Annotated in this window: 109 protein-coding genes, 2 pseudogenes and 1 riboswitch (2 of these 112 running past the window's edge); of the genes and pseudogenes, 49 read left to right on the top strand and 62 right to left on the bottom strand. The window is 71.4% G+C overall.

Annotation, left to right across the window (positions count from 1 at the left end):
- On the top strand, positions 1-283 hold the 3' portion of the coding sequence (locus HC362_RS26765; RefSeq protein ID WP_243086692.1) for an HNH endonuclease. 227 nt of this gene lie to the left of the window's left edge; the window shows 283 of its 510 coding nt (coding positions 228-510); its start codon lies off the left edge, out of view; the stop codon is at positions 281-283.
- A gap of 40 nt (positions 284-323) precedes the next feature.
- On the opposite strand, the gene HC362_RS26760 is transcribed toward HC362_RS26765, so the two are convergent.
- The 4 genes from HC362_RS26760 to HC362_RS26745 all read right to left on the bottom strand — a co-directional run bounded on the left by HC362_RS26760 (position 324) and on the right by HC362_RS26745 (position 3524).
- Positions 324-1091: a sulfite exporter TauE/SafE family protein gene (locus tag HC362_RS26760; protein ID WP_243086691.1), complete on the bottom strand. Its 768-nt coding sequence runs from the start codon at positions 1089-1091 to the stop codon at positions 324-326.
- Between the two features lie 167 nt (positions 1092-1258).
- A complete protein-coding gene (locus HC362_RS26755; protein WP_209267180.1) occupies positions 1259-2215 on the bottom strand; it encodes an SPFH domain-containing protein in 957 nt (318 codons plus the stop codon).
- Between the two features lie 73 nt (positions 2216-2288).
- Positions 2289-2711 carry an NfeD family protein gene (locus HC362_RS26750; protein WP_243086690.1) on the bottom strand — a complete coding sequence of 141 codons (423 nt, stop codon included), beginning with the start codon at positions 2709-2711 and terminating at the stop codon, positions 2289-2291.
- Between the two features lie 21 nt (positions 2712-2732).
- Positions 2733-3524, bottom strand: coding sequence for an ABC transporter ATP-binding protein (locus tag HC362_RS26745; protein WP_243086689.1), 792 nt, complete (start codon positions 3522-3524; stop codon positions 2733-2735).
- A 105-nt stretch (positions 3525-3629) separates the two neighbouring features.
- Between HC362_RS26745 and HC362_RS26740 the strand changes: the two genes are divergently transcribed.
- Positions 3630-4466: a hypothetical protein gene (locus HC362_RS26740; RefSeq protein WP_243086688.1), complete on the top strand. Its 837-nt coding sequence runs from the start codon at positions 3630-3632 to the stop codon at positions 4464-4466.
- A gap of 39 nt (positions 4467-4505) precedes the next feature.
- On the opposite strand, the gene HC362_RS26735 is transcribed toward HC362_RS26740, so the two are convergent.
- The 3 genes from HC362_RS26735 to HC362_RS26725 all read right to left on the bottom strand — a co-directional run bounded on the left by HC362_RS26735 (position 4506) and on the right by HC362_RS26725 (position 6711).
- Entirely contained in the window at positions 4506-4748 is a 243-nt protein-coding gene (locus tag HC362_RS26735; RefSeq protein ID WP_209267176.1) for a chaplin, read from the bottom strand.
- 162 nt (positions 4749-4910) lie between these two features.
- The gene (locus HC362_RS26730; RefSeq protein ID WP_243086687.1) at positions 4911-5549 is read right to left on the bottom strand and encodes a response regulator transcription factor; all 639 of its coding nucleotides are present in this window, start codon (positions 5547-5549) and stop codon (positions 4911-4913) included.
- The gene (locus tag HC362_RS26725; protein WP_243086686.1) at positions 5542-6711 is read right to left on the bottom strand and encodes a GAF domain-containing sensor histidine kinase; all 1170 of its coding nucleotides are present in this window, start codon (positions 6709-6711) and stop codon (positions 5542-5544) included. The genes HC362_RS26730 and HC362_RS26725 overlap by 8 nt, the downstream gene beginning before the upstream one ends.
- 410 nt (positions 6712-7121) lie before the next feature.
- On the opposite strand from HC362_RS26725, the gene HC362_RS26720 reads away from it, so the two are divergent.
- The gene (locus HC362_RS26720) at positions 7122-7847 is read left to right on the top strand and encodes a transglycosylase SLT domain-containing protein (RefSeq protein ID WP_243086685.1); all 726 of its coding nucleotides are present in this window, start codon (positions 7122-7124) and stop codon (positions 7845-7847) included.
- A gap of 87 nt (positions 7848-7934) precedes the next feature.
- Here HC362_RS26720 and HC362_RS26715 read toward each other — a convergent pair whose 3' ends face one another.
- On the bottom strand, positions 7935-10673 hold the full coding sequence (locus HC362_RS26715) for an FHA domain-containing protein (RefSeq protein WP_243086684.1): 2739 nt from the start codon (positions 10671-10673) through the stop codon (positions 7935-7937).
- Positions 10674-11029: 356 nt separating this feature from the next.
- Here HC362_RS26715 and serB point away from each other — a divergent pair, with 356 nt between their 5' ends.
- Positions 11030-12289: a phosphoserine phosphatase SerB gene (gene serB, locus HC362_RS26710; RefSeq protein WP_243086683.1), complete on the top strand. Its 1260-nt coding sequence runs from the start codon at positions 11030-11032 to the stop codon at positions 12287-12289.
- Positions 12290-12390: 101 nt separating this feature from the next.
- Here the strand turns inward: serB and HC362_RS26705 are convergent, their stop codons facing one another.
- The 5 genes from HC362_RS26705 to HC362_RS26690 form a co-directional block, all read right to left on the bottom strand.
- Positions 12391-12906 carry a histidine phosphatase family protein gene (locus HC362_RS26705; protein ID WP_243086682.1) on the bottom strand — a complete coding sequence of 172 codons (516 nt, stop codon included), beginning with the start codon at positions 12904-12906 and terminating at the stop codon, positions 12391-12393.
- Between the two features lie 148 nt (positions 12907-13054).
- The gene (locus HC362_RS26700) at positions 13055-13306 is read right to left on the bottom strand and encodes a hypothetical protein (protein WP_243086681.1); all 252 of its coding nucleotides are present in this window, start codon (positions 13304-13306) and stop codon (positions 13055-13057) included.
- A gap of 142 nt (positions 13307-13448) precedes the next feature.
- Positions 13449-14333, bottom strand: coding sequence for an IS982 family transposase (locus HC362_RS26695; protein ID WP_243083179.1), 885 nt, complete (start codon positions 14331-14333; stop codon positions 13449-13451).
- 164 nt (positions 14334-14497) lie between these two features.
- The gene (locus HC362_RS34945) at positions 14498-14614 is read right to left on the bottom strand and encodes an SGM_5486 family transporter-associated protein (protein ID WP_279240140.1); all 117 of its coding nucleotides are present in this window, start codon (positions 14612-14614) and stop codon (positions 14498-14500) included.
- Between the two features lie 17 nt (positions 14615-14631).
- Positions 14632-15972, bottom strand: coding sequence for an MFS transporter (locus HC362_RS26690; protein WP_243086680.1), 1341 nt, complete (start codon positions 15970-15972; stop codon positions 14632-14634).
- 23 nt (positions 15973-15995) lie between these two features.
- On the opposite strand from HC362_RS26690, the gene HC362_RS26685 reads away from it, so the two are divergent.
- Positions 15996-16706, top strand: coding sequence for an FCD domain-containing protein (locus tag HC362_RS26685; RefSeq protein ID WP_243086679.1), 711 nt, complete (start codon positions 15996-15998; stop codon positions 16704-16706).
- A gap of 60 nt (positions 16707-16766) precedes the next feature.
- Here the strand turns inward: HC362_RS26685 and fabI are convergent, their stop codons facing one another.
- Positions 16767-17546, bottom strand: a complete 780-nt coding sequence (fabI, locus tag HC362_RS26680) for an enoyl-ACP reductase FabI (protein ID WP_243086678.1) — start codon at positions 17544-17546, stop codon at positions 16767-16769.
- A gap of 2 nt (positions 17547-17548) precedes the next feature.
- Complete coding sequence (gene fabG, locus HC362_RS26675) at positions 17549-18253, bottom strand: 3-oxoacyl-[acyl-carrier-protein] reductase (protein WP_209267165.1); 705 nt, start codon at positions 18251-18253, stop codon at positions 17549-17551.
- 298 nt (positions 18254-18551) lie between these two features.
- Between fabG and tyrS the strand changes: the two genes are divergently transcribed.
- The 3 genes from tyrS (at position 18552) to HC362_RS26660 (ending at position 21062) form a co-directional block, all read left to right on the top strand.
- Complete coding sequence (tyrS, locus tag HC362_RS26670) at positions 18552-19967, top strand: tyrosine--tRNA ligase (protein ID WP_243086677.1); 1416 nt, start codon at positions 18552-18554, stop codon at positions 19965-19967.
- 218 nt (positions 19968-20185) lie between these two features.
- On the top strand, positions 20186-20605 hold the full coding sequence (locus HC362_RS26665; RefSeq protein WP_243088830.1) for a DUF3099 domain-containing protein: 420 nt from the start codon (positions 20186-20188) through the stop codon (positions 20603-20605).
- Between the two features lie 205 nt (positions 20606-20810).
- A complete protein-coding gene (locus HC362_RS26660) occupies positions 20811-21062 on the top strand; it encodes a hypothetical protein (protein ID WP_243088829.1) in 252 nt (83 codons plus the stop codon).
- A 69-nt stretch (positions 21063-21131) separates the two neighbouring features.
- On the opposite strand, the gene moaA is transcribed toward HC362_RS26660, so the two are convergent.
- From moaA to HC362_RS26645, 3 genes and pseudogenes are all read right to left on the bottom strand, one after another.
- Positions 21132-22121 carry a GTP 3',8-cyclase MoaA gene (gene moaA / locus HC362_RS26655; protein WP_243086676.1) on the bottom strand — a complete coding sequence of 330 codons (990 nt, stop codon included), beginning with the start codon at positions 22119-22121 and terminating at the stop codon, positions 21132-21134.
- Positions 22122-22838: 717 nt separating this feature from the next.
- Positions 22839-24485 (bottom strand): cation acetate symporter, encoded by a 1647-nt coding sequence (locus HC362_RS26650; RefSeq protein WP_243086675.1) that lies wholly within the window; start codon positions 24483-24485, stop codon positions 22839-22841.
- Between the two features lie 98 nt (positions 24486-24583).
- A pseudogene (locus tag HC362_RS26645) lies at positions 24584-24919 on the bottom strand (DUF485 domain-containing protein); the annotation flags it as partial.
- A gap of 259 nt (positions 24920-25178) precedes the next feature.
- Between HC362_RS26645 and HC362_RS26640 the strand changes: the two are divergent.
- Complete coding sequence (locus HC362_RS26640; RefSeq protein WP_243086674.1) at positions 25179-26717, top strand: S8 family serine peptidase; 1539 nt, start codon at positions 25179-25181, stop codon at positions 26715-26717.
- Between the two features lie 40 nt (positions 26718-26757).
- Here the strand turns inward: HC362_RS26640 and HC362_RS26635 are convergent, their stop codons facing one another.
- The 5 genes from HC362_RS26635 to HC362_RS26615 all read right to left on the bottom strand — a co-directional run bounded on the left by HC362_RS26635 (position 26758) and on the right by HC362_RS26615 (position 32110).
- A complete protein-coding gene (locus HC362_RS26635) occupies positions 26758-27657 on the bottom strand; it encodes a sterol desaturase family protein (protein ID WP_243086673.1) in 900 nt (299 codons plus the stop codon).
- A 114-nt stretch (positions 27658-27771) separates the two neighbouring features.
- Positions 27772-29085, bottom strand: coding sequence for an amidohydrolase family protein (locus HC362_RS26630; protein ID WP_243086672.1), 1314 nt, complete (start codon positions 29083-29085; stop codon positions 27772-27774).
- Complete coding sequence (locus HC362_RS26625) at positions 29067-30371, bottom strand: amidohydrolase family protein (RefSeq protein ID WP_243086671.1); 1305 nt, start codon at positions 30369-30371, stop codon at positions 29067-29069. Before HC362_RS26625 ends, HC362_RS26630 begins: the two co-directional genes overlap by 19 nt.
- 33 nt (positions 30372-30404) lie before the next feature.
- Positions 30405-31289, bottom strand: coding sequence for an SDR family NAD(P)-dependent oxidoreductase (locus HC362_RS26620; protein WP_243086670.1), 885 nt, complete (start codon positions 31287-31289; stop codon positions 30405-30407).
- Positions 31289-32110, bottom strand: coding sequence for an acetoacetate decarboxylase family protein (locus tag HC362_RS26615; protein ID WP_243086669.1), 822 nt, complete (start codon positions 32108-32110; stop codon positions 31289-31291). The genes HC362_RS26620 and HC362_RS26615 overlap by 1 nt, the downstream gene beginning before the upstream one ends.
- Positions 32111-32252: 142 nt before the next feature.
- Here HC362_RS26615 and HC362_RS26610 point away from each other — a divergent pair, with 142 nt between their 5' ends.
- The 4 genes from HC362_RS26610 to HC362_RS26595 all read left to right on the top strand — a co-directional run bounded on the left by HC362_RS26610 (position 32253) and on the right by HC362_RS26595 (position 35892).
- Positions 32253-32915, top strand: coding sequence for a helix-turn-helix domain-containing protein (locus HC362_RS26610; RefSeq protein WP_243086668.1), 663 nt, complete (start codon positions 32253-32255; stop codon positions 32913-32915).
- 58 nt (positions 32916-32973) lie between these two features.
- Complete coding sequence (locus HC362_RS26605) at positions 32974-34026, top strand: DEDDh family exonuclease (protein ID WP_243086667.1); 1053 nt, start codon at positions 32974-32976, stop codon at positions 34024-34026.
- A gap of 25 nt (positions 34027-34051) precedes the next feature.
- Positions 34052-34852 carry an SURF1 family protein gene (locus HC362_RS26600; protein WP_243086666.1) on the top strand — a complete coding sequence of 267 codons (801 nt, stop codon included), beginning with the start codon at positions 34052-34054 and terminating at the stop codon, positions 34850-34852.
- Positions 34853-35112: 260 nt separating this feature from the next.
- Positions 35113-35892, top strand: coding sequence for an SDR family oxidoreductase (locus tag HC362_RS26595; RefSeq protein ID WP_243086665.1), 780 nt, complete (start codon positions 35113-35115; stop codon positions 35890-35892).
- A gap of 33 nt (positions 35893-35925) precedes the next feature.
- Here the strand turns inward: HC362_RS26595 and amaP are convergent, their stop codons facing one another.
- The 5 genes from amaP to HC362_RS26570 all read right to left on the bottom strand — a co-directional run bounded on the left by amaP (position 35926) and on the right by HC362_RS26570 (position 38575).
- Positions 35926-36522: an alkaline shock response membrane anchor protein AmaP gene (gene amaP, locus HC362_RS26590; RefSeq protein WP_243086664.1), complete on the bottom strand. Its 597-nt coding sequence runs from the start codon at positions 36520-36522 to the stop codon at positions 35926-35928.
- A 75-nt stretch (positions 36523-36597) separates the two neighbouring features.
- Positions 36598-37353: a DUF6286 domain-containing protein gene (locus HC362_RS26585; RefSeq protein ID WP_243086663.1), complete on the bottom strand. Its 756-nt coding sequence runs from the start codon at positions 37351-37353 to the stop codon at positions 36598-36600.
- Entirely contained in the window at positions 37350-37730 is a 381-nt protein-coding gene (locus HC362_RS26580) for an Asp23/Gls24 family envelope stress response protein (protein WP_243086662.1), read from the bottom strand. Before HC362_RS26580 ends, HC362_RS26585 begins: the two co-directional genes overlap by 4 nt.
- 22 nt (positions 37731-37752) lie before the next feature.
- On the bottom strand, positions 37753-37941 hold the full coding sequence (locus HC362_RS26575; RefSeq protein WP_243086661.1) for a hypothetical protein: 189 nt from the start codon (positions 37939-37941) through the stop codon (positions 37753-37755).
- Positions 37942-38065: 124 nt separating this feature from the next.
- Positions 38066-38575 carry an Asp23/Gls24 family envelope stress response protein gene (locus HC362_RS26570; RefSeq protein ID WP_209267147.1) on the bottom strand — a complete coding sequence of 170 codons (510 nt, stop codon included), beginning with the start codon at positions 38573-38575 and terminating at the stop codon, positions 38066-38068.
- 227 nt (positions 38576-38802) lie between these two features.
- Here HC362_RS26570 and HC362_RS26565 point away from each other — a divergent pair, with 227 nt between their 5' ends.
- Complete coding sequence (locus HC362_RS26565) at positions 38803-39591, top strand: hypothetical protein (RefSeq protein WP_243086660.1); 789 nt, start codon at positions 38803-38805, stop codon at positions 39589-39591.
- 134 nt (positions 39592-39725) lie between these two features.
- Here HC362_RS26565 and HC362_RS26560 read toward each other — a convergent pair whose 3' ends face one another.
- From HC362_RS26560 to HC362_RS26540, 5 genes are all read right to left on the bottom strand, one after another.
- Entirely contained in the window at positions 39726-40505 is a 780-nt protein-coding gene (locus tag HC362_RS26560) for an enoyl-CoA hydratase/isomerase family protein (protein ID WP_243086659.1), read from the bottom strand.
- Positions 40506-40583: 78 nt separating this feature from the next.
- On the bottom strand, positions 40584-40805 hold the full coding sequence (locus HC362_RS26555) for a helix-turn-helix domain-containing protein (protein ID WP_019358282.1): 222 nt from the start codon (positions 40803-40805) through the stop codon (positions 40584-40586).
- 347 nt (positions 40806-41152) lie between these two features.
- Positions 41153-42751, bottom strand: a complete 1599-nt coding sequence (locus HC362_RS26550; protein ID WP_243086658.1) for an ABC-F family ATP-binding cassette domain-containing protein — start codon at positions 42749-42751, stop codon at positions 41153-41155.
- A gap of 193 nt (positions 42752-42944) precedes the next feature.
- Positions 42945-44342: a hypothetical protein gene (locus HC362_RS26545; protein ID WP_243086657.1), complete on the bottom strand. Its 1398-nt coding sequence runs from the start codon at positions 44340-44342 to the stop codon at positions 42945-42947.
- Between the two features lie 171 nt (positions 44343-44513).
- Positions 44514-45671, bottom strand: a complete 1158-nt coding sequence (locus HC362_RS26540; protein ID WP_243086656.1) for a hypothetical protein — start codon at positions 45669-45671, stop codon at positions 44514-44516.
- Positions 45672-45971: 300 nt separating this feature from the next.
- Between HC362_RS26540 and HC362_RS26535 the strand changes: the two genes are divergently transcribed.
- The 11 genes from HC362_RS26535 to HC362_RS26485 all read left to right on the top strand — a co-directional run bounded on the left by HC362_RS26535 (position 45972) and on the right by HC362_RS26485 (position 57865).
- The gene (locus HC362_RS26535; RefSeq protein WP_243086655.1) at positions 45972-47312 is read left to right on the top strand and encodes an inorganic phosphate transporter; all 1341 of its coding nucleotides are present in this window, start codon (positions 45972-45974) and stop codon (positions 47310-47312) included.
- 16 nt (positions 47313-47328) lie between these two features.
- Complete coding sequence (locus HC362_RS26530) at positions 47329-47541, top strand: hypothetical protein (protein ID WP_243086654.1); 213 nt, start codon at positions 47329-47331, stop codon at positions 47539-47541.
- A gap of 234 nt (positions 47542-47775) precedes the next feature.
- A riboswitch (cobalamin riboswitch) is annotated at positions 47776-47900 on the top strand.
- A gap of 52 nt (positions 47901-47952) precedes the next feature.
- The gene (locus HC362_RS26525; RefSeq protein ID WP_243086653.1) at positions 47953-48144 is read left to right on the top strand and encodes a hypothetical protein; all 192 of its coding nucleotides are present in this window, start codon (positions 47953-47955) and stop codon (positions 48142-48144) included.
- Positions 48144-49184 carry a cobalamin biosynthesis protein gene (locus HC362_RS26520; RefSeq protein WP_243086652.1) on the top strand — a complete coding sequence of 347 codons (1041 nt, stop codon included), beginning with the start codon at positions 48144-48146 and terminating at the stop codon, positions 49182-49184. The genes HC362_RS26525 and HC362_RS26520 overlap by 1 nt, the downstream gene beginning before the upstream one ends.
- Positions 49181-50761, top strand: coding sequence for a cobyric acid synthase (locus tag HC362_RS26515; RefSeq protein WP_243086651.1), 1581 nt, complete (start codon positions 49181-49183; stop codon positions 50759-50761). The genes HC362_RS26520 and HC362_RS26515 overlap by 4 nt, the downstream gene beginning before the upstream one ends.
- 58 nt (positions 50762-50819) lie before the next feature.
- Positions 50820-52922, top strand: coding sequence for a putative cobaltochelatase (locus HC362_RS26510; protein ID WP_243086650.1), 2103 nt, complete (start codon positions 50820-50822; stop codon positions 52920-52922).
- A complete protein-coding gene (gene cobO, locus HC362_RS26505) occupies positions 52922-53530 on the top strand; it encodes a cob(I)yrinic acid a,c-diamide adenosyltransferase (protein WP_243086649.1) in 609 nt (202 codons plus the stop codon). Before HC362_RS26510 ends, cobO begins: the two co-directional genes overlap by 1 nt.
- Positions 53531-53561: 31 nt before the next feature.
- Positions 53562-55007 (top strand): cobyrinate a,c-diamide synthase, encoded by a 1446-nt coding sequence (locus HC362_RS26500; RefSeq protein WP_243086648.1) that lies wholly within the window; start codon positions 53562-53564, stop codon positions 55005-55007.
- Positions 55004-55480, top strand: coding sequence for a cobalamin biosynthesis protein (locus HC362_RS26495; RefSeq protein ID WP_243086647.1), 477 nt, complete (start codon positions 55004-55006; stop codon positions 55478-55480). The genes HC362_RS26500 and HC362_RS26495 overlap by 4 nt, the downstream gene beginning before the upstream one ends.
- The gene (gene cobC, locus HC362_RS26490) at positions 55477-56550 is read left to right on the top strand and encodes an Rv2231c family pyridoxal phosphate-dependent protein CobC (protein WP_243086646.1); all 1074 of its coding nucleotides are present in this window, start codon (positions 55477-55479) and stop codon (positions 56548-56550) included. Before HC362_RS26495 ends, cobC begins: the two co-directional genes overlap by 4 nt.
- 1 nt (position 56551) lies before the next feature.
- The gene (locus HC362_RS26485; protein WP_243086645.1) at positions 56552-57865 is read left to right on the top strand and encodes an alpha/beta fold hydrolase; all 1314 of its coding nucleotides are present in this window, start codon (positions 56552-56554) and stop codon (positions 57863-57865) included.
- Positions 57866-57887: 22 nt separating this feature from the next.
- On the opposite strand, the gene HC362_RS26480 is transcribed toward HC362_RS26485, so the two are convergent.
- Positions 57888-58298: a DUF1992 domain-containing protein gene (locus HC362_RS26480; RefSeq protein WP_243086644.1), complete on the bottom strand. Its 411-nt coding sequence runs from the start codon at positions 58296-58298 to the stop codon at positions 57888-57890.
- 458 nt (positions 58299-58756) lie between these two features.
- Positions 58757-59320 carry a hypothetical protein gene (locus HC362_RS26475; RefSeq protein WP_243086643.1) on the bottom strand — a complete coding sequence of 188 codons (564 nt, stop codon included), beginning with the start codon at positions 59318-59320 and terminating at the stop codon, positions 58757-58759.
- A 570-nt stretch (positions 59321-59890) separates the two neighbouring features.
- Between HC362_RS26475 and HC362_RS26470 the strand changes: the two genes are divergently transcribed.
- On the top strand, positions 59891-60178 hold the full coding sequence (locus tag HC362_RS26470) for a hypothetical protein (protein WP_243086642.1): 288 nt from the start codon (positions 59891-59893) through the stop codon (positions 60176-60178).
- Positions 60179-60609: 431 nt separating this feature from the next.
- Here HC362_RS26470 and HC362_RS26465 read toward each other — a convergent pair whose 3' ends face one another.
- Both HC362_RS26465 and HC362_RS26460 read right to left on the bottom strand, forming a co-directional pair.
- Positions 60610-62046, bottom strand: coding sequence for a carboxyl transferase domain-containing protein (locus HC362_RS26465; RefSeq protein ID WP_243086641.1), 1437 nt, complete (start codon positions 62044-62046; stop codon positions 60610-60612).
- A gap of 210 nt (positions 62047-62256) precedes the next feature.
- On the bottom strand, positions 62257-63357 hold the full coding sequence (locus HC362_RS26460) for an amidohydrolase family protein (protein ID WP_243086640.1): 1101 nt from the start codon (positions 63355-63357) through the stop codon (positions 62257-62259).
- Positions 63358-63893: 536 nt separating this feature from the next.
- Between HC362_RS26460 and ectA the strand changes: the two genes are divergently transcribed.
- The 4 genes from ectA (at position 63894) to thpD (ending at position 67394) form a co-directional block, all read left to right on the top strand.
- Positions 63894-64409 carry a diaminobutyrate acetyltransferase gene (gene ectA, locus HC362_RS26455; protein WP_243086639.1) on the top strand — a complete coding sequence of 172 codons (516 nt, stop codon included), beginning with the start codon at positions 63894-63896 and terminating at the stop codon, positions 64407-64409.
- 100 nt (positions 64410-64509) lie between these two features.
- On the top strand, positions 64510-65778 hold the full coding sequence (gene ectB / locus HC362_RS26450; protein ID WP_243086638.1) for a diaminobutyrate--2-oxoglutarate transaminase: 1269 nt from the start codon (positions 64510-64512) through the stop codon (positions 65776-65778).
- Positions 65779-65918: 140 nt separating this feature from the next.
- Entirely contained in the window at positions 65919-66323 is a 405-nt protein-coding gene (locus HC362_RS26445; RefSeq protein ID WP_099879403.1) for an ectoine synthase, read from the top strand.
- Positions 66324-66494: 171 nt separating this feature from the next.
- Positions 66495-67394: an ectoine hydroxylase gene (gene thpD, locus HC362_RS26440; RefSeq protein WP_243086637.1), complete on the top strand. Its 900-nt coding sequence runs from the start codon at positions 66495-66497 to the stop codon at positions 67392-67394.
- Positions 67395-67478: 84 nt separating this feature from the next.
- Here thpD and HC362_RS26435 read toward each other — a convergent pair whose 3' ends face one another.
- Both HC362_RS26435 and HC362_RS26430 read right to left on the bottom strand, forming a co-directional pair.
- Positions 67479-68543, bottom strand: coding sequence for an aminotransferase class V-fold PLP-dependent enzyme (locus HC362_RS26435; protein WP_243086636.1), 1065 nt, complete (start codon positions 68541-68543; stop codon positions 67479-67481).
- A gap of 51 nt (positions 68544-68594) precedes the next feature.
- A complete protein-coding gene (locus HC362_RS26430; RefSeq protein WP_243088828.1) occupies positions 68595-70103 on the bottom strand; it encodes an aldehyde dehydrogenase (NADP(+)) in 1509 nt (502 codons plus the stop codon).
- Between the two features lie 173 nt (positions 70104-70276).
- Between HC362_RS26430 and HC362_RS26425 the strand changes: the two genes are divergently transcribed.
- Both HC362_RS26425 and HC362_RS26420 read left to right on the top strand, forming a co-directional pair.
- A complete protein-coding gene (locus HC362_RS26425; protein ID WP_243086635.1) occupies positions 70277-71047 on the top strand; it encodes an IclR family transcriptional regulator in 771 nt (256 codons plus the stop codon).
- Between the two features lie 86 nt (positions 71048-71133).
- Positions 71134-72606, top strand: a complete 1473-nt coding sequence (locus HC362_RS26420; RefSeq protein ID WP_243086634.1) for a penicillin-binding transpeptidase domain-containing protein — start codon at positions 71134-71136, stop codon at positions 72604-72606.
- Between the two features lies 1 nt (position 72607).
- On the opposite strand, the gene HC362_RS26415 is transcribed toward HC362_RS26420, so the two are convergent.
- Positions 72608-73870, bottom strand: coding sequence for a hypothetical protein (locus tag HC362_RS26415; protein WP_243086633.1), 1263 nt, complete (start codon positions 73868-73870; stop codon positions 72608-72610).
- The gene (locus HC362_RS26410) at positions 73870-74931 is read right to left on the bottom strand and encodes a 5-dehydro-4-deoxyglucarate dehydratase (RefSeq protein ID WP_243086632.1); all 1062 of its coding nucleotides are present in this window, start codon (positions 74929-74931) and stop codon (positions 73870-73872) included. Before HC362_RS26410 ends, HC362_RS26415 begins: the two co-directional genes overlap by 1 nt.
- A 290-nt stretch (positions 74932-75221) precedes the next feature.
- Here HC362_RS26410 and HC362_RS26405 point away from each other — a divergent pair, with 290 nt between their 5' ends.
- The 3 genes from HC362_RS26405 to HC362_RS26395 all read left to right on the top strand — a co-directional run bounded on the left by HC362_RS26405 (position 75222) and on the right by HC362_RS26395 (position 77278).
- On the top strand, positions 75222-76058 hold the full coding sequence (locus HC362_RS26405; RefSeq protein WP_279240139.1) for an NAD(P)-dependent oxidoreductase: 837 nt from the start codon (positions 75222-75224) through the stop codon (positions 76056-76058).
- Between the two features lie 168 nt (positions 76059-76226).
- Positions 76227-76508: a GlsB/YeaQ/YmgE family stress response membrane protein gene (locus HC362_RS26400; protein WP_243088826.1), complete on the top strand. Its 282-nt coding sequence runs from the start codon at positions 76227-76229 to the stop codon at positions 76506-76508.
- 326 nt (positions 76509-76834) lie between these two features.
- On the top strand, positions 76835-77278 hold the full coding sequence (locus HC362_RS26395; RefSeq protein WP_243086631.1) for an SSI family serine proteinase inhibitor: 444 nt from the start codon (positions 76835-76837) through the stop codon (positions 77276-77278).
- A gap of 29 nt (positions 77279-77307) precedes the next feature.
- On the opposite strand, the gene HC362_RS26390 is transcribed toward HC362_RS26395, so the two are convergent.
- Both HC362_RS26390 and HC362_RS26385 read right to left on the bottom strand, forming a co-directional pair.
- Positions 77308-78564, bottom strand: coding sequence for a TerD family protein (locus HC362_RS26390; protein WP_243088825.1), 1257 nt, complete (start codon positions 78562-78564; stop codon positions 77308-77310).
- Positions 78565-78649: 85 nt separating this feature from the next.
- Positions 78650-79444: pseudogene (locus HC362_RS26385) on the bottom strand (DMT family transporter); the annotation flags it as partial.
- A 285-nt stretch (positions 79445-79729) separates the two neighbouring features.
- On the opposite strand from HC362_RS26385, the gene HC362_RS26380 reads away from it, so the two are divergent.
- Positions 79730-80413: a TetR/AcrR family transcriptional regulator gene (locus HC362_RS26380; RefSeq protein ID WP_243088824.1), complete on the top strand. Its 684-nt coding sequence runs from the start codon at positions 79730-79732 to the stop codon at positions 80411-80413.
- On the opposite strand, the gene HC362_RS26375 is transcribed toward HC362_RS26380, so the two are convergent.
- The gene (locus tag HC362_RS26375) at positions 80349-81017 is read right to left on the bottom strand and encodes a class I SAM-dependent methyltransferase (RefSeq protein ID WP_243086630.1); all 669 of its coding nucleotides are present in this window, start codon (positions 81015-81017) and stop codon (positions 80349-80351) included. The two genes, HC362_RS26380 and HC362_RS26375, sit on opposite strands and share 65 nt — an antisense overlap.
- 65 nt (positions 81018-81082) lie before the next feature.
- Between HC362_RS26375 and HC362_RS26370 the strand changes: the two genes are divergently transcribed.
- Together HC362_RS26370 and HC362_RS26365 are read left to right on the top strand one after the other, a co-directional pair.
- Entirely contained in the window at positions 81083-81298 is a 216-nt protein-coding gene (locus HC362_RS26370) for a hypothetical protein (RefSeq protein ID WP_243086629.1), read from the top strand.
- Positions 81299-81377: 79 nt separating this feature from the next.
- Entirely contained in the window at positions 81378-81962 is a 585-nt protein-coding gene (locus HC362_RS26365; protein ID WP_243086628.1) for a DUF1648 domain-containing protein, read from the top strand.
- On the opposite strand, the gene HC362_RS26360 is transcribed toward HC362_RS26365, so the two are convergent.
- Both HC362_RS26360 and HC362_RS26355 read right to left on the bottom strand, forming a co-directional pair.
- Entirely contained in the window at positions 81949-83469 is a 1521-nt protein-coding gene (locus tag HC362_RS26360; RefSeq protein ID WP_243088823.1) for an MFS transporter, read from the bottom strand. The two genes, HC362_RS26365 and HC362_RS26360, sit on opposite strands and share 14 nt — an antisense overlap.
- Before the next feature lie 333 nt (positions 83470-83802).
- Positions 83803-85452 (bottom strand): hypothetical protein, encoded by a 1650-nt coding sequence (locus HC362_RS26355; RefSeq protein WP_243086627.1) that lies wholly within the window; start codon positions 85450-85452, stop codon positions 83803-83805.
- Between the two features lie 187 nt (positions 85453-85639).
- Between HC362_RS26355 and HC362_RS26350 the strand changes: the two genes are divergently transcribed.
- Entirely contained in the window at positions 85640-87577 is a 1938-nt protein-coding gene (locus HC362_RS26350; protein ID WP_243086626.1) for an endonuclease/exonuclease/phosphatase family protein, read from the top strand.
- A gap of 7 nt (positions 87578-87584) precedes the next feature.
- Here the strand turns inward: HC362_RS26350 and HC362_RS26345 are convergent, their stop codons facing one another.
- The 12 genes from HC362_RS26345 to HC362_RS26290 all read right to left on the bottom strand — a co-directional run bounded on the left by HC362_RS26345 (position 87585) and on the right by HC362_RS26290 (position 97268).
- Complete coding sequence (locus tag HC362_RS26345) at positions 87585-88424, bottom strand: EI24 domain-containing protein (protein ID WP_243086625.1); 840 nt, start codon at positions 88422-88424, stop codon at positions 87585-87587.
- Positions 88425-88521: 97 nt separating this feature from the next.
- Positions 88522-89514, bottom strand: coding sequence for a 2,3,4,5-tetrahydropyridine-2,6-dicarboxylate N-succinyltransferase (dapD, locus tag HC362_RS26340; RefSeq protein ID WP_243086624.1), 993 nt, complete (start codon positions 89512-89514; stop codon positions 88522-88524).
- A 64-nt stretch (positions 89515-89578) separates the two neighbouring features.
- Complete coding sequence (locus HC362_RS26335) at positions 89579-90151, bottom strand: TetR family transcriptional regulator (RefSeq protein ID WP_243086623.1); 573 nt, start codon at positions 90149-90151, stop codon at positions 89579-89581.
- On the bottom strand, positions 90151-90471 hold the full coding sequence (locus tag HC362_RS26330) for a multidrug efflux SMR transporter (RefSeq protein ID WP_243086622.1): 321 nt from the start codon (positions 90469-90471) through the stop codon (positions 90151-90153). The genes HC362_RS26335 and HC362_RS26330 overlap by 1 nt, the downstream gene beginning before the upstream one ends.
- Before the next feature lie 148 nt (positions 90472-90619).
- The gene (locus HC362_RS26325) at positions 90620-90949 is read right to left on the bottom strand and encodes a metal-sulfur cluster assembly factor (protein WP_209237910.1); all 330 of its coding nucleotides are present in this window, start codon (positions 90947-90949) and stop codon (positions 90620-90622) included.
- Positions 90946-91419, bottom strand: coding sequence for a Fe-S cluster assembly sulfur transfer protein SufU (sufU, locus tag HC362_RS26320; protein WP_243086621.1), 474 nt, complete (start codon positions 91417-91419; stop codon positions 90946-90948). Before sufU ends, HC362_RS26325 begins: the two co-directional genes overlap by 4 nt.
- A gap of 9 nt (positions 91420-91428) precedes the next feature.
- Positions 91429-92685 carry a cysteine desulfurase gene (locus tag HC362_RS26315; RefSeq protein WP_209267106.1) on the bottom strand — a complete coding sequence of 419 codons (1257 nt, stop codon included), beginning with the start codon at positions 92683-92685 and terminating at the stop codon, positions 91429-91431.
- Positions 92682-93446, bottom strand: coding sequence for a Fe-S cluster assembly ATPase SufC (sufC, locus tag HC362_RS26310; RefSeq protein ID WP_209237907.1), 765 nt, complete (start codon positions 93444-93446; stop codon positions 92682-92684). The genes HC362_RS26315 and sufC overlap by 4 nt, the downstream gene beginning before the upstream one ends.
- Positions 93447-93453: 7 nt before the next feature.
- Entirely contained in the window at positions 93454-93780 is a 327-nt protein-coding gene (locus HC362_RS26305; protein ID WP_209267105.1) for a non-heme iron oxygenase ferredoxin subunit, read from the bottom strand.
- The gene (gene sufD, locus HC362_RS26300; RefSeq protein ID WP_243086620.1) at positions 93777-94958 is read right to left on the bottom strand and encodes a Fe-S cluster assembly protein SufD; all 1182 of its coding nucleotides are present in this window, start codon (positions 94956-94958) and stop codon (positions 93777-93779) included. The genes HC362_RS26305 and sufD overlap by 4 nt, the downstream gene beginning before the upstream one ends.
- A 67-nt stretch (positions 94959-95025) precedes the next feature.
- The gene (gene sufB / locus HC362_RS26295) at positions 95026-96447 is read right to left on the bottom strand and encodes a Fe-S cluster assembly protein SufB (RefSeq protein WP_209267103.1); all 1422 of its coding nucleotides are present in this window, start codon (positions 96445-96447) and stop codon (positions 95026-95028) included.
- Positions 96444-97268, bottom strand: a complete 825-nt coding sequence (locus HC362_RS26290) for an ArsR family transcriptional regulator (protein WP_243086619.1) — start codon at positions 97266-97268, stop codon at positions 96444-96446. Before HC362_RS26290 ends, sufB begins: the two co-directional genes overlap by 4 nt.
- Before the next feature lie 195 nt (positions 97269-97463).
- Between HC362_RS26290 and HC362_RS26285 the strand changes: the two genes are divergently transcribed.
- Genes HC362_RS26285 through HC362_RS26270 form a run of 4 tightly spaced genes read left to right on the top strand, consistent with a single transcriptional unit; the run spans position 97464 to position 100586 of the window.
- Positions 97464-98390, top strand: a complete 927-nt coding sequence (locus tag HC362_RS26285; RefSeq protein WP_243086618.1) for an ABC transporter ATP-binding protein — start codon at positions 97464-97466, stop codon at positions 98388-98390.
- Positions 98387-99166 (top strand): ABC transporter permease, encoded by a 780-nt coding sequence (locus HC362_RS26280; RefSeq protein ID WP_243086617.1) that lies wholly within the window; start codon positions 98387-98389, stop codon positions 99164-99166. The genes HC362_RS26285 and HC362_RS26280 overlap by 4 nt, the downstream gene beginning before the upstream one ends.
- A gap of 45 nt (positions 99167-99211) precedes the next feature.
- The gene (locus HC362_RS26275; RefSeq protein ID WP_243086616.1) at positions 99212-100255 is read left to right on the top strand and encodes a COX15/CtaA family protein; all 1044 of its coding nucleotides are present in this window, start codon (positions 99212-99214) and stop codon (positions 100253-100255) included.
- Positions 100256-100265: 10 nt separating this feature from the next.
- Positions 100266-100586: a hypothetical protein gene (locus HC362_RS26270; RefSeq protein WP_243086615.1), complete on the top strand. Its 321-nt coding sequence runs from the start codon at positions 100266-100268 to the stop codon at positions 100584-100586.
- Between the two features lie 262 nt (positions 100587-100848).
- Here the strand turns inward: HC362_RS26270 and HC362_RS26265 are convergent, their stop codons facing one another.
- The gene (locus tag HC362_RS26265) at positions 100849-101808 is read right to left on the bottom strand and encodes a heme o synthase (protein ID WP_229376644.1); all 960 of its coding nucleotides are present in this window, start codon (positions 101806-101808) and stop codon (positions 100849-100851) included.
- A gap of 468 nt (positions 101809-102276) precedes the next feature.
- Here HC362_RS26265 and tkt point away from each other — a divergent pair, with 468 nt between their 5' ends.
- The 5 genes from tkt to pgl all read left to right on the top strand — a co-directional run bounded on the left by tkt (position 102277) and on the right by pgl (position 109024).
- The gene (gene tkt, locus HC362_RS26260; protein WP_243086614.1) at positions 102277-104352 is read left to right on the top strand and encodes a transketolase; all 2076 of its coding nucleotides are present in this window, start codon (positions 102277-102279) and stop codon (positions 104350-104352) included.
- 88 nt (positions 104353-104440) lie between these two features.
- Entirely contained in the window at positions 104441-105559 is a 1119-nt protein-coding gene (gene tal, locus HC362_RS26255; protein WP_243086613.1) for a transaldolase, read from the top strand.
- A gap of 5 nt (positions 105560-105564) precedes the next feature.
- A complete protein-coding gene (gene zwf, locus HC362_RS26250) occupies positions 105565-107100 on the top strand; it encodes a glucose-6-phosphate dehydrogenase (RefSeq protein ID WP_243086612.1) in 1536 nt (511 codons plus the stop codon).
- The gene (gene opcA / locus HC362_RS26245) at positions 107097-108260 is read left to right on the top strand and encodes a glucose-6-phosphate dehydrogenase assembly protein OpcA (protein WP_243086611.1); all 1164 of its coding nucleotides are present in this window, start codon (positions 107097-107099) and stop codon (positions 108258-108260) included. The genes zwf and opcA overlap by 4 nt, the downstream gene beginning before the upstream one ends.
- Entirely contained in the window at positions 108257-109024 is a 768-nt protein-coding gene (gene pgl / locus HC362_RS26240; RefSeq protein ID WP_243086610.1) for a 6-phosphogluconolactonase, read from the top strand. Before opcA ends, pgl begins: the two co-directional genes overlap by 4 nt.
- Before the next feature lie 132 nt (positions 109025-109156).
- Here pgl and pgi read toward each other — a convergent pair whose 3' ends face one another.
- A complete protein-coding gene (pgi, locus tag HC362_RS26235) occupies positions 109157-110809 on the bottom strand; it encodes a glucose-6-phosphate isomerase (protein ID WP_243086609.1) in 1653 nt (550 codons plus the stop codon).
- A gap of 332 nt (positions 110810-111141) precedes the next feature.
- Here pgi and HC362_RS26230 point away from each other — a divergent pair, with 332 nt between their 5' ends.
- The gene (locus tag HC362_RS26230) at positions 111142-111663 is read left to right on the top strand and encodes a hypothetical protein (protein WP_243086608.1); all 522 of its coding nucleotides are present in this window, start codon (positions 111142-111144) and stop codon (positions 111661-111663) included.
- Positions 111664-111700: 37 nt separating this feature from the next.
- Here the strand turns inward: HC362_RS26230 and HC362_RS26225 are convergent, their stop codons facing one another.
- Entirely contained in the window at positions 111701-112036 is a 336-nt protein-coding gene (locus HC362_RS26225) for an RNA polymerase-binding protein RbpA (RefSeq protein ID WP_162465822.1), read from the bottom strand.
- A gap of 196 nt (positions 112037-112232) precedes the next feature.
- On the bottom strand, positions 112233-112397 hold the 3' portion of the coding sequence (gene secG / locus HC362_RS26220; protein ID WP_209267090.1) for a preprotein translocase subunit SecG. It continues 69 nt past the right edge of the window; only the last 165 of its 234 coding nucleotides appear in the window; its start codon lies beyond the right edge, outside the window — the gene reads right to left on this strand; the stop codon is at positions 112233-112235.

Raw genomic sequence — 112397 nt, 5'->3', positions numbered from 1 at the left:
CCTGGTGCGGGACCGGCACCGGTGTGCGTACTGCGGGCGCCGGGCGACCACGGTGGACCACATCGTTCCGCGTTCGCACGGCGGTGGGAACACGTGGCTGAACACGGTCGCGGCGTGCGCGGCCGACAATCACCGCAAGGCGGACCGTACCCCGGGGCAGGCGGGGATGAGGCTGCTGGTCAAGCCCTTCGAGCCGACGCCGGCCGACGCGCTCCTGCTCGCGCTGGGGCTCAAGGAGGGCGAGTCGCTGCCCGAGTGGCTGGCGCTGCCCGCCACCGCCTGAGCTGTGCGACAGCTGCGGCTCGCGGCGCCGTACCGCGCGCTCAGCGCAGCAGGAGCTGCACGATCGCCACGACGCCGACGGCGACGATGACGCCTCGCAGCACTCCGGGGGCCAGCTTGCGTCCGACCCGGGCGCCGAGCTGGCCCCCTGCTGCTGAGCCGACGGCGATCAGCAGGACGGCCGTCCAGTCGAAGTCGGCGACGAAGAGGAAGAAGACGGCCGCCGTGCCGTTGACGACGGCGCCCAGGACGTTCTTGACGGCGTTGATGCGCTGCAGGTCGTCGGGGATGAGCAGGCCCATCAGGGCCAGGTAGATGACGCCTTGGGCGGCGCCGAAGTAGCCGCCGTAGGCGCTGGCGCACAGTATCCCGCCCTGGAGGGTGGCGCCGCCGTGCGGGTGGCCGCTGTCGTTGTCGCGTTCGCGGCGCCGGCGGACGGCGGCGGCCAGCTTGGGCTGGAGTACGACGAGGACGAGGGCGAGCGCGATCAGGACCGGAACGATCGCGTTGAAGGCGCTGGAGGGCAGGGTGAGCAGCAGGATGGCGCCGATCAGTCCGCCGAGGAGGGCGACGCCGCCCAGCCGGAGGACGCGGCGGCGCTGGCCGCGCAGCTCCCTGCGGTAGCCGATGGCCCCGCTGATGGAGCCGGGGACGAGGCCGAGGGAGTTGGAGACGTTGGCGGTGACGGGTGGCAGGCCGACGGCGAGCAGCACCGGGAAGGTGATGAGGGTGCCCGAGCCGACGATGGTGTTGATGCCTCCGGCGCCGATGCCTGCGGCGCAGACGGCCACGGCCTCCCATATGGTCACGCGTCAGCCCCTTCGGTGATCGGTTTCTCGCTGCACCGATCATGCCCGAAGGGGCTGTTCCGACGCGTGGGCGGTCCGGCTGTTGGACTCGCGATCCCGGCTCACGGTCGCGGCTTCGGGCTCGCGACCGGGGAGTGCGGTGAGTGAGGCGAGAGGGCCCAGGGGCGTCAGGAGTCGAGCGGGGGCTGCTCGCGCGGGGGCTTGGTGACGCTGGGCGGGGCCGGGGTGCCGCCGCCGTTGCCGCCGGTCTCGGGACGGAAGTTGTCGAGTGCGCCGCCGAGGCCCTTGAGGGCGTCGCCGATCTCGCTGGGGACGATCCAGAGCTTGTTGGCGTCGCCCTCGGCGATCTTCGGGAGCATCTGGAGGTACTGGTAGGAGAGCAGCTTCTGGTCCGGGTCGCCGGCGTGGATGGACTCGAAGACGGTCCGGATGGCCTGGGCCTCGCCTTCGGCGCGCAGCGCGGCGGAGCGGGACTCGCCCTCGGCGCGCAGGATGGCCGACTGCTTCTCACCTTCGGCGGTGAGGATCTGCGACTGGCGGACACCTTCCGCCTGGAGGATCGCGGCGCGCTTGTCACGGTCGGCGCGCATCTGCTTCTCCATCGAGTCCTGGATGGAGGTCGGCGGCTCGATCGCCTTGAGCTCGACGCGGTTGACGCGGATGCCCCACTTGCCGGTGGCCTCGTCGAGGACGCCGCGCAGCGCCGCGTTGATCTCCTCGCGGGAGGTCAGCGTCCGCTCCAGGTCCATGCCGCCGATGATGTTCCGCAGGGTGGTGACGGTGAGCTGCTCGATCGCCTGGATGTAGCTGGCGACCTCGTAGGTGGCCGCCCGCGCGTCCGTCACCTGGTAGTAGATGACGGTGTCGATGTTCACCACGAGGTTGTCCTGGGTGATCACCGGCTGCGGGGGGAAGGGGACGACCTGTTCCCTCAGGTCCACACGGTTGCGGATGGTGTCGATGAAGGGGACGACGATGTTCAGGCCCGCGTTGAGTGTCCGGGTGTAGCGTCCGAAGCGCTCGACGATGGCCGCGCTCGCCTGTGGAATGACCTGGATCGTCTTGATGAGTGCGATGAAGACAAGCACCACCAGGATGATCAGGACGATGATGATGGCGTCCACGGCCTTGCCCCCTGCTTGGTTGTGAAAGACGCTGCCAGAAGAGTTACTGCCCGTGTGCGGTTGCTCATCGACATCACATCACGACAGCCGTCGCGCCGTCGATCTCGACCACGTCCACCTGAGCGCCCGGTTCATAGGCCGTTTGCGAGTCCAGCGCCCGGGCCGACCAGATCTCACCGGCGAGCTTGATGCGGCCGCTGTCCCCGTCGACCCGCTCCAGCACGACCGCCTGCCGCCCCTTGAGCGCGTCGACCCCGCTGGCCAGCGCGGGGCGTTCGGTGCGCATCCGGCGTGCGATGGGCCGTACGGCCAGGATCAGGGCCGTGGAGACGATCGCGAAGACGATGACCTGGGCCACCGGGCCGCCGCCGATCCCGGCCGTACCGGCGGCCGCTACGGCGCCGACCGCGAGCATGCCGAACTCGGGCATGGCCGTGATGATGAGCGGGATTCCCAGCGCTGCGGCGGCTACGAGCCACCAGACCCATGCGTCCACACCGCCATGGTAGGCGCACGCTCAGCGCAGCGGCAGGCCCTGTGCCGTCCAGCGGCCGTTCTGCGTCTCGACGACCAGCGGCAGGCCGAAGCAGAGCGAGAGGTTACGGGAGGTCAGTTCCGTCTCCAGCGGCCCTGCTGCCAGCACGCGTCCCTGGCGGAGCATCAGAACGTGGGTGAAGCCCGGCGGGATCTCCTCGACGTGGTGCGTGACCATCAGCATGGAGGGCGCGTACGGGTCGCGCGCGAGCCGTCCGAGACGGCGCACCAGGTCCTCACGGCCGCCCAGGTCGAGTCCGGCCGCGGGCTCGTCCAGGAGCAGCAGTTCGGGGTCGGTCATCATGGCGCGGGCGATCATGGTGCGCTTGCGCTCGCCCTCGGAGAGGGTGCCGAACTTGCGGTCGAGGTAGTCGGACATGCCGAGCCGGTCGAGGAAGGCGAGCGCGCGGTCCTCGTCGACCTTGTCGTAGCTCTCCTGCCAGTGCGCCGTCATGCCGTAGGCGGCGGTGAGGACGGTCTCCAGCACGGTCTGGCTGCGGGGCAGCTTCTCGGCCATGGCGATGCTGGCCATGCCCACGCGGGGCCGCAGTTCGAACACGTCGACGCTGCCGAGGCGTTCGCCGAGCACGCCGACGGTGCCGGTGGTCGGGAAGAGGTAGCTGGAGGCGAGGTTGAGCAGGGTGGTCTTGCCCGCTCCGTTGGGGCCGAGGATGACCCAGCGTTCGCCCTCCTTGACCGACCAGGAGACATCTTCCACCAGAGCACGTCCGTCGCGGACCACGGATACGTCCACCAGCTCCAGTACTTCGCTCATGAGCGCGTTGTCTCCTATTGCAGTCGCGTTTAGGTGCCTGTGGGCACATTCCCCAGGGGAAAACCTACGCCACCGTGTGCGAAGCCTGTTCCCTAGGCTTGGTTCATGCTCACAGAACCTCGTTCGGGGCGGCTCGCCGCCTGGGGAAACGCACTGCTCGCCGGACTGGTCTCGCCCGACGAGGCGGCCGAGCGCATCGCGGCGCAGGACGCGCGGCACCGGGTGGTGCTGCCGGATGACGACTCGGACCCGGTGGGGCTGACGCTGGCCCTGGGGCGGCTGCGGTCGCTGGGCGCCGTCGGGCTGCGGGTCGCGCTACCGGTGCCGGGGCATCCGCTGGGGCTGAGCGGGCCGCCGGAGTTCAACGCGCGGGCGCTGGAGGCCGAGGAGGCGGTACTGGTGCACGGCACGGCGCTCGGTCTGGTGCCCACGGTGTACGAGGCGGGACCGGCGGACGCCGACCCGCAGGATGTGCACACGGAGGTGCTGTGGGAGTGCCTGCCGGTGCGGGAGGGCCCGCCCGCCGACGTGCCCTCGCTGGCGGAGGCCGAGCGGGAGCTGGCCGAGGCGATGCGGGAGGCCACCGAGGTGCTGACCCGGCTGGATGTGGCCGGCTCGGGTCCGGTGGCCGAGGCCGCGCTGGAGGCGTACCGGGCGCGTATGGAGGCGGGCAGGCAGCTGCTGGCGCCGGGCTATCCGCCGCGTGCCGTGCGGGTGCTGGAGCTGGCACAGCGGGTGACGGCGCTGGTGTCTATCGCACACGGCGACGGAGGGGGCACCGGCGACGGGAGGGAGCACGGCGGCGCGGTGAGCGCAGCGGAGATGGCGGCCCGTGCCGAGGCGCTGCGGCCGGTGGAGCGCACCGCGCGGCGGGCGCAGGTGGCCGCGTACAACGCCTACGCGGAGGAGCTGGAGCGGCGGCGGGAGGGCGGACGGGCCTGAACGGCGCCGCCCGGCCCTCCGGGGCCCCGCCCGGCGGGGTCAGCTGTTGTGCGTGTGGTTGCCGAAGACCGGGTTGAGGACCCCGACGACGTTGACCGAGTTGCCGGTGAGGTTGACCGGGACGTGGACCGGGGCCTGCACCAGGTTGCCGGAGCCGACGCCCGGCGACTTGACGGCCTTGCCCTGCGCGTCGGCGCTGTGCGCGAACGCCGAGCCGGCCGAGGCGCCGGCGGCGACTCCGGCGGCGGCGAGGACCAGGGCGGCCTTTTTGGCAGTGTTCATGGGGTGTTCTCCCTGTGGTTCTGCTGAACGGTGCCCGCGGCCGACCGCCGCGGGCACGCCATGGAGAACGGGGCATCCGCCGGGAGGGTGCGCGGAAAAGATGACGACCACACGACGGTATGAACGGCTGCCCCTGTGCGAACTACTGACCGAATAGTCGGGTTATCCGGTCACCCCGTGGCGGACCGCCCACAGGGCCGCCTGCGTGCGGTCGGCCAGGTCGAGCTTCATCAGGATGTTGGAGACGTGGGCCTTGACCGTCTTCTCCGACAGCACGAGGGCGCGGGCGATCTCGCGGTTCGAGCGGCCGTCCGCTATCAGCCCCAGCACCTCGCGCTCACGTTCGGTCAGCGCCGGACCGCGCCCCGACCCGCCGCTCTCCTCCTCGCTGAGCAGCGCCCCGGCCACCTCGGGCTGGAGCAGCACGTGGCCCGCGTGCACGGAGCGGATGGCACCGGCCAGCGCCTCGGGGTCCACGTCCTTGTAGACGTAGCCGACGGCACCCGCACGCAGCGCCGGGACGACCGTCCGCTGCTCGGTGAAGCTGGTGACGATCAGCACCCGCGCCGGGTTGCCCCGCTCGCGCAGGCTGCGCAGCGCCTCGACGCCGTCGGTCCCGGGCATCTTGACGTCCATCAGCACCACGTCGGGCCGCAGCTCCTCGGTACGTGCCACGCCCTCGGCGCCGTCGGATGCCTCTCCGACCACATCGATGTCGTCCTGCACCTCCAGAAAGGTGCGCAGCCCACGGCGTACGACCTGATGGTCGTCGACGAGCAGCACACGGATCGCGTCAGCCACCGGGCACCTCCACTTCCACAACTGTGCCCTTTCCGGGCTCCGACTGGACGGTCAGTGTGCCGCCGACGCCGGAGGCACGGTCGCGCATCGAGACAAGGCCCAGGTGGCGGCCCGCCGAGCGCACGGCGCCCGGATCGAAGCCCCGGCCGTCGTCGGTGACGACGAGGGCGACACAGCAGCCGCGGCGGCTGAGGGAGACGCGGACGTGTGAGGCGTCCGCGTGCCGCAGCGCGTTGTGCAGGGCCTCCTGGGCGACCCGCAGCAGCGCCTCTTCCTGGGCCGAGGGCAGCGCGCGGACGCCCTCGCACTCGAAGTCCACCTGGGCGCTGTGGGCGCGGTCGAGGACCTGGGCCTGGGCACGGAGGGTGGCGACCAGGCCGTCCTCGTCGAGTGCGGCGGGCCGCATCTCGATGACGGCTGCGCGCAGTTCGTCGGCCGCCTCGCCGGACAGCCTGGCCACCTCGTGCAGCTCCGCCTTGGCGCGCTCGGGGTCGCGGTCGACAAGCGCCGTGGCTGCCTGGGCCGTCAGGCGCAGCGAGAAGAGTTTCTGGGCCACCGCGTCGTGGAGTTCGTGCGCGATGCGGGTGCGCTCCTCGGCGATGGTCAGCTCGCGGCTGCGCTCGTACAGGCGTGCGTTGGTGAGCGCGATGGCGGCGTGCTGGGCCAGCAGCCGCAGCAGTTCCTCGTCGTCCTCCGTGAAGGAGCAGGGCCGCTCGCTGGACGCCGGGCGGCGCTGCTGGGCGGTGGCGGGGTCGCACCGCTTGTTGGCGAGGAAGAGGGCACCGAGTACCTGCTCGCCGTCGGCGATGGGCATGCCGAGGAAGTCGGCCATCTTGGGGTGCGCCGAGGGCCAGCCGCCGAACCGGGGGTCCTTGCGGACGTCGGCGAGGCGCTGCGGGGTGGCGTCGTGCAGCATCGCGGCGAGGATGCCGTGCTGGCGGGGCAGTGGGCCGATGGCCTTCCACTGCTCATCGGTGACGCCCGCGACGACGAACTGCGCGAAGCCGCCCTGGTCGTCGGGTACGCCGAGCGCCGCGTACTCGGCGTCGAGAAGGTCGCGGGCCGAGGCGACGATCGTCTGGAGGACGTCACGCACCTCGAGGCGGCGGTTCATGGCGAGCAGCGCCGCGCTGACGGCGGCGAGTCCGGATCGGGGGACCATGCTGAGCACGGTACTCGCGGGACCGTCAGCCCGGGATCGGGCCGGGGTCAGGGGCGGTGCGGGACGCTGGTCCTAGGTCCGAGGGGGTAGGAGGCCGCGCTGCGCCGCCGGGCCGCACGGGAGGGCCACCGGGCCGCGCTGTGGAGGGCCACCGGGCCGCGCTGCGGACGGCCGCCGATCTGTGAGTGCTGCCACAGGCGGCCGTCGCCGCCGCGGAGCCCCTTCGTCGCCCGGAAGTGCGGCGTGCGCTGCGAGGAAGCCGCCACGCAGCGCCCTGTGACGAGGCTGCCGGGGCAGCCCGCGGCCTTGATCGCATTTTGCCCGGCAATCGGCGGGCCGCTAAGAATGTCGCTCGCCGCAGACGCCCTGCGGTCCAGAACCCCGTCAGCGACCGGAAGAGGCCCCTCCCCATGTCCCCGCAGCCTCCGCAACCCGCGCAACCCGACCGGCCGCGCCGCTTCACCCGGCGGCAGCAGGTCACCGCAGCAGCAGGTGTCGCGGCGGTAGGGCTGACGGCCCTCGCCCTCGGGCTGGTGCAGCAGGGCTGGGGCGGCGAGGGCGAGGTGCGCGTGCCCGGCGACGAGCTCGCCGCGGGAGCCGCCGCCTGGCAGACGACGACGCAGCACAGCATGAGCGAGCAGCGCCGGAGCATCGCGGCGCAGTCCGCGCAGGCCACCGAGCGCGCCGAGGCCGCAGCGCGGCGCGAGGCAGCGGCGCGGCAGGCCGCTCGGGCGCGGCATGCGGCCGAGGCCCGTAAGCGCGCGGAGGCCGAACGGGCCCACAAGGAGGCCGAGGCGAGCCGTTCGGCCCGGCGGAAGGAAGCGGCGGCCGAGCAGTCGGCGCCGTCCGGGTCGCCGCAGCAGATCGCCCGGCAGCTCATCGGCGACGCGCAGCAGTTCCAGTGCTTCGCGAACATCGTGGAGCACGAGAGCGGCTGGAACGTCACCGCCGAGAACCCCAGCAGCGGCGCCTACGGGCTGGTGCAGGCGCTGCCCGGGTCGAAGATGGCGTCCGCCGGCGCTGACTGGCGCACCAATCCGGCCACCCAGATCAAGTGGGGGCTGCAGTACATGAAGTCGACCTACGGCAGCCCGTGCGGCGCCTGGTCGTTCTGGCAGAGCCACCAGTCGTACTGACCCAGTCGTACTGACGGCGAAGGGGGCTCCCTCGTGCGAGGGAGCCCCCTTCTTCCGCGTCTTGAGGTTCTGCCGCGTCTCAGGCGCTCACTTGCGCATGATCTCCGGCTCGTGGCGGCGGAGCAGCCGGATGATGACGAAGTAGCACAGGATGCCCATCGCCACCAGGACGCCCATGTCCATCGTCCACTGGTCCAGGGAGTGGTCCCACAGCGGGTCGGTGTTGGTGGGGTCCTTCTTGTCCTGCGGCATCAGCCGGCCCAGCTCGACGGTGGCGCCCATGGCAGCCATCGCCCACCGGGAGGGCATCAGCCAGGCGAACTGCTCCACACCGGGGCTGTCGAAGAGCTTGAAGAGCACACCGGTGAAGACGACCTGCACGACGGCGAAGAGCACCAGCAGGATCATCGTCTTCTCGGAGGTCTTCACCAGCGAGGAGATGATCAGGCCGAACATCATCGAGGTGCCGCCGAGCGCGATGGCCACCAGGGTCATCTCGATGGCCGGGTTGGAGGCGAGCAGCCCCTCCTCGGGAAGGTCGCGGGGGAAGAAGCCGACGATGCACATCAGCACACCCTGGACGGCCGCGACGAGGCCGAGAACGAGCACCTTCGACATCAGATAGGCCGACCGGGACAGCCCGGTGGCCCGTTCCCGTTCGTAGATGACCCGTTCCTTGATCAGCTCACGGACCGAGTTGGCCGCGCCCGAGAAGCAGGCGCCGATGGCCAGGATCAGCAGGATGGGCCCGGCGTCTCCGTTGGTCTTGCCCGGTGGCGCCGTCAGCCCGTAGTCGGACGGCATCAGGGTGCTGACCAGGCCGAGGAGCAGCGGGGTGACGAAGGACAGCACGAGGAAGGAGCGGTCCGAGGAGATCACCGAGACATAGCGTCTGATCAGCGTCCACAGCTGGCTGCCCCAGCTCTGCGGCTTCTGGAGCCTGGTCGGCTGCATCGCCTGCTGCTGTGCCGCGTAGGGGTCCTGGTGCGGCGCCTGCTGGTCGATGTCGGCCGCGTACATCTGGTAGTGCTGCGAGCCCTGCCAGCGGCCCATCCAGTCGTAGTCGCGGTAGTTCTCGAAGGCGGAGAAGACATCCGCCCAGGAGTCGTAGCCGAAGAAGTTCAGCGCCTCCTCGGGCGGGCCGAAGTAGGCCACGCCACCGCCCGGAGCCATCACCAGGAGCTTGTCGCACAGCCCGAGCTCGGCCACCGAGTGGGTGACGACCAGCACCGTACGGCCGTCGTCGGCCATACCGCGCAGCAGCTGCATCACATCGCGGTCCATGCCCGGGTCGAGACCCGAGGTGGGCTCGTCCAGGAAGATCAGCGACGGCTTGGTGAGCAGCTCCAGTGCTACGGAGACGCGCTTGCGCTGGCCGCCGGAGAGGGAGGTGACCCGCTTGTCCGCGTGGATGTCGAGCTTGAGTTCGGCCAGCACCTCCTCCACCCGGGCGTTGCGCTCGGCCTCGGCGACGTCGCCGGGGAAGCGGAGCTTGGCCGCGTAGCGCAGCGCGGTGCGGACCTTCAGCTCCTTGTGCAGGATGTCGTCCTGCGGGACGAGCCCGATGCGCTGGCGCAGCTCGGCGAACTGCTTGTAGAGGTTCCGGTTGTCGTAGAGGACCTCACCGACGTCGGCCGGACGGTATCCGGTCAGCGCGCGCAGCAGTGTGGACTTGCCGGACCCTGACGGGCCGATCACGCCGATCAGCGACTTCTCGGGGACACCGAAGGTGACGTTGTTGAGGATGACCTTGCCGCCGTCGACCTTGACCGTCAGATGGCGGGCCGAGAAGGAGACGTCACCGGTGTCGACGAACTCCTCCAGCCGGTCGCCGACCAGCCGGAAGGTGGAGTGGCCGATACCGACGATGTCCTGCGGCCCGATGGCCACCGTGCCGGACTTGGGTATCGGCTGACCGTTGACGTAGGTGCCGTTGTGGCTGCCGAGGTCGCGGATCTCGGCACGGCCGTCGGGCGAGGCGCGGAACTCCGCGTGGTGCCGGGAGACCTGGAGGTCGGAGACGACCAGTTCGTTCTCCAGCGCACGGCCGATGCGCATCACCCGGCCCAGGGAGAGCTGGTGGAAGGTGGTCGGGCTGCGGTCGCCCGCGGCCTGCGGTGCGCCACCGCCCTGGCCGCCGGGTGCCCCGCCCGCGCCGGGGCCGCCCGCACCGGGACCGCCCATGCCCTGGGGGCCGGGGCCGCCCTGCTGCGGTATGTGCGGCTGCGGCGGCTGCTGCGCGTACTGCTGCGGGGGTGCCTGCTGCATCTGCTGCGGCATCTGGGGGGCCTGCTGCTGCCAGCCGGGGTGCGGCTGCTGGGGCGGCGGCTGCTGTCCCCAGCCGGGGCCGCCCTGGCCGCCCTGGCCGCCCTGGCCGCCGACCTGCGGCTGCTGGGTCGGTGCGCTGTGGTGGGCTGCGGCCTGCGCCGCCTGGGGCTGCCCGTGCTGCTGACCCTGCTGCTGGTGCGAGGGCGCCGTCTGTCCGCCGTACATACCGGCGGCCGGCGCCTGGCCACCGGGTGCCCCGCCCGAGAAGCCCAGGCGCGGGCCGTCGGTGGCGTTGCCCAGATGGACGCTCATGCCGGGCGCGAGCTCCAACTGCTGGATCCGCCGCCCTTGCACATACGTGCCGTTGGTGCTGCCGTGATCCTCAATGACCCAGGCGCGCCCTCCCCAGCGCACCGTGGCGTGCCGCCAGGAGACCCTGGCGTCCTCGATCACCACGTCCCCCTGCGGATCGCGGCCGAGGGTGTAGGCCCTGGACGGATCGAGCGTCCAGGTCTGTCCGTTCAATTCCAGTACGAGTTCCGGCACTCCATGCCCCACAAAGTTGTCCCCCGAGGTACCCCCTGCAGAGAGGGAGTCTAGGGATGGCGAACATCGTGAGGAACTATTTCAGGCTCGGCCGCCCGACAGGAAGCCGGGCCAGCAGTAGGAACCAGGCTGTGACCGTTCCGTCCAGGGAATGTCGGAGAGTCTCCAGCGGCACCGGAGAGAAACAGCCAGGAAAGGGGAGAGAAAGGGCTCCCGACGCGTATGTCCCCATGAGTTGCCGCTGATCACGACTGATCGCCACTGATCACCACCGACAGGGGCAACAGGAGCCCGGGTGGGTGTCAGCGGCCGGGTACGCCAGGGCCCCGGAATGCGGCCGGACCAGGCGGCGGTACTGTGAGAGGACCATGAGCACACCTGTGGCCCAGCCTCCGTCGTACGCCGACACCCCGACCCTGCTCGTCAAGATCTTCGGCAAGGACCGGCCCGGCATCACCGCCGGTCTCTTCGACACCCTCGCCGCCTTCGCCGTCGAGGTCGTCGACATCGAGCAGCTCGTCACCCGTGGACGCATCACCCTGTGCGCCCTGGTGACCGCGCCCAGCGCCGGCACCGGCACGGAGGGCGAGCTGCGCGCGACCGTGCACAGTTGGGCCGAGTCGATGGGCCTGACCGCCGAGATCATCTCCGGCACCGGCGACAACCGGCCCCGCGGCACCGGGCGTTCCCACGTCACCGTGCTCGGCCACCCGCTCACCGCGGAGTCGACCGCCGCCATAGCGGCCAGCATCACCTCCACCGGCGGCAACATCGACCGTATCTTCCGGCTCGCCAAGTACCCGGTGCTCGCTGTCGAGTTCGACGTCTCGGGCACGGAGACGGCGCTGCTGCGCACCTCCCTGGCACTGGAGGCGGCCAAGTACGGGGTCGATGTGGCCGTCGTCGCCTCGGGCCTGCAGCGGCGGGCGCAGCGGCTGGTCGTGATGGACGTCGACTCCACCCTCATCCAGGACGAGGTGATCGAGCTGTTCGCCGCCCACGCGGGCTGCGAGGCCGAGGTCGCCGAGGTGACGACGCGGGCGATGCGCGGCGAGCTGGACTTCGAGGAGTCGCTGCACGCCCGGGTGGAGCTGCTGGCGGGGCTGGACGCCTCGGTGGTGGACAAGGTGCGCGACGAAGTGCGGCTCACCCCGGGGGCCCGCACCCTGGTCCGTACGCTCAAGCGGCTCGGCTTCCAGGTGGGTGTCGTCTCCGGCGGCTTCACCCAGGTGACGGACGCACTCCAGGAGGAGCTCGGGCTGGACTTCGCCTCCGCCAACACCCTGGAGATCGTCGACGGCAGGCTGACCGGGCGGGTCACCGGGGAGATCGTCGACCGCGCGGGCAAGGCACGGCTGCTGCGCAGGTTCGCGCAGGAGGCGGGGGTCCCGCTGGCGCAGACCGTCGCCATCGGCGACGGCGCCAACGACCTGGACATGCTCAACACCGCGGGCCTCGGCGTCGCCTTCAACGCCAAGCCCCTGGTGCGGGAGGCCGCCCACACGGCGGTGAACGTGCCCTTCCTGGACACGGTGCTCTATCTGCTGGGCATCACACGCGAGGAGGTCGAGGCAGCGGACGGCCCCGAGGCGGAGAGGATCGAGGGGAGCCTGACCGAGGCACCCTGACGGAGGGGCCTCGACCGAGGGAGGCCGGCCGAGGAGCCCCGACCGAGGAGCCCGACCCTCACCGCCGTCCGGTGCCGTCACCGGGGTGCCGCCGGGCGGCGTCACTCGTGCGGTGACCAGAAGCGGGTCAGCTCCGCGCTGCCGGCCTCCACCGACTTCCAGGAGCCGGTGTACCGCAGGATGGCCACGCCCGCCGTGGGGAAGCCCCGGGCCATCCGCTCCTGTGCTTCCTCGTCGGCGGCGCCGGCGAGCACATCGGCGACCGACTGCATTCCTGGGTTGTGACCGATGATCAACAAGTCCCGCACTTCGTCGGCGACTTCGTTGATGACTTCGATGATCTGGCCGGGAGGCGCCTCGTAGAGCCGCTCCTCGTAGACCGTCTTGGGGCGCTGGGGGAGGTGCGAGACGGCCAGTTTCCATGTCTCGCGGGTACGGGTCGCTGTCGAGCAGAGGGTGAGTTGCGGGGTGATGCCCTGACCGGCGAGCCATTCGCCCGCCGCGGGGGCGTCCAGGCGGCCTCGCTCGGAGAGGGGCCGCTCGTGGTCCGCCACCTGGGGCCAGTCCGCCTTGGCGTGCCGGAGAAGGACGATACTGCGGGGCACATCGACGCTCATGTGTCCCAGCTTCGCATGAAACCCGCTGTCAGGCGCGGGGTGTTGAACGGTCGGTCCCCTACGGGTGACGGACGGTGATGCGCTGCTCACCCGGTCACCGGGACGGCTCAGCCGGGGCCCCTGCCGGCAGGACGTCCCCGGGCCGGATTCAGCCCAGTACAGCGCCCCACAGATGGGTGAAGAAGGACAGCAGCGGGCTGTCGGCGGCGCGCTGCGCTGCGTCCGCCTGTCCCCCGCCCACCACGAGGACCAGCAGCAGGACGAAGCCGAGTGCCGGGAGCAGCACGCCCCACCAGGGCAGCCGCGTCTGCGCTGCTTGCTGCCGGGTGGCGTCCGGCCGCGTGCCGCCCGGGGCCGGGCGGCTCCTGCTCCGGTCCGATGTGTGCGCGGGGGCCGTCATGGGTCTCGCCTCCGGGTCCGTGGTGGCTTCGCTGGTCTTTCCCGTACGCCTCGACGGTACGGAGCGCGTGAGGCCGGTCCCATCCGGTGAGCCACCCAGTTACCCCTGAGGCAGGCCCCCTAGATGATTGAGTCCGATGTTCTTAGTGGTCGTAGGCGATCAGGGATCGTTTGACCGTGGCGCCGGTGGTCCAGTTGTGCCAGATGCCGGTGGCGAGGGCGAGGAGTCGTTGGCCGGTGCGGGCGAAGACCCCTGCCGGGGATCTGGCGCCGTGCTGTTCGAGGCTGAGCTGGCCTTTGAGGGTGTCGATGACGGCTTCGATCCACTGCCGGACCCGGGCGATCTTCCCGTGCCGGACCGGCTCGTCCTTGCGGTCCGGCCGCACGAGGCGGGCACCGAACCGCTCGCTCACGAAGGCTTCGAACTCCTTCCCGGCGAAGCCCTTGTCCGCGAGGATCACCTGTCCCTGGCGGATGAGGTGGTGATCGCGTTCCAGCAGCGCGGCCATCACCTCCCGCTCGCCGAGCTTCGGGGTGGCCAGACACCAGGTGACGGGCATGCCCTCGGCGGTGGTGACCAGGTAGAGGCGCAAGCCCCAGAAGAAGCGCGAATGGCTGCGGCAGTAGCCGTAGCCGGCATGCCCGGCCAGGTCGGAGCGTTTGACGGTCTCGCGGGAGGCCGCGCACGGCAGCGGGGTGGAGTCGATCAGGCGCAGGTCGTCGTCCCAGGTCGGGACCTGCCGGGCGAGCATCTCGACCACCTGGCTGATCAGCGGTCCGGCCGCGTTGAGGCGCTTGTTGTAGGCCGACTGCTGGGGCAGGTAGCGGAAGAGGTGCCCGAGCCGGGCGTGGGCGAAGCGGATCCAGTGCCGGGCCGAGGGAAAGCCCAGCAGGACCTGGGCGACTGCCAGGCACAGCAGTTCGGCGTCCGTGAGTTTCGGTGGTCGCCCGATCCGGCGACAAGGCGCCACATGGTCGTCGATGAACACGTACAGTGCCGCCAGAAGGGCGTCCAGGTTTGTCTTCACACACTGACCAACGGGCGCCCTTCGCCATGGTCGCGACCAGCACACACATCGGACTCACTCATCTAGGGGATGGTGGTGCCGGCTACACCCCGCCGTGCGGCCAGGAGCCCCCGACGCCGTGCGGCCAGGGCCCCGAAGGCGCGGACCGGGCGCCGCAGGCGGCCTCAGCCCGCGGCGATGCTGGCGACCACCGCGATGACGACGGTGACGGCGATCATCGCGCCGAAGATCAGCAGCAGCTTCTTCCGCGGTTCCGGGGGGTTCGGTTCGAGCACTGGCATGTGAGCCAGTGTCGCACTCAGCGCCCTTCCTCGATGACCCGGTCCCTGCCCGCCAGCAGCCCGGTCGCCATCTGCGCCAGCATCAGCGCGGCCATCAGCAGGAGCGGCACGTGCCAGCCGCCGCTGACGTCGTGCAGCGAGCCGACCAGCAGCGGGCCGGGGATGGAGATCAGATAGCCGGTGCTCTGCGCGAAGGCGGAGAGCTTGACGACACCGGTGTGGGAGCGGGAGCGCATCCCGATCATGGTGAGGGCCAGCGGGAAGGCGCAGTTGGAGACGCCCAGCACCAGCGCCCACACCCAGGCGCCGGCGGCGGGCGCGAACCACAGGCCCGCGTAACCGGCCAGGCCGCAGACGCCCAGGGCGAGCACCAGCGGGCCCTGGTGCCGCATCCGGGCGGCCAGCTTCGGCAGGACGAAGGAGAGCGGGACGCCCATGCCCATCGTCACCGCGAGCATCACCCCGGCCGCCGAGGCCGAGACTCCCGCGTCCCGGAAGATCTGCGGCAGCCAGCCCATGGTGATGTAGGCGGCGGACGCCTGGAGCCCGAAGAAGACGCCGAGCGCCCAGGCGGTGGGCGACTTGGTGATCCGCAGGCCGGTCGCGTCCTGTTCGCCGGGCTGCCCGGGAACGGTCTCCGGTGCGCTCCGCGCCCCGGGGGCGTGGACGGAGCGGCTGCGGGAGATCACGGCCCAGGGCACGACGGCGACGGCGGCCAGCACCGCCCAAGCCCCCAGGCCGACGCGCCAGCTGCCGCCGAGCGCGTCGGTCATCGGCACGGTGACGGCGGCGGCGCCTGCCGTGCCCAGGGCGAGCGCCATCGAGTAGAGCCCGGTCATGGAACCGACCCGGTCGGGGAACCAGTGCTTGACGACCACGGGCATCAGCACGTTGCTCACCGCGATTCCGGCCAGAGCGAGCGCGGTGGCGGCGAGGAAGGCGGCAGTGCCGCCCGCCAGCGGCCGCAGCGCGAGCCCGAGGGCGATGGCGACCATCCCGCCCAGCACGACGGTTGCCGGGCCGCGGCGGCGGGCCAGCCGGGGGGCGAGTCCGCCGAAGACGGCGAAACAGAGCGACGGCACGGAGGTCAGCAGGCCGGCGACGGTGCCGTTCATGTGCAGACCGCGCCGGACCTCCTCCAGCAGCGGGCCGAGTCCGGATATGGCGGGGCGCAGGTTGAGCGCCGCGATCACCATTCCGGCAGCGACGAGGCCGAGCAGCCAGCGGGGTCCCGCAGGGGCGGCGGCACCGGGTCCGGGCGGCGCCGCGGGGGCCGCGGCGGGGGGCTCGGGGGCGGTGCGGGTACTCAGATCCGTGGAAGGTGTCGGGTTCCTGCTGTCATCGTCTGCCGGTGCCATGCGGCCCATCATAGAATCATGGGATGAATAACGGCCAACCGATTACCCCGCCCCGGCTTCCCTCGCTCGCCGCTCCCCAGCGCGCACCCCTGGCCACCCAGGTGATCGCCGCACTGCGGCAGCAGATCACCTCGGGCCAGTGGCCGGTGGGCAGCCGCATCCCGACCGAGCCGGAGCTGGTCGAGCAGTTGGGGGTGGCCCGTAACACGGTGCGGGAGGCCGTGCGCGCCCTCGCGCACAACGGGCTGCTGGACATCCGGCAGGGCTCGGGCACCTACGTGGTGGCCACCAGCGAGCTGGCCGGGGTGATGCACCGCAGGTTCGCCGGGGCCGATCTGCGGCACGTGGCGGAGCTGCGCTCGGCCCTGGAGACGGCCGGAGCGCGGCTGGCGGCGCGCCGCCGTACGGAAGCCGACCTGCGGCAGCTCGACGGGCTGCTGGAGCGCCGCGAGGCGGCATGGGACTCGGGCGACGTCGAACGCTTCATCGACGCCGACCGGAGCCTGCACATGGGCGTGGTGGCCGCTTCCCACAACGAGGTGCTGGCGGCGGTCTACGCCGACCTGGGCGAGGTGCTGCGGGCCTATCTGCGGCAGGACGTCGGCGACGAGCTGCGCCCGGAGAACCACATGGACCACGCGCGGCTGCTGGAGGCCATCCACGGCCAGGACGCGGAGGCCGCCTCCGAGGAGGCGGCCTCTCACACGGCGGAATGGGGCGAGGGCGCGCTGTAGACGGCGGCGCCGCGGCGGAACACCCGCCCCGCGAAGGGACTTACGCCCCCCTGAAGGGACTTACGCCCCCATCATGTGGACGCCGCCGTCCACATGGACGATCTCGCCCGTGGTCTTGGGGAAGAAGTCGGACAGCAGGGCGACGACGCCGCGGCCCGCGGGCTCGGGGTCGGTGAGGTCCCAGCCGATGGGCGCGCGGGTGTTCCACACGTCGGACAGCTCCTCGAAGCCCGGGATGGACTTGGCGGCCATCGACTTGATGGGCCCTGCGGAGACCAGGTTGCAGCGGATGTTCTTGTGGCCGAGATCGCGCGCGAGGTAGCGGGACGTGGCCTCCAGCGCCGCCTTGGAGACGCCCATCCAGTCGTACTTCGGCCAGGCGAGCTGCGCGTCGAAGTCCATGCCCACGACGGAGGCGCCGCGCTTCTCCAGCAGCGGCAGCAGCGCCATCGTCAGCGCCTTGAGCGAGAACGCCGAGACCTCGACGGCCGTGGCGACGGACTCCCACTCGGTGTTGAGGAAGTTGCCGCCCAGCGCGTCCTGCGGGGCGAAGCCGATGGAGTGCACGACCCCGTCGAGCCCGGCGTCGTCACCGAGGTGCTCGGTGACCTTGGCGGCGAGCCCGTCCAGGTGCTCCTTGTTCTGCACGTCCAGCTCGATGACCGGCGCCTCCTTGGGCAGCCGCTTGGCGATGCGCTCCACCAGGGAGAGCCGCCCGAAACCGGTCAGCACCACCTCGGCGCCCTCCTCCTGGGCGACCTTGGCCGCGTGGAAGGCGATCGAGGAGTCGGTGAGCACTCCGGTGATCAGGACGCGCTTTCCGGCGAGGATTCCGCTCATGTTCAGTGACCCATGCCCAATCCGCCGTCCACGGGAATGACGGCTCCGGTGATGTATGCGGCCTCGTCGGACGCCAGGAAGCGGACCGAGGAGGCGACCTCCTCCGGCGCGGCGTAGCGGCCCAGCGGCACCTGCTTGACGATCTCCTCGCGCTGTTCGTCGGTGAGCGCGCGGGTCATGTCGGTGTCGACGAAGCCGGGCGCGACGACGTTGCAGGTGATGTTGCGGGAGCCCAGCTCACGGGAGAGCGAGCGGGCGAAGCCCACCAGACCCGCCTTGGACGCCGCGTAGTTGGCCTGTCCGGCCTGGCCCATCAGCCCGACGACCGAGGAGATCAGCACGATACGGCCCTTGCGGGCACGCAGCATGGCGCGGGAGGCGCGCTTGACCACCCGGTAGGTACCGGTGAGGTTGGTGTCGACGACCGAGGCGAAGTCGTCCTCGGACATCCGCAGCAGAAGCTGGTCACGGGTGATGCCCGCGTTGGCGACGAGCACCTCGACCGCGCCCTGCTTCTCCTCGATCTCTTTGTACGCCTGCTCCACCTGCTCCGGCTCGGTGATGTCGCACTTGACGCCGAGGAAGCCCTCGGGCGGCTCTCCGGAGCGGTAGGTGACGGCGACCTTGTCGCCTGCCTCGGCGAAGGCACGGGCGATGGCGAGGCCGATGCCGCGGTTCCCTCCGGTCACGAGCACTGAGCGGCTCACTGTGTGACCACCCTTTCTGCTTCTGCTGTCGCGGTCTGTCGCAAGAAGAACCTATCCGCCATGACCAGGTCGCGAGCACTCGGGCACGGACAGGGGGTCCCGCGGCCTCCTGTGGGGTCCCTACAGAAACGCCGATTCCGCGGCGGCGCGAACCGCGTCGTACGGCCGCGCGGACGCCGCGGACGGCCGCGGGTTGGGGTGGGGTGCCGGGGTGGAGCTGCCGCGGGCCGTCGGTGTCGGTGCGGGGGCATAGACTTTCCCGGACCGTATTCAGCAACCACCACACCAGGACAGTGACGTGACACGCCTCGGCGACTCCGTACAGCGCGCCAGTGAGCTGCTGGCCCAGGACCTCTCCTCCGACATCAATGTCGAGCGGCTGCTCGAGGAGACCGGGGCGCGGCGCTATCTGGACCTGAGCGATCTGCCGGCCAAGGAGCAGGCCGAGTTGATCGGGGCGCGCTCGGTCGAGCTGCTGCCGTCCGTGGACAAGCTCGCCGAGCGGATCGAGGAGCGCGCTGCCCAGGGCAAGGGTCTGCACATCAAGCTGGGCATCGACCCGACGGCGGCGGATGTGCACCTGGGCCACGCCGTACCGGTGATCGTGCTCAGCCGCTTCCAGCGGATGGGGCACGACGTCACGCTGATCATCGGCGACTTCACCGCCAAGATCGGCGACCCCTCGGGCCGTACGGCCGAGCGCCCGCCGCTGACCGACGAGGACATCGCACGGAACCTGTCCGGCTACCAGGAGCAGGTGCGGCCCTTCTTCGACTTCGAGAAGGTGCGCTTCGCCCGCAACAGCGAGTGGCTGGCCCCCGTCACGCTGCCCGACCTGCTGGGGCTGCTCGCGCAGGTGCCCGTCTCGGCCCTGCTCCAGCGGGAGGACTTCCGCAACCGGCTCTCCGAAGGCTCCGGGCTGACCATGTCCGAGCTGCTCTACCCCGTCGCGCAGGCCCTCGACTCGGTGGAGCTGGCCTGCGACGTGGAGCTCGGCGGCGTCGACCAGCTCCTCAATCTCCAGATGGGGCGCCGGGTGATGGAGGTGCACGGGCAGCAGCCGCAACTCGTGGTCACCATGCCGCTGGTCGAGGGCACGGACGGCTCGGGCGCCAAGATGTCCAAGTCCAAGGGCAACTACGTGGGCCTGGGCAGCGCGCCCGACGAGGTCTTCGGCAAGATCATGTCCATCCCCGACCGGCTGATGGTGCCCTACCTGCGCGCCTGGACCGAGTGGACGGACGCCGAGATCGACCAGGCGACAGCCCGTATCGAGGCCGGCTCGCTGCACCCGATGGACCTGAAGAAGGTCCTGGCCGGCGAGGTCGTCGCGGCGCTGCACGGGGTGCAGGCCGCGATGGCCGCCCGCGCGCACTTCGTCGCGCAGTTCTCCAAGAAATCCTTCTCCGACCTGGAGACCCTGCCCGTCGTGGACGTGACCGAACACGGCGAAGAGGGCGTCGCCGCGGTACTGACGAAGGTGCTGGAGTTCACCCCGAGCGCCTCGGCCGCCCGCCGGATCGCCAAGCAGAACGGACTGCGGCTGATCATCGAGAGGAGCGGCGAGAAGCAGCAGGCCGTGGTGGTCTCCGAGGCCGAGGCGCTGCGCCCGCTGGCCGAGGTCGCCAGGGAAGCGGTCTCCTCCGGGGGAGGCACGGCCGACGCGGTCTATCTGAAGGCGGGCCGCAAGGTCGCGGAGCTCCGCGGTCTGTGACGGCGGCCCGGCAGCGCTGTGGACGCGTGTACCCCGGCCCTCCGGCCGGAGTACGCAATCCACCGGAGCCGCCGGGCCCGCGTCGTACGCAGGCCGTCCGGTCCTCCGGGGCCGCCGCCCCGGTCTCGTAGCGGACGCGTCCGAGGCGTACCGTAGGAAACGTCCGGATCTCCGTGCACAGCCGCGGAGAACGGCAGGTGAGCAGGTGGTGGAATGTGATGCGGAAGCAGCACCAGCCGGAGGTTTTCCGGATCACCGGGGCTCGGCAGAGTCTGCAGGAAGACGTGCGCGGAAGGCAGCGTCGCTATGTGATCTCCATGCTGATCCGCACGGTCGCCGTCCTGCTCACTGTGGTGCTGTGGAACGTCGAGCGCCCGCTCGCGGTGGTGACGCTGGTGCTCGGCCTCACCCTTCCGTACATCGCCGTCGTGATCGCCAACGCGGGCCGGGAGAACGCACCGTCGGCTCCCCCGACGGTGCCGCCCGACCCGATGCACCAAGAGCTGGAGCCCTCACGGGTGAGCAAAGCGGAGGACGAAACCGGCACTGCGAGGGCCGAAACCGGCACAGCGGAGGGGGAAACCGCTCCGGAAGAGGCCGAGTCCGCCCCGAACGAGACGACGGGCGACCGCAGTTGATCTGGCTCTTCGCACAAAGCTCAAGAAAACCTCAGATCAATCCTGCGGTTCCGGTGCACTGCGGCCGCTCCCGCATGCCATACTTCAGGTGCGCTCCGCATCCCCCGTCGGAGCGATGGACCGACGCCGGGCGGCTCCCCCCGTGGCTGCCCGGCGTCGTTTAATGTCCGCAGCGTGAAGGAAGACCGTGAGGGAAGATGAAGGCGTGATCCCTTCCGCCTCCCCCTCAGCCGAGGGGCCCGATACCCCGATCTGCTCCGCCAAGGGCTGCCGTGAGCCGGCCGTGTGGGTGCTCGCCTGGAACAACCCCAAGCTGCACACCCCCGACCGCCGCAAGACGTGGCTGGCCTGCGAGGAACACCGCGAATACCTCGCGAAGTTCCTCGGCGTCCGCGGCTTCCTGAAGGACACCGTGCCGCTGGCCGACTGGGACCCGAAGCCGTCCGAGGACAGCTGACACCCCTCGCGCACGGCAGGGCACTTTCTCGCGGGCGCACCCTCCCGCGGGCGCGCCGGTGCCGGGACCTCAGCCACCGATCGCCGACATCGGGCGCTGCGGCTGGACGAACGAGGGGTCGTCGATCCCGGCCCCCGCCTTCTTGCCCCACATCGCCTTGCGCCACAGCGCCGCCACCTCGGCATCCGAGGCACCGCCGCGCAGTGCGCCCCGCAGATCGGACTCCTCCGTGGCGAACAGGCAGGTGCGCACCTGTCCGTCCGCCGTCAGCCGGGTGCGGTCGCAAGCCCGGCAGAACGGCCGGGTGACCGACGCGATCACCCCGACCCGCTGCGGGCCACCGTCCACCAGCCAGCGCTCCGCCGGTGCCGAACCACGCTCCTCCTGCCCCTCCGGAGTGAGGGCGAAGCGGGTGCGCAGCGACTCCAGGATGTCACCTGCGGTGATCATGCCCTCACGCTGCCAGCCGTGCTGGGCGTCGAGCGGCATCTGCTCGATGAATCGGAGCTCATACCCCTCTTCCAGTGCCCATTCCAGCAGGTCAGGGGCCTCCTGGTCGTTCATCCCCGGCATCAGCACCGCGTTGACCTTCACCGGAGCCAGGCCGGCCTCCCGGGCGGCCGCCAGCCCGCCAAGGACGTCTGCGTGGCGCTTGCGGCGCGTCATCCGCTGGAACGTCTCCGGGTCCAGCGTGTCCAGCGAGACATTCACCCGGTCCAGGCCCGCCTCACGCAGCGCCACCGCCGTGCGCTCCAGGCCGATGCCGTTGGTGGTCAGCGACATCCTGGGACGGGGCTCCAGCTCGGCACAGCGCGCGACTATGCCGGTCAGCCCTGGGCGCAGGAGGGGTTCGCCGCCGGTGAAGCGGACCTCGGTGACGCCGAGGTCGGTGACCGCGATCCGGACCAGACGGACGATTTCGTCGTCCGTCAGGAGTTCGGGCTTGGCGAGCCACTGCAGGCCCTCCTCCGGCATGCAGTAGGTGCAGCGCAGGTTGCAGCGGTCGGTCAGCGAGACGCGCAGGTCGGTGGCGACCCGGCCGTAGGTGTCCAGCAGCATGCTGACGGCCTCCCAGGAACGTGAGCTGCTTCGCAGCGTAGGTCACGGCTGTGACATCCGACAGCGCCGATTGTTACGCCCCTCGCACATGAGAGGGCTTCGCCCTCTGACACCCCGCAACTGCTGAGCGTCCCACTGGTTCCCGTCTGGGCTTGTGGACGCACGCCCCGTTTCTGTCCCGGCTCGCCGCCGAGTGGTCGTGTCGGGGGGCGAACCCCTCACGGGGTGGCCCGCCGCGTTGTGGACGCACGCCCCGTTTGTGTCCCGGCTCGCGCCGAGTGGTCGTGTCGGGGGGCTCCGCCCCCCAACGGCCCCCCGCCAGGTGGGCTTCGCCCCCCTAGAACCCCCCTGCCGCATGGGACCACCCCATTGCCTTTCAAGCATCCCCTCATTGGTGCGGGTCCTTGGACCGGCCGGTGACGACCCTGCGGGAGTCACCGCCGGACCAAGGGCCTGGGGCGTGAGCCGGGGCGAGGGAACGTGAACAGGGGTGCCGTTTTGCGGAAGGGGGCTCCTAGGGGGGCGAAGCCCCCGTAGCGGGGGGCTGTTGGGGGGCGGAGCCCCCCAACGCCCGTCCGGCGAGGACCCGGGGGTTTGGGGGCGGAGCCCCCATCAACGACAGACGGTCAGAGGGCTGAGCCCTCAGCCAATGGAGGCGGCGCCCAGCCAGCGTCGGGCCCTCATCCCGATGGTGGGGCGGCGCAACCGCCGGAGGCTTCAGTGGGCGCCGACGCCCGTCATGGAGCGGACCTCCAGTTCGGCGTACTTGGCGCCTCCGGCGCCCTCGTCCTTGGAGAGGAGCGAGCCGATCCACCCGAGCAGGAACCCGAGCGGAATCGAGATGAGCCCCGGATTCTGCAGCGGGAACCAGGCGAAGTCGACGTCGGGGAACATCGACGTCTCCTTGCCGGTGACGACCGGCGAGAAGAACACCAGGAACACCGAGGAGATCAGTCCGCCGTAGATCGACCACAGCGCGCCCGTGGTGGTGAAGCGCTTCCAGAAGAGGCTGTAGAGCAGGGTGGGCAGGTTCGCGGAGGCGGCTACCGCGAAGGCGAGGGCGACGAGCCCGGCGACGTTGAGCTTCCCGGCGAAGATGCCGAGCCCGATGGCGACGCCGCCGATGATCACGGCGGAGACGCGGGCGGCCTTGACCTCTTCCTTCTCGGTGGCCTTGCCCCTGCGGATGACGTTGGCGTACAGGTCGTGGGCGAAGGAGGACGAGGAGGCGAGGGTCAGTCCCGCCACCACCGCCAGGATGGTGGCGAAGGCGACCGCGGAGATCATCGCCAGCAGCACCGCGCCGCCGGTCGAGTCGGCTCCGCCGCCGATCTCCTGGGCGAGCAGCGGTGCCGCGGTGTTGCCGGCCGCGTTGGAGTCGGTGATCGTCTTCTGGCTGAGCAGCGCCGCGGCGCCGAAGCCGAGTGCGATGGTCATCAGGTAGAAGACCCCGATGATGCCGATGGCCCAGTTGACGGACTTCCTGGCGGCCTTGGCGGTGGGCACGGTGTAGAAGCGGATCAGGATGTGCGGCAGTCCGGCCGTGCCGAGGATGAGCGCGAGACCGAGCGAGATGAAGTCGATCTTCGAGGTGGTCGACACGCCGTATTTCAGCCCCGGCTCCAGGAAGGAGGCACCCTTTCCGCTGTTCTCGGCGGCGGCGCCGAGCAGGGAGGAGAGGTTGTAGTTGAACTTGTGGAACACCAGGAAGGTGATGATGACCGTGCCGCCGATGAGCAGGCACGCCTTGATCATCTGGACCCAGGTGGTCCCCTTCATGCCGCCGATCGTCACGTAGAGGATCATCACGACGCCGACGAAGACGACGATCAGGTTCTTGCCCGTCTCGCCGGTGATGCCCAGCAGCAGTGCGACGAGCGCGCCGGCGCCGACCATCTGGGCCAGCAGGTAGAAGATCGAGACGACGATGGTGGAGACCCCGGCGGCGGTGCGGACGGGCCGCTGCCGCATGCGGTAGGCCAGTACGTCGCCCATGGTGTAGCGGCCGGAGTTGCGCAGCGGTTCGGCGACCAGGAGGAGGGCGACCAGCCAGGCGACGAGGAAGCCGATGGAGTAGAGGAACCCGTCGTATCCGGCCAGCGCGATGGCGCCCGCGATGCCGAGGAAGGACGCGGCAGACATGTAGTCGCCGGAGATGGCGAGCCCGTTCTGGAAGCCGGTGAACTGCCGCCCGCCTGCGTAGAAGTCGGTGGCGTCCTTGGTCCTGCGGCCCGCCCAGATGGTGACGCCGAGGGTGATGACGACGAAGACCGAGAAGAGCGTGATGATCAGCGGGCGGTGTTCGCTCGCGCTCTCGGCGGCCAGCTGGGTGGCGGGCGCGGCGACCTGGTGGGTGAGACTCATGCGTCGTCCTCCTGACCGGCGAGCTCGCCCTTGTCCTTGCCGAGGCGGTCGGCCTGGTGGCCGATTCCCCCTCCGGCGGAGCGCTGGAGGTTCTCCGCCTCCAGCCGTGTCTTGAGCGCTTCCGCCTTGGGGTCGAGCTTCACGGCGGCGAACCGCGAGTACCACCAGGCGATCAGGAAGGTCGTCAGAAACTGTGCGAGGCCGAAGACGAAGGCGATATTGATGTTGCCGACGACCTTGGTGCCCATGAAGTCGCCCGCGTAGTTGGACAGCAGGACGTAGAGCAGGTACCAGACGATGAAACCGACGGTGAGTGGGAAGACGAAGGAACGGTAGCCGCGCCGCAGTTCCCCGAACTCGGCGCTGTGCTGCACGTCCGTGTAGTCCCGGGGCCCCGGTGGGCCGGGACTCGCGTGCTCTGGGGCGGTGTCCACAGTGACTCCAGACGGAATGTGAGGCAGATGGTGGGGGACGGTGCCGATAAGAGTGTGATCCACGTCTCAGTGGACGTCACGGTGCGCGCATCGTAGATCGTCCCTCGGTTCCACAACAGGGGGTCGGTAGTTGAAAGTGGTAACACCGATCACGGTTGTGCACAGCCTTCGGACTTTCTTCATCAATCCATTGCAGTTACCTGGCTCGCAGGGATAACTTCCGTCGTCTGTGGACAAGTTCAGACGACATGGAGACCCCATGGATTCGAGACCATCCAGACGGCGGCGTGCTCTCGCGGTGCCGTTGGGACTGGTACTGACCGCCTCCCTCGGCCTCGCGGGCGCGGCAGCCGCGAACGCGCAGGACACCGACGGTGCCGCGGCGCCCAAGGCGAAGGCCGGCGAGAAGCTCAGCTACATCGTCAACACCGAGACCGACGGCAATACCGTCAAACGTGTCAAGAGGGAGATACGCGAGGCTGACGGCAAGATCGTCGCCACGTACAAGAAGATAGGCGTCATCGTCGCGCACTCCAGCAACCCGGAGTTCGGCGAGACGCTCCGCGCGGTCGACGGAGTGGACTCGGCGGGTGCCACCCGCACAGCCCCGCTCAAGGCCGCGACCACCACCGAGGTGGGCAAGCCGCACTTCGTCAAGGAGCCCAAGGCGAAGTCGACGCTCCTGAAGGCGAAGGCCAAGGACCAGGAGCCGCTGGAGTCCCTGCAGTGGGACAAGCGGGCCATCAAGGCCGACAAGGCAGCCAAGATCGACGAGGGCAGCCGGAAGGTCACCGTCGGCGTCATCGACACCGGCGTGGACGACACCCACCCGGACCTGAAGGCCAACTTCTCCGCCAAGCAGTCCGCGAACTGCGTCGGCGGCAAGGCCGACACCTCGCCGGGCGCCTGGCGCCCGTACGACCCGAGCGAGGACTACCACGGCACGCACGTGGCGGGCATCATCGCCGCGCCCCGCAACGGTGTCGGCATCGCGGGCACCGCGCCCGGTGTGAAGGTGGCCTCCCTCAAGGTGAGCGAGCCCGACACCGCGCTGTTCTACAGCGAGGCGGTCGTCTGTGCGATGGTCTTCGCCGCCGACCACGGCATCGAGGTGACCAACAACAGCTACTACGTCGACCCGTGGCTCTACAACTGCGACGACCAGGCCGACCAGAAGGCCATCGCCGAGTCGGTGCAGCGCGCCATCAGGTACGCGCAGGGCAAGGGTGTGACCACGGTCAGCTCGGCGGGCAACTCCTCGCACGACCTGGCGGCGTCCGAGATCGTGGACGACACCAGCCCGGACGACACCACGCCGGTGAAGCGCACCATCAACCCGGCCACCTGCCCGGACGTGCCCACGATGCTGAACGGCGCCACCTCGGTCTCGGCGACCGGCCCGGAGAACCTGAAGTCGTACTACTCCAACTACGGGCGCTACGAGATCGATGTGACGGCCCCGGGCGGTGACCGCGCGTTCCAGACGCCGGAGGAGCCCGCCAAGGACGGTGGCGTGCTGTCGACCATGCCGAACGGCGACTACGCCTACCTCCAGGGCACCTCGATGGCCGGTCCGCAGGTCGCGGGCGTGGCGGCGCTGATCAAAAGCAACCACCCCAAGGCCAGCGCCCAGGAGGTCTCCTGGATGCTGAAGGCGCAGGCGCAGACCCTGCCGTGCCCGGAGAAGTACGACCCGGGCAACCGCGGCACCTACGCCGCCAAGTGCACCGGGGTGAAGGGCAACAACAGCTTCTACGGCCACGGGCTCGTGGACGCGCTGGCGGCCGTCACCAAGTGACGACCGCCCTGTGCGGGGCCGGCTTGCCGCCCCGCAAGCCCTAGGACAGCTCCTGGAGGGGGCCGGACCGTTCGCGCGGTCCGGCCCCCTCTGCCGTGGGACGGGCCGGCTCCGGCTGCCACCCCGGGCCGCGGAAGAGGCGTCCGGCGCGCTCCCGCCAGCTGCGCGCCGCGCGCAGGTCGCGGGCGATGGCCGCGTACTCGTGGGTGGCGACCCGCAGCGGGTTGTAGGTGTTGATGTTCTTGGTCAGCCCGAAGACACAGGCGTCCGTCTCCGGTACGAACGAGCCGAAGAGGCGGTCCCAGACGATGAGGATGCCGCCGAAGTTGCGGTCCAGATAGCTGCCCTGGGAGGCGTGGTGCACCCGGTGGTGCGAGGGCGTGTTGAAGACGAACTCGATGGGTGCGGGGAGCTTTCCGATGCGCTCGGTGTGGATCCAGAACTGGTACACGAGGTTGGCCGAGGAGCAGAACGCCAGCGCGGCCGGATGGACCCCGCAGGCGATCACCGGTATGTAGAACGGCCACACGGTCCAGGTCGTCCACGGCTGGCGGAGCGCCGTGGTGAGGTTGAACTTCTTGCTGGAGTGGTGCACGACATGGCAGGCCCACAGGATGCGGATCACATGGTGGCCGCGGTGGGACCAGTAGTAGAAGAAGTCCTGGGCGAGCAGCATCAGGGGCAGGGTCCACCACAGGACCGGGACGCGGAGCGGAGTGAGTTCGTAGATCGCCGCGTACACGGCGACGATCGGTATCTTCCACAGCGCGTCGAACACCAGGCTGCCGAGCCCCATGGTGATGCTGGTCGCGGCGTCCTTCGCCTCGTATCCGGCGGAGTCCTCGTCCGGGTGCAGGCGGTAGCTCACCATTTCGAGGACGGTGAGCAGGACGAAGGCCGGGATGGACCAGAGGACGACATCAGGCAGGCTAGACGGCATGTCAGCAAGGTAAGGCCGCCGGAGGGCGCGCGCCAGGGGTTGTTACCGGTTGGTATGCATTCCTCGGCCCCGCCCCCGTGCCCGGCCCACCGCCCCGCACCCGGTCCTGGCGCCTCACCACACCCGCACTCCCCCTCCCGGTGCGAAGGCAGGACTGGTGGCGTCGGCCGGGGCCTGGACGAGCGGCTCGGCGATCTGAGCGACCGTGGGCCCGACCCGCGCGGCGATCGGGGCCAGGAACTCCGGATCGAACCCGTACACCCGGGCGGCGTTGCCACCCACCATGGCGGCGACCTCCTCGGCCGGCAGTCCGGCGTAGGCGGCGCGCAGCCCCTCCCGCGAGTAGGGGTGGGTGCCCTCGTCGTGGGGATAGTCGCTGCCCCACATGATCTTCCCCAGGCCGATGCGCTCGCGCAGCGGCACCTCGTGCGGCCGCATGAAACTCGCCCCCACATGGACGTTGGCACGCCACACTTCGCTGGGCCGCGGCCCCATCGACTCGGCCAGCCCCGCGCCGAACTTGGACTCGGCGGTCGCGGCCGACCGGCCGGCGGCGGAGACCAGCCGCTCGTGGTAGTAGTCCAGCATCTCCAGTACGCCGGGAATCCAACCCGACCCCTGCTCGGTCAGCACCAGCCGCAGCGTCGGATGGCGGCGGAAGACGCCGCCGAAGACCAGATGCCACAGGGCGCGGTGCGAGAACCAGGTCGTCTCCACCATGAAGACGGCGCGCGCGGCCGGTTCGTCCCCCAGCGGCGGCGACGCCGAGCCGCCGTGGTGGTTGACGGGGACATCGAGTTCGGCGCAGACGGCCCACAACGGGTCGTACGCCTTCGAGTACAGCTCGGGGATGCCCGAGCCCGGCGGTACGCCGGGCAGCAGCACCCCGCCCGTCAGCCCCGCCTCCCGGGCCCACCGCACCTCCCGGGCTGCCTGCTCGACGTCGTTGAGGAGGATCTGCGCGACACCTGCCCGCCGCCCCGGTACCTGGCCGCAGAAGTCGACGAGCCAGCGGTTGTGCGCGCGCAGCCCGGCCCAGCGCCTCTCCAGCTCCTGACGGGTGGGCACGGGCGCCAGCAGGGATGCGGAAGGGAAGAACGGCGGGATGGTGTTGGGAAAGACGACCTCAGCGACGATCCCGTCGGCCTCCAGCTCGGCCAGCCGTCGCCCGGAGTTCCAGTTGCGGTCGGCGGTGTCGGCGAGCAGATCCTCGTACGGGTTGACATAGGTGGCCGCCCAGGCGTCGAAGTCGTCGTGGTACCGCTTCTCCAGGTACGGCTTGTAGTCGAGCAGGTCGGCGCCCGCGTGGCAGTCGGCGGAGACGACGGTGTAGCGGTCGGCGGTGCGGCCGACGGCGGTGCGGCCGTCGGCGGTACGGCCGTCGGCGGTACGGCCGTCGCCGGTGCGGGTCATATCTCCCTCTCCCATGTCTCCCTCCCCACGAATGGGAAGTCGTGCCCGGTCAGCCAGTGCCGACCGGTCTCGCGGGCGCGGCGCCAGGACTCCTCGACCGGGCCCTGGCCGGCGGGCTGGCCCAGGTCGGCGGGGGTGGGGCCGATCCGCCGGGCGAGGGGTGCCAGCGCAGCCGTGTCGAAGCCGAAGACCTCAGCGGCGGCCTGGCCCAGCATCCGCCGGGTCTCGGAGACCGGGATGTCGTGGAAGGTCTCGCGCAGCCACTCCCTGGTGCGCGGCCAGGTGCCCTCGGGGTGCGGGAAATCGCTGCCCCACAGGATGTTGTCGACGCCGATCTCGTAGCGCTGGGCCAGCTCGCGCCGTTTGGTGTTGGTCGCGCAGACGAAGATCTGGCGGTCGAGGTACTCGTGCGGCGGGCGCTTGAGCTCGGCGAACGGCGAGAGCTTCTTGCCGCCGTGCGCACCCAGATAGAGCCGGTCCATGAACCACAACAGGTTGGGCAGCCACCAGCAGCCGGACTCGGCGACGCCGAACCGCAGCCCCGGGTGCCTCTCGAAGGCGCCGGACCACAGCAGGAACCACAGCGGGCGCGCGGGCCACCAGGTGACCTCGCTGACGTAGATGCCCAGATGGTCGCCGTACTCGTGGCGGGGAGCCGCACCCGAATGAGTGATGACCGGCATGCCCGTCTCAGCGGCCGCCGCCCACACCGGGTCGTAGCGGCGGTCGTGGTAAGGGGCTTTGTCCACCCACATGGCGGGGATCATCAGCGCCCCCAGGCCGGACTCTCTCGCGCGGTGGATCTCCGCGACAACGCGCTCCACCTCGTCGGTCACCGGCAGCAGCGCCACGCCGCAGTGCCGTTCCGGATGGGTGGAGCAGAACTCGGCCAGCCAGCGGTTGTGTGCCCGCGCACCGGCCATCCCCAGTTCGGGGTCCTGGTCGCCGCTGAGGCCCAGGCCGACGCCGAAGGGTGCAGCGGTGCCGCTGTCGACGGCGTCGGCGTCCGGGAAGACCACCTCGCCGGCCACCCCGTCGCCGTCCAGCTCCTTGACACGCCGCACCGCGTCCCAGCCGCCGCGCAGCCCTTCCTCGTTGTCCTCGAACCACTTGCGGGCGAACGTCTCGTTGCGGATGCCCAGGCGCGTGGACTCCTCGATCCGCGCGTCGCGCTGGGCGAGGAAGTCGTCGAACTCGCGGTGGAAGGCGCTCTCCAGATAGGGCCGGTACCGCTCGGTGGGCAGCCCGGCGTGGCAGTCGGAGGAGATGATCAGATACGGGTCGTCGTGCGTCGTCTGCATGGCTGGGGCCTCTCTCCGGCCGGTCGCTGGTCGCTAATCGAGTACGAAGCTCTCCAGGTAGCCCGGGTCGGCGCGCTCCAGCATGGAGCGGGCCCGGGCGCGGATCTGGGCGTCGCTGTGCTCACTGGGCGGGAGCATCCAGAAGCGGTCGTCCCTGATCCCGGCGACGACGAACTCGGCGACATCCTCGACGGGCGTGAAACGCACCTCCTGTCCGGACGCGCGCATGGCCGCCTCCCACTGGTCGAGCGTGCGGTAGGGGGTCTTGCGCGGACGGGTCTTGGCGTAGCGCTCGGGGCGGTTGCGGTAGGACTCCCACAGGCCGGTGCGCAGCATGTGCGGGCCTGGGAAGAGCACGGAGGCGCCCACCGGCGCCGACTCGGCCCGCAGCTGGGCGTAGAGGGACTCGGTCATGGTGACGACGGCGGACTTGGTCACCGCGTACACCGAAGCAGTGGGCAGCGGCGCGATTCCGCCGTCGCCCGAGGAGGTGTTGACGACGTGGCCGGGCCCACCCGATTCCAGCATCCGGGGCACGAAGGAGCGGATGCCGTGGAAGACGCCCCAGACATTGACGGCGAACGCCCACCTCCAGTCGTTGAGTTCGTGGTCCCACATGGGGCCCTCGGCGCCCGAGCCGACGCCGGCGTTGTTGCACAGCACATGGACGGCGCCGAACTCCTGCCACGCGGCCTCGGCCAGCGCCTCGACGGACTCGGGCTCACTCACGTCGGTGAGGTGCGCCAGCACCCGAGCACCGTCCGCGCGCAGCGCGTCTGCGGCCTTCTCCAGCGGGGCCCGCTCCACATCGGCCAGTACGACCCGCAGCCCCTCGGCGGCGAATCGGCGCGCCAGGGCGAGGCCGATGCCGCCGGCCGCACCGGTGACCACGGCTGTCTGTCCCGCTCGCAGCCGCATCAGGCGCTCCCCTCCGCGCTCGCACCCGTCGGCTGCGGGGGTGCGTCGTGTGCCTGCGCGGCGTCGTCGTAGCGCTGGTGCAGATAGGGCAGCAGCGCGTGCGCACTGACGCGTTCGACGACACGGCCGCGCTGGTCGCCGGTCTTCTCACCGAGGGTGATCTCGACCATCCGCCGTACGGGCAGATCGGCCACCGGGTCCTGCGGTGACTCGCGCAGGACGACCTCGCCGGTGACCGACTCCAGTTTGCGGACCTTCTCGCGGCGCAGACAGTGCACCAGCAGGGGATCGCCGTCGAAGCCGTCGCCGTCCACCGCGGGCAGGAACTTGAAGTAGAAGTCGAGCTTCTCGGCGGGCGGCGGCAGCGGGAGCGCCCCGCCCACCGTGCCGGTGACCTCGACGAAGGTGATGCCGTGCCGGGCGAGGCCGGCCCTGACCGTGCCGTCGGGGCCGGTCCGAAGGGTGACGTCGCCGAGTTTCTTGGGCTCGCCGAAGACCTCGCGGCCGCCGACGAGGGCCCGCTCGTGGGTCATCGGCATCACCAGCGGATACCAGCCGTCGGTCTCCCCGTGGCGTGCGGCAACCGCGACCGAGCCCGCGCCCAGCGGACAGCCGGGCAGCCGCACCTGGCTGATACCGGCCCGCACCAGCGGGCGTCCGGCCGGTTCGAGAGGCGGCGGGAGCACGGCGGCCACCACCTCGGGGTCGGTCTCCCAGACGGCCAGCACGCCGGTGGACCAGATGTCCGGGAGCGCGGAGCGGGCCTGGCTCGTCCGTCTGATCTCGGTCTCGTCGCGGGGGCCGTACCGGACACGTGCCATCTGCGACACCTCCATGGGACAGCACGGGACAGCGCGCGGGAGGCGCTGTGGCTGCAACGCCGATAACGCTGTGACGCTGTAACACCGTTACAGCAGACTCCGTGAAGGGTAAAGACACACGAACGTCCGGAATTGGGGGAACATGCCGAGACCGACAGACCCGCTCAGCCGCGAGGCGGTGCTGGACGCCGCCGCTGCGCTGGTGCGGCAACACGGCCCACAGGCGCTCACCATGCGCAGGCTCGCCGCCGAGCTCGGCACCGCGGTGACCTCCATCTACTGGCACGTGGGCAACCGCGAGTCGCTGCTGGAGGCTCTTGTCGAGCGCACCGTACGGGAGTTGGGCGAGATCCGCGCACATGGCCGCACGCCGCGGGCCAGGACGGTCTCCATCGCGCGGGCACTGCGGCGCGAACTGCGCGCCCGTCCGCATCTGATCGCGATGGTGCACGAACGGGGCCTGACGGAACGGATGTTCCTCGCGGCGCAGCGGGCGCTCGTGCGGGAGGCGCACGCCGCCGGGTTGCGCGGGGCGCGGGCCGCGGAGGCGGTGCGCGCCGTACAGTTCGCGGTCGTCGGTCAGGTCCTGGTCGAACGCAACCGGGAGCGCGCACCCGCACAGCACCCCGGTGAGCCGGAGCTGTGGGCGGGCGCGAGGGCAGGCGAGGGAGAGCTGGACGATCCGGCGCTGGTACGCGCGCTTGCGAGACCGCCGGACGCCGGGAAGGTGTTCGAATCGACGATACGGGCGCTGGTCGACGGCCTCTTCGCAGTGCCCGATTCGCCCCCGGAGCTGGAGATTTGAGGCATCTGAGGCGACGGCCGTGAAGCGCTGTCAGTACCGCCCCGTATTCTCTGTGACCATGCTCGAAGACCAGACGGCACGCACGGACGGGACGTCCACGCGCATCCCCGCGCAGCCCGCCGCCGACGCCCGGCCACCCCTCGACTGGCCGTCCGGATATCCGGACGGCTACGCGGTGGTGGACGTGGAGACCACGGGCCTGGCCCGGGACGACCGGATAGTGTCCGCGGCCGTCTACCGCCTGGACGCCCGTGGCGAGGTGGAGGACCACTGGTACTCGCCCGTCAATCCGCAGCGCGATCCGGGCCCCACCTGGATCCACGGGCTGACCGCCGAGGCGCTGGCCGACGCGCCGCTCTTCGCGGACATCGCCGAGGAGTTCGCCACCCGGCTGGCAGGGCGTGTCCTGGTCGCGCACAACGCCATCTTCGACTGGTCGATGATCGCCCGGGAGTACGCGCGGGCCAGGCGTGAGGCGCCGGTGCGCCAGCGGCTGTGCACCATCGCGCTGTCCAAGGAGCTGTCCCTGCCGCTGCCCAACCACAAGCTGGAGTCCCTCGCCGCGCACTACGGCGTGGTCCAGCAGCGGGCGCACCACGCGCTGGACGACGCCCGGGTGCTGGCCGAGGCGTTCCGTCCCAGCCTCCATCTGGCGGCACGCCAGCAGGTGCGGCTGCCGCTGCTGGCGTGCCAGCCGCTGAGCGAGTGGTCGGACGCCGTGGTGCCGCGCCGCGCCTCGGGCGGGGCGAGCACCAGGGGTGGATACCGTCCCGGCGGCGGCTACGGCACCTGGCGGCCCTCGCGCAAGCGCCCCGCCTGCCCGTATCCCAATCCCGGCCGGTACGAACCGGAGGGGCGGCTGGTGCAGGGGATGCGCGTCGCCATCTCCGGGGACACCTCGGTCGACCGGGAGCTGCTGGAGGACCGTGCCATCGAGGCGGGGCTGCACATCGCCACCAGTGTCTCGCGTCTGACCAGTCTGCTGGTCACCAACGATCCGGACTCCCCCACCTCGAAAGTGGTCAAGGCCCGCACCTACGGCACCCCCGTCATCGACGAGGCCGCCTTCACCCAGCTCCTCCAGGACGTGGCCCCCGCGCCGGAGGGCTGAGCGGGGCGGGGTACCGTCAGTAGACGTGTACCGCTTCCTGTTGTCCCGGCAGTGGGTGATCCTCACCCTGCTCGGTCTCGTGCTGATCCCCACGATGATCAAGCTGGGCTTCTGGCAGCTGCACCGCCACGAGAGCCGGGTCGCGCGCAACGAGGCCGTGGCCGCGAGCCTGGCGGCGCCCACGGTGCCGGTCACCGAGCTGACCGGGAAGGGCCGGGAGCCCGCCGAGGAGGACAAGTTCCGCACGGTCACCGCGCGCGGGACGTACGACACGGCGCACGAGGTCGTCGTACGGCACCGCACAGGGCCTGACCGCGACACCATCGGCTACTTCGTGGTCACCCCGCTCGTCCTCGACGACGGCTCGGCGATCCTCGTCAACCGCGGCTGGATCCGCGCCGACCGCGACCTGACCGCGTTCCCCGAGGTGCCCGCGCCGCCGAAGGGCCGGGTCGGCGTGGTGGGCCGGATGATGCCCGACGAGACGACCGAGGCCAGCGGCATCAAGGACACCAAGGGCCTGCCCGACCGCCAGGTCATGCTGATCAACAGCCACAAGCAGGCCAAGGAGGTGGACCGCCCGCTGCTGGGCGGCTTCATCCAACTGGTCAGGACCTCCCCCGAGCCGGCGGGCAAACAGCCGGCGGTGCTGCCCGAGCCCGATCACAGCAGCATCGGGCCGCACATGGCCTACGCCGTGCAGTGGTGGCTGTTCACCGCAGCGGTGCCGGTCGGCTGGGTCGTCCTCGTCCGCCGCGAGGCCAAGGAACGGCGCGCGGCCGCCGCCGGTGCGGAGCAGCCGGACGTAGTGGCTGAGCCCGTCTGACCGCCGCCGGACCCTCACCGTCGTGGTTGCCCGCCGTTGCGGCGGGAGGTAGGTGCGGGGCTGCGCCCCCACCCCCGGGCACTTTCGGCCGAGAAGTCGCGATTCCCGCCACCGCGGCAGGCGACGGGCCGGATGAGCCCGTCTGATCTTCCGCCGGACCCCCGCCGCCGTGGTTGCCCGCCGTTGCGGCGGGAGGTAGGTGGGGGGCAGCGGATCGGGGGCGGTGACCATGCCGTTCGGCGTTCAGGCAGACTGCTCGTATGGACCTTGGACTTTCAGAGCGCGTCTATGTCATCACCGGTGGAACCCGGGGGCTCGGGTTCGCGACCGCTGCTCAACTGCTCGCCGAGGGGGCCCGGGTGGTGGTCACCGGGCGCTCGGAGAAGTCGGCCGAGGAGGCGGCCGCGCGGCTCGGGGTCGAGGCGTCCGGGGCCGAGGGACGGGCGCTGGGTGTCGCCGCCGACAACGCGGACCCGCAGACCCCCGCCCGGGTGATCGCGGCGGCCCGGGAGCGGTTCGGCCGGTTCGACGGCATGCTGATCAGCGTCGGCGGCCCGCAGGCCGGGGTGCCCGCGGACCAGCTCACGGACGAGCAGTGGCAGACGGCCTTCGACAGCGTCTTCCTCGGCGCCGTCCGGCTGGCGCGCGCGGCCGCGGCCGAGCTGGGCGAGGGCGGGGCGATCGGCTTCGTCCTCTCCGGCTCCGTACGGGAACCGATCCCCGGGCTGACCCTCTCCAACGGGCTGCGTCCAGGGCTGGCCGGGTTCGCCAAGACGCTGGCCGACGAGCTGGGGCCGCGCGGTATCCGGGTGCTGGGACTGATGCCCGGCCGGATCGCCACCGAGCGGCTGCAGTACCTCGACTCGTTGTCCGGCGACGGGGACGCCGCCCGTGAGCGCAACTCGGCGGGTATTCCGCTGCGCCGCTACGGCACCCCCGAGGAGTTCGGCCGCACGGCCGCCTTCGTCCTCTCCCCCGCCGCCTCGTATCTGACCGGGGTGATGCTCCCGGTGGACGGCGGAGCGCTGCGGGGGATCTGACGGCGCGCGTGCCGCGGGTTTCCGCGGCGGCCGTCAGCTCACGCGCTCCGCGCGGTGGCGCGCCGCGCGCATTCTGACCTCGGCCGGGAGGGACTCCAGCCCTGCCGAGGTCACCGCATGGGCGAGGGTCTCCCGGCGGAGCTGGTGAACGGCGGGTCCCGGCCTGGCGTGCGCGGTCAGCACCAGGCCGATCCGGGCCCGGGGCCGGCCGCGCCGTCCGGTCAGCGTCACTCGGGCCCGGTCGACGCCCGGCTGGGACTCCGCCTCCGCAGCGATGACGTCCTCGATGGCGCGCCCGCGCAGGGTGGCGCCTTCGCCGTCCCGGCTGTCGATCAGGACCTCGTCCAGCCGCTGCCGCCGCAGCTGCGCCAGCAGCCACCACAGGCACAGCACGAACAGCGCGGCCAGGACCGCGAGAGCCACCGGCCACCACCAGCCCTCGTCGGTCCACCGGGTGCGGTCGGCGTCGCTGAGCACCACGTCCCCGGGCCGGTCCCACGGCCAGCCGGAAGGCATATGGACGTCCCAGCGGCGTGGCAGGTCGAGCCCGGCGAAGAGCACGGCGAGGCCGAGCGCGAGCAGCGCCAGCCCGAGGAGTGCGGTCAGCACCCGGTTCACGATCCGCAGCATCGCTCTCGCCTCACCGTCGTCTCGGTCGTCACCGCCGTCACCCTCGTCTCAGTCGTCACCGTCGTCTCGCGGTCGTCACCGTCGTTTCCCCGGCCGACGTACGTGTACGGACAGGTTCGGCCGCCTGGCCAGGCCCAGGTCGCCGATGGTGTCGCCCAGCACGGCGTCCAGGTCGCGGCGTACCTCTTCCAGGTCGCGGAAGTGCGCCGTCGCCCGGGCGCGTACCCTGCGGCGCGTGACGTCGACCCGTACCGACTGCACGCCGGAGATCTCCATCGCCCGGTCGCGCAGCACCAGCGCGGCAGCCGACCGTTCCAGTCCCGCGCGCACCTGCGGGATGTCGGGCCGCATCGTCAGCAGCGACCTCTTCCCCGGGGTGAGCGCCAGCACCAGCAGCCACAGCCCGATCGCGGCGAGCGCGGCGGCGCCCGCCAGCAGATAGGTGTCGTCGAGGCGCCGGCCGGCCAGCTCGTCGGTGAGGGTCCGCCGCCAGGCCATGCCGGGACGGTCGGCCCGCACAGAAGCCACGTCGTACAGGAAGACACCCGTTCCGGCGAACAGCAGCAGCGCGGCGATCCCGGCCGGGGCTCTGCGCACCGACCAGAACCGGCCCGCCTTCCCCTCCCCCGCGCCAGGACCGCCCGCTGCCCCGTCCGGCGCCGTCTCGGAGCCGGGGGGCTCGGGGCCTGGCGGCCCCGGGGGCTCGGAGTGCCCGGCGCCTCCCGGCGGTTTCTCCAGCGTGGTGCCCGCTCCCCGGCTGTGCGCCGAGCCGTGCGCCGCGGGGTGTCCGGCCGCCGGGCCGCCGCCGCTCGCGTCGGCTTCCGGGGTCACGACACCCTCCCGGAGCTGCCGCCCTTGAGATGCGCCGAGTGGAGCCGTTCGATCTCCAGGGTCACGTCCGGTACGTCCATGCCGACCAGTTCGCCCACCCGGGAGATGACGCGGCGCCGTACGGCACCGCACTGGGCACCGATGTCCGAGGGGTAGCCCAGCTCCAGCCCGAGCCGGACCCGCGCCGTCCGCTCGCGGACAGTGACGGCCGCATGGGGGACTGTTCGGCGTACCGGCGGCCCGGCCGCGGACCGGCCGTCACCTGCCCGCGCCCCGCGCAGCGCTTCCCGCGCCGCCTGGGCCGCGACCTTGGTCACCACCTTCTCGGCGATCCGGGTCGCCCCCCGCTCGCCCGCGGGGACCTGCGCGTGAGTCACCTGTCCACCTGCCGTCCCGACGTCACCTGCGGCGCTCGCTGTCCCGGCCGCGGAAGAAGTCCCCCGCGTCCAGATCCCCGTCCACGAACCTGCCCACCAGGAAGCCGACGGCGCCCAGCGCCGCCACCAGCACGAAGGCTCCGAAACCGCCGAAGTATCCGGCGAAGCCCAGCGCCAGGCCGGCGATCATGCCGGCAAAGGCCATGCTCATCGTGCGCTCCTTCGCTCGGCACCGCGGCAGGGCACGCGGCGCGCGATCACTTCGCCAGGTCCGCCGCCGGTGCGCACCGCTCCGCGCTGCCGCCGGCCGCGCCGCTCACCGCTCCTGCGCGTACTCATTGCAGACGGGGCCGTTCCTGGTCCTCTTCTTCCTCGTCCTCCTCGTCCGGCAGCTTGACGTCGCTCACGGCGATATTGACCTCGACCACCTCGAGGCTCGTCATCCGCTCGACGGCCGAGATCACGTTCTCCCGCACCGAGCGCGCCACATCGGAGATCGACACGCCGTAGTCGATGACGATCTCCAGATCGAGCGCCGTCTGCACCTCGCCGACCTCGGCCTTGACGCCTCGGGTCACGGAGCGGCCGCCGCCGGGCACGCGGTCGCGGACGGCGCCGAGGGTGCGGGCCATGCCGCCGCCCATCGCATGGACGCCGACCACGTCGCGGGCGGCCATGCCCGCGATCTTCTCGACGACTCCGTCGGCGATGGTGGTGCGCCCGCGAGAGCCCGCCGACGGCAACCCACCGGGTCGGCGCGAGCGTTCGGTCGCGCCGCCCGCCGGCTGGTTGGCCGTGCTCGCGGTGGGGGTCTCGGAGCGGGCGGACGTACTGGTGTCGGACATCTCTGCGCCCCTTTCGGAGGTTCGAAGCGGTCTGCCGCTCCGCTGCTCACCGTAAGCACGGCACGGAGCCCCCCGCGCGCGCAGATCCGGCGCGCGCCGCCAACCGGGTGACTGCGCCCCCCGTACGCCGTGCGGCACGCGAGGGAGCACCGTCGACGCGGAAGGGTCTCCTTGCGGCACGGCTACGGCTAGGGCTACGGCAGCGAAGGCGAAGGGAAGTGCACGCCATGACGGCGGAACGGCTGACCCACGCGGTACGGCGGCAGATCGGTCTGGGACGGCTCCTGCCGCTGGGCGAGGCCGCCGACGGTGCCTGGGTGACGGAAGAGGCGGCCCTCGCCGTACTCGGCAGATCGGTACGGGCGGTGCCGGGCGCGCGGCTGAGCGCTGTGCGGGTGGAGCTCACCAGTCCGCGGGCCGCGGCGGAACCCGCCGTACCTCCGCCGCCCAGCGCCCTGCCGCCCGGCCCGTTGACGCTGACCGCCGAACTGGCGGTACCTGCCGGAAGGCCGGTTCCCGCAGCCGCCGACGACGTACGGCGCTCGCTGCTGACCGCCGCCGAGGAGGAGCTGGGGCTTCCGCTGGAGACCGTGGATCTGCGGGTCACCGAACTGCTGGAGACGGAGGCCGTGGAGGCCGACCCGGGACCGGGGGGCGGTCCCGGCCCCGGGTCGGCCCCCGAAGCGGGGGTCTCCGGGTCAGCCGGGGTTGCCCACAGCCGTGCGGCCGAGCGGGTGTCGCGCGCTGTACTCGCCGTGCAGGGCGTGGTCCGGCTCGCGCCCGTGGCGGGTCCGGCCCTCTCCCACGTCGCCGCGGGGCCGGCGGCGGCCGCCGTCCAGATCGAGGGTGACCCGGCGACGGACCGCCGCTGTCACGTCCTGCTCCAGTTGGGGCTCGCCCCTACCCGTCGGGCCCTGGACACCGCGCGGGCGGCCGCCGATGCGGCGCGCTCCGCGCTTGGTGCGTCCGGCAAGGTGACGGTCGCCGTCGTGGTGGCCGCCATCGAGCGGGTGTGACCAACTCGCGCACCCCGCATGGGGACTGCCCCGTCAGGGGCGCGGGGAACTGCGCGACCAGCCGAACACGACCCGCAGCCCGCAAACAACAGCAAGCGGCACCCCCTCATCGGGCGCCATAAGAGGGCAGCCCCTCAGTCGGTGAGGCCCGCCAAGGCGCGAAGGCGGCGCGCCTGAGCGCCCCGCTCGGCGGCGCGCTGCTCCTCGTACGTACGCGCCCCCGCCCCGGCGAGCAGGGCCTTGGTCTCGATCACCGCATCCCGCGGCGCAGCCAACAGCGCGGCGGTCAGATCGGTCACGGCGCCGTCGAGTTCCTCGGCGGGGACGACCAGATTGGCGAGGCCGAAGCGCTCGGCCTCCTCGGCGTGGACGAAGCGGCCGGTGGCGCATATCTCCAGGGCCCGCGCATAGCCGACCAGGCCCACCAGCGGGTGGGTGCCGGTCAGATCGGGGACCAGTCCGAGACTGGTCTCCCGCATGGCGAACTGCACGTCCTGCGCGCACACCCGCAGATCGCAGGCGAGAGCGAGCTGGAATCCGGCGCCGATGGCGTGCCCCTGGACCGCGGCGATGCTGATCACATCCGGGCGGCGCCACCAGGTGAACGCCTGCTGGTACTCCGCGATGGCGGCGTCCAGCTCCTCGTCGGTGTCGCGTGCCAGTTCCAGGAAGGACCGCTCGCCTTCGAAGCCCTCGGGCTCGAACGCCTGGCGGTCGAGCCCTGCGGAGAAGGACTTGCCTTCGCCGCGCAGCACGACGACCCGGACCGTCCCCGGCAGCACGCGTCCCGCCTCGGCCAGCGCCCGCCACATGGCGGGGGTCTGCGCATTGCGCTTGGCCGGGTTGGTGAGGGTGACCGTGGCCACCTCACCGTCGGCGGCGACGTGTACGCCGTCCTGGTTGAGCAGGGTCATCGAGGTTTCCTCCGGTGGTTACCCAGCAGTATTGCCAACCGAAGAGTAACCACAGGAGGGAACGCCCGAAAGCCTCCTTCAGGAGGAGCTCGACTTCTTGCCTCGTGTCGCTCCGCCGCGTCCGCGCAGGGTTACACCCGACTCGCTGAGCATCCGGTGCACAAACCCGTAGGAACGACCCGTCTCTTCGGCCAGCGCCCTGATGCTCGCTCCGGAGTCGTACTTTTTCTTGAGGTCTGCCGCGAGCTTCTCGCGCGCGGCGCCGGTCACCCGGCTGCCCTTCTTCAGAGTCTCGGCCACCCGTGCCTCCTCATGGGAAGTGCGCTCTGTGACTCTCATGATCACCCCTCCCCCCACATCTGGCCACCCATTCGGCAAGGTCTTCGTGAGCGGCTCGGGAACTTGTGCACGCCAACGGTGTGCCGTGGCAACCGTTCGGGGCCGCATGCAGATGCACGTGCACGACCCGTTCCGAGCCGGGACAGTGGGGAAACCGCCAGGTCAGCGGCGCACCGTGAGGAGGGGGTGAGCGCGGCGAGGGCTCCTGCCACGGACGCTCGGCGCGGCCGTGGGGCCGCGCCGGGGTACGAGCCGCTCTCACTCAGATGAAGGATCAACCGTCGGCCGAATGATCCATCCCGGATGGATCAAGCAAGGGCGACGAGGTCCGCGTACTCCGCGCCCCACAGGTCCTCGACACCGTCCGGGAGCATGATGATGCGCTCCGGCTGCAGCGCCTCGACGGCGCCCTCGTCGTGGGTGACCAGCACGACGGCCCCGGTGAAGGTGTGCAGGGCGCCCAGGATCTCCTCGCGGCTGGCCGGGTCGAGGTTGTTGGTCGGCTCGTCCAGCAGCAGCACATTGGCCGAGGAGACGACGAGGGTGGCCAGCGCCAGCCGGGTCTTCTCACCGCCGGAGAGCACCCCGGCGGGCTTGTCGACGTCGTCACCGGAGAAGAGGAAGGAGCCCAGCGTCTTGCGGATGGCGACCAGGTCCATGTCGGGCGCCGCCGAGCGCATGTTCTCCAGCACCGTACGGTCCGGGTCCAGCGTCTCGTGCTCCTGCGCGTAGTAGCCCAGCTTGAGGCCGTGCCCTGGGACGACCTTGCCGGTGTCGGGCTCCTCGACACCGGCGAGCAGCCTCAGCAGCGTCGTCTTGCCCGCGCCGTTGAGGCCGAGGATGACGACCCGGGAGCCCCGGTCGATGGCCAGGTCGACGCCGGTGAAGATCTCCAGCGAGCCGTAGGACTTGGACAGGTCCTCGGCCATCAGCGGCGTCTTGCCGCAGGGCGCCGGGTCGGGGAAGCGGAGCTTGGCGACCTTGTCGGACTGCCGCTCCCCCTCCAGCCCGGACAGCAGCTTCTCCGCGCGGCGCGCCATGTTCTTGGCGGCCACCGCCTTGGTGGCCTTCGCTCGCATCTTGTCGGCCTGCGAGTTGAGGGCCGCCGCCTTCTTCTCGGCGTTGGCCCGCTCGCGGCGACGCCGCTTCTCGTCGTCCTCGCGCTGGGTGAGGTACTGCTTCCAGCCCATGTTGTAGATGTCGATGGCCGACCGGTTGGCGTCCAGATAGAACACCTTGTTGACCACCGTCTCCACCAGGTCGACGTCGTGGGAGATGACGATGAGGCCGCCGCGGTAGGTCTTGAGGAAGTCGCGCAGCCAGACGATCGAGTCGGCGTCCAGGTGGTTGGTCGGCTCGTCGAGGAGCAGGATGTCGGCGTCCGAGAAGAGGATGCGGGCCAGCTCTACGCGGCGCCGCTGGCCGCCGGAGAGGGTGTGCAGCGGCTGGCCGAGCACCCGGTCCGGCAGCCCGAGGCTGGCCGCGATGGTGGCGGCCTCGGCCTCGGCCGCGTAGCCGCCCTTGGTGAGGAACTCGGTCTCCAGGCGCTCGTACTTCTTCATCGCCTTCTCGCGCGTGGCGCCCTTGCCATTGGCGATGCGCTCCTCGTTCTCGTGCATCTTGCGCAGCACCACATCCAGCTCGCGCGCGGACAGGATGCGGTCGCGGGCCAGCACGTCGAGATCGCCGGTGCGGGGGTCCTGCGGGAGGTAGCCGACCTCGCCGCTGCGGGTGATGGCGCCGGAGGCGGGCACGCCCTCGCCCGCGAGGCACTTGGTGAGCGTGGTCTTGCCCGCGCCGTTGCGGCCCACCAGGCCGATGCGGTCGCCCTTGGCGACGCGGAAGGTGGCCGACTCGATGAGGACGCGGGCTCCGGCGCGCAGCTCAAGACCGGTTGCGGTGATCACTTGAGGAACTCCAAGGCAGGACTGTGGACGTGCGTACGGAAAAAGTGCGGAAGCGGCGTACGCACGCCTAATGCACGAGGAGATGAGGCATGAGAGCCAGTCTACCGGCGCGGCGCAAACGCTTTTCCGGCGCGCGGTCGAACGCTCGACGGCGCCGGTGCGCCGCCTGCCCCGGCCGGCCCGCCGGAGGCGGTCACCCCCCGCCGGTGTGCACCTGGAAGGCGGCCCGGCGTACGGCCTTGGCCAGCGCCGGGTCCGGGTGTGCGGCGGCCAGCGCCACCAGCACCTGCACGGTGCGCGGGTGGCCGGTGGCGCGCACGTCCTCCAGCAGCTTGGGCACCGAGCCCTGTACGGCGGTGCCCAGGTGGTCGACCAGGAGCCGCTCCTCGCCGTGGTCGGTGACGGCGGCGGCGGTGTCCACCCACAGCCAGGTCGCCTCCTGCCGGGTGAGCACGCCGGGTGCCCCGCCCGCCAGGTCCTCCGGGTCGGTGCCCGCCTGCTCGGCCAGCCACAGCAGCGCGTAGGGCCGCAGCGTCGGCTCCTCGGCGGCCTGCTGCACGGCCTCCTCCGCGGGCGCACCCACCACCCGCAGGGCCTCGAAGGCGAGTCCCCGGATGAGCGCGTCCTCACCCCGCGCCGCCTCCAGCAGCTCGGTGACGGCCGGCCCCGTGGGGCGCGCGGCGAGCCAGGCCCGGTACTCGTCACGCGCCGGCCCGGGGGTCATCCGGGCGCAGCCGCGCAGCATCTCCTCGGCCGACTGCTCGATGTTCCCCGCCGGGCTCTGCGCGGCGACGCAGATCTGCTCCAGCTTGGTCCACACCGCCCAGTTGCCCAACGGGGTGAGGACCGCGGAGCCCTGCCGCACGCCGTTCTCGTCGGCGGGCTCCTCGTCCGGGCAGCGGGTCAGCGCCCCTACGGCGGACAGCCCGTCCAGCGCCCAGTCCAGCAGTCCTGGCAGGGCGACACCGACCATGGCGCGGCCCGTCCCGTTCTGATTGGTGTCCCGTTCCGCGCGCAGCTCGGCGATGCGCTGGGCGAGCAGGTCGTGCAGCAGCGAGAAGGTGACGGGGCCGCCGGAGAGGTGCATCACGGAGAGGAACTGCGGCACCGCCTCGACGATCTCCGCCACCAGGCTCTGCTCGTGCGGCAGCGGCGCCGGGTGGGCCAGCGACCAGGCGTCGAAGAGGGCGACCCAGCCGCGCAGCACGGCGCTGTCGTCGCGGTCCCAGGCGCGCAGCCGCCAGCCGGCCCTGGCGGTGTCCCCGTGGAGCTCGATGAGCCCGGCCAGCTTGGCCCGGTCCCAGTGGGTGCGCACCAAGGGGACCGTCATTCGCAGCGCTTCGGCCGCGCGTTCGGCCTCGGGCCCGGGCTGCGGGGAGCGGCCGGTCTCGGCGGCCCACTGGGCCACCCGCACGGCGTCGGCGAGGCAGGCACGCGCGTGCCGGGCCAGCTGGTCGCGCGGCAGCACACCGTCCGGGGGCGGTGGCGTCCTGGCGGAGCGCCTGGTCGTCACAGTGCGCCGGGCGGCGGCGACGGGCTGTCGGGGAACGAGGCGGAGCCTGTTGTCCCCCGGGGTACGGGACGTCGTCACAGGAGCAGTCTTCATGCTGTGCCGTTGAAACCCAAACCTGGGGTGCCGTTTCCGGTCGCCGGCACTCTCCGCACGGATGTGCGCGGGGTTCTGAGGAGGGCTCAGCGTGACACGGTTTCACCTGCGTGACGCGGCCGGAGGGGTCCCTCACATGAAAGGCAGGAGGGTCCCTCACATGAAGGGGGTGAGGAAGCGGCGCAGCTTCTCCTCGTAGCCGTGCGGGTCGGCGTTCCACATGGCGGCGTGCGGGGCGTGCGCGATCTTGTGCAGGGAGACCAGCTTCTGGCGGTGTGCGGCCAGCGCCCGGGAGCCGTCCCAGGGGGCGATGGTGTCGGCGGGGCCGTGCAGCAGCAGCGTGGGCACCGTCAGCTTCGCCGGGTCCACCAGCGGCGCATCCCGGCCCTCGGGCAGACCGGCGCGCCCCTGGACGGCACGCACCACCAGCGGCAGCAGCGCGCGGGGGGTTCCCCGTGAGCTCGCCAGGGCACGCACCGTGCGGGACCACTCCAGTACGGGCGAGTCCAGCACGAGGCCGACCACACGGTCCCGCAGCGGGGAGTTCGTCGCTGCGTGCAGGGCCATCGTGGCGCCGCTGGACCAGCCGTGCAGGATCACCCGCTGGGCGCCGTGCTCGACGGCGTACCGGATGGCGGCGTCCAGGTCGCGCCATTCGGAGTTGCCCAGGTGGCCGATGCCGTCCAGGGACGGCGGCGCTCCCTCGTCGCCCCGGTAGGCAAGGTCGAGCACCGGGAGGCTGTGGCTGCGGTAGAACGGGAGCAGCGTCAAGGGGTGTTCCCGAGTGGCACCCAGGCCGTGCACGGTGATCACCCAGGCACTGCGGTCCCCGGGTACGAACCAGGCGGGCAGCGGGCCGAGTTCGCCGGGGATCTCGACGTCGGCGTACTCGATGCCGAGCGCCTCGCCGGGGTCGCCGACGTAGACCTGCGGGGTGAGGCGGACGGTGGCGCCGATGCTCAGCCGGCCGCGGTCGACACGGCGCAGCTCCCGTACGACGGCGTGCGGGCGTGGTTCGGCCGCCGTCGCGTCCTCCAGCACAGGTCCGACGACGGCGTGGACGCCACGCCCGGTCAGCCCGTAGACCCCGGGAAGCCTGGCCGCCAGGGAGCGGGTGACCGCGATCCGCGCGTCGTCGTGCGAGTGCACGGTCAGCCGGGTGCCCTCGAAGCCCGCTGTGGGTCTGCTGCCGCCGTCGTTCCGTGGGCGCGGCGGGCGCAGCGCGGCGTCGGCGGCGTACCGTCCGGCCGCCAGGGTGGCCGCGCCGGTACCGAGCACGGAGGTGGCGGCCCATGCCGCGGTTCGCAGACGCATCTTCCTCAGTGTTGACGCGATCGGGCGGGCGAAACCAACGGAGCGGTCCGGGAGGGTGACCACCGCACGGGGGAAACGCCGGGGAAACGGGGCCGGTCGGCCGGGTGCCGCCGGGGGGCCGGCCGAATTGGCGCCGCGTCCTGTTGCCCGGGGGAGAACCGCCGCCTCTACGGTGTGACGTGACCCACACAACAGGCGTCAGGGGCCGACACCTGGATGCCCGCCCCAGTTCACCTGCCGTTCACTCGCCGTCCTTACGTTCACGATGTCACTGCCCCTCGAACTGATTGTGCCTGGTGAATGGAACACATCACGCTTCTCATCGGGATCGTGATCGTCACGGCCTTGGTGTTCGACTTCACGAACGGCTTCCACGACACGGCCAACGCCATGGCCACGACCATCTCCACCGGGGCACTGGCTCCTCGGGCGGCGGTGGCCATGTCCGCGGTCCTCAACCTCCTCGGGGCCTTCCTGTCCGTCGAGGTGGCCAAGACCATTTCCTCGGGACTCATCGATGAAGGTTCCGGTATCAAGCCCGAAGTGATCTTCGCGGGGCTGGTAGGCGCGATCATCTGGAACCTGCTGACGTGGCTTGCGGGGCTGCCCTCCAGTTCCTCGCACGCGCTGATGGGCGGCCTGCTCGGCGCCACCCTCGCCGCTGTCGGCACCGGGGCCGTCAACGGCGACGTGGTCGTCATGAAGGTCCTCATCCCGGCGCTCGCCGCTCCGCTGGTCGCGGGCATCGCCTCGATGTGCGCCACCCGGCTCACCTACCGGGTCACCAAGAACGCCGACGAGGAGCGGACCGCCAAGGGCTACCGCGCGGGCCAGATCACCTCGGCGGCGCTGGTCTCCCTCGCCCACGGCACCAACGACGCGCAGAAGACCATGGGTGTCATCACGCTGGCGCTGGTCACCGGCGGCGCCCTGGCTCCCGGCTCCGACCCGCCGGTCTGGGTCATCGCCTCGGCGGGCCTGGCCATCGCGCTGGGCACCTACCTCGGCGGCTGGCGCATCATCCGCACCATGGGCAAGGGCATCACCGACATCCAGCCCCCGCAGGGCTTCGCGGCCCAGACCAGCGCGGCGGCCACCATCCTGGCCTCCTCGCACATCGGCTTCTCCCTCTCGACCACCCACGTGTGCTCCGGTGCCGTCATGGGCTCCGGGCTCGGCCGCAAGGGCGGCGTCGTCCGGTGGGGCACGGCGGGCCGTATGGTCATCGGCTGGGCACTGACCCTTCCCGCCGCAGGCGGGGTCGCCGCGGGAGCGGCGCTGCTGGCCGAGCAGGGCGACTGGGGTGTGACGACGGTCGCCGTCCTCGCCCTCGCACTCTGCGGCGCCATCTGGGCGCGTTCCCGGCGGGCGCCGGTCGACCACACCAACGTCAACGAGGTGGAGCCCGCCGCACAGGGCGCGGAGATCCCCGGCCCGGCTGCCGAGCCGGCGCCCGGCGCCGAGCCCGAGCCGGCCGCTGTGCCCGAGCCGGCGGGGGTGGTCACCACCGCCATCCGGGCCGTCTCTCCGCCCCCGCCCCCGGCAGGCGTGAGCGTCGCCGTCACCCCCTCCGAGGAGGAGCCCGTGGCGGAGACCCAGAACTCGACAGGCCGCCCCGCGTCGGCCGGCACCCTCAGCTAGGCAGAAGGACGACCGTATGGACATCGACTGGGCCGCACTCGGCCAGGTATTCGGCGTCAGCCTGGTGGCGACGGTGGGACTCGTGGGCATCTTCACCCTCGGCATCGTCTCGGGCTCGCCCCGCACGGCGGGCTCCACGCCGTCGGTGCTGGCGCGCACCGGCGCGTACGCCTGCTACGCCGTGTGCGTGGCTGCGGTGGCGTACGGGATCTATCTGATCGCCGCGTAGCCCTCGCGCCGCGTAGCCCTCGGCGAGGATCCGTATCCGTGGCTTCGCCTTCGCTCCCTTCCGGCAGCCGGCCGGGGGTGCGGGGGCGGAGCCCGCGTACGTTCTGCCGCCGCGACGGCGAGCGATCACGCCCGTGAGCGTCCGGCGGCCTCGTCGAGCCGCCCCGCCACCACATTCGGGTTTGCCCACCGCAGGTCCCACGTGGTGGACTGCCCGTGCCAAACGGCGGCATGGAGAGGAAGCCGGTGCGAATCCGGCGCGGTCCCGCCACTGTCACCGGGGAGCGCCCCCCTCAACGAAGCCACGGCCCACGCGGGCTGGAAGGCGAGGGTGGTGCGGATCCGGGAGCCAGGAGACTCTCGCCGCCGGTCGAGTCGAGCCAGGGCGAGGACCCTGAGTGAGGACACCGTGATGCGTGGCCCTGCCGCCATAGTCGCTGCCCCCATAGTCGCTGCCGTCGTACCCGTCGGCGACGCACCTGTCTGCGACGCACTTGTCGCCGCCGTACCCGCTGCCGCCCCCGCCGCCGTCGTGCGGGCCGCGGAACTGCCCGGCGCCCTCCCGTGCACCGTCGGGAGCGCGTGCGCCGGACCCGCCGCGTGATGCGGGCCTTTGACGTCCAGGCAGGCGGCATCGCGCTGGGGTTCGCCGCGGACGCGCTGCTGGGCGACCCGCGGCGCGGCCACCCCGTCGCCGCCTTCGGGCGGGCCGCCGCCGCGCTGGAGCGCCGTATGTGGCGCGACCACCGGGGCGCTGGAGCGCTGTACGTGGTGCTCTGCGCGGGAGGCGCCGTCGCGGCGGCCGGGGCAGCCACGGCAGTCGCCCTCGCCACCCCCGGAAGCCCCGCAGCCGGTGCGCGGGAGGCGCTCGGGTCGGTACGCGCGCCCGCGCGCGCCCGTGACCGGCACGCGGTTCCCGCTGTCGTACTGACCGCCGCCGCCACCTGGGCCGTCCTCGGGGGCACTTCACTGACCCGGGAGGCCAGGGCCGTGGCCGCGGCGCTCCAGGCCGGGGATCTGGAGTTGGCACGCGAGAGGCTGCCCGCGCTGTGCGGGCGCGACCCGCAGGCCCTGGACGCCCCCGCGGTGGTCCGCGCCGTGGTCGAGTCCGTCGCGGAGAACACCTCGGACGCCGTGGTGGGAGCGCTGGTGTGGGGCGCGCTGGCAGGCGTCCCAGGGCTGGTGGGCTTCCGCGCGGTCAACACGCTCGACGCGATGGTCGGTCACCGCTCCCCGCGCCACCGCCGCTTCGGCTGGGCGGCCGCGCGGCTGGACGACGTGGTGGGCCGCCCCGGGGCACGGCTGACCGCCGCGCTTGCCGCGCTGGCCGGGCCGGACCCGCGCGGTGCCGTACGCGCCTGGCGCGCCGACGCGCACCGGCACCCCAGCCCCAACGCGGGCCCCGTCGAAGCGTCGTTCGCGGGCGCGCTCGGGGTGCGGCTGGGCGGGACGCTCTCCTACGGCGGGCGGGTGGAGCACCGGCCGGTGCTCCACGGCACCGGGCGCGCTGTCCGCACGGCGGACATCGAGCGAGCTGTGCGCCTGTCGCGGCGGGTAGGACTGCTGGCACTGGCCACGAGCTGCCTGGTGGGTACGGCAGTACGCCGGTTCGGGCGGGGCCGCGGAACGGGAGGGGTGCGGTGAGCAAGCGCACAACGGGCGGCCTGCTGGTCGCCGGGACGACGTCGGACGCGGGCAAGAGCGTGGTCACGGCGGGCATCTGCCGCTGGCTGGCCCGGCAGGGCGTGCGGGTCGCGCCGTTCAAGGCGCAGAACATGTCGCTCAACTCCTACGTCACTCTCGACGGCGCCGAGATCGGCCGTGCGCAGGCCATGCAGGCGGCCGCGGCGCGGGTCGAGCCGAGCGCGCTGATGAACCCGGTGCTGCTGAAGCCGGGCAGCGACCGCACCAGTCAGGTCGTACTGCTGGGCAAGGCGGTCGGCGAGATGTCGGCTCGCGGGTACTTCGGCCGCCACACGGACGGCCCCGAGGGGGGCGTGCGCCACGGGCGGCGCCAGGAGCTGCTGGAGACCGTCGCGGGCTGCCTGGAGGAGCTGCGCAGCACCCACGACGCGGTGATCTGCGAGGGCGCGGGCAGCCCGGCCGAGATCAATCTGCGCCGCAGCGACATCGTCAACATGGGGCTGGCCCGCGCCTGCCGGCTGCCGGTGCTGGTGGTGGGGGACATCGACCGGGGCGGGGTGTTCGCCTCGCTCTTCGGGACCACGGCACTGCTGGCGCCCGAGGACCAGGAGCTGCTGGCGGGCTACCTGGTCAACAAGTTCCGCGGGGACGTCTCGCTGCTGGAGCCCGGTCTCGAGATGCTGCGCGAGCTGACCGGACGGCCCACGCTGGGCGTGCTGCCGCACCAGCACGGGCTGGGCATCGACGAGGAGGACGGGCTGAGGGTGTCGCTGCGCGGGACCGTGCGGGAGTCCGCCGTCGCACCGCCGCACGGGGCCGACGTGCTGCGCGTCGCCGTGCTGCCGGTGCCGCTGATGTCCAACTTCACCGATGTGGACGCGCTGGCCGCCGAACCCGGTGTGGTGGTGCGGTTCTGCGACCGCCCCGAGGAGCTGGCCGACGCGGACCTGGTGGTGGTGCCCGGCACCCGGGGGACGGTCAAGGCGCTGGAGTGGCTGCGCGCTCGCGGACTGGCCGAGGCACTGGTACGGCGCGCGGCCGAGGGGCGGCCGGTGCTGGGCGTCTGCGGCGGCTACCAACTGCTGGGCGAGCGCATCGAGGACGACGTCGAGTCGCGTGCCGGTGTGGTCGACGGGCTCGGAGTGCTGCCGGTGCGGGTGGAGTTCGCCCGCGACAAGACGCTCGCGCGGCCGCACGGTGCGGCACTGGGCGAGTCCGTCGAGGGCTACGAGATCCACCACGGGGTGGCCGAGGTGTACGGCGGTGAGCCGTTCTTGTGCGACGCCGACGGGGCCCCGCTGGACGGCTGCCGGGTGGGCGCCGTATGGGGCACCCACTGGCACGGCTCGCTGGAGTCGGACGGCTTCCGTCGCGCCTTTCTGCGCCGGGTGGCGGCCGACGCGGGCCGCGCCTTCGTACCGGCGCCGGACACCCGGTTCGCCGCGCTGCGCGAGGAGCAGCTCGACCGGCTCGGCGATCTGATCGAGGAGCACGCGGACACGGACGCGCTGCTGCGGCTCATCGAGAAGGGGGTCCCGGAGGGGTTGCCGTTCGTACCGCCGGGGGCGCCGCCGTGAGCGGCCCGCACTCCGCCGCCCCTGACTCAGCCAAGCCACTCGAAGGAGTGACCGTCGCGTGACCCCCTACCCTTTCACCGCCCTCGTCGGCCAGGCGGACCTCCAGCTCTCGCTGCTGCTGAACGCCGTCTCGCCGGCCATCGGCGGTGTGCTGGTGCGCGGTGAGAAGGGCACCGCCAAGTCGACAGCCGTCAGGGCGCTGACAGCGCTGCTGCCCGGTGTCGACGTCGTGCCCGGCTGCCGCTTCTCCTGCGACCCCGCCGCACCCGACCCCGCGTGCCCGGACGGCCCGCACGAGGGCGCCGGCGCCGCCGAGTCACGCGCGGCGCGCATGGTCGAGCTGCCCGTCGGCGCCTCCGAGGACCGGCTGGTGGGGGCGCTGGACATCGAACGGGCGCTGTCGGAGGGCGTGAAGGCGTTCGAGCCCGGGCTGCTGGCCGACGCGCACCGGGGCGTCCTGTACGTGGACGAGGTCAACCTCCTGCACGACCACCTGGTCGACCTCCTGCTGGACGCGGCCGCGATGGGCGCCTCGTACGTGGAGCGCGAAGGTGTCTCCGTACGGCACGCCTCCCGGTTCCTGCTGGTGGGCACGATGAACCCGGAGGAGGGCGAGCTGCGCCCGCAGCTGCTCGACCGGTTCGGGCTGACGGTCGAGGTGGCCGCCTCGCGCGAGACGGACGAGCGGGTCGAGGTCGTACGGCGGCGGCTGGCGTACGACGACGACCCGGAGGGCTTCGCGGCGCGCTGGGCGGACGACGAGCGGGAGTTGCGGCAGCGGATCGCCGCTGCCCGGGACCTGCTGCCCCGGGTGCGGCTCGGTGACGCGGCGCTGAGGCAGATCGCGGCGACCTGCGCGGCGTTCGAGGTGGACGGCATGCGCGCCGACCTGGTGATGGCCCGCACGGCGACGGCACTGGCCGCCTGGGCGGGGCGCGCCGACGTGGAGTCGGCGGATGTGCGGCAGGCGGCGCTGCTGGCCCTCCCCCACCGGCGGCGGCGCAATCCCTTCGACGCCCCCGGCCTGGACGAGGACAAGCTGGACCGGACGCTGGAGGAGAACGCCGGCCAGGACGACGACAGCGGCCCTGAGCCGGAGGGTCCGGACGACGGCGGCCCTGACGGCGGCCCCGACGGCGGTGGCGGGGTACCACCGCAGGGCGCTCCGCAGGACGAGGCACAGGCCCCGCAGGGCGAGCCCTCCATCCCCGGGCAGCCGCAGCCCGAGCCCGCCGAGCAGGCGGCCCCGCCGCAGTCCCCGGAAGGCGCCACGGGCGAGCCGGACCCGAACGCTCCGGCGCCCCCTCAGCAGACCGCCGCACCCGCGGGCGAGCCGTTCAGGGCCCGTACCCTCACCGTGCCCGGGCTCGGCGAGGGCGCGGCCGGTCGGCGCTCGCGGGCCCGCACGGCGCACGGCCGTACGACGGGGGCGCGCCGCCCGCAAGGCGCGCTGGGCAAGTTGCATCTGGCCGCCACCGTGCAGGCGGCGGCCCCGTATCAGCACGCTCGTGGCCGTCGGGGCAGCGGTCTCCTGGTGCGCAGGGACGATCTGCGGGAGGCCGTGCGTGAGGGCCGCGAGGGCAATCTGGTGCTGTTCGTCGTGGACGCCTCGGGTTCGATGGCGGCGCGGCAGCGGATGAGCGCGGTCAAGGGCGCGGTGCTGTCGCTGCTGCTGGACGCCTATCAGCGGCGGGACAAGGTGGGGATGGTGACCTTCCGGCGCGGTGAGGCCGAGGTGGCGCTGCCGCCCACCTCGTCGGTGGACGCCGCCGCGGCCCGGCTGGAGTCGCTGCCGACCGGTGGGCGTACGCCGCTGGCGGCCGGGCTGCTGCGGGCGCGCGAGGTGCTGCGGGTGGAGCGGCTGCGGGACCCGGCCCGGCGGCCGCTGCTGGTCACGGTGACGGACGGGCGTGCCACGGGCGGCCCCGAGCCGCTGGTGCGGTCCCGGCAGGCGGCGCGGCTGCTGGCGGCGGACGGCACCGCCTCGGTGGTGGTCGACTGCGAGGCGGGGCATGTGCGGCTGGGGCTGGCCAGGGAGCTGGCGGCCCAGCTGGGCGGCAGCGCGGTCACGCTGGACGAGCTGCGCGCGGACGCGGTGACCGAACTCGTCCGCAGTACAACCGACTCACGTAACGCAGGGCACGCAGGGAGGGCGGCGTAATGCCGAAGGGACAGCCGAGCGTCGTACCGCAGGACGGCCTCACCACGCGGCAGCGGCGCAACAGGCCGCTGGTGGCGGTCCATACGGGCGTCGGGAAGGGCAAGTCGACGGCCGCTTTCGGGCTGGCGCTGCGCGCCTGGAACCAGGGCTGGCCGATCGGGGTTTTCCAGTTCGTCAAGTCCGCCAAGTGGAAGGTCGGCGAGGAGCGCGCGCTCAAGGTGCTCGGCGACTCCGGCGAGGGCGGCAGTGTCACCTGGCACAAGATGGGCGAGGGCTGGTCGTGGATCCAGCGCAACGTCCAGGACGGCGAGATGAGCAGCGAGGCGGCGGCCCGCGAGGGCTGGGAGCAGGTCAAGCGGGACCTGGCCGCCGAGACGTACCGGCTGCTGGTGCTGGACGAGTTCGCCTACCCGATGCACTGGGGTTGGGTCGACGTCGAGGAGGTGGTCGCCGTGCTGCGGGACCGCCCCGGCACCCAGCATGTGGTCATCACCGGGCGGAACGCGCCGCAGCAGTTGGTCGACGCGGCGGATCTGGTCACCGAGATGTCCAAGGTCAAGCACCCGATGGACGCGGGCCAGAAGGGGCAGAAGGGCATCGAGTGGTGACCGTACGGGATGCGCGCCCGGCGGGGGCGCCATGATCGGCGTGCCGCGTCTGGTCGTTGCCGCGCCGTCCTCCGGAAGCGGCAAGACGACGGTGGCGACGGGGCTGATGGCCGCGTTCGCCGAGCGCGGGCTGACCGTCTCGCCGCACAAGGTCGGCCCGGACTACATCGATCCCGGCTACCACGCGCTGGCGACCGGGCACCCCGGCCGCAATCTGGACGCGTACCTGTGCGGTCCCGAGCGGATCGCGCCGCTGTTCGGCCATGCGGCGCGCGGCGCCGACCTCGCGGTCGTCGAGGGCGTGATGGGGCTGTACGACGGCGCCGCCGGGCAGGGCGAGCTGGCGTCGACCGCGCATGTGGCCAAGCTGCTGCGAGCGCCGGTGGTGCTGGTGGTCGACGCCTCGTCGCAGTCCCGTTCGGTGGCCGCGCTGGTGCACGGTTTCGCCTCCTGGGACCCCGAGGTGCGGGTCGCGGGCGTGGTGCTGAACAAGGTGGGCTCCGACCGGCACGAGGAGCTGCTGCGCGAGGCGCTGGACGGCTCGGGAGTGCCGGTGCTGGGCGTGCTGCGCCGTACCAAGGTGGTACGCGCTCCCTCCCGGCACCTGGGGCTCGTCCCGGTGGCCGAGCGGCGCGCCGAGGCAGTGGAGTCGGTGGCGGCGCTGGCCGAGCGGGTGCGCGAGGGCTGCGATCTGGAGGCGCTGCTGGCGCTGGCGCGGCAGGCTCCGGCGCTGCCCGACGAGGTGTGGGACCCGGCAGCCGAGGTGGGGGCCGAGCCGGTGGCCCGGGCGCCGCGGGTGGCGGTGGCGAGCGGGGAGGCGTTCACGTTCTCCTACGCCGAGCACGCCGAACTGCTGCGCGCCGCCGGTGCCGAGGTCGTCGGTTTCGACCCGCTGCGGGACGAGGCGCTGCCGCACGGTACGGCGGGGCTCGTGATCGGCGGGGGCTTCCCGGAGGTATACGCTCCGGAGTTGGCCGAAAACCGACCCCTGCGCGAGCAGATCGCGGCCTTCGGCGGCCCGGTCGCGGCCGAGTGCGCCGGACTGCTGTATCTGTCGCGGGAGCTGGACGGGAAGCCGATGTGCGGCGTACTCGACGCGCACGGCCGGATGGCGGAGCGGCTGACGCTGGGCTACCGCGAGGCGGTGGCCGTCGCGGACAGCGTCCTCGCTGAGACCGGTACCCGGGTGCGGGGACACGAGTTCCACCGCACCGAACTGCTGCCGGGCGCGGGGCAGGTGCCCGCCTGGGGGCTGGTGCGGCCCGAGCGGCGCCCCGACGGCTTCGCACAGGGCAATGTGCACGCCTCCTATCTGCATGTGCACTGGGCGGCAGCGCCCGGGATGGCGGCGCGGTTCGTGGCGCGGTGCGCGCGGCAGTGGGAGGCGGAGGACACGGCCGGCCGCGAAGCGGGAGAGGCCGCGAAGGACGAGAAGACAGCGGCAGGAGAGGCCGGGAAGGCGGCGAGGACAGCGTGAGCCCGTTCGGCGCGGGCGCGGCTGCGAGTCCCCGGCTGGTCACCGTCGGCGTGGGCACCTGCGCGGGTGTGCGGGCCGAGGAGGTGCTGGGGCTGATCCGGGGTGTCCTGGCGGCCGCAGGGCTCGCGGAGGGCGCCGCTGCGGCGCTGGCGACCGTCCGGGCGCGTGCCGAGGAGCCGGGGCTGCTGGCGGCGGCGCGCAAGCTGGGGCTGCCCCTGATCGCCTACGAGGCGCGGACGCTGGCCCGGGTGCGGGTACCGCACCCCTCGGATTTCTCCCGCACGGCTGTGGGCACCCCCTCGGTCGCCGAGGCGGCCGCGCTGCTGGCCAGCGGCGGGGGCAGCGGGACGACCGTCCAGTCAGGCGCTCCTGTGCTGCTGGTACCGAAGACCAAGTCGCGGCCGCCGGCCGGTGCTCCGGTGCGGGCCACAGCCGCCGTCGCGGCCATCGCCGTCCCCGGGAGGGAGCCGTGAACACCGACGGGACCGCTTCGGGCGAGGCGCTGCGGCACCACGGGGACGCGGAAGTACGCGGCGTCGGAAGCGGATTGACCGATCTGGCCGTCAATGTGCGCACCGGCACTCCCCCGGCGTGGCTGCGCGACCGGCTGGCCGCCTCGCTGGAGGGACTGGCCGCCTATCCGGACGGCGGTCCGGCACGGCAGGCGGTCGCCGAGCGGCACGGGCTGGCCGAGGACCAGGTGCTGCTGACGGCGGGCGCCGCGGAGGCCTTCGTCCTGCTGGCCCGGGCTCTCCCGGCCGACCGCCCGGTCGTGGTGCATCCGCAGTTCACCGAGCCCGAGGCGGCGCTGCGGGACGCGGGGCACCGGGTGGAGCGGGTGCTGCTGCGGCCGGGGAACGGCTTCCGGCTGGAGCCGGACGCGGTACCGGACGGTGCCGACCTGGTGGTGGTCGGCAACCCCACCAACCCGACGTCGGTACTGCACCCCGCAGCGGCCCTGGCCGGGCTCGCACGCACGGGGCGCACGCTGGTCGTCGACGAGGCGTTCGTGGACGCCGTGCCGGGCGAACGGGAGTCGCTGGTGCCGCTGCTGGGACGGCTGCCCGGCCGGACCGTCGTACTGCGCAGCCTCACCAAGACCTGGGGCCTGGCCGGACTGCGCGTCGGCTATGTGCTGAGCGATCCGCGCACCGTGCGGGCGCTGGCACACCACCAGCCGCTGTGGCCGGTGTCGGCTCCAGCGCTGGTGGCGGCACAGGCGTGCAGTACGCCGGACGCTCTGCGGGAAGCACAGGCGGCGGCCCGGCAGTTCGTGGCGGACCGCGACCATCTGCGGGAGCAGCTGGCCCGACTGCACTCGGCGGGGGTGCGTGAGGCGACGGACACGCCCGAGGGCCCCTTCCTGCTGGTGCGGCACCCGCGCGCTGCCCTGTTGCGCGACCGGCTGCGCGAACTGGGCTTCGCGGTGCGCCGCGGGGACACCTTCCCGGGGCTCGGCCCGCAGTGGTTCCGGACAGCGGTACGGGACCGGGCGACGACCGACCGCTTCATTGTGGCTCTGCACAAGGCGCTGGAGGAGTGATATGCCGACCACCCTGCGACACCCCGGCACCGTACTGACCGACCATGTCTTCCCCGTACCGCTGGACCACGCCCGTCCTGAGGGCGAACAGATCGAGGTGTTCGCCCGCGAGGTGGTCGCGGCGGGGCGCGAGAGCGAGGAGCTGCCGTGGCTGCTGTTCCTCCAGGGCGGTCCGGGGGGCGGCTCTCCGCGCCCGGTGGGCCAGGACAGCTGGCTGCGCGTGGCGCTGCGGCACTACCGGGTGCTGCTGCTCGACCAGCGCGGCACCGGCCGCTCCACACCCGCCAACCGGCAGTCCCTCGCACTGCGCGGCACGGCGGCACAACAGGCCGCGTATCTGACGTACTTCCGCGCGGACTCGATCGTGCGCGACGCGGAGCTGATCCGCAGGCGCCTGCTGGGCGAGAACGTGCGGTGGACGACGCTGGGACAGAGCTTCGGCGGCTTCTGCACGCTCACCTACCTCTCCCTGGCGCCCGAGGGCGTACGGGAGGCGTTCGTGACGGGCGGGCTGCCGGGACTGCGCACCAGCGCAGAGGACGTCTACCGCGCGGCCTACCCGCGGGTGGCCGCCAAGAACGCGGCGCACTACGCGCGCTACCCCCAGGACGTCGAGACGGTGCGGCAGATCGCCGCGCACCTGGCCGAGCACCAGGTGCGGCTCCCGGACGGCAGTCCGCTGACGGTGGAGCGGTTCCAGTGCCTGGGCATGCTGCTGGGCGAGGGATCGGGCTCGCACAGGCTGCACTATCTGCTGGAGAGCGCGTGGATCCGGGGCGCTGCCGGGCCGGAGCTGTCGGACACCTTCCTGGAGGGCGTACGGGCGCAGGTCTCGCTGGCGGCCAGACCCCTGTTCGCCGTACTGCACGAACCGATCTACGCGCAGCGCTCGCTCAGCAGCCAAGGCACCGGGTGGGCGGCGCAGCGGATCAGGGCGGAGTTCCGTGAGTTCGACGCGGAGCGCGCGCAGGCCACCGGCGAACCGGTGCTGCTGACCGGCGAGATGATCTACCCCTGGATGTTCGGCCTCGACCCGGCGCTGTCACCGCTGCGCGAGGTGGCGGATCTGCTGGCCGAACGGGGCGACTGGCCGGATCTCTACGACACCGAGCGGCTGGCCGGCAACGAGGTGCCGGTGTACGCGGCCGTCTACGACGGCGACATGTACGTCGACCGCGACCACTCGCTGGCCACCGCACGTGCCGTGCCCCGTATCCGCACCTGGGTCACCGACGAGTGGGAGCACGATGCGCTGCGGGTCAGCGACGGCGAGGTGCTGGAACGGCTGTTGGCGATGGCACGCGGTGAGCGGTGAGCGGTGAGCCGGAGCGTGACCGCTATGCCTGCCCCCTGGAGCGGTTGGAGCGCCACTCCCGTACGGCGCTCTCCACGTCGAACGGGACGAGGCGGTGCGGCGGTCCCTCCGGCGGGTTGCGGATCGCCTCGTCGATCCTGGCGTTGATCTCGGTGAGGAGCGAGCGCACCTCGGCCTCCGAGCGGGCCTCCGCGGCCCGTTCCGCGGCCTCCTGCGCCTCCTTCCGCAGCGCGAGGGAGGGCGGCAGGTAGGAGAGGTTCTCGTCGCGCATCTTGCGCTCGACCCACCACTGCTCGGTGTACGGCTTGTCGAGGGCGGGCAGCGGCTTTCCCGCGCCGGGGAGGCCGGCGAACTCGCCGCGCTCCTCGGCCTCCCTGATCTGCCGGTCCGCCCAAGTCTCGAAGCTGACCCCCGGCGGCTTGCGTTCGGTCATCACACGCCCTTCGTGCGGTGTGCGGGCACCTCGCAGGCTCCATCCTCACACGCGGCGCCCGCGTCCTGCCCGGAGGCGTCGGCGGCGGCCGCTGACTGAGCCGGACTGGGAGCAGGTGTTTCCCGACGGAGTAGACACAGATCTCTTGCGGCAGATCGCTGCTGATGTTTGGAGCCGGACGGCTCCCGCTTTCTGCCAGCGTAGGGCTGCCCGATCACATGCGGGAGTTGGTCGCTCAGCGCTGTGTCGCTATTGCGCAGATCGCCCAGGCTGAGCACATCTCCATTGCCGTACACGGGCCTGTGAGTCCCGGCGAGCGGGGAACTCCCGTCCGTTCGCCGTGGTCCCAGGTGCTTCGCGACCTGCGTACCGTGCGAACGACGCAGGCAACAGCAGCATGCATGACAACGCCCCTGTGTCTCTCCCCTCTGCGGGAGAGACAGGGGCGTTCTCGCGTTTTACGCTGCCTCCGCCTCGTCCCACAACGCCTCAGCGTGCGTAGCGAACCGGTCAAACAGTCCCTCCGGTTGGAGCCTGCGAAGGTGCAGCATCGGGGAATCGTGCCCGACCAATCCGTGCAGGTGGGGAGTGACTAGCATCTGCTCATCGAACCGGAAGACCGACAAAGGCAGATGCCCTTCGCTGAATCGGTGCTCAATCCCGCTGTCGGGAATCCGCGCCAACTCATCCAAGGTGATACGGATACGCGTCGAGATGGTGAAAGCCACATCTTCTACGGCTTCCCTGCTGCGTGTCGCGTCGCTGTCCGGTTTCCCCATCAGAAATCGGATGCGAGCACCCTCCGCAGCCTTATCGGACAGCAATTGCGCCACTCGCGGTCGCTGCTGCCAGATGAAGTAGTTCGTGTATCCGCCGTAGTAGATCTCTTTCCGCGCGTCGTCCAGCAGCTTGACCCACACAGACGTCGGGCACGCAGCACGGTATGGGTAAACGGAGACGATTTCCCGATCGGGCCCGAGCTTTACGGCGGACTTCACCGCATCCGGCCAGAGCTGTTCCATGGGGACTCCTAATGCCACTGCTACTCGCTGTCGCGTCTGTGGCCTAGGTGACACTGAAGGGTCAGCGAGCCAGGAAGCCACAGTCTTTGGCGCTACCTGTACCCGCCTAGCTAGCTCATGCTCACCTACGCTGGCGCGCTCCATAGCACTCGCGAGCATCGTGTTCAAGATGCACCCCCTGTCGGTTTCTCCAGGAAGTCAGCTTAAGGCGCTTCTGGAGCTACCGACAGCGCACCGACGTATCCCGCCTGCATGCAAGGGGAGTTGGTTGGTCAAGACAGACCCCGGCGACTGTGTGCGCAGCCCCGGGGCATGGCCCACGCTGCAAAGGAGCGCAAGCATGGCCGACCCTACCCGGACTGATCTAGAACCGGCAGTACTCCCGCTACGCAGCCGCAAGGACTGCACGGATTGCGCGCTGTTCCCAGCCCTCATTCGCCGCGAGCTGGGCGGAGCGCTGGCGAACAGGTTGGCGGAGGCGTTTCAGCGGCACCTGACAACCCCGAAGCACGGTTTCTCTCACGCGGCCGCGTGGATCATCGTTCGCGCTGATGTCGGCGGGGAGGGCGAGTGAGCCTCAAGCGTCGGCCGACAGTGCGCGTAGTCGGCTCTGAGACGGACTACCGGCTGCTGGCAGTCGAGAACGTCTACGACTCCAGCCGACACCCCGGAAAGCAGGGCTCCGCCACCGTTACGGCGTTCCTCAGGCCGCTTGCTGGCGGTGTCGAAGTGGGTGTCCCGCTGGACTCTGTAGAGACAGTCTGCGACCACCCTGGGGACCTTGAGCAGCGCCGCGACGGGCGCCATTGCCGGTACTGCGGAGCGCTCATCTACTCGGCCCGCAGAGAAGGGAGGTGACAGCATGGGAGGCAACGACCCGATCAACGGATACGACGTGGCTGGAGAAGAGATCATCAGCGCGCCGGAACCGGAGCCGGATGAGGGAAACGACGATGAGGAGTAGGCGCAGCCAACTCGTGAAACTGATCAAGCGCGATCTGCCGGATCGCCAAGGGCCTTCCCAGTGGTGCGGTAAACACCCAAAGGAGCAAACCCGGTTGGTGGCCCGTAAGGGCTGGGTCTGCCTGGGTTGCGTCCGGGAGCAGAGCCGGTAAGTCAGCCCCGTTCACGCGTGAGTCCCCCGTAGCGCGTGAGCGGGGCTTCTTACTGCCCAGCCGTAGCCCCAGGTCAGACGCTCGCGGTGAGCTGTGGGTCCCTTGGTCCACGGGCAGGCGATATCCGACCAGATCTCTACGCGCATGTCACCTCGAACCGCCGCCGCGCACCCGCTATTCCCCGTCCTCCGCCCGCGGTGCCCGGCCGCCGCGCACCGCGCTCGTCACGCCGGGCGTCCGCGCGGCCTCGTGCGCGGTTTCCGCCACACCTTGGGCCACGCCCAGTTCGACGGCGTCCTGGGGGCGCAGCCGCAGCTCCTCGGCCGTCCGTGAGACCTGTGCGGAGTCGCGTTTGAGGATGGCGGCCGCCGCCTCCGGCGCGATGACGGAGAAGTAGCTGTCCGGGGTGGTCCACAGCCTTCCCGGTGCTGCCAGCGCCAGGGCTCCACCGGAGCCGCCTTCGCCGATGAGCAGCGAGGTGACCGGCACGGTGGCCTCGGCGACGGCGGTGAAGACCTCGGCGATGGCGGGGCCCGCGCCCGCCCGCTCGTCGTCCGGCCCGTTGGCGGCGCCCGGGGTGTCGATCAGGGTCAGTACGGGCACGCGCAGCTGCCCGGCCAGCCGGATGAGCCGCGCCGTCGTGCGGTAGCCGGCCGGTCTTGTGGGGGTGCCGCACTGCGCCGCGTAGGCGACCGTGCGCCCCTCGTGCAGGCCGAAACCGCACAGCATGCCCGCGTCGGTGCCCGAGCAGCGGTCGCCGCTGATCTCCTCGCGGTCCTCGAAGTACGCGTCCAGGTACGCCTCGGCGCGCGGGCGGGCCGCGGCCCGGGCACGTGCGACGGCTTCGGCGCCGCTGTCGGGCAGCCGACCGCAGGCGGTCGGCCCCGGCAGCGCGTGCGGCACCGGTGCCGGCTCGGGTTGCTGCCGCGGGTCGGCACCGGTGCGCACGCGCAGAACGGTGAGCCAGTGGGCGAGGACGCCGGGGAGCTCCGTCTCGGGAACGACGCGGTCGATGTGCCCGGCGGCGTGCTGGGCCTCCACGGTGTACGCGGCGGGGTCGGCGGCGCCGGGCCGTACGCGCGAGCCGGCGAACGCGGCCTGCGCGCCGGGCAGACCGAGCACCACGTCGGCGCCTGCGGCGAGGGTGGCCCAGCCGCCGCCCGTCGTCGGGTCGCGGACGACGGCGAGCTGCGGCAGGCCCGCGGCGCGGGTCAGCGCGGTCTGCCGGGAGACGCGCTGGAGCTGGGCGAGGGCGCGCATGCCCTCCTGCATACGGCTGCCGCCGGTGGCCACCAGGGTGACGACGGGCAGCCGCTCTTCCCGGGCCCGGGTGTGGGCCGCCTCGATGAGGTCGCCGGTGCGTTCGCCGAGGGAGCCGCCCAGGTAGCCGAACTCGAAGCAGAGCAGGACGGCGTCGGCTTCGCCGATGCGGCCTGTGCCGCACACCACGGATTCGGTTTCCCCGGTGCGGGCTTGCGCTCGCGCGCGCATCTCGTCGTATCCGGGCCACCCCAGGGGGCCGTCCGTCGACGCGGGGCGGTCCTTCGGGGGGTCGAGCTCCGTGAACCCACTCACTACCTGGGACAGCAAGGTGCGTGCCGTTGGCCTCATGCCTCCAGATTGCCGTACCTGTGGCCCGCATGGGGGGGGCTGCGCTTGCCAGCCCTGCTCCCCCAGCCTCCGGCCGGGAGGTACCCCCAGGCGCAGACCTCCCAAGCGCAGCGTAGAGGAGGCCCGTCCCGTCAGGGGCGCGGGGAACTGCGCGACCAGCCACTACACACCCGCAGTCCGCGACGCGCAGCAAGGGGCACCCCCTCCCCGTCAGCGGACCACACGCCCCCGCAGCACCACATGGCTCGGAGCCTCGAGCACGCGCACATCCGCCCGTGGGTCGGTCTCATAGACAACGAAGTCCGCGGGGGCGCCCTCGGACAGGGCCGGGCGGCCCAGCCAGCTGCGGGCGCCCCAGGTGGCAGCGGAGAGCGCGTCCCGCACCGGTATGCCCGCCTTCACCAGCTCGGCGACCTCCTGGCCGACGAGGCCATGCGCCAGGGAGCCGCCCGCATCGGTGCCGGTGAAGACGGGGATGCCCGCTTCATACGCGGCCCGCACGGTCTCGTAGCGGCGGGCGTGCAGCTCGCGCATGTGCGCGGCCCAGCGGGGGAACTTGGCCTCGCCGCCCGCCGCGAGGGTCGGGAAGGTGGCGATGTTGACCAGGGTGGGCACGATGGCGACGCCGCGCTCCGCGAAGAGGGGGATGGTCTCCTCGGTCAGCCCGGTGGCGTGCTCGATGCAGTCGATGCCGGCTTCCACCAGGTCCGTCAGCGAGTCCTCGGCGAAGCAGTGCGCGGTGACGCGGGCGCCCTCCTCGTGGGCAGCCGCGATGGCCTCCTCGATGGCCCAGCGCGGCCAGCAGGAGGTCAGGTCGCCTTCCTCGCGGTCGATCCAGTCGCCGACGAGTTTGACCCAGCCGTCGCCGCGCCGCGCCTCACGGCGCACGTAGGCGGCCAGGTCGCCGGGCTCGATCTCATGGGCGTAGTTGCGGATGTAGCGTCGCGTACGGGCGATATGGCGGCCGGCGCGGATGATGCGGGGCAGATCGTCCCTCTCGTCGATCCAGCGGGTGTCGGAGGGCGACCCGGCGTCGCGCAGGAGCAGCGCGCCCGCCTCCCGGTCGGTGAGGGCCTGCTTCTCGCTGGTCGAGTCGTCCACGGGGCCGTGCGCGTCCAGTCCGACGTGGCAGTGCGCGTCCACCAGGCCGGGCAGCACCCAGCCGGTCAGTACAGTGGGCTCGGTTCCGGCGCCGGGGGCGCCCGGCCGCTCGTAGGTGAGGTGTCCGTCCACCACCCACAGCTCGTCCCGTACGTCCTCGGGTCCGACCAGCACCCGCCCCTTGATATGCAGCCTCGCGCGCTCGCTCATGCCCGCACTGTACGAGGGCGGCACAGGGGGGGCGTCCAGAACACGGCCCCTGGTCCGAGCCGTGGGCGGGACCCGCGCCACCCGCGGACGGCCGTGGGGTGAACACCGGCGGGACCGAAAGCGAAGAAAGAGCTCCGCGAAAACACAGACAGGCCGTAGGCTCCGGCTTTACGATGCAATCCAGGCCGCTTTTCCGGTACAGGTGCCCGTATTCTTCTGCCCGCTTTCCGTCAGCTCAAACGCTAAGATTTCGTTAGCTTCATCGCAGGTCAGCGGCGCTAATCACGGGCAGTTCTCGCGGACGTTATCGGACTGTGACGCACTCAACAAGTCGGCCGCTATATACCGACATGTCGGCTCAAACAGGGGGTCGGCGCAGCGGTCCAGCGCGCCCGCACGCCCGCGCGCGATAACACATGACCCCCTTCTCGCGTAACCCCTTTCGCCCGTGCAGTTTTGGATTTCGCTGGGTAAGTTGAATTCACATGACCGCCGCACAAGCAGACCATGCACGTGCCCACAGAGACTTTCTCGAAATGCCGGAGGGACTGAAGCTCGACACACCCCGTGTGGACGACGGAGCCGCGATCTGGCGCATCGCCCGCGACTCGAAGACCCTCGACCTGAACTCCTCGTACAGCTACCTGCTGTGGTGCCGCGACTTCGCCGCCACCTCGGTGGTCGCCCGCGACGGCGCGGGCGAGCCGGTCGGCTTCATCACCGGCTACGTACGGCCCGAGCAGCCGCGCACCCTCCTCGTCTGGCAGGTCGCCGTCGACGAGGCGGCCAGGGGCCGCGGGCTCGCGGCGGCGATGCTGGACGGGCTGACGCTCCGCGTCGCCGAGGAGTACGGCACCGACACCGTCGAGACCACGGTCACCCCGGACAACACCCCTTCCAACCGGCTGTTCACCTCCTACGCGGAGCGCCACTCGGCTGCGCTCACCAAGGACGTGCTGTTCGACGCCGCGCTCTTCCCGGAGGACGGCCACCTGCCGGAAGTGCTGTACCGGATCGGTCCGGTCGTGTTTCCCGGCGCATCGAAGCGCTGACGTATACGGCCCCGGACCCGCGGGTAGGCACCGTCGCCGACCGCCCATCCGCTCATAAGCAGACTTTTCTTCCCACGCGACTCACTCCCAGGAGCAAGCTGTGACCATCACCCAGCCGGACCTCAGTGTCTTCGAAACCGTGGAATCGGAGGTGCGCAGCTACTGCCGTGGCTGGCCGACCATCTTCGACCGGGCGCAGGGCGCGCACATGTACGACGAGGACGGCCACACCTACCTCGACTTCTTCGCCGGAGCAGGCACTCTCAACTACGGCCACAACAACCCGGTTCTCAAACGGGCCCTCCTGGACTACCTCGAGCGCGACGGCGTCGTGCACGGGCTGGACATGTCCACCACCGCCAAGCGCTCCTTCCTGGAGACCTTCCAGGAGTTGGTCCTGGCGCCGCGCGGGATGAACCACAAGGTGATGTTCCCGGGTCCGACCGGCACCAACGCCGTCGAGGCGGCGCTGAAGCTGGCCCGTAAGGTCAAGGGCCGCGAGTCGATCGTCTCCTTCACCAACGCCTTCCACGGCATGTCGCTCGGCTCGCTCGCCGTGACCGGGAACGCCTTCAAGCGCGCCGGCGCCGGTATCCCGCTGGTGCACGGCACCCCGATGCCGTTCGACGACTACCTCAACGGGACCACCGAGGACTTCGTCTGGTTCGAACGGCTGCTGGAGGACCAGGGCTCCGGGCTCAACAAGCCGGCGGCCGTCATCGTGGAGACGGTGCAGGGCGAGGGCGGCATCAACGTCGCCCGCGCCGAGTGGCTGCGCGCCCTGTCCGAGCTGTGCGAGCGGCACGACATGCTGCTGATCGTCGACGACATCCAGATGGGCTGCGGCCGCACCGGCGCCTTCTTCTCCTTCGAGGAGGCGGGCATCAAGCCGGACATCATCACGCTGTCGAAGTCCATCGGCGGCTACGGGATGCCGCTGGCGCTCACCCTGTTCAAGCCGGAGCTGGACATCTGGGAGCCGGGCGAGCACAACGGCACCTTCCGCGGCAACAACCCGGCCTTCGTCACCGCCACCGCCGCGCTGCAGACCTACTGGGCCGACGGCCAGATGGAGAAGCAGACGCTCTCCCGCGGTGAACAGGTCGAGGCCGTCCTCAAGGCGATCACCGAGGAGCACTCCGAGGAGATCGCCGACTACCGCGGCCGCGGCCTGGTGTGGGGCCTGGAGTTCCACAACAAGAGCCGTGCGAACGCCGTGGCCAAGCGCGCCTTCGAGCTGGGGCTGCTCATCGAGACCTCGGGTCCGGAGAGCGAGGTCGTCAAACTGCTGCCCTCGCTGACCATCACCCCCGAGGAGCTGGACGAGGGTCTGCGCATCCTGGCGCGGGCGGTCCGAGAGACCGTCTGACCCACAAGACGTGGCCCGTCCCGGCTGTCTCAGCCGGGACGGGCCTCTTCCTTAACGGACACCTATGGCAAGGACTTTGTCCGGAATGGACAACAAAAGCCCTCTTCCATAGGAGACAGAGAGAAAGGCACCATCAGACCGTGATCGTTCGTTCCTTCAAGGACATCGAGAACACCGACCGACACGTCAAGGCGGCGTCGGGCACCTGGGAGAGCAAGCGCATCGTTCTCGCGAAGGAGAAGGTGGGCTTCTCCCTGCACGAAACGGTCCTCTACGCGGGCACCGAGACCTCCATGTGGTACGCCAACCACATCGAGGCCGTGCTCTGCGTCGAGGGCGAGGCGGAACTGACCAACGACGAGACCGGCGAGAAGCACTGGATCTCTCCCGGCACGATGTACCTGCTCGACGGGCATGAGAAGCACACGATGCGCCCGAAGACCGACTTCCGCTGCGTGTGCGTCTTCAACCCGCCGGTCACCGGCCGCGAGGACCACGACGAGAACGGCGTCTACCCGCTGCTCACCGAGCCCGACGACGACTGACCCGAGGGCCGAGCGGCGACGCGCCGCAGCACCACCGAGCCGAAGCGCCCAGGTGCTGACACGCTGAGGCACAGCCCCTCCGTGATGGGGACCGTTCGCCGGTCCACTTCGGCCGTCCAGGCCGTTTCGCCAAGTGAACAGGGCCGTACGAGAGGAGAGGAAGGCACTTCCATGACCACCGCACCCGAGCGCACCGCCGACCTGTACCCGACTCGCGGAACCACCGAGGTGGCCATCCCGCGGATGGACCCCGTCGTGTGGTCCGAACCGGGTACGCCGGGGCCCATCGAGGCCGCGGACCTGGCGGGCTACGAGCGGGACGGGTTCCTCGCCATCGACCAGCTGATCGAGCCGCACGAGGTCGACAAGCTGCGCGGGGAACTGGAACGGCTCACCTCGGATCCGGAGATGCGTGCGGACGAACGCTCGATCGTCGAGCCGAAGTCCCAGGAGATCCGGTCCGTGTTCGAGGTGCACAAGATCAGCGAGGTCTTCGCACAGCTGGTGCGTGACCCGCGTGTCGTGGGCAGGGCACGGCAGATCCTGGGCTCGGACGTCTACGTCCACCAGTCCCGGATCAACGTCAAGCCGGGCTTCGGCGCCACCGGGTTCTACTGGCACTCCGACTTCGAGACCTGGCACGCGGAGGACGGTCTGCCCCGGATGCGGACCGTGTCGGTCTCGATCGCGCTGACGGAGAACTACGAGACCAACGGCGGCCTGATGATCATGCCGGGGTCGCACAAGACCTTCCTCGGCTGCGCGGGCGAGACGCCGAAGGACAACTACAAGAAGTCGCTGCAGATGCAGGACGCGGGGACGCCGACCGACGAGTCCCTGACCAAGTTCGCCGAAGCACACGGCATCAAGCTGTTCACCGGCAAGCCGGGTTCGGCGACCTGGTTCGACTGCAACTGCATGCACGGAAGCGGTGACAACATCACTCCGTACCCGCGGAGCAACGTGTTCATCGTCTTCAACAGCGTCGAGAACCAGGCGGAGGAACCCTTCGCGGCGCCGATCCGCCGTCCCGAGTTCATCGGGGCGCGGGACTTCACGCCCGTGAAGTGACGCGGCCGGAATCCCACTGATGCGGGGACGGGACCGGACGCGGTCCCGCCCCCGTTTCACCTGGGGGCCCGGCGCGGCGCGCGCTCAGCCCGACAGCAGGTCGAGCAGCCGGTCCACGTCCCCCTCCGTGTTGTGGACGTGGAAGCCCGCGCGCAGATTGCCGTTCCGCACCGAGACGGTCACTCCGGCGGCGGCCAGCCCCTCCGCGGCGTGGCCGAGGCCTGGGACCGCCACGATCGCCGAGTCCCCCGGCACCGGTTCGTATCCGCGGCCGAGCCCGGCGACGCCCTTGCGGAACCGCGCGGCCAGTGCCCGGTCGTGCGCCCCGATCGCCTCCGGTCCGCCCAGCTCCTCGAGCAGCCCGAGCGAGCGCGCGGCGCCCAGATACGGCAGGTAGGGCACCGACTCGGCAAATGCGCGCGCGTCCGGGGCGAGCCGCGCGATGGGGCCGTAGCAGTCGTCCCAGGGCGAGGCCCCGGCCACCCAGCCCGCGTTCTGCGGCAGCAGCGCCCGCTCCTCCTGTGCCTCCCGCGAGACGACCAGGAAGGAGGCGCCGCGCGGGCACAGCAGCCATTTGTAGGCGCCGCACACCACGTAGTCGTAGTCGTCGGCGCTGAAGGTCAGCCAGCCCGCCGCCTGCGTCGCGTCCAGCAGCACCCGCGCGCCGGCCGCGCGGGCGGCCGCCCGGACCGCGGGCAGATCGGCGATACGGCCGTCCGCCGACTGCACCGCGCTGAGGGCCACCAGTGTGGTGGAGGGCTCCACCGCCTCCGCGATTCCGGTCAGCGGCACGGTGCGCAGGGTGATGTCGTCGCGCACCGTGAACGGGTTGACGACGGAACTGAACTCGCCCTCCGGGGCGAGGACTTCCGCACCGGAGGGGAGGGACGCGGCGATCAGCCCGATGTGCGTGGAGACCGCGGTACCGGCCGCCACCCGGTCGGTCGTCGTACCGGCGATCCGTGCGAAAGCGGCCCGCGCCTTGTCGACTTCCGCGAAGTAGGAGACCAGGTCGATGCGGCCGGTGGACATCGCGGCGGCGGCCTCGGTGACGGCCGCCGCCGCACGGGCCGGGAGCAGCCCGTGGGACGGAGTGTTGAAGTAGGTGACCTCGGGCTTGAACTCGGCGGCAAGCAAGCGTTGATCCATCCGCCCAGTCTCCGCGCGTGACCGCGCGCGGTCCACCGAGTTACCCGGCTCTCACTCCCGGACGCCGTCGACCCTGCGCGGCAGGCCCAGGGGGTTGGCGTCCCGCAGCTCCTCGGGCAGCAGCGCCTCGGGCGTGCCCTGGAAGGCGACCGGCCGCAGCCAGCGCTCGATGGCGGTGGCTCCCACGGAGGTCGAGGTCGAGGTGGTGGCCGGGTAGGGGCCGCCGTGGTGCTGGGCCGGAGCCACCGCGACCCCGGTGGGCCAGCCGTTCACCAGCACGCGCCCGGCGATCCCGGTGAGCCGGCTGAGCAGCGCGGCGGCGTCCGCGTCACCGGCCGCCTCGGCCGAGGAGAGGTGCACGGTGGCGGTGAGACTGCCGTCCATCTTGTCCAGCACCGACTCGATCTCGGCCTCGTCCGCGTACCGGACGACGACGCTCACCGGACCGAAGCACTCCTCCAGCAGCAGCGCGTGCTCCTCGCCCAGTTCGGCCGCGCGGATGGTGAACAGCCCGGCCCGCACGGTCCGCTCGTCCTCACCGGCGCCCGCGGCGACCGGGGCCTCGACCTGCCGGAGCGCCGACCGCTCGGTGACACCCGACAGGAAGGCGTCCCGCATCCGGTCGTCCAGCAGGTGGCCGGGGGTGGCGGCGCGCAGCGTCCCGGCGAGCTTGTCGAGCATCCGGTCGCCGTCCGCGCCCTCGGGGACGAGGACCAGGCCGGGCTTCACGCAGAACTGTCCGGTGCCCAGGGTCATGGAGCCGCCGAGGCCCTCGCCGATCTGCTCGGCGCGCTCGGCGACGGCCTCGCGGGTGACCACCACGGGGTTGAGGGAGCCGAGTTCGCCGTGGAAGGGGATGGGCCGGGGCCGCGCGGCCGCGGCGTCGAAGAGGGCGCGGCCGCCCTTGACGGAGCCGGTGAACCCGGCGGCCGACACCAGCGGGTGCCGCACCAGTTCCACTCCGGCGTCGAACCCGTGGACGACCGAGACGACGTCCTCGGGCAGCCCCGCGTCGGCGGCGCCGGCCCGCAGCGCCGCCGCGCACAGCGCGGAGGTCGCGGGGTGGTCGGGGTGGGCCTTGACCACGACGGGGCAGCCGGCCGCGAGCGCGCTCGCGGTGTCGCCGCCGGGGACGGAGAAGGCCAGGGGGAAGTTGGAGGCGGCGTAGACGGCGACGACGCCGAGCGGCAGCTTGTACCGGCGCAGGTCGGGTCGGGGCGGGGTGAGCGCGGGGTCGGCGTGGTCGATGATGACGTCGAGGTAGCCGCCGTCCTCGACCTCGTCGGCGAAGGCCCGCAGCTGTCCCGTCGTACGGGCGAGTTCACCGGTCAGCCGGGTCCCGCCCAGGGCGCTCTCGGCATCGGCCGTGGCGACGATCCGCTCGCCGTCGGCCTCCAGGCGCTTGGCGGCGGCGCGCAGGAAGGCGACACGTGTCCCGCGGTCGGCGAGCGCGGGGAGCGTCTGGTGGGCGGCGCGCACGGCGGCGTCCACATCGGCCGCCGTGGCCTCGTCGGCGACCCGTTCCCGCTGCTTCCCGGTACGGGGGTCGACGCTCCACACTGGTACTGCTGCTGCCACCGGAGTCCTCCTGGTCCTGCGAATCCCCTCGCCTACAGGAGTCTCACACGGCCCTCCTGGCCTTGCGGAGCCCTCTGTTCGGTATGCTGAACAATATCCCTGTAGGTGAATTCCTTTGGGACTGTAGGTCTGCGCGAACAGAGGGGTCAAGGTCGATGACTGGTACCGAGGCGGGGGGTTCGCAGGTCAAGTCGGCTGTGCGGACAGTGGAGCTGCTGGAGTTCTTCGCGGGGCGGCCCGGGATGCACACGCTCGCCGCCGTGCAGGAGGCGGTCGGCTACCCCAAGTCGAGCCTCTACATGCTGCTCCGGACGCTGGTCGACCTCGGCTGGGTGGAGACGGACGCCACCGGCACCCGCTACGGGATCGGGGTACGGGCGCTGCTGGTGGGCACCTCCTACATCGACGGCGACGAGGTCGTGGCCGCCGCGAAGCCCACCCTGGACCGGCTCTCGGACGACACCACCGAGACCATCCACCTGGCGCGCCTGGACGGCACCAACGTCGTCTATCTGGCCACCCGCCAGTCCCAGCACTATCTGCGCCCCTTCACCCGCGTCGGACGACGGCTGCCGGCGCACTCGACGTCGCTGGGCAAGGCCCTGCTGGCGACGTACTCGGACGAGCAGGTGCGCAAGATCCTGCCCGAGACCCTGCCGCAGCTGACCGAGCACACCCTCACCGACCGCGAGAAGCTGATCGAGGAGCTGCGACTGGTGCGCGAGCAGGGGTATGCCGTGGACCGGGAGGAGAACACGCTGGGGCTGCGCTGCTTCGGCGTCGCCATCCCCTACCGGACCCCGGCCCGGGACGCCATCAGCTGCTCGGTGCCGGTCGCCCGGCTGACGACAGCGCACGAACAGATGATCAAGGACGCGCTGTTCGACGCCCGGGACCGGCTGATGCACGCCACCCGGACGCTGTGACAGCAGCCCGCTCACCGAGATGAGAATGCCCTGAGAAGTCCCCTCGGGGTGGAACCCCGGCCGCCGCGCGACGCGTTCTCGTACGGATGAACAGGACGATCAGGCGCGCGGGCACCGTCACGCTGCTGCTGGTGATGGCGCTGCTGATGCGGCTCACCTGGCTGCAGATGGTGGACGGGGAAGCCCTCGCGGACAGTGAGAAGAATCGACGCAACGCCATCGAGCAGTACGCGCAGCCCTTCGGGGACATCTATGTGGGCGGGGAACCGGTCACCGGCTCCGAGCGGGCCGAGGACGGCGGTGATCTGCGCTACAAGCGCACTTACACCGACGGCCGGCTCTACGCTCCCGTCACCGGCTTCGCCTCGCAGGTGCGCGGCGCCACCCAGCTGGAGGGGATCTACCAGGACGTGCTCAACGGCAGCGACGACCGCCTCAAGGACCCGCTGCAGATGCTGACCGGCGAGCATGCCGAGCCGGGGAACGTCCTGACCACCATCGACCCGAAGGTGCAGCGCACCGGTTACGAGGCGCTGGGCGACAAGAAGGGCGCCGCGGTGGCGATCGATCCGGACAGCGGCGAGATACTCGGCGCCGTCAGCTCCCCCTCCTTCGACCCGTCGAAGATCGGCGGCAGCGGCGCGGACGACACCGCGGCCTGGAAGAAGCTGACCGCGCGCAGCGGCAACGACAAGAGCGACGACAACCCGACGCTCAACCGCGCCCTGCGGCAGGCCGTCCCGCCGGGCTCGACGTTCAAGCTGGTGGTGGCCGCGGCGGCGCTGGAGAACGGGCTGTACTCCTCGGTGGACGAACGCACCCACAGCCCCGACCCGTACACCCTCAAGGGCACCTCCACGAAGCTGGAGAACGAGAACAAGTCGGCCCCCTGCGAGAACGCCTCCCTGCGCACCGCGCTGCGCTACTCCTGCAACAACGTCTTCGCCAAGCTGGCGACCGACCTGGGAGTGAAGAAGCTGCGCGCACAGGCCGAGAAGTTCGGCTTCAACGACGAGAAGCAGGACGTGCCCGTGCGCGCGGCCGAGAGCAACTTCCCCACCGGGATGGACGAGGCACAGACCGGGCTGTCCGGCATCGGGCAGTTCGAGGTCACCGCGACCCCGCTGCAGATGGCGATGGTCTCGCAGGCCATCGCGCACAACGGCGAACTCGTCGACCCGCACATGGTCTCCCGCGTGCAGGACGGGGGCGGGCACACGCTCCAGTCCTACGAGGACCCGGACTCGCGGCGGGTGATGAGCGGGCGCACGGCCGGGCAGCTCCGCTCCGCCATGCGCACGGTGGTCGAGAAGGGCACCGGCACCAACGCGCGGATCGCGGGGCTCACGGTGGGTGGCAAGACCGGCACGGCACAGCACGGCGTCGACAACAGCGGTACGCCCTATGCCTGGTTCACCTCCTGGGGCGAGACCGACTCCGGCAAGAAGGTCGCGGTGGCGGTCGTGGTGGAGGACTCGGACGCCGCCCGCGCCGAGGTCAGCGGCAACGGGCTGGCGGCCCCCGTCGCCGAGAAGATGATCCGGGCAGCGCTGCGGTGATTCAGTCCCGGGGCGCTTGCCCGGCGAGGGCCAGGGCCTCGGTCACCGCGGCGAGGTCCTGGTCGGAGGCGAGCCCGGCGTGGTAGAGCCGCAGTTCGGTCGCGCCGAGTGCGCGCGCGTGTGCGGCGTCGTCGGCGAGGGTCCGCGGGCTGCCGCCCATGCCGGAGACGACGGTGAAGTTGGCCGCGAGCGTCGCCCCGGAACCGCAGTGCGCGGCGAACGGTCCGAGCGCGTCCCGGCGTTCGGCCGCGCCGCCCGCCCCTCCCGGGCAGGGAACGACGACGCCGTCGGCGTGCCCGAGCACATCGGCGGGGCGGGTACCGGCGTTGGCACCCGTACGGTGCGGGGCCGGATCGGCGTGCAGGAGCACCTGGAAGCGGCCGTCCTCGGACGCCGCCCGCCGGGCTTCCTGGCGTACCGCCGCGACGGCCTCGTGCTGGAGGCGGCTGGCCGCGGCGTCCCGCCAGCCGGCGAACAGGGCCGTGGCCTCGGCGCCGAGCAGCGCCTCGACGGCAGCGCGCTCCCCCGCCCTGCCGCCGGCCCGCGGCGCCGGGGTGTACTCGCCCCGCCAGACCTGTTCCAGGGCGCGGACCACGCTGTTCCGCAGCCGTTCGGGGTCGCCGCCCAGGGTGGCGTAGCCCTCCTGGCACACGTCGCAGAAGCACAGCGACATCAGCGCGGTCGCGGCGCCGTCCAGCGGCACGCCGCCGGTCTTGTCGTGGGCGTGCAGATGGGCGAGCCCGTACCAGCCGCAGGACTCCAGCTCGGTCCCGCGCGTCCTGGTGCCCGGGCGAACGGCCCCCTCGGCCGCCAGTGCGACGGCGTAGGCCCGCACCTCGGGGCGGGCGACGCAGGGGGCCCACGGGTAGCGGTCGCCGTACGCGTTGCGGACGCTGGTGTGCGGAAACTCCTCGCCCAGCCGTGAGTTGTGGGCCAGAACCACCCAGGAGTGCACTTCGAGACCGGCCTCGGTCAGCGCGCGTGCGGCCTCGGCGTAGGGGCCGCCGGGGTCGTCGCTGTCCACCCAGTCCTGGGTGTACGGACGCGGAGCGCCGCGCCGCCAGCGGGTGGGGTCCGGCGGGTAGAGGACGGCCGAGTGCCGCGCGGTGACGACGCGGTGCCGCGGGTGCCTGGGGGTCAGGGCGCGGGTCGAGTGGTAGGCGGAGGCCAGGGTGACCTGCTGGATTCCCAGCGCCGCGAGGCGGGCGGGTGCCTCGGGGTCGCCGACCACGTCCCAGGGGTAGCAGAACGCCGCGGCGCGCATCAGTGTGCCCCTCCCCCGGCTCTGGTCCCTGAGGTGCGGCCGGAGAGGGCTGCGGCCAGCTCCAGACCCCGTTCCAGCAGTACCTCCAGCTCTTCGACATGCTCCGGTGGCGGGTCGGACAGCGGGGGGCGCACCCCGCCGACGTCGAGCCCCCGCAGCCGCACGCCCGCTTTGACGAGCGAGACGGCGTAACCGCGGCCCTGGTTGCGGAGTTCGACGAACGGCACGTAGAAGCCGTCCAGCAGGGCTCGTACGGTTGCCTCGTCGCCGGTCTCCAGCGCGCGGTGGAAGGCCAGTGCGATCTCGGGCGCGAAGCAGAAGACGGCGGAGGAGTACAGCGAGACGCCGAGGCCGCGGTAGGCGGGTCCGGTCAGCTCCGCGGTGGGCAGCCCGTTGAAGTACCGGAACGTCCCGTCCAGGCCCGCGCCGCGCACCGCGGTGATGATGCGCTGCAGCAGGTCGGGGTCCCCGAGGCCGTCCTTGAGGCCGATGACGCGGGGGTGGCGGGCGAGGCGTACGACGGCCTCGGGGGTGAAGAGGGCGTTGTCGCGCTGGTAGACGACGGTGGGCAGCCAGGTGGCGTCCGCCAGTTCGGTGTAGTGGCGTACGAGCCCGTCCTGGTCGGCCGCCACCAGGTACGGCGGCATCGCCAGCAGCCCGTCGGCACCGGCCTCCTCGGCCCGGCGTGCGAACTCGCGGGCGAGCGCGGGACCGTAGCCGGTACCCGCCAGCACCGGCACCCTGCCGCCCGCCTCGGCCACGGCCGCGGCCACGCAGGCGCCGAACTCCTCCGGTGCCAGCGCGTGGAACTCGCCGGTGCCGCAGCACGCGAAGACGGCTCCCGCACCGGCCTCCACTCCGCGCCGGACATGCGTACGGAAGGCGTCGAGGTCGAGGGTGCCGTCCGGGGCGAAGGCGGTCACGGGGAAGAAGAGCAGTCCGTCGAGCCGTTCGGCGAGCACTGCCGGGCCCGGGGCCGGGGAGCCGGGGCTCGGGGTGCCGGGTTCCGGAGAACCGGGTTCCGGGGTGCCGGTGGCCCAAGAGGGCGGGGGCGAGGGCATACGGCGCTCCTTGTGGCCTGGACGGGCGGGCGGGAGAGCCCTCCAGCCGTGCACTCTTGTGATAGTTGTCTACATTCCTGAACGACAGTCACGCTAAGCCAGCGGCGCGCCACCGGTCAAGACCGAAGCCCCCTACGACGGGCCGGACTTCACCGTGCAACGGCAGGCGCGACCCGACGCGCGGCTCCCTTGACGGGGGTGCGGGCCCTCCCTAGCGTCTCCCCGTATATGAACCGTGTCCATGGACGGAGACCGACGGTTCCATGGCGAGACCGGATGGAGACCGCACCGTGCCCGAGAGCCCCGCAGCGGAGTCCGCGCCCCGCACCGTCCTGCTCACCGGAGCCGCCGGGGGACTCGGCACCCTGATGCGCGGCCTGCTGCCCTCCTACGGCTACACGCTGCGCCTGCTGGACATGCGCCCCGTCGAGGGCGAACCGGAGGCGCTCACCCTCGATCTGGGCACGGCGGACAGCGACACGCTGCGCGCTGCCGTACGGGGCGTGCACGCGATCATCCACCTGGCGGGGATCTCGCTCGAATCCAGCTTCGAGAAGATCCTCGACGCCAACATCCGGGGCACCTACGCGCTCTACGAGGCGGCACGCGCCGAGGGCGTACGCCGTATCGTCTTCGCCTCCTCCAACCACGCCGTCGGCTTCACCCCGGTACCCGAGACCGGCGCCGCCCCGATCCCGGTGCACACCCCACGCCGCCCCGACACCTTCTACGGCCTGTCCAAATCCTTCGGCGAGGACCTCGCCCAGCTCTACTGGGACCGGCACGGCATCGAGACCGTCTCCGTGCGCATCGGCTCCTGCTTCCCCGAACCGACCTCCGTGCGGATGCTCTCGATCTGGCTCAGCCCCGCCGACGGCGCCCGCCTCCTGCACGCGGCACTCACCGCCGAGGACGTCGGCCACACCGTCGTCTACGGCTCCTCCGCCAACACCCGGCTGTGGTGGGACCTCGGCTCGGCCCGCGCCCTGGGCTACGAGCCACGCGACGACTCCGAGCCCTACGCCGCGAAACTCGTCGCGGAGCACGGCGAGTTGGACCCGGCCGACCCCGACCAGGCACATCTGGGCGGCCACTTCTGCACCCGGCCGCCCATCTGGCCACGCTGAGGGGGAGCTGAAGGGGGCACCCCGGGGGTCCTGACCCGGCAGGCATCATGGGGCCGCAACCGATCACCGACGGGGAGGCCACACATGCCCGCCACACCGCTCGCCCACCTCGCTGCGCTCACCCAGCTCGCCGACGGCGACGACTCCGGCTCGGACGTCCTCTCCGAGCTGGCCCACTCCGGCGTGCTGAGCTGGATCATCCTCGGGCTGGTGGCGGGCACGGTGGCCAAGGTCCTGCTGCCAGGGCGCGACCCGGGCGGCCTGGTGGGAACCGTCCTCATCGGCGTCGCCGGAGCCTTCGTCGGCGGCTGGCTCTCCGCCACCTTTCTGGACCGCCCGATAGCCAACAATGTGGTCGACCCCGGCCTGTGGGTCGCCGCCATCGCCGGCTCCCTCGTCCTGCTGATCGTCTACCGGCTGCTCTTCGGCCACTCCCGCGACCGCCGCTGACCGCGACCGCCGCTGACCGCGTTCGCGGACGACCAGCCTTGGAAGTCCGCACCATTGCGGCGGGTAGCGCTTCGGCACTCACCCGGGGTTCGGGCTCCGGGTCAGGTGGGTGGTAGAAACGCGGGGTATTGATCCGCACGTGAAAGGAGGCGCCATGTCGTCGAAGCGTCGGCGCAAGAAGAAGGCCCGCCGCAAGAACGCGGCCAACCACGGCCGCCGGCCGCAGTCCTGAGTGCGGCTCCCCGCGTGCCGCACCAGGTGCGCGGGGAGCCCACACGCCGGTCCGCCGCGCGTGTCCTTCCGGCCCCCGGCCTCGTTGAGAGGCCGTGAGCACTCGAATCTCCACCCGGCACCTCGTCCGCACAGCGCTGGCCGCGGCCGCGCTGGCCCTGCCGCTGCTGGCCCCGCAGCCGGCGCCCGCAGCCGACGCAGCGAGCGCCCCGAGGAGCGCCAAGCCCGACCGCGGCGACCAGGGCGTCTTTTTGACCGTCTCCCGCTCCGGCAAGTCCACCATCCGGGGCGTCCTGCTGCAGTGCGAACCCTCCCCGCGCGGCAAGCACCCGAAGGCCGCTCAGGCGTGTGCCGCGCTCGACAAGACGCGCGGGAACCTGAACGCGCTGCCCGGCAAGCGCGGTCACTGCACCATGAAGCACGACCCGGTGACCGCCGAGGCGCGCGGCAGCCACCGGGGGAAGGCCGTCAACTGGAAGAAGACCTTCCCCAACGCCTGTGCCATGCACCGGGCGACGGGTCCCCTCTTCGACTTCTGACCGCCGCCCGGTGAGCCGCGGGCCCGGGGCTACAGCGCCGCGGCGCCCGGCTTCACCATGCCGCGCACCGTACGCGAGTCGACGTACTCGCCGAGCGCCGTCATCTCCCACTCGCCGGAGAACTGGCGGATGAACTTCGCCATCAGCACGCCTGTCCTGGGCTCGGACTGGGTCAGGTCGAAGCGGACCAGCTCCCCGCCCGAGGCGTCGAGCAGTCGGCAGTAGGCCTTGGCGACATCGGTGAACTTCTGTCCCGAGAAGGAGTTCACGGTGAATACCAGACCTGTGACCTGGGGCGGGAGATCGCCGAGGTGGACGGTGATCACCTCGTCGTCCCCGGCGCCCTCGCCCGTGAGGTTGTCGCCGGAGTGCTGGATGACGCCGCCCAGGATGGCCAGCTTGCCGAAGTAACAGGCGTCGATCTTCTTGCGGTTGGCGTCGTAGGCGATCACCGAGGCGTCGAGGTCGATGTCCTTGGCCCGCCTCCCGGCCCGGAAGACCGGCTCCCAGCCGAGGCCCATCCGCACCGAGGTGAGCAGCGGCCGGCCTCCCTTGACCAGGGAAACCGTCTGGTTCTTCTGAAGGTTGACCTTCCCCTTGTCCAGGTTGATCTTCCCGGCCCCGGCCGCCATGCCTCCCGCCCCTGCGGGAGCCGCCGGAGCGGCGGGAGCGGAGGCAGTGGGGGCGGGCGGCGCCGAGGGAGGAGCCGCCGGGGCGGCGGGCGCGGGAGGCGCCGGGGGTGCGGCCGGGGCGGCGGGTGCCGAGGGAGCGGCCGGAGCTGCCGGTGCGGCGGCTGCCGGGGGTTCCTCCACGTTCACGCCGAAGTCCGAGGCGATACCGCCGAGCCCGTTGGCGTACCCCTGTCCGACCGCCCGTACCTTCCAGGCGCCGTTCCTGCGGTAGACCTCCACCACCAGCAGCGCCGTCTCGGCACCCAGCTGCGGCGGGGTGAAGGTGGCCAGCACCGCACCGCTCGCGGCGTCGCGCACCGTCGCGGTGGGTTCGGTACCGGCGAAGGTGGCCCCGGGCGCGTCGAGGCTCGCGGTGACGACGACCTTGTCGATCGCGGCGGGCACCGCGCCGGTCTCCACGGTGATCGTGTCAGTGGCACCGCTGCTGTGCGTCACGCCGGGAGCGGTGGGCTGGTTGTAGAAGACGAAGTCGTCGTCCGAGCGGACCTTGCCCTCCGGGCTCAGCAGCAGGGCCGAGACGTCGAGCTTGCTGGGTGCGGTCACGTCCACCGCCACGCGCTGAGCGGTCAGCGGCAGGTTGGAGCCGGGAGTCATTGCGGTCATGCCGGGAGTAACGACTGGCCGGGCTTTGCGGTTCCTTTGCCCTGGCCGGGGTTTCCACCGTCGCCGCCACCACGCCCGCCACACACACCACCATGCCCAGCACGGCCCCGCCTCCGGGCGCCTCACCGAACATGGCGTACGCCCACAGCAGGGTGGTCGGCGGGGTGAGGTAGATCAGGGCGCTGGTCCCGGTCACGCCGTTGCGGCGCAGGCTCATCCAGTAGAAGCCGTAGCCGCCGACGGTGGAGAGCAGGACGACCCAGCCGACGGCGAGCCAGAAGGCGCCGGAGGCGGCGGGCGGCGCCGCATGGCCGAGTCCGGCCGCTACCGCCGTGAAGACCAGCGCGCTCACGGCACAGTGGAGCGGCACCGTGTCCACGGCGGGGAGCTGGTGCCGGGCGCGGCGCTCCAGAAAGCTGGCGGCGAGCAGTCCTGCCATCCCGGCGAAGGGCAGCGCGTACGCCCAGTTGGGCGCCGCTCCGGGGGCTGCGAGGTCGTCGCGTACGACGAGGGCGACGCCGCCCAGGCCGACGAGGAGCCCGGCCCACTGGCGGCGGCCGACCCGCTCGCCGAGCAGCCGTCCGGCCAGCGCCCCCGCGGCGAGCGGCTGGAGCGCGGCTATCAGCGCTGAGGTGCCGGAGGGGACGCCCAGTCCGACGGCCCACACGGTCGAGCCGAGGTAGGTGCCCTGCGAGAGCAGTCCGACGGCCGCCTGCTCGGCGAGCGCGCGCGGAGGCAGCCGGCGGCGGCGCCACAGCAGCCAGGCGCCGCCCAGCAGCGCCGTCGCGGCCAGGAACCGCCACATCAGCAGGGTGTCGGCGGTGGTCTGCCGGGTGCCGAGCTCGGCGCCGATGAAGCCGGAGCTCCACATGACGACGAGCCCGGCGGAGACGGTGGCGGAGGCGACGGGGGCCGGGAGGGACAGGGGTTGGACTGGCACGGGGGCTCCTCACGCGGTGGTCGGTGCACGGGCTGCGGTGGTCGGTGCACGGGCTTCTGACAGCTGTCGGTAGACCGATCGGTTTACCCGCCCTGGGAGTACAGTGAAGTAGACAGATCTGTTTACTGCAAGCGCGCTGGTGAGCGAGTACGCCGGCGCGCATCGGCCGAAGGGAGCCGGGAGGCAGTGGAGACCAGGCCGGACATCAGGCCGGACATCAGGCGGGAGGCCGGGGACGCCGGGCCGGAGGGGCTGACACCCGGCGCGCGGAAGATCCTGGACGCGGCGAGCGCCCTCTTCTACGAGCGCGGCATCACGGCCGTCGGCGTCGATCTGATCGCCAAGGAGGCGGGGACCACCAAGAAGACGCTCTACGACAGGTTCGGTGGCAAGGACGCGCTGATCGCCGCGTATCTGCGCGAGCGCGACCGCCGCTGGCGCTCCTGGCTGACCTCATGGGTGGACACACAGGCCCCCGGGACCGGCACCGGCCCCGGGCCCGGGCCCGGGCCCGGCGAGCGGCTGCTGGCCACCTTCGACGCGCTCGCGGAGTGGACCCGGCAGCACAACCCGCGCGGCTGCGGCTTCGTCAACGCCGCGGCCGAACTCCCCGATCCCGCGCACCCGGGCCGCCGCGTGATCAACGAGCAGAAGCTCTGGCTGCGCGGCTATCTGTACGAACTCGCGGTCGCGTCCGGTGCGGACGAGCCCGACCGGCTGGCCGACGAGCTGGCGCTGCTGCACGAGGGCGCCGTGGTGCTGCGCGGGCTGGCAGTCGTCGACGACCCGGTGGCCAGGGCGCGCGCGCTGGCGGCGCAGTCCCTGGAGCGGGCGCTCAGCCGTCCGCGCCGCGGCGTGCCACCAACTGCAGACACTCCGCCTGGTGACCGTTCAGCGTAGGCGCCGTACCCACCCGTTCCTCGGCGACCGTGAACCCGTGGTCGCGCAGCAGCGCCCGGAGCCGGTCCGCGGGAAGGTGCCGGAAGAGGCCGCCGTCTTCGGTGGTGAACGTGCCGTACGCGCTCCCCGGCACGGACGCGTGGTACTGCTCGTAGCGGGCCACATTCCGCGCGTCGCGCTGCAGGGGGACCTCGCTGACGTACAGGGCTCCGCCCGGCCGCAGCACCCTGGCCAGCTCGGCGAGGGTCGCGCCCTGAGCGGCGTCGTCCGGCACGCAGGTCAGGACGGCGAACAGCAGCGCGGCGTCGAAGGTGCCGTCCCGCTCGGGCAGCGGCAGCTCGGGCTGGTGGTACAGCGCCAGCCGCGGGTTCTCCCGCCGCCCGCGCTCGATCATGGCGCGCGAGGGATCGACGCCGACGACGTGTGCGTACCCCAGCTCGCCGAGCCGCGCCGTCAGCCGCCCGTAGCCGCAGCCGTAGTCCAGGACGCGCGCGGTGGGCGGAATGTGGGCGGCCAGCAGGCCGGGGTCGAGGGAGTGCGTGAACGTCTTCGTCGCGCCGTCGGCCTCCCAGAAGCCGTGCACATCAGGACGGACTCCAGCCATGCCGGGACACTACCCCTCCCGGGCCCCGAGGTGCATCGGCGCGGCACCGGGCGCAGCCTGGAAGTATGAGCGCGCTTGTCGTCGTCCACCCTCCCGCCCCCGACGGCGGCCGCCGCGTCACCGCGCGCGGCGAGACGCTGGGGACGGCCTACGGCCTGACCGACCTGATCGAGTACCTTGCCCGCGCGGGCCTGGACATCGCCACCGTCGATCTCTACGACGAAACGGTCTTCGAATGGCAGGGCGGCAACCACCTTGTCTGGGGCCGCCAAGCGGAATAGGCGCCGCCCCGGGGGAAGCGGAATGGCCGCCGCTTCCAGGGGAAGCAGAGCACCCGGACGACACGGGGAGAGACAGGACATGGGCGGGGATCGGGACAAGGACGGTGCCGGGCAGCGCAGCGGAGGCGGCGCGGACTTCCCCTGGCTGTGGCTGGCGCCGGGGCTGCTGATGCTGGTGGGGCTCCTGGTGTGGGGGGTCGTGGTCTACCCCGACCTTCCGGAGAGGGTGCCGCAGCACATCGGCAGCGACGGCGTCGACAGATACGGGGACAAGTCCGTGGGCACCGTCTTCCTGCCCGTCTTCGTCCACGCGGGAGCGCTGGCGCTGCTGGCCGGAAGCGCCTACGCCACGCTGCGCATCACCCCGGCCGGGGAACTCCGCCCTGAGCAGCGGACATCGAGCCTCGTCAACCGGCCCAAGGACCGGGCGAGCGCCCGGCGCACCGCCCGGCTGGTGCTCCTCCTCGGGTTCTGCCTGGGGCTGACGCTGGCCGTCACCTGCACCGTGATGTGGAGCACCACGCCGCCGAAGCAGGGCGAAGAGCTGACCGGGAAGCTGGTCCTGGCGCTGCTGCCCGTCGCCCTCGGCACGCTCGCCCTGGTGGTGACGGCCCTGAGAGACCGGGCGGGAGGCCCCGGGCGCAGGCGTCCTACCGGCGGCTGACCGGCTCGGTCTCCGGCCGCGCTTGCATGCCTTGCAGATCGCGGCTGGTGGAGATCAGCTCCTTCGCCTCCTGCTCGGAGCTGACCATGGGCTGCGAGCCCTGCAGCGGGACCCCGGCGCTCTCCGGCATGAACCGGACGGCGAGCAGGCCGATCAGACCGCTGACGACCAGATAGAGGCCGGGCGTCAGATCGTTGCCGGTCGCGCTGACCAGGGCCTCGGTGGCGAGTGGAGTGGTACCGCCGAAGGCGGCGACGGAGAAGTTGAAGCCGATACCCATCGCGGCGTAGCGCACGCTCGTGGGAAAGAGCGCGGGCAGCGTCGCCGCCGAGGGCGCGGCGAACCCGGCCAGCAGCGTGGCCAGGGTCAGCACGCCCAGCGTGGGCAGCACCCAGCCGTCCGCACGGAGCAGCATGAAGGCCGGAACCGCCAGCACGATCTGGCCGACGGCCGCCCAGCGGTACACCGGGCGCCGGCCGATGCGGTCGCTGAGACGCCCGATGAAGGTGATCAGCAGCACCACCCACACCATGCCGACCAGCACCAGCACATCGGAGGTGGTGCCGGCCCGGCCGAGCACTTCCGTCTGGTAGGTCGGCAGGTAGCCGGTGACCATGTAGTTGGTCACGTTGTAGAGCAGCACCAGGCCGACGCAGATGAGCAGGGGTGCCCAGTGGCGGCGCAGGATGGTGCGGAACTCGTGCCGTTCGGCCTCGCGCGCCGCTACGGCCTGGTCGTGCTCGTCCAACTGCTGCTGGAACGCCGGGGACTCCTCCAGCTTGAGCCGCATGTACAGGCCGATCAGCCCCAGCGGACCGGCGATCAGGAACGGTACGCGCCAGCCCCAGGAGAGCATCTGGTCGTCGGTCAGCCCCATGTTCAGCAGGGTGACGAGGGCCGAGCCGAGGGCGTAACCGACGAACGTGCCGAAGTCGAGCCAGCTTCCGAGGAATCCGCGCCTGCGGTCCGGTGAGAACTCCGCGATGAAGGTGGTGGCGCCGCCGTACTCACCTCCTGTCGAGAAGCCCTGCAGCATCCGGGCCAGCAGCAGCAGAATGGGCGCCGCGATACCGATGGTGGCGTAGCTGGGGATGAAACCGATCACAAAGGTGCCGAACGCCATCAGGATCATCGTCGCGGCGAGCACCTTCTGCCTGCCCAGCTTGTCGCCGAGCGGGCCGAAGAAGAGCCCGCCCAGCGGGCGGACGACGAAGGCGGCGGCGAAGGTCGCGAACGAGGCCAGCAACTGCGCCGCGTCGGAGGCTCCCGGGTAGAAGACCTCGCCGATGGTGGCGGCCAGATAGCTGTAGACCCCGAAGTCGAACCACTCCATGCAGTTGCCGAGCGCGGAGGCGGTGACCGCCCGCTTGAGCAACGGCTCCTCGACGACCTGCACATCCTCCTTGGTGAAGGGCCGGCCCTTGCGCCGCAGCCTGTGCGCCAGCTCGTCGCGCACCTGACGGGGCAGCTCGGCGACCGCCCGGGGGACGTGCCGGGCCGCCGTCATGCCCCCGGGTTGACGCTTGGGGCTCTCTGTCACGTCGGCATTCACACCCTTTGCTCTGTGTGGCCGCAAGGCCGAAGCGGAACAGGTAGCGAGTTACCTGCCTCGACGCTCCTCACACGAGCGGGCCCCCGCCGCGTGCGATCCACGCGGCGGGGGCCTGCCAGGGGACTTAGCGGACGAGGGGTTGCTACGGCCCGGGACGCGGGTCGGTGCACGCGGTCACCCGGCTTCGGGCCGTCGCCCGGTGTCGGACCATCGCCCGGTGTCGGACCATCGCCCGGGCCATCGGCCGGTTTCGCGCCGTCGCCCCGCGGGTACCCGCCCGGACGCGGCTCACCGGGAGCGTGCCTTGAAGGCGGCCTTGCGGGCCTCCTTGGCCACTCGCTTGTCCGGGTGCACCCGGCCCATCGTCTCCAGCACATCGCCGGTGGCCGGATGCTCCACCCGCCAGGCCTTCTCGAAGAACCCGGCGTGCTGGTCGACCAGATCCCGCACCAACTCGCGCAGCTCGTCCGGTTCGCCCGCGGTCGCGACCTGCGCGGCGATGGTGTCGATGGTCAGCCAGAAGACCATCTCCTCGTCCGGCTGCGGCACCTGCGCGGCGCCGCGCTCGGCGAGCCAGACCCGGGCCAGCCCGCCCAACTGCCGGTCGTCGAGCACCTCGCGCAGCGCGGGCTCGGCCTCCGGCCCCGCGAGTGAGAGCGCCTGCTGGCAGGCCAGGCGCCGCACGGGTGCCGCCTCGTCCACGCCCCGCGCCGCCGCCAGCAGTTCGCGCGCGGCGCCCAGGGTGCCGCCCTCCCCGCTTGCCCCGTCGGTGCCCTCGGCCGCGGCGGCGCGGGCGGCGAACCACATCTCGATCTCGCTGCGCGCGATCTCCTCGGAATAGACGGGCAGGGCCGCCAGCAGCTTGTCGGCACCGGCGCCGGCGAGGTCCCCGACCGCGGGCACCTCGAGACCGGCCTCCCGCATCCGCTCGCGTACGCCGTAGAGGCCGAGCGGGGTGAGCCGCACCATGCCGTACCGGGAGACGTCCTCGTCGTCGAGGTCGGCGCTCAAGTCGTCGGCGCCGTGCACCTCTTCGCCGTCCGCGGCCTCCTGGGTGAGGGCCTCGTCCACCGGCTGGTAGGCGACCAGTCCGGTCGGCTCCAGCATGCGGAACTGTTCGTCCAGCCGCATCATCGTGGTCGAGACCTCCTCCAGCACCTCGTCGGTGGGCTCGTCCATCCCCTCGGGCACCGTCATCGAGGCGGCCAGCACGGGCAGCGGCACCATCGAGCCGGCGGCGACCGCGGGGTCGGTGGCGGTGAGCAGATAGAGGTTGCCCAGGGCGCTGTCGAGTGCTTCGGTCTCCTCCTCGGGATTCCAGTCGATGGCGTCGAGGTCGATGGCGTCCGGGTCGATCTCGCCGTCCTCACCGACCGCGCCCTCGATGCCGCCCAGCAGCTCCTCGAAGCTGGGGGTCGCGGCGTCCGCGAGCACGGTCTCCAGGCCGGTGCGCCACAGTTCGAGGATCTCGCCCGGGGCGGGGGCGGCGGCCCCGGGGTCGCCCGTCAGACCGCCGAGTTCGGCGTCCGGCGTGGCCACGCCCACCGGTTCGTCACTGCCGGGTCCGGTCTCCCCTGCGGCTCCCGCGCCGCCTCCGGCCGCGCGTCCCCCGTCGCCCGCGTCGCCCGCTGTCTCCTCGTCCTCGTCGATCGCCAACAGCCCGGTGTCCACCGCGAAGTTCCAGGCGTCGGCCGCCAGGGCCGGTGCCTCCTCATCGCCGCTCAGGCCCAGGTGCGCGGCCGCCTCCTTGAGCTGCTGGGAGAGGAGTTCGCCGCCGGCGCCCACCGGGATGCCCGCGCCCGCGGGGCTGCCCGCGCGCGCCCAGCGGGTGAGCTCCACAGCGCGCGCCAGGAGCGGTGCGGCCAGTGCGTCCCGCGCCAGTTCGGCATCGGAGGGCAGCCGTACGGGCGGCAGGGTGGGACGGTCGTCACCGGTCATGTGCGGGTTCATCTCCTACGGGTCCTACGGGTTGCCGGACGGTGCGAGGACCCAGCGTAGACGGGTTCTGTCCCCAGGTGCCCGAATCGTGCACCGGGCACGTAACGAGGTGGCGGCGCGCCCCCGCCCCAGGCTGTCACGACCTTGACAACTCCTGTTGGCCCGCCATGCTTTACGCGCGTAGAGAATGCCCGCGTACAGCTGTCCGTGTCCCCACGCATCCCGGAGGCCCTCCGTGCCGTCCCACCTCCCGTCCCGCCCGCTCTCCCGCCGGAGCACCCGGACCGCGGCCCTCACCGTCGCCGCCGTCTGTTCCACGCTCCTCGTCCTGCCCGCCCCCGCCGGCGCAACGGCGCCCGCCGCCGGCGCGGACTCCGCTTCGTCGCCCCGCATCCACGACATCCAGGGCAGAACCCGGCTCTCGCCGTTCGCCGGGAAGAGCGTCACCGGCGTGGCCGGAATCGTCATCGGCGTACGGGACTTCGGCGGGTCGCGAGGCTTCTGGCTCCAGGACCCGCGCCCCGACCACGACCGCGCCACCAGCGAGGGGATCTTCGTCTACACCGGGGGCAGGAGCCCCGGGGTCGCGGTCGGGGACGCGCTGCGTGTGAGCGGGAAGGTCCAGGAGTACTACCCGGGCGGCAAGGAGGCGGGCAACCAGTCGGTCACCGAGCTGACCGGCGCGTCCTGGGAGACGACGGGCAGCGTCGCGGACGCCGAGCTGCCGCGCCCCGTCCGGCTGACGGCGCGCTCCGTCCCCGATGCCTACGCGCCCGACGCGGACGGTGGCAGCATCGAGGACCGCAGACTGCGTCCGAACCGGTACGCGCTCGACCGCTACGAGTCGCTGGAGGGCATGCGGGTCTCCGTCCGCGACGTCCGCGTCACCGGCCCCACCTCGCGCTACCACGACCTGTGGGTGACCACCGACCCCCGGCAGAACCCCACCCCACGCGGCGGCACCCTCTACGGCTCCTACGAGGACCAGAACGGCGCCCGGATGAAGGTCTCCTCGCTCCTCCCGCTGGCCGAACACCCCTTCCCGAAGGCCGATGTGGGCGACGAGCTGCGCGGCACCACCGAAGGCCCGCTGGACTACGAGCAGTACGGCGGCTACACGCTGCGCGCCACCACGCTCGGCGACCACCGCGACAACCACCTCCAGCGTGAGCGCACCCGCGCACAGCGCCGGAACGAACTGGCGGTGGCCACGTACAACGTCGAGAACCTCTCCCCCAGGTCCGAGCCGGCCAAGTTCGAGCGGCTGGCCGACGGGCTGGTCACCAACCTCTCCTCACCCGACATCGTCACCGTCGAGGAGGTCCAGGACGACACCGGGCCGACGGACGACGGCACGGTCGGCGCAGGCAAGACGCTCGAGATGCTCACCGACGCCATCCGGAAGGCGGGCGGCCCCTCCTACGAGTGGCGCCAGATCGACCCGGCCGACAAGGCCGACGGCGGCCAGCCCGGCGGCAACATCCGCGTGGCCTTCCTCTACAACCCCGAGCGGGTCTCCTTCACCGACCGCCCCGGCGGCGACACCACGACCCCGGTGAAGGTCGTGGACAAGGGCGGGGAGCCCGCGCTGTCCGCATCGCCGGGCCGGATCGCGCCGCAGGACCCCGCGTGGAAGGCCAGCCGCAAGCCGCTGGCCGGCGAGTTCCGCTTCCGGGGCCGCACGGTGTTCGTGATCGCCAACCACTTCAGCTCCAAGGGCGGCGGCGACCTGGACGGCGACCAGCCCATGGAGGGCCGCTTCCAGCCGCCCGCCCGGCACTCGGAGCCGCAGCGTATCGAACAGGCCAAGGTGGTGAACCGGTTCGTGAGGGACATCCGGGCAGTCGACCGGAACGCCGTCGTCGTCGCGGGCGGCGACTTCAACGACTTCCCGTTCTCGCCCGCGCTCAAGACGCTGCGCTCCGGCCACGCGCTGACCAGCCCCATGAACCGGCTGCCCGCCGACGAGCGCTACGGCTACGTCTTCAACGGCAATTCCCAGACCCTGGACCACCTGCTGACCAGCCCGGGCGCGGGCCGCCCCGAATACGACATCGTCCACATCAACGCGGAGTTCGCTGACCAGACGAGCGACCACGACCCCTCGGTGGTCCGCATCCGCTGATCGCCTCTCAGCGGGGCGCCCCCGGCCGACCGTACTGCGGCGTACCGTACGCAGGCGGCGGCCCCCCATAAGGCGCCGGGCCACCCATGGCGGGGCCCGGCGCGGGCGGCGCCCCGACAAGATCCCGCACCAGCAGCGTCGCCCCCGCGACAGCGCCCGGCATCAAGGGGACAGCGAGCAGCGGCACCAGGAAGGCCAGGACCAGGGGCGCCCCGAAGCCGAGCGCCAGCGCCTTGCGCTGCCGCAGCATCGCAAGGCGCTCCCGTACGGGTACGCCCCGGCGCTGCAGTCCGACCGAGGCGAGCTCCAGGGTGAGGAAGAAGCCGGAGACACAGATGCCGACCACCGGTACGACCGTCTGCCCGATGAACGGCACGAAGCCGAGGAAGAACAGCGGGACCGTGAACAGCAGCGTCCGGAAAAGGACGTAGAGGCTGTCGCACAGCGAGGTCCACAGCCCGCGCAGCAGTGACTCCTCGACCATGCCCGCGGGCAGCCCGCCCTCGCTCTCCTCCACCTGCTCCGAGAGCTTCTCGTAGAAGGGATCGCCGATCAGCAGCGCGACGGCGGCGAAGGTGACCACCGCCAGCATCAGCACGCCGAGCCACAGCATGACAGCGAAGACCCCCCGGGTCAGCGCCCGTCCGGTGGTGCCCCAGTCGTCGGCGAAGGGCGTGGCCCAGGTGGCGATGTCGTCGGCCCAGAAGCCGAGCGCCGTGAGGGCCGCCGCGTAGAGGACGAGAGTGATCAGCGCGGGCAACAGCCCGAACCCGAACCACCGCCCGTGGGTGAGCACCCACTGCTGTCCCCGCCCCAAGTACCGCATTCCGGCCCCAAGATCGCGCATGCCCGTAAGCCTATGGCCTACGGGCATGCGCGCGGGACGGCCGTCGGGGCTGCCGCCCGATCGGTTGCCCAGTTGTGACTGATCCCAGCGGGGCTGCTCAGTTGTGGCTGTGCAGCGCCTCGTTCAGACCGCCCCAGGAGCCGCTGCGCTGCAGGGCCTCGACGGCGCCGGTCACCGAGTTGCGGCGGAAGAGCAGGTTGGTGGCGCCGGACAGCTCCAGCGCCTTCACGATCTTGCCGTCCGGGAGGGTGACGCGGGTGCCGGCCGTGACGTAGAGACCGGCCTCCACCACGGAGTCGTCGCCGAGCGAGATGCCGATGCCGGCCTCGGCGCCGATCAGGCAGCGCTCGCCGATGGAGATGATCTGCTTGCCGCCGCCGGAGAGGGTGCCCATGATCGAGGCGCCGCCGCCGAGGTCGGTGCCGTCGCCGAGGACGACGCCCGCGCTGATCCGGCCTTCGACCATGGAGGTGCCCAGGGTTCCGGCGTTGAAGTTGCAGAAGCCCTCGTGCATGACCGTGGTGCCGTCGGCCAGGTGTGCGCCGAGCCGTACGCGGTCGGCGTCGCCGATGCGCACGCCCTTGGGCACCACGTAGTCGGTCATCCGCGGGAACTTGTCGACGCTGGTCACGGTCAGGTGCGCGCCCGAGGCGCGGGCGGCGAGCCGGACCTCTTCGACCTTGTCCACCGGCACGGGGCCGAGGTTGGTCCAGGCGACATTGGCCAGGTGGGCGAACTGCCCTTCGAGGCTGAGGCCGTGCGGCTTGACCAGCCGGTGGCTGAGCAGGTGCAGCCGCAGATAGACGTCGTGGGCGTCCAGCGGCTTGTCGTCCAGGGAGGAGATGACCGTACGGACGGCCACGACCTCGACCCCGCGGCGGGGGTCCTGGCCGAGGGCCTGCGGCGCGCTCTCGCCGAGCAGCTCAGCGGCGCGCTCCGCGCTCAGCCGCTCGCTTCCGGCGGGCCCGGGCTCGGCGACGAGCTCCGGCTGCGGAAACCAGGTGTCCAGAACGGTTCCGTCGGCGGCGACGGTGGCGAGGCCGGCGGCGACGGCGCCGGTGGTACTGGGAGAGGTGGGTGCTTCGGTCATACCTGGAACGCTATCCGGCCCGGGTAGGGAATGACGAACCGGTCCACAGGTCGGGCAGCGGCCGTCACGGTTCGTCACGGCCGGTGGGCGGTGCCGGTTCGCCGAGCACCCGGGCGAGCGCCGAGCGCACCTCGGCCCGGTCGAAGGGCCGGTCGGTGAGCAGGAACTGCAGCAGCAGCCCGTCGATCAGTGCCGCCAGCGCCCGCGCGGTGGCGAGGTCGGCGGTGTGGCGGCCGACCACCTCGACCCAGTCGTCGATCCAGGCCGCCGCGACCGGCTGGAGGGCGGGGCGGCGCAGTGCGGCGAGATACAGCTCGTACTCCAGCCGGATCCGCCCGTGCGCGCCGGAGGTGTACTCCTCCAGGATCCGGGTCAGCGCGTCCAGCAGCGGCTCGTCGCCCGACAGCTCGGCGTCCCATGTCTCGAGCCCGGACTGCGGCCCGCAGGTGACCTGCCGCAGCGCCGCGACGAGCAGGTCGTCCAGGCTCGCGAAGTGGTACGTCGTGGAGCCTAGCGGCACATCGGCCTCGGCTGCGACCGAGCGGTGGCTCAGCGCCGAGATGCCCTTCAGCTCCACTGTCCGGATCGCCGCGTCGATGATGCGCTGCCGCCGCTCGGGGTCGTAGCGCCGGCCCATCAGTGTGCTCCTCCCAGGTTGAGGACGACCACGCCGCAGATCACCAGCAGCAGGCCGAGGATCTTCATGGCGGTGACCGCCTCTCCGATGAACACCATGCCGATCAGCGCGATGGCCGCGGTTCCGGCCCCGGACCAGATGGCATAGGCGGTCCCCACGGACATGCTCTTGAGAGTCTGCGCGAGCAGCACGAAGGCCACCAGATAGCCGGCCGCCGTGACCAGCGAGGGCACCAGCTTGCTGAAGCCGTCGCTGTACTTCATCGCGGTCGTCCCCAGCACCTCGGCGAGGATCGCGCCCGCCAGCGTCATATAGACCATGCGTACGAGCGTACACAGCGATACGTACGGTCGTACACAAGTTTTTTCGTACCGCTCTCGCGCGGGATCGTGCGGCCGCGTACGAAAACGGCCGCGCACCCGGTGGGTGCGCGGCCGTTTCGGCGTACGTACGCAAGTCCCGGAGCGCTCAGACGTTGAAGCCCAGGGCCCGCAGCTGCTCGCGGCCGTCGTCGGTGATCTTGTCCGGGCCCCACGGGGGCATCCAGACCCAGTTGATCTTCAGCTCGTTGACGATGCCCTCGGTTGCCGAGCGCGCCTGGTCCTCGATGACGTCGGTCAGCGGACAGGCCGCCGAGGTGAGCGTCATATCGATGGTGGCGATGTTCGAGTCGTCGATGTGGATGCCGTAGACCAGGCCGAGGTTGACGACATCGATGCCCAGCTCGGGGTCGACGACGTCCATCATCGCCTCGCGGACCTCGTCCTCGCTCGCGGGCTTGGTGGTCATCTCGGTCATGCGGTCTTCTCCTTGGCCGAGTCGGCTTCGGTCCCCAGCGCCTGCGCCGTCGCGTCCTTCCACGCCATCCAGCTCAGAAGCGCGCACTTCACACGCGCCGGGTACTTCGAGACCCCGGCGAACGCCACGGCGTCCTCCAGCAGGTCCTCCATTTTGTCGTCCGGCTCCAGCTGGCCCCTGGACTGCATCAGCTCCAGGAAGCTCTCCTGGATCCTGCGGGCCTCGGCCAGATCCTTGCCGACCAGCAGCTCGTTCAGCACCGAGGCGCTGGCCTGGCTGATGGAACAGCCCTGGCCCTCGTACGACACGTCCTCGATGGTGTCGCCGTCGTACCGCACACGCAAGGTGATCTCGTCACCGCACGTCGGGTTGACGTGATGCACTTCGGCATCGCCGTCGCGCAGCCCACGCCCATGCGGATTCTTGTAGTGGTCCAGGATCACTTCCTGGTACATCGAGTCCAGCTTCACCGACAGCCCCTAAGCGAAGAAATTCCGTACGTGCTCCAGGCCGTCCGCCAGGGCGTCCACCTCGGCGGGCGTGGAGTACAGATAGAACGACGCTCGTGTCGTCGCAGGAATTCCGTACCGCAGGCAGACCGGGCGGGCGCAGTGGTGGCCGACGCGCACCGCGATGCCCTGCTCGTCCAGGACCTGACCCACGTCGTGCGGGTGGATGTCACCCAGCGTGAACGAGATCGTCGCGCCGCGGTCCTCGGCCGTGGCCGGGCCGATGATCCGCAGGTCCGGGATCTGATTGAGCTTGCGCACCGCGTACTCGGTCAGCGCGTGCTCGTGCTGCTGGATACGGTCCATGCCGATCGCCGAGAGGTAGTCCACGGCGGCGCCCAGCCCGACGGCCTGGGCCACCGGCGGAGTGCCCGCCTCGAACTTGTGCGGTGCCGGAGCGTACGTCGACGAGTGCATCGTGACGGTCTCGATCATCTCCCCGCCGCCGAGGAACGGCGGCAGGTCGTTGAGCAGCTCCTGGCGCCCCCACAGCACGCCGATGCCGGTGGGACCGCACATCTTGTGCCCGGTGAAGGCCACGAAGTCGGCCTGCAGCGCCTGCACGTCCAGCACCATGTGCGGGGCCGCCTGCGAGGCGTCCACCACGACCAGGGCGCCCACCTCCTGGGCCCGCCGCACGATGTCCTCGACGGGGTTGAAGGTGCCCATGATGTTGGAGACGAGCGTGAGCGCCACCACCTTGGTGCGCTCGGTGATCAGCTCCTCGATCCCGGCCAGGTCCAGCCGGCCCTCGTCGGTGAGCCCGAACCACTTCAGCTTCGCGCCGGTGCGCTGCGACAGCAGCTGCCACGGAACGATGTTGGAGTGGTGCTCCATCTCCGTGATGACGATCTCGGTGTCCCGCTCGACGCGGTAGGGCTCGTCCGCCCAGCCGAGCATGTTCGCCACCAGGTTGAGCGACTCCGAGGCGTTCTTGGTGAAGATCACCTCGTCGCGGCTGGGCGCGTTGATGAACGCGGCGACCTTGTCGCGCGCGCCCTCGTACAGCGCCGTGGCCTCCTCGGCCAGCACATGCACGCCCCGGTGGACGTTGGCGTTGTGCTTCTCGTAGTAGTCGGCCAGGGCGTCGAGCACCTGGGTCGGCTTCTGCGAGGTGGCGGCGTTGTCCAGGTAGACGAGCTTCTGCCCGTCGTGCACCAGGCGGTCCAGGATCGGAAAGTCCTTACGGATCGCCTCGGTGTCCAGAAGACCCGGGAGCTGTGTCACGCAGTGGCACCACCCTTCACGTACTCCTCGTAGCCCTCTTCCTCCAGCTTGTCGGCCAGCTCGGGGCCGCCGGACTCGGCGATCCGCCCCTTGGCGAAGACGTGCACGTGGTCCGGCTTGATGTAGCGGAGGATGCGGGTGTAGTGCGTGATCAGCAGGGTGCCGACCTCGCCGGTCTCGCGGACGCGGTTGACGCCCTCGGAGACGACACGCAGCGCGTCCACGTCGAGCCCGGAGTCGGTCTCGTCCAGAATCGCGATCTTCGGCCGCAGCAGTTCCAGCTGCAGGATCTCGTGGCGCTTCTTCTCACCGCCGGAGAAGCCCTCGTTGACGTTCCGCTCGGCGAACGCCGGGTCGATCGAGAGGCGCTCCATGGCCTCCTTGACCTCCTTGACCCAGGTACGCAGCTTGGGGGCCTCGCCGCGGATGGCGGTCGCCGAGGTGCGCAGGAAGTTGGAGACCGAGACACCGGGGACCTCGACCGGGTACTGCATGGCGAGGAAGACACCGGCGCGGGCGCGCTCGTCGACGGACATCTCCAGGACGTCCTCGCCGTCGAGCTTCACCGAGCCGCTGGTGACGGTGTACTTCGGGTGCCCCGCCAGCGAGTAGGCCAGCGTGGACTTGCCGGAGCCGTTCGGGCCCATGATCGCGTGCGTTTCGCCCTGCTTCACGGTCAGGTCGACGCCGCGCAGGATCTCGTTCGGGCCGCCTTCGGTTTCGACGGAGACGTGCAGGTCGTTGATCTCAAGCGTTGCCATGGGGACTTCAGGACTCCTGTGTGACGGAGACGAGCACATCGTCCCCTTCGATCTTTACGGGGTACACGGGGACGGGGCGGGTGGCGGGCAGTCCGGAGGGCTTACCGGTCCGCAGGTCGAAGCGGGAGCCGTGCAGCCAGCACTCGATGGTGCAGTCCTCCACCTCGCCCTCGGAGAGCGACACGTTGGCGTGCGAGCAGATGTCGTTGATGGCGAACACCTCGCCCTCGGTCTTGACGAGGGAGACCGGGACGCCGCCCAGCTCCACCCGCAGCGGGGTGTCCTCCTCCAGCTCGCTCAGCGAAGCCGCTTTGACAAAGGCTTCCTCGCTCATGAGACCGATGCCTCCAGCTCCGCCTCGATCCTGGCGATGAGGCGCTCCTCCACATCCGGCAGGCCGACCTGCTGGACGAGCTCGGCGAAGAAGCCGCGCACCACCAGGCGGCGCGCCTCACGCTCGGGGATGCCGCGCGCCATCAGGTAGAACAGCTGCTCGTCCTCGAAGCGGCCGGTGGCCGAGGCGTGCCCGGCGCCGACGATCTCGCCGGTCTCGATCTCCAGGTTGGGCACCGAGTCGACCCGCGAGCCGTCGGTGAGCACCAGGTTCCGGTTGAGCTCGTAGGTGTCGGTGCCGGTGGCCTCGGCCCGGATGAGCACATCACCGATCCACACCGCGTGCGCGTCGTCGCCCTGAAGTGCGCCCTTGTAGGCGACATTGCTGCGGCAGTTGGGGGTGTCGTGGTCGACCAGCAGCCGGTGCTCCTGGTGCTGCCCCGCGTCGGTGAAGTACAGCCCGTACAGCTCGGCCTCGGCGCCGGGGCCCGCGTAGCTGACCCGGGGGTTGAGCCGCACCAGATCGCCGCCGAAGGTGACCACGACCGATTTGAACGTCGCGTCCCGGCCCACCAGCGCGTTGTGCTGCGAGCAGTGCACGGCCGTGTCGTCCCAGTCCTGGACGGAGACCACGGTGACCTTGGCGCCGTCGCCGACCACGAACTCCACGTTGGCCGAGCGCACCGCGTCACCCGTGTGGTCGATGACGATGACGACCTCGGCGAAGGCTCCGATGTCGAAGACGGTGTGCCCGTAGGTGACCCCGCCCTCGCCGTGCAGGCTGACCCGCACCGGCTCGGTCAGCACCGCGTCCTTGGGCACCGAGATGACACTGGCCTTCTCGAACGAGGAGAACGCCTGGGCCGCCACCCGGTCCACCGGCTTGCCGGCGCGGCCGATGCGCGCGTCGTCGCGGGACACCTTCTCGACGGTGACGCCGTCAGGCGCCGACACCTCGGTCTTGACCGTGCCGGTCGCCTGCGCCGTGCCGTCGTGCAGGCCCTTGAGCCGGTCCAGAGGAGTGAACCGCCACTCCTCCTCGCGGCCGTGCGGCACCGGGAAGTCCGCCACGTCGAAGGACGGCGGAGCGCTCATCCTCGTGGCGGTGGTGGACTCTGCGGCCACCGCGATGGCTCCGGCGGTGCTCGAACCAGCCGGAATGTTCTGGGCCTCAGCCATGGCTGTCGTGTTGCTCGCTTTCTGGGATCAAGGACGGTGCTGCCTCAGGGGGGCGGGGCGGAGGGCGTCAGCCCACGGCCCCTTCCATCTGCAGCTCGATCAGCCGGTTGAGCTCCAGCGCGTACTCCATGGGCAGCTCCTTGGCGATCGGCTCGACGAAGCCGCGCACGATCATCGCCATCGCCTCGTCCTCGGACAGCCCGCGGCTCATCAGGTAGAAGAGCTGGTCGTCGCTGACCTTGGAGACCGTCGCCTCGTGGCCCATCGTCACGTCGTCCTCGCGGACGTCGACGTAAGGGTAGGTGTCGGAGCGCGAGATGGTGTCGACCAGCAGCGCGTCGCACAGCACGTTGGACTTGGAGCCCTCGGCGCCCTCGCCGATCTCGATGAGACCGCGGTACGAGGTGCGGCCACCGCTGCGGGCCACCGACTTGGAGACGATGTTCGAGGAGGTGCGGGGGGCCATGTGGACCATCTTGGCGCCCGCGTCCTGGTGCTGGCCCTCGCCCGCGAAGGCGACGGACAGCGTCTCGCCCTTGGCGTGCTCACCCATGAGGTAGACCGCCGGGTACTTCATCGTCACCTTGGAGCCGAGGTTGCCGTCGACCCACTCCATGGTCGCGCCCTCGTAGGCCACGGCGCGCTTGGTGACCAGGTTGTAGACGTTGTTCGACCAGTTCTGGATCGTCGTGTAGCGGCAGCGGCCGCCCTTCTTGACGATGATCTCGACGACGGCCGAGTGCAGCGAGTCCGAGTTGTAGATCGGCGCCGTGCAGCCCTCGACGTAGTGCACATAGGCGTCCTCGTCGACGATGATCAGCGTCCGCTCGAACTGGCCCATGTTCTCGGTGTTGATCCGGAAGTAGGCCTGCAGCGGGATGTCGACGTGCACGCCCGGCGGCACGTAGATGAAGGAGCCGCCCGACCACACCGCGGTGTTCAGCGCGGCGAACTTGTTGTCCCCGGCCGGGATGACCGTGCCGAAGTGCTCCTGGAACAGTTCGGGGTGCTCGCGCAGCGCGGTGTCCGTGTCCAGGAAGAGGACGCCCTGCTTCTCCAGGTCCTCACGGATCTGGTGGTAGACGACCTCCGACTCGTACTGCGCGGCGACACCGGCGACCAGGCGCTGCTTCTCCGCCTCCGGGATGCCGAGCTTGTCGTAGGTGTTCTTGATGTCCTCCGGCAGGTCCTCCCAGCTCTGGGCCTGCTTCTCGGTGGACCGGACGAAGTACTTGATGTTGTCGAAGTCGATGCCCGACAGATCCGAGCCCCAGTTCGGCATCGGCTTCTTCTCGAAGAGCTTGTGGCCCTTGAGCCGCAGCTTGAGCATCCAGTCGGGCTCGTTCTTCTTCCCCGAGATGTCGCGGACGACATCCTCGGACAGGCCACGCTTGGCGGCTGCGCCCGCGGCATCGGGGTCGGCCCAGCCGTACTCGTACTTGCCCAGCCCCTCAAGCTCGGGGTGAGCAGTCTCCGTAGGAGCGGTCATGCGGGGTTCCTCCCGGCCTCGTTCGCGTTGGTGGCGTTGCTGGCGTTGCTGTTCTTGGGTGGTGTTACCGGCGTCCTGGCCGCCGGGGGCTTCGCCGCGGCGGACTTGGGGTGCGCGTGCGTCCTGGGGATGAACGTCGTGCACACTCCGTCGCCGTGCGCGATGGTCGCCAGGCGCTGGACGTGCGTGCCGAGCAGCCGGGAGAAGACCTCGGTCTCCGCCTCGCACAGTTGGGGGAACTGCTCGGCTGTGTGGGCCACCGGGCAGTGGTGCTGGCAGAGCTGCTCGCCGGCTTGGGCGGGCGCGGCACGCGCGGTGGCAGCGTACCCGTCCTCGGACAGCGCACGCGCCAGCGCCTGCGCCCGTTCCTCCGGTGGGACGCTCGCCAGCGCCTCGTGGTATTTCTCCGCCTGTGCCTCGACGCGCGCACGAGCGAAGGCCGCGACAGCGGCCTCCCCGACCTCACCGCCACCGGCGGTGCGGGCGATCCACCGCAGCGCGTCGGCGGCCAGCTGGTCGTACGCCTGGTCGAAGGCGTCCCGGCCGCAGTCCGTCAGAGCGAAGACCTTGGCGGGGCGTCCCCTGCCGCGCGAGCCGTAGACCCGCTTGGCGCGGGCCTCGACGACGCCCTCGGCGACGAGCGCGTCCAGATGACGGCGTACGGCGGCCTGGGTGAGTTCCAGGCGCAGCGCCAGCTCGGCCGCGGTGGACGGACCGTGGTCGAGAATGGAGCGCGCGACCTTGTTCCTCGTGCCGTGCTGTTCATCCTGGGCTGTGGAGGGGCCGGACGCGGCGGCGGCCCCGGTGGCCTGTGCGGCCATCGGTCGGTCCTCCCGAGCCTGCTCCCTCTTTTTCACAACGTCATTGTTGCTTAATTCGGCTGACCCCGGCAAGCGGTGGCTGTGACCAGCCGCAATGGGGTGCATCACGTAAGGCATGCCTAACCAGGAGGGGTCGCCCCAGGCCCGTACAGCCCGCCAGAAGAGTGGCGCGGCGCCCTCCTTAGACTGCCCTGCATGCGAAGTTCAGCGGCTGTGGAAGTCGCCGGGCTGGTGAAGCGGTACGGCAGCAGGACCGCCGTCGACGGGCTGGACCTGACCGTCGAGCGGGGCACCGTCACCGCGTTCCTCGGCCCCAATGGAGCGGGTAAGACCACCACCATCGAGACCTGCGAGGGCTACCGGCGGCCGGATGCGGGCACCGTACGGGTCCTCGGCCTCGACCCGGTGACCCAGGGCAGCGAGCTGCGGCCCCGGATCGGGGTGATGCTCCAGAGCGGCGGTATCTACCCCACGGCCAGAGCCGAGGAGACGCTCCGCCATATGGCGGCCCTGCACGCGCACCCGCTGGATGTGCCCGCGCTGATCGAACGCCTGGGCCTGGGCGGCTGTGGCCGCACCCCCTACCGCCGGCTCTCCGGCGGCCAGCAGCAGCGCCTGGCGCTCGCGCTGGCCCTGGTCGGCCGGCCCGAGCTGGTCTTCCTCGACGAGCCCACGGCTGGGCTCGACCCGCAGGCCCGCCACGCCACCTGGGACCTGGTCCGCGAGCTGCGCGCCGACGGTGTGACGGTGCTGCTGACCACCCACTACATGGACGAGGCCGAGGAGCTGTCCGACGACGTCGCCATCGTCGACGGCGGCAAGGTCATCGCCCAGGGCGCGCCCGAGGTGCTGTGCAAGGGCGGCGCCGAGAACACGCTGCGCTTCGCCGGGCGCCCGGGACTGGACCTGACGTCCCTGCTCAAGGCGCTGCCCGCGGAGACCGTCGCGGTCGAGCTCAGCCCCGGAAGCTACCGCCTCACCGGCACCGTCGACCCGCAGCTGCTGGCCACCGTGACCTCCTGGTGCGCCCAGAACGGCGTCCTGCCGGACCGCATCTCGGTGGAGCGCCGGACGCTGGAGGACGTCTTCCTGGAATTGACGGGGAAGGATTTGCGGTCGTGAGTGGTACCGAGGCAGCCGGCACCTATGCGCCGAAGCCGGGTGCGGCACCGCTGGGGCGCATGGTGCGGGCACAGGCGTGGCTGGAGACCCGTACGCAGCTGCGGAACGGCGAGCAGCTGCTGCTCACCGTCATCATTCCCACACTGCTGCTGGTGCTCTTCAGCGCCGTGGACATCGTGGACACCGGCAAGGGCTCGCGGGTCGACTTCCTGGCGCCCGGCATCCTGGCGCTGGCGATGCTCTCGACCGCCTTCACCGGGCAGGCCATCGCCACCGGCTTCGAGCGCCGCTACGGCGTCCTGAAGCGGCTCGGCGCCTCGCCGCTGCCCCGGTGGGGGCTGATGACGGCGAAGACCTGCTCCGTCCTGGTCATCGAGGCCCTGCAGGTGCTGCTGCTGACCGTGGTGGCGCTCGCACTGGGCTGGTCACCGCACGGCAATCCGGCGACGGTGCTGCTTCTCCTGCTGCTCGGCACGGCCGCGTTCTCCGGGCTGGGCCTGCTGATGGCCGGCACGCTCAAGGCGGAGGCGACGCTGGCGGGCGCCAATCTGGTCTTCATCCTGCTGCTGGTCGGCGGCGGTGTCATCGTCCCGCTGGACAAGTTCCCCGGTGCCGCGCAGAGCGTGCTGCAGCTGCTGCCGATCTCCGCACTCTCCGACGGCCTGCGCGAGGTGCTGCGGCACGGAGCCGGGGTGCCGTGGGGCGACCTGGGGGTGCTGGCGGTGTGGGCGCTGCTGGGGCTGGGCGCGGCGGCGCGCTTCTTCAAATGGGAGTGAGGCCCCCTTCTCGGCAGGACCCCTTCTCGGCGGGGACCCTCGTGAATGCGCGCACAAGCGGCGCCCTACCATGGCTCCGTGCCGAAACTGCTCGAACTCGTACGTAACCCCATCGCGTACATCGCCGCGCGCTGGACGCCCTCGCACCGCACCGTCGAGCGAGCGGCTCTCCTCTCGCTGCTGATGAGCATCGTCATCGTGGTCACCGGCGGTGCCGTGCGGCTGACCGGCTCGGGACTGGGCTGCGACACCTGGCCCAAGTGCAGCGCGGACAGCCTCACCGCCACCTCGGCGATGGGATTCCACGGTGCCATCGAGTTCGGCAACCGGATGATGACCTGGGTCGTCTCGGCCGCGGTCGGCTGGACGATCATCGTCGTACGGGCGGCCAAGCCGGCGCGCAGGGGGCTGAGCAGGCTCGCCTGGTCGCAGTTCTGGGTGGTGATGAGCAACGGCGTCGTGGGCGGCATCACCGTATGGGTGAAGCTCAACCCGTTCGTCGTCGCCGGGCACTTCCTGGCCGCGACCGCGCTGCTGACCGTCACCACTCTCACCTGGCTGCGCGCCCGGGAGGGTGACGACCCGCCCCGTCCGCTGGTGGGCAAGCCCGTCAAGAAGCTCACCTGGGTGCTGACCTTCTTCGCGGCCTGCCTCATCGTGGCGGGCACCGTGGTGACCGGCGCGGGGCCGCACGCCGGCGACAGCAGCAAGGTCGACCGGATGCCGGTCTCCGTGCAGCTGGCGACACAGACGCACGCCGCCTTCGCCTGGATCGTGGTGGCCCTGACGGTCGTGCTCTACGCGGGCCTGCGCGTGATGGACGCGCCCATGGGGCCCCGGCGCACCGCGCGCAATCTGATCCTGGTCCTGCTCGGGCAGGGCGTGCTCGGCTATGTGCAGTACGTCACCGATCTGCCCGAGCTGCTGGTCGGCCTGCATCTGCTGGGCTCGACGCTGGTGTGGATCGGCGTCCTGCGGGTGCTGCTCTCCACCCGGGAGCGCGGTCTCCCGGCGGTGGCCGAGGAGACCGGTCCTGCCGCCGAGCCCTCCGCCGCCACCCCTCTCGCCGGTTTGGCTACCCGCGGGTAGCATCTGCCGTATGGCAGCAGACAGCAGCAAGCGGGCGGCGCGGCTCGCCCAGCGGATCGGTGCGTTCACGCGGCGCCACGGCGGGAGCGCCGAGGCGCAGATCGCGTACGTGGGTCAGGTCGGTTTCCGTATCTCCCTCGTCGGCGCGGACGGCACCTGGGGCGACCAGATGGCGCCTACGAAGGAGATCGCCGAGGAGGCGGTGCGGGCCTGCCCGGACGTCACGCTCAAGGAGAGCTTCGACGGAGAGATGGCCGAGCACATGCGGACCGGGCCATACGAGTGGTCCCGTATGGCCGGCTCACAGCTGGGCGGCCCGGCGAACCGGTAGCTGCGCCCGGCCCGCGCGACGGCGGTCAGCCGCATCACACCTGACCGGCGGTGCCGAACCGGCCCAACCGACGGTTGTACGGCACCGCCGGACACGCCGGTGGGGGTGCGCCGCCGCTGCGGCGGGAAGAGGTGGCCCCGGTGCTGGAAGAGGTGGCCCCGGCGGAGAGAAGTGGCCCCACCGGCGAAGAGAAGCCCCTCCCGGCGTCGGGAGGGGCTTACTCGTGTGCGGCCCAAAGCGGAGCGCAGCGCTCAGCGCAGCTTCAGCGAAGGAAGGGGTCGATGGCCACCGCTGCGAAGACCAGGGAGACGTAGGTGATCGACCAGTGGAAGAGCCGCATCTCCTTGAGCTTGGCGCCCGTGAGGCCGGCGCGGGCGCGAGCCCGCAGCGCGTGCGCCTCCCACAGCCACAGTCCGCCCGAGAGCGTCGCGACCAGCGGGTAGAACCAGCCGACGTACCCCAGCGGCCACAGCAGCAGGGAGACGAGGACCATCACCCAGCTGTAGATCACGATCTGGTTGGCGACCACGACGTTTCCGGCGACGGCCGGGAGCATCGGAACGCCGACCCGCTTGTAGTCCTCGGTGACCTTCATGGACAGCGGCCAGTAGTGCGGCGGCGTCCAGAAGAACATCACCAGGAAGAGGATGACGGCGGCCCAGCTCACCTCGTTGGTCACCGCCGACCAGCCGATGAAGACGGGCAGGCAGCCGGCGATGCCGCCCCACACGATGTTCTGCGAGGTGCGCCGCTTCAGGAGCATCGTGTAGACGACGACGTAGAAGAGGACAGCACCCAACGACAGCGCCGCGGACAGCCAGTTGACCAGCAGTCCGAACATCAGAGTGGAGACCACCGCGAGGCTGATCCCGAACACCAGGCACTCGGCCGGGCTGACCATTCCGGTCACGACGGGGCGCCGCTCGGTGCGGTGCATCAGCGCGTCGATGTCGCGGTCGATGTACATGTTCAGCGCGTTGGCGCCGCCCGCTGACAGATAGCCGCCGAGACAGGTGATCACCACGAGCCAGAGGTCGGGGACGCCCTGAGCCGCCAGGAACATGACCGGGACGGTGGTCATCAGGAGCAGCTCGATGATCCGCGGCTTGGTCAGCTCGATGAACGCCTTCACGCGGGCACCGAGCGGCCGGTGACCGCTGGGCTCCAGCGTCCCCGCAGGACGGGATTCGACGGCCGTCACGGACACCTCTGATCGCCTCATAAGGAACCAGCGAACCCGCACGGGCGCACGGAAGGAAAAGGGTGCATGCCCGGGTCAAGCTCGCGCGTACCACGCCACTTTAGACGTTGGCGATACCTCGCCAGTCATGGGGGGTCACCGTGTTGGCTCCGGCGGCGCGGGCCGGGCCTGTGGCCGGTCCCCGAGGTGCCGTGGGCAGGTCCAGGGGGAATCGGGCCGTGTTCGACGGGCGAATCAGGGGAACAGACGTCAGCCTGGGAGTGGTGCACCGGCGCCGCCCGGCAGAAATCGATGGGAATAGCAACTATGTCTTTCGCGTTCCTGTGGTCGGTGGCGGCGACGCGGGGGGTGACCAGCGAGTGACGACGCCCGACGACCACAGAGTGAACTGTCGAAAAGTCGCACGTCCCGGCAGAGGTACGCTCGACACCGCCCGGTGAGCGCACACACACCGGCCATCGAACATGTGGAGAGGAGCCCTGACGCAGGGTGAGCACCAAGCCGACCACCACAGACCTTGAGTGGACCGACCTGGACCAGCAGGCCGTGGACACGGTTCGAGTCCTGGCCATGGATTCCGTGCAGAAGGTCGGTAACGGCCATCCCGGTACGGCCATGAGCCTGGCGCCCGTCGCGTACCTGCTCTACCAGAAGCTGATGCGCCACGACCCGACCGACCCGGACTGGACGGGCCGCGACCGCTTCGTCCTCTCCGCAGGGCACTCGAGCCTGACCCAGTACATCCAGCTCTTCCTGGCCGGGTACGGCCTGGAGCTGGACGACCTCAAGGCGTTCCGCACCTGGGGCAGCCGCACCCCCGGCCACCCGGAGCACGGGCACACGGCGGGCGTCGAGACGACGACCGGACCGCTGGGCCAGGGTGTCGCCAACGCCGTCGGGATGGCGATGGCCGCGCGCTACGAGCGCGGGCTGTTCGACCCCGAAGCGCCCGAGGGCGAGTCCCCGTTCGACCACACCGTCTGGGTCATCGCCAGCGACGGCGACCTGGAGGAGGGCATCTCGGCGGAGGCGTCCTCGCTCGCGGGCCACCAGAAGCTCGGCAACCTGATCGTGCTGTGGGACGACAACCACATCTCCATCGAGGGCGACACGGCCACCGCGTTCTCCGAGGACACCCTCAAGCGGTACGAGGCATACGGCTGGCACGTCCAGCGCGTCGCCCAGCAGGAGGACGGCGACCTCGACCCCAAGGCGCTGTACCGGGCGCTCAAGGCGGCGCAGGCCGAGACCGAGCGCCCCTCTTTCATCGCGATGAGCTCCATCATCGCCTGGCCGGCCCCGAACGCGCAGAACACCGAGGCGGCGCACGGCTCGGCGCTCGGCGAGGAAGAGGTCGCGGCCACCAAGCGGGTGCTGGGCTTCGACCCGGACAAGCACTTCCACATCGCCGACGAGGTCCTCGCACACGTCCGCAAGGCCAGCGACCGGGGCCGCGCCATGCAGGCCGAGTGGGAGAAGCGGATGGCCGTCTGGCGCTCCGCCAACCCGGAGCGCGCGGCCGAGTTCGACCGGATCAGGGAAGGCCGGCTGCCCGAGGGCTGGGAGAAGGCGCTGCCCGTCTTCCCCGCGGGCGAGTCGGTGGCCACCCGTAAGGCGTCCGGAAGCGTGCTCAAGGCGCTGGGCCCGGTCATCCCCGAGCTGTGGGGCGGCTCCGCCGACCTCGCGGGCTCTAACAACACCACGTTCGCCAAGTCCTCGTTCCTGCCGGAGGACAACCCGCTGCCGGGTGCCGACCGCTACGGGCGTACGGTGCACTGGGGCATCCGCGAGCACGCGATGGGTTCGACGATGAACGGCATCGCGCTGCACGGCAACACGCGGGTCTACGGCGGAACGTTCCTGGTCTTCTCCGACTACATGCGCCCGGCCGTCCGGCTCGCCGCGCTGATGAAGGCGCCGGTCACCTACGTGTGGACGCACGACTCCATCGGCCTGGGCGAGGACGGTCCGACGCACCAGCCGGTCGAGCACCTGACCGCGCTGCGCACCATCCCCGGCCTCAACGTCGTCCGCCCGGCGGACGCCAACGAGACCTCGGAGGCCTGGGCGGAGATCATGCGACGGCACGGCAGCAAGCCGGCGCCGCACGGCCTCGCGCTGACCCGGCAGGGCGTGCCGACCTACGAGGCCAACCCGGCCGCGGCCAAGGGCGGTTACGTGCTGTTCGAGGCCGAGGGCGGGCACCCGCAGGTGATCCTGATCGGTACCGGTTCCGAGGTGCAGCTCGCCGTCGAGGCGCGCGAGCGGCTCCAGGAGCAGGGCGTGCCGACCCGGGTCGTCTCGATGCCGTGCCTGGAGTGGTTCGAGGAGCAGGAGCAGTCCTACCGCGACAGCGTGCTGCCGCCGGACATCAAGGCGCGCGTCGCCGTCGAGGCGGGCGTGGGTCTGACCTGGCACCGGTACATGGGCGAGGCGGGCCGGATCGTGTCGCTGGAGCACTTCGGTGCCTCGGCCGACGGCAAGGTCCTCTTCCGGGAGTTCGGTCTCACCGCCGAGGCCGTGCACCTGGCTGCCAAGGAGTCGCTGCAGGCGGCTTCCCGCTGACAGCCCGAGGGCGCCGGGCGGCACCGCTAAGGCCGCCCGGCGCGCCCCGACAAACTCAAAGCCAACAAGCACAGGAGATGCGAATCCCATGACAGACGCACTGAAGCGCCTCTCCGACGAAGGCGTCGCGATCTGGCTGGACGACCTGTCGCGCAAGCGCATCACGTCGGGCAACCTCGGCGAGCTGATGGACGAGCAGCACGTGGTCGGCGTGACGACGAATCCGACCATCTTCCAGAAGGCGATCTCGGCGGGCGACGGCTACCAGCAGCAGGTCTCCGACCTGGCGGCCCGCCGGGTCTCGGTGGAAGAGGCCGTCCGCATGATCACCACGGCCGACGTGCGGGACGCCGCCGACATCCTGCGCCCGGTCCACGACGCGACCGGCGGCAAGGACGGCCGGGTCTCCATCGAGGTCGACCCGCGCCTGGCGCACAACACCAAGGCCACCGTCGCCGAGGCCCGGCAGCTGGCCTGGCTGGTCGACCGGCCCAACACCTTCATCAAGATCCCGGCCACCGAGGCGGGTCTGCCCGCGATCACCGAGACGATCGGCAAGGGCATCAGCGTCAACGTCACGCTGATCTTCTCGCTGGAGCGGTACCGCGCGGTGATGGACGCCTACATGGCGGGCCTGGAGAAGGCCAAGGGCCTGGGCATGGATCTGTCGCAGATCCACTCCGTGGCCTCCTTCTTCGTCTCGCGCGTCGACACCGAGTTCGACAAGCGGCTCGCGGCGCTGGGCACCGACGAGGCCAAGGCGCTCAAGAGCAAGGCGGCCATCGCCAACGCGCGCCTCGCCTACCAGGCGTACGAGGAGGTCGTCGCCTCCGACCGCTGGCAGGCCCTGGAGAAGGCCGGCGCCAACCAGCAGCGCCCGCTGTGGGCCTCGACCGGTGTGAAGGACCCGGAGCTGCCCGACACGCTGTACGTCACCGAGCTGGTGGCACCCAACACGGTCAACACCATGCCGGAGGCCACACTCCAGGCGGTCGGCGACCACGGCGAGATCACGGGTGACGCGGTGCGCGGCACCTACGGGGAAGCCAAGGCCGTCCTGGACAGCATCGCCGAGCTCGGCATCTCCTACGACGACGTCGTCAAGGTGCTGGAGGACGAGGGCGTGAGCAAGTTCGAGGACTCCTGGAACGACCTGCTCAAGTCCACCGAGGCCGAGCTTCAGCGCCTTGCCCCGAAGGAGGCGTAACGCAATTGAGCAGCGCGAGCGGCACAGCCAACCCGCTGCGTGACGCCCAGGACCGACGGCTCCCGCGCATCGCGGGGCCGTCGGGCCTGGTGATCTTCGGCGTCACGGGCGATTTGTCACGGAAAAAGCTGATGCCTGCGGTGTACGACCTCGCCAACCGCGGGCTCCTGCCCCCGGGCTTCTCCCTCGTCGGCTTCGCCCGGCGCGACTGGGAGGACGAGGACTTCGCCCAGGTCGTACACGACGCGGTCAAGGAACACTCCCGCACCCCCTTCCGCGAGGAGGTCTGGCAGCAGCTCGCCCAGGGCATGCGCTTCGTCTCCGGCGAGTTCCACGACGACGACGCCTTCGAGACGCTCCGGACCACCATCGAGGAGCTGGACAAGTCCCGGGGCACCGGCGGCAACTTCGCGTTCTACCTCTCGGTGCCGCCCAAGTTCTTCCCCACCGTCGTCTCCCAGCTCAAGAAGCACGGCCTGTCCGACGGGGGAGCCGACTCCTGGCGGCGCGCCGTCATCGAGAAGCCGTTCGGCCACGACCTGAAGTCGGCACAGGAGCTGAACGCCGTCATCCACGAGGTGTTCCGGGCCAGCGAGGTCTTCCGGATCGACCACTACCTCGGCAAGGAGACGGTCCAGAACATCCTGGCCTTGCGCTTCGCCAACACGCTGTTCGAACCGCTGTGGAACCGCAGCTACGTCGACCACGTGCAGATCACCATGGCCGAGGACATCGGCATCGGCGGCCGGGCCGGCTACTACGACGGCATCGGCTCCGCGCGCGACGTCATCCAGAACCACCTGCTGCAGCTGCTCGCCCTGACCGCCATGGAGGAGCCCACCTCCTTCGACGCCAAGGCGCTGCTGACCGAGAAGCTGAAGGTCCTCAACTCCGTACGGCTGCCGAAGGACCTGGGCAAGTACACGGTGCGCGGCCAGTACGCGGAAGGCTGGCAGGGCGGCGAGAAGGTGCCCGGCTATCTGGACGAGGAGGGCATCGACCCCAACTCCAAGACCGACACCTACGCCGCGATAAAGCTGGAGATCGACAACCGGCGCTGGGCAGGCGTGCCCTTCTATCTGCGCACCGGCAAGCGGCTGGGCCGCCGCGTCACCGAGATCGCGGTGATGTTCCAGCGCGCCCCGCACTCCCCCTTCGATGCCACCGACACCCAGGAGCTGGGCAAGAACGCGCTGGTCATCCGCGTCCAGCCGGACGAGGGTGTCACCATCAGGTTCGGTTCGAAGGTGCCCGGCACCCAGATGGAGATCCGGGACGTGACCATGGACTTCGCCTACGGCGAGTCCTTCACCGAGTCCAGCCCCGAGGCGTACGAACGCCTCATCCTGGACGTCCTGCTGGGCGACGCGAACCTCTTCCCCCGGCACCAGGAGGTCGAACGCTCCTGGGAGATCCTCGACCCCGTCGAGGAGTTCTGGGAGACACACGGCAAGCCCGAGCAGTACCCCGCCGGCACCTGGGGACCCCAGGCAGCCGACGAGATGCTCGCACGCGACGGACGGATTTGGCGGCGGCCATGAACATCGATCTGACGGACACCACGTCCAGCCGCATCAACGCCGAACTGGTCAAGGCGCGCCGCTCCCTCGGCTCGCCTGCCATGGGCATGGTGCTGACCCTGGTCATCGTCACCGACGAAGGCAACCACTACGACTCGCTCAAGGCCGCCAGCGGCGCCTCCAAGGAGCACCCGTCCCGGATTCTCGTCGTCGTACGGCGCCCCGGCCGCTCCCCCCGCGACCGGGCGCAGCACCGGCTCGACGCGGAAGTGCGGGTCGGCAGCGACGTGGGCGAGGCGGGCTCCGGCGAAACGGTCATCCTGCGGCTGCACGGCGAACTCGCCTCGCACGCGCACAGCGTCGTGCTGCCGCTGCTGCTGCCGGACGCGCCGGTGGTCGTGTGGTGGCCCGAGGACGCGCCAGTGAACCCCTCCGAGGACCCGCTGGGCAAGCTGGCCCAACGGCGCATCACCGACGCCTCCTGCACGGAGGACCCGGTCGGTGCGCTCGGCCTGCGGGCCAGCACCTATGCGCCCGGCGACACCGACCTGGCGTGGACCCGCGTCACCCCCTGGCGGAGCATGCTCGCCGCCTCGCTGGACCAGAAGCACGCCACGGTCAACTCGGCGGTCGTCGAGGGCGAGGAGTACAACCCCTCCAGCGAGCTGCTCGCCCTCTGGCTCGCCGAGCGGCTGCGGGTCCCCGTCGAGCGCCGGATCTCCGAGGGCCCCGGCATCACCGGGGTGCGGCTGGAGACCGCCGACGGCCAGATCTGCCTCGACCGCGCCAACGGCTCCCTGGCCGAACTCGCCGTCCCCGGCCAGCCCGACCGGCACGTCGCCCTCCAGCGGCGCAGCACGGCCGAGCTGCTCGCCGAGGAGCTGCGGCGGCTCGACCCCGACGAGGCGTACGCCGAAGCCATCAGCTTCGGCATGAACAGGATCTCAGGGCCCGACCCGGCACACCCGACTCCGTCCGCACCGGCCCCGGCACCGGGTCCGGCCGAGGCCCCGGGTGACGCCTCCGCCTCCGGCGGGGCGGCCGGGGACCAGCAGCCTGCCCCCGCGGAGCCGACCGGGGACGCCGCTGCCGAGCCGAGCGGGGAGTCCGCGGCCAAGCCCCCGGCGGTCAAGAGCAGGTCCCGCTCCAAGGCGGCGAGTTCGAAGAAGGCCGCGAAGTGAGCGCCGCGCGCGAGGTGCTGGTGCACCCCGGCAAGGACGCGCTCGCGCAGGCCGCAGCGGACCGGCTGACCGCGCGGCTGAGCGACGCACAGGCCGCGCGGGGCACCGCGTCCGTCGTCCTGACCGGGGGCCGCAACGGCAACGCGCTGCTGGCCGCGCTCGCCGCCTCGCCCGAGGCGCGGGAGCGCATCGACTGGTCGCGGCTGGACGTGTGGTGGGGCGACGAGCGGTTCCTCCCCGAGGGTGACCCCGAGCGGAATCACACCCAGGCCCATGAGGCCCTGCTGGACGCGGTACCGCTGGACCCCGCGCGGGTGCACGCGATGCCGCCGTCCGACGGGCGCTACGCGGGCGATGCGGAGGCCGCCGCCGAGGCGTACGCGACGGAGCTGGCCGCGGCGGGCGGGGACCCTGCCGTGCGGGTCCCGTCCTTCGATGTGCTGCTCCTGGGCGTCGGCCCGGACACCCATGTGGCGTCCCTCTTCCCTGAGCATCCCGCGCTGCGGGAGACCGAGCGGACGGTCGTCGGCGTCCATGGGGCGCCCAAGCCGCCGCCCGTCCGGTTGACGCTCACGCTGCCGGCAATTCGCGCGGCTGAGGAGGTGTGGCTGCTCGCGGCGGGTGAGGACAAGGCCGACGCGGTCGCCTTGGCCCTCTCGGGGCCCGGCGAGCTCCAGGCTCCGGCCGCCGCCGCGTACGGGCGCTCCCGCACCCTGTGGTTCCTCGACGAGGCGGCGGCCTCCCGGTTGCCGGCCGACGCCTGACCGGGCTCCCGCTCGGGTGCCCCGCGCCGGGGGCTGCTGAGGGGCTGCCCCTTGCTCAGCGATGCAGACTGCGGGCAGACGCTGGTTGCGCGCGCAGTTCCCCCGCGCCCCTGACGGGGCGCGGGGTCACTGCTATGCGCGCCCGCGCAGCGAGCGGTAGCGGGTGACCAGGGCTTCCGTGGAAGCGTCCAGGCCCGAAACACGCGCTCCCTCGGTAAGGGCCGGCTCCAGGCGCTTGGCGAGGACCTTGCCGAGCTCGACGCCCCACTGGTCGAAGGAGTCGATGTTCCAGATGGCGCCCTGGACGAACACCTTGTGCTCGTAGAGGGCGACGAGCTGCCCGAGCACCGAGGGGGTCAGCGCGGAGGCCAGGATGGTGGTCGTGGGCCGGTTGCCGGGGAACGTACGGTGCGGCACCTGGGCCTCGGGGACGCCCTCGGCCCGCACCTCCTCCGCCGTCTTGCCGAAGGCGAGGGCCTGGCCCTGCGCGAAGAGGTTCGCCATCAGCAGGTCGTGCTGGTCCCGCAGATCACCGAGCTCGGCGATGGGGTCGGCGAAGCCGAGCAGGTCGGCGGGGATCATCTTGGTGCCCTGGTGCAGCAGTTGGTAGTACGCGTGCTGACCGTTGGTGCCGGGGGTGCCCCAGACGACCGGTCCCGTCTGCCAGTTGACGGGCCCGCCCTCGCGGGTGGTCGACTTGCCGTTGGACTCCATGTCCAACTGCTGCAGATACGCGGTGAACTGGGACAGGTAGTGGCTGTAGGGCAGCACGGCGTGCGACTGGGCGTCGTGGAAGTTGCCGTACCAGATACCAAGCAGGCCCAGCAGCAGCGGCGCGTTGGACTCGAAGGGCGCGCTGCGGAAGTGCTCGTCCATGAGGTGGAAGCCGGCCAGCATGTCGCCGAAGCACTCGGGGCCGATGGCCACCATCAGGGCGAGCCCGATGGCCGAGTCGTAGGAGTAGCGGCCGCCGACCCAGTCCCAGAACTCGAACATGTTGTCGGTGTTGATACCGAACTCGGCGACCTTCTCGGCGTTGGTCGAGACGGCCACGAAGTGCTTGGCGACGGCGGCTTCTTCGCCGCCCAGGCCCGCCAGCAGCCAGGCGCGCGCCGCCTTGGCGTTGGTGATGGTCTCGATGGTGGTGAAGGTCTTGGAGGCGACGATGAACAGCGTCTCGGCCGGGTCCAGATCGCGGAGCGCCTCGTGCAGGTCCGCGCCGTCCACATTGGAGACGAAGCGGAAGGTCATGTCCCGGCGGGTGTACGGGCGCAGCGCCTCGTAGGCCATCTTCGGGCCGAGGTCGGAGCCGCCGATACCGATGTTGACGATGTTCTTGATGCGCTCGCCGGTGTGCCCGCGCCAGTGGGCCTCCCGGATCCGGTTGGCGAAGGTTCCCATCCTGATGAGGACTTGGTGCACCTTGCGCATCACGTTCTCGCCGTCCACCCGGACGGTCGCCGACTCCGGCGTGCGCAGCGCGGTGTGCAGGACGGCGCGGTCCTCGGTGACGTTGATCTTCTCCCCGGCGAACATCGCCTCCCGCAGCCGGGCGACACCGGCCGCCTCGGCGAGCTGCCGCAGCAGCCGCAGTGTCTCGTCGGTGACCAGATTCTTCGAGTAGTCGATGTGGAGGTCACCGACCCGGACGGTGTAGCGCTCGGCGCGCTCCGGGTCGTCCTCGAACAGCCGCCGCAGGTGCGTGAGGCCGAACTCGTCGCGGTGCTTTGCCAGCTCCTGCCACTCGGGCATCTGGTCGAGCCGGGTGCGGCCTTCAGCGTTCATCAGCGAAACCAGCCCATTCCTCTCGTAACGAACCCCGCCGATCTCCAACCTAGACGATGGACGCCTCGGCCACGCACCGCCCCTCGGTGCGCTGCCCGACCGACCGTCATTCGGTGTCACGTCGACGCCGATCCGGTGGGGCTTCTCCGGGCTCCGGCTCGGCGTCGGCCGTTGCGTACAGTGCCTCCCGCGTACGGAACACGCCCGACTCGACGGGGGACACAGTGAGCGAGCAGTCGACAGAACCGTCCGGCCGAGCGGATGCACACGGGCCTCCCGCCCCTGGCGCCGCCATCGGCCCGAACCGGCGCCGGAGGGCGGGAGTCAGCGCGGTGTTCGCCGTGCTGGCGCTGGTGGCAGGCGTCGTGATGCTGAAGACCGACTATCTGGATGCCCGGTCCGTCCTCGACGACGGCCGTCCCGGCGTCTTCACCCTGGACCGGTGCGAACGCGCCGGAGGCTCCGGCACCGGCCCCAGCACCTTCTGCTACGGCGACTTCCGCTCCCGCGACGGGAAGGTGGAACTGGAGCACCTGCGGCTGCCCGAGGAGCACGACGCAGCCGGCATGAAGCCTGGTGAGACCTTCCCGGCACACGCCGTGGAGCACGAGTCCGGCCCGGATGAAGTGATCCGCTCCGACGACAAGGGGCGCGCCGACCTGACCGCGCGGGCGGTCGGTGCGTCGGGCATGGTCCTGCTCGGGTTCATGCTGGTCGGTTTCGCGGTGCGCGCCACCCTGGAAGCCGGCAGCAAGCGGCACTCCCGGCTCGGAGCCTGGTGCGGCTTCGGGACCGTCGTGTCGCTGCTGCTGTGGTTCATCGGACGGGGTACCGGCGGCGGCTTCTGGGCCTGATGCCGGGTGCTGGTCTGCCGGGCCGCGGCCCACTCGACTAGATCTCGCCCCTGAGCTTGGCGAGCGCCTCGGCGAGGATGGCCTCGCCGTCCGCGTCGCTGCGCCGCTCCCGCACATAGGCGAGGTGAGTCTTGTACGGCTCGGTGCGCGGAGGGTCCGGGGGGTTGTCCCGGTCCTTGCCCGCGGGGAAGCCACAGCGCGGACAGTCCCAGGTCTCCGGGATCTGCGCGTCACTGGCGAAGCTCGGCTGGGTCTCGTGCCCGTTGGAGCACCAGAAGGAGATGCGGAGGCGGGGCGCGGACTCGCCTCGCTCGGCCTCCCCCATCGGCCCCGCTCCGACCCGGCTGCCCCGGATCGCGTTGCCACTTGCCACGGTCGTAACTCCCTGCCTCACGGTGCCACGGAGCGTAGGCACTGCGCGCTCCGCTGAGGGCGCCCTAGTGTACGTAGGGCCCAACGCGCGCCCGGTGACCGGAGTTACTGCGTCGGTACCGGACGCGGACCCTCATGATAGGCAGGGGGTGCAACACTCTGTCAGCCGTTGTGCACGCGACAACCGTGCGAGTGTGTCACTTGAACTTCATCAGCAGGCCGAGCACGACGATGAGGGCGAACCACACCAGCCCGACAACGACCGTGATCCGGTCGAGGTTGCGCTCGGCGACCGACGAGCCGCCGACGGAGGACTGCATGCCGCCGCCGAACATGTCGGAGAGGCCGCCGCCCTTGCCCTT

The organism is Streptomyces sp. 891-h (assembly GCF_022760275.1).
In the GTDB taxonomy this organism is placed as follows: domain Bacteria; phylum Actinomycetota; class Actinomycetes; order Streptomycetales; family Streptomycetaceae; genus Streptomyces; species Streptomyces spirodelae.
The sequence above is the reverse complement of the archived record's forward strand: the minus strand, read 5'-3'. Positions and strand labels throughout refer to the sequence as shown.

What these genes read in the sequence shown, in the direction of transcription:
- sufB (WP_209267103.1), bottom strand. Translation starts at nt 96,447, where the DNA reads ATGACCGCTCCTACGGAGACTGCTCACCCCGAGCTTGAGGGGCTGGGC.
- HC362_RS26420 (WP_243086634.1), top strand. Translation starts at nt 71,134, where the DNA reads ATGAACAGGACGATCAGGCGCGCGGGCACCGTCACGCTGCTGCTGGTG.
- HC362_RS26640 (WP_243086674.1), top strand. Translation starts at nt 25,179, where the DNA reads ATGGATTCGAGACCATCCAGACGGCGGCGTGCTCTCGCGGTGCCGTTG.
- HC362_RS34945 (WP_279240140.1), bottom strand. Translation starts at nt 14,614, where the DNA reads ATGCCAGTGCTCGAACCGAACCCCCCGGAACCGCGGAAGAAGCTGCTG.
- moaA (WP_243086676.1), bottom strand. Translation starts at nt 22,121, where the DNA reads ATGCTGCTGGACACCTACGGCCGGGTCGCCACCGACCTGCGCGTCTCG.
- HC362_RS26460 (WP_243086640.1), bottom strand. Translation starts at nt 63,357, where the DNA reads ATGAGCGAGCGCGCGAGGCTGCATATCAAGGGGCGGGTGCTGGTCGGA.
- HC362_RS26525 (WP_243086653.1), top strand. Translation starts at nt 47,953, where the DNA reads ATGCGTGGCCCTGCCGCCATAGTCGCTGCCCCCATAGTCGCTGCCGTC.
- HC362_RS26535 (WP_243086655.1), top strand. Translation starts at nt 45,972, where the DNA reads ATGGAACACATCACGCTTCTCATCGGGATCGTGATCGTCACGGCCTTG.
- fabI (WP_243086678.1), bottom strand. Translation starts at nt 17,546, where the DNA reads ATGAGCGGAATCCTCGCCGGAAAGCGCGTCCTGATCACCGGAGTGCTC.
- HC362_RS26595 (WP_243086665.1), top strand. Translation starts at nt 35,113, where the DNA reads ATGGACCTTGGACTTTCAGAGCGCGTCTATGTCATCACCGGTGGAACC.
- HC362_RS26415 (WP_243086633.1), bottom strand. Translation starts at nt 73,870, where the DNA reads ATGCGCGCCGCGGCGTTCTGCTACCCCTGGGACGTGGTCGGCGACCCC.
- HC362_RS26720 (WP_243086685.1), top strand. Translation starts at nt 7,122, where the DNA reads ATGTCCCCGCAGCCTCCGCAACCCGCGCAACCCGACCGGCCGCGCCGC.
- cobO (WP_243086649.1), top strand. Translation starts at nt 52,922, where the DNA reads ATGCCGAAGGGACAGCCGAGCGTCGTACCGCAGGACGGCCTCACCACG.
- HC362_RS26625 (WP_243086671.1), bottom strand. Translation starts at nt 30,371, where the DNA reads ATGCAGACGACGCACGACGACCCGTATCTGATCATCTCCTCCGACTGC.
- HC362_RS26705 (WP_243086682.1), bottom strand. Translation starts at nt 12,906, where the DNA reads ATGAGCGTCGATGTGCCCCGCAGTATCGTCCTTCTCCGGCACGCCAAG.
- HC362_RS26745 (WP_243086689.1), bottom strand. Translation starts at nt 3,524, where the DNA reads ATGAGCGAAGTACTGGAGCTGGTGGACGTATCCGTGGTCCGCGACGGA.
- HC362_RS26365 (WP_243086628.1), top strand. Translation starts at nt 81,378, where the DNA reads ATGGGCGGGGATCGGGACAAGGACGGTGCCGGGCAGCGCAGCGGAGGC.
- HC362_RS26690 (WP_243086680.1), bottom strand. Translation starts at nt 15,972, where the DNA reads ATGGCACCGGCAGACGATGACAGCAGGAACCCGACACCTTCCACGGAT.
- amaP (WP_243086664.1), bottom strand. Translation starts at nt 36,522, where the DNA reads ATGCTGCGGATCGTGAACCGGGTGCTGACCGCACTCCTCGGGCTGGCG.
- HC362_RS26335 (WP_243086623.1), bottom strand. Translation starts at nt 90,151, where the DNA reads ATGGGCCGGCGCTACGACCCCGAGCGGCGGCAGCGCATCATCGACGCG.
- HC362_RS26725 (WP_243086686.1), bottom strand. Translation starts at nt 6,711, where the DNA reads ATGGTCCCCCGATCCGGACTCGCCGCCGTCAGCGCGGCGCTGCTCGCC.
- opcA (WP_243086611.1), top strand. Translation starts at nt 107,097, where the DNA reads ATGAACATCGATCTGACGGACACCACGTCCAGCCGCATCAACGCCGAA.
- HC362_RS26565 (WP_243086660.1), top strand. Translation starts at nt 38,803, where the DNA reads ATGACGGCGGAACGGCTGACCCACGCGGTACGGCGGCAGATCGGTCTG.
- HC362_RS26650 (WP_243086675.1), bottom strand. Translation starts at nt 24,485, where the DNA reads ATGAGTCTCACCCACCAGGTCGCCGCGCCCGCCACCCAGCTGGCCGCC.
- HC362_RS26740 (WP_243086688.1), top strand. Translation starts at nt 3,630, where the DNA reads ATGCTCACAGAACCTCGTTCGGGGCGGCTCGCCGCCTGGGGAAACGCA.
- ectA (WP_243086639.1), top strand. Translation starts at nt 63,894, where the DNA reads ATGCCGGAGGGACTGAAGCTCGACACACCCCGTGTGGACGACGGAGCC.
- HC362_RS26355 (WP_243086627.1), bottom strand. Translation starts at nt 85,452, where the DNA reads ATGACCGGTGACGACCGTCCCACCCTGCCGCCCGTACGGCTGCCCTCC.
- tal (WP_243086613.1), top strand. Translation starts at nt 104,441, where the DNA reads ATGACAGACGCACTGAAGCGCCTCTCCGACGAAGGCGTCGCGATCTGG.
- HC362_RS26560 (WP_243086659.1), bottom strand. Translation starts at nt 40,505, where the DNA reads ATGACCCTGCTCAACCAGGACGGCGTACACGTCGCCGCCGACGGTGAG.
- HC362_RS26575 (WP_243086661.1), bottom strand. Translation starts at nt 37,941, where the DNA reads ATGAGCATGGCCTTTGCCGGCATGATCGCCGGCCTGGCGCTGGGCTTC.
- HC362_RS26360 (WP_243088823.1), bottom strand. Translation starts at nt 83,469, where the DNA reads ATGACGGCGGCCCGGCACGTCCCCCGGGCGGTCGCCGAGCTGCCCCGT.
- sufC (WP_209237907.1), bottom strand. Translation starts at nt 93,446, where the DNA reads ATGGCAACGCTTGAGATCAACGACCTGCACGTCTCCGTCGAAACCGAA.
- pgi (WP_243086609.1), bottom strand. Translation starts at nt 110,809, where the DNA reads ATGAACGCTGAAGGCCGCACCCGGCTCGACCAGATGCCCGAGTGGCAG.
- HC362_RS26540 (WP_243086656.1), bottom strand. Translation starts at nt 45,671, where the DNA reads ATGCGTCTGCGAACCGCGGCATGGGCCGCCACCTCCGTGCTCGGTACC.
- HC362_RS26275 (WP_243086616.1), top strand. Translation starts at nt 99,212, where the DNA reads ATGCGCGCACAAGCGGCGCCCTACCATGGCTCCGTGCCGAAACTGCTC.
- sufD (WP_243086620.1), bottom strand. Translation starts at nt 94,958, where the DNA reads ATGGCTGAGGCCCAGAACATTCCGGCTGGTTCGAGCACCGCCGGAGCC.
- HC362_RS26480 (WP_243086644.1), bottom strand. Translation starts at nt 58,298, where the DNA reads ATGACCGAACGCAAGCCGCCGGGGGTCAGCTTCGAGACTTGGGCGGAC.
- HC362_RS26465 (WP_243086641.1), bottom strand. Translation starts at nt 62,046, where the DNA reads ATGAGGCCAACGGCACGCACCTTGCTGTCCCAGGTAGTGAGTGGGTTC.
- HC362_RS26630 (WP_243086672.1), bottom strand. Translation starts at nt 29,085, where the DNA reads ATGGGAGAGGGAGATATGACCCGCACCGGCGACGGCCGTACCGCCGAC.
- HC362_RS26370 (WP_243086629.1), top strand. Translation starts at nt 81,083, where the DNA reads ATGAGCGCGCTTGTCGTCGTCCACCCTCCCGCCCCCGACGGCGGCCGC.
- HC362_RS26485 (WP_243086645.1), top strand. Translation starts at nt 56,552, where the DNA reads ATGCCGACCACCCTGCGACACCCCGGCACCGTACTGACCGACCATGTC.
- HC362_RS26520 (WP_243086652.1), top strand. Translation starts at nt 48,144, where the DNA reads ATGCGGGCCTTTGACGTCCAGGCAGGCGGCATCGCGCTGGGGTTCGCC.
- HC362_RS26735 (WP_209267176.1), bottom strand. Translation starts at nt 4,748, where the DNA reads ATGAACACTGCCAAAAAGGCCGCCCTGGTCCTCGCCGCCGCCGGAGTC.
- HC362_RS26635 (WP_243086673.1), bottom strand. Translation starts at nt 27,657, where the DNA reads ATGCCGTCTAGCCTGCCTGATGTCGTCCTCTGGTCCATCCCGGCCTTC.
- HC362_RS26615 (WP_243086669.1), bottom strand. Translation starts at nt 32,110, where the DNA reads ATGGCACGTGTCCGGTACGGCCCCCGCGACGAGACCGAGATCAGACGG.
- HC362_RS26605 (WP_243086667.1), top strand. Translation starts at nt 32,974, where the DNA reads ATGCTCGAAGACCAGACGGCACGCACGGACGGGACGTCCACGCGCATC.
- HC362_RS26570 (WP_209267147.1), bottom strand. Translation starts at nt 38,575, where the DNA reads ATGTCCGACACCAGTACGTCCGCCCGCTCCGAGACCCCCACCGCGAGC.
- HC362_RS26425 (WP_243086635.1), top strand. Translation starts at nt 70,277, where the DNA reads ATGACTGGTACCGAGGCGGGGGGTTCGCAGGTCAAGTCGGCTGTGCGG.
- HC362_RS26330 (WP_243086622.1), bottom strand. Translation starts at nt 90,471, where the DNA reads ATGGTCTATATGACGCTGGCGGGCGCGATCCTCGCCGAGGTGCTGGGG.
- HC362_RS26375 (WP_243086630.1), bottom strand. Translation starts at nt 81,017, where the DNA reads ATGGCTGGAGTCCGTCCTGATGTGCACGGCTTCTGGGAGGCCGACGGC.
- HC362_RS26610 (WP_243086668.1), top strand. Translation starts at nt 32,253, where the DNA reads ATGCCGAGACCGACAGACCCGCTCAGCCGCGAGGCGGTGCTGGACGCC.
- HC362_RS26350 (WP_243086626.1), top strand. Translation starts at nt 85,640, where the DNA reads ATGCCCGCGTACAGCTGTCCGTGTCCCCACGCATCCCGGAGGCCCTCC.
- HC362_RS26665 (WP_243088830.1), top strand. Translation starts at nt 20,186, where the DNA reads ATGCGGAAGCAGCACCAGCCGGAGGTTTTCCGGATCACCGGGGCTCGG.
- HC362_RS26390 (WP_243088825.1), bottom strand. Translation starts at nt 78,564, where the DNA reads ATGACTCCCGGCTCCAACCTGCCGCTGACCGCTCAGCGCGTGGCGGTG.
- HC362_RS26290 (WP_243086619.1), bottom strand. Translation starts at nt 97,268, where the DNA reads ATGGCCGCACAGGCCACCGGGGCCGCCGCCGCGTCCGGCCCCTCCACA.
- HC362_RS26410 (WP_243086632.1), bottom strand. Translation starts at nt 74,931, where the DNA reads ATGCCCTCGCCCCCGCCCTCTTGGGCCACCGGCACCCCGGAACCCGGT.
- HC362_RS26270 (WP_243086615.1), top strand. Translation starts at nt 100,266, where the DNA reads ATGGCAGCAGACAGCAGCAAGCGGGCGGCGCGGCTCGCCCAGCGGATC.
- HC362_RS26265 (WP_229376644.1), bottom strand. Translation starts at nt 101,808, where the DNA reads ATGAGGCGATCAGAGGTGTCCGTGACGGCCGTCGAATCCCGTCCTGCG.
- HC362_RS26685 (WP_243086679.1), top strand. Translation starts at nt 15,996, where the DNA reads ATGAATAACGGCCAACCGATTACCCCGCCCCGGCTTCCCTCGCTCGCC.
- HC362_RS26345 (WP_243086625.1), bottom strand. Translation starts at nt 88,424, where the DNA reads ATGCGCGATCTTGGGGCCGGAATGCGGTACTTGGGGCGGGGACAGCAG.
- HC362_RS26500 (WP_243086648.1), top strand. Translation starts at nt 53,562, where the DNA reads ATGATCGGCGTGCCGCGTCTGGTCGTTGCCGCGCCGTCCTCCGGAAGC.
- HC362_RS26435 (WP_243086636.1), bottom strand. Translation starts at nt 68,543, where the DNA reads ATGGATCAACGCTTGCTTGCCGCCGAGTTCAAGCCCGAGGTCACCTAC.
- HC362_RS26530 (WP_243086654.1), top strand. Translation starts at nt 47,329, where the DNA reads ATGGACATCGACTGGGCCGCACTCGGCCAGGTATTCGGCGTCAGCCTG.
- HC362_RS26620 (WP_243086670.1), bottom strand. Translation starts at nt 31,289, where the DNA reads ATGCGGCTGCGAGCGGGACAGACAGCCGTGGTCACCGGTGCGGCCGGC.
- dapD (WP_243086624.1), bottom strand. Translation starts at nt 89,514, where the DNA reads ATGACCGAAGCACCCACCTCTCCCAGTACCACCGGCGCCGTCGCCGCC.
- HC362_RS26305 (WP_209267105.1), bottom strand. Translation starts at nt 93,780, where the DNA reads ATGAGCGAGGAAGCCTTTGTCAAAGCGGCTTCGCTGAGCGAGCTGGAG.
- serB (WP_243086683.1), top strand. Translation starts at nt 11,030, where the DNA reads ATGAGCACACCTGTGGCCCAGCCTCCGTCGTACGCCGACACCCCGACC.
- HC362_RS26700 (WP_243086681.1), bottom strand. Translation starts at nt 13,306, where the DNA reads ATGACGGCCCCCGCGCACACATCGGACCGGAGCAGGAGCCGCCCGGCC.
- thpD (WP_243086637.1), top strand. Translation starts at nt 66,495, where the DNA reads ATGACCACCGCACCCGAGCGCACCGCCGACCTGTACCCGACTCGCGGA.
- HC362_RS26325 (WP_209237910.1), bottom strand. Translation starts at nt 90,949, where the DNA reads ATGACCGAGATGACCACCAAGCCCGCGAGCGAGGACGAGGTCCGCGAG.
- HC362_RS26475 (WP_243086643.1), bottom strand. Translation starts at nt 59,320, where the DNA reads ATGGAACAGCTCTGGCCGGATGCGGTGAAGTCCGCCGTAAAGCTCGGG.
- HC362_RS26285 (WP_243086618.1), top strand. Translation starts at nt 97,464, where the DNA reads ATGCGAAGTTCAGCGGCTGTGGAAGTCGCCGGGCTGGTGAAGCGGTAC.